Raw genomic sequence first — 109,421 nt, 5'->3', positions numbered from 1 at the left:
AGCGCATCGAGGCCCGCGACGCCTCGAAGAGCGAAATCATGCGCGAGGCCCTCCGGACGTACCTCGACGCTTCCGAGCGCGGTGCAGGCGCGCGGCGCTCTCGCCGCGCGCCTGCGAGCGGCGAGCGCGGGGGACCCCAAGCGCGGGACGCGACGAGCGTCGGAGCGACGACACCCTCGACGCGATGCTCGCCGAACGCGTGGACGAGTTGGTCGCCGAGCGACTCGCCGCGCGGGAGCCACGGACCCGTGGCACCGAGCGCGCACAGGACGTAAACGTCAACGTCACGCTCGAAAGCGACGCAGTTCGGTCCGACCGAGCGGCGGACCGACGCGCACCCGTGTCCGACACGCCGTCTGACGACGCCGCGTCCGACCGGCCGTCCGACGCCGGAGCGAGCGACCCACCGCCCGAGACCGAGAACGCCTGCGGACAGTGCGGCGAGTCGCTGTCGGACGACCACGTTTACTGCCCCAACTGCGGCGAGAAGGCGTCTCGGCGGGTCTTCTGTGAGTGCGGCGACGAGGTACGGTCGGACTGGGGATTCTGCCCGAGTTGCGGCCGCCGAACCCCCGCGGCCGACGTTCTCGACCGGTCGTAAGACATCGTTTTACTCCCGGCGTTAATTATTTAAGTTTTGGCTATGTTCATACGTTCGCGTAAGACGGTTGTCTTACACCGTGACCGGAAGCTGGTAAAACGACCGCATTCGGCGGTTACACGGTGTAAGACAGAACGTGCGGGAAGTCGCGTGCCGTCTTACTACAACAGGGGAAATTACAAACTATGGAGCGTGTGACACTCCGCATTCCGAAACAGCAGATAGAAGAGGTCGAACAGATGGTCGAGACGGGCGAGTTCCCGAACCGGAGCGAAGCGATTCGGGCCGCTGTTCGAGACATGTTGAACGAACAAGACGACACGACAGAGCAGACGACGAACAAGCGTTCGTGGGCGAAGGTGTAGAACATGCAGGACATCGTTCAAGACGCGTTGGAGAACGCCGAAGAGGAGAGCCGCGAGATGGACGCCTCGGTAAACGGCGACGAGTTCGGGGACCCCCGAATCGTCATCGTCGGCTGTGGCGGTGCCGGTAACAACACCGTCAACCGACTCTACAACATCGGCGTCGAAGGAGCGGATACGGTCGCTATCAACACCGACAAACAGCACCTCAAGATGATAGAGGCCGACACGAAGATTCTGGTCGGCAAGTCCCTGACCAACGGACTCGGCGCTGGCGGCGACCCCTCGATGGGCGAGCGCGCCACCGAGATGGCGCAGGGAACCATCAAGGAGGTACTCGGCGACGCGGACCTCGTGTTCGTCACCGCCGGGATGGGCGGCGGTACCGGCACCGGCGCGGCACCCGTCGTCTCCAAAATCGCCAAAGAGCAGGGTGCAATCGTCGTCGGGATGGTCTCGACGCCGTTCAACGTCGAGCGCGCCCGCACGGTGAAGGCAGAAGAGGGTCTCGAAAAACTCCGCAACGAGGCCGACTCCATCATCGTGCTGGACAACAACCGACTGCTCGATTACGTCCCGAACCTGCCCATCGGCAAGGCGTTCTCGGTGATGGACCAAATCATCGCCGAGACGGTCAAGGGCATCTCCGAGACCATCACTCAGCCCTCGCTCATCAACCTCGACTACGCCGACATGACATCTATCATGAATCAGGGCGGAGTCGCGGTGATGCTGGTCGGCGAGACCCAAGACAAGAACAAGACCGAGGAGGTCGTCCGAGACGCGATGAACCACCCGCTACTCGACGTGGATTACAGGGGCGCGTCGGGCGGACTGGTCCACATCACGGGCGGCCCGGACCTCACGCTCAAGGAGGCCGAGTCAATCGCCAGCAACATCACCGAGCGACTCGAAGCCAGCGCGAACGTCATCTGGGGCGCGCGCATTCAGGACAACTACAAGGGCAAGGTCCGCGTCATGGCTATCATGACCGGGGTCCAGAGCGCGCAGGTCCTCGGCCCGAGTACGCAAAAGCAGGCCGACCGCTCGCGCCAGAAGATGCGCGACGTGGACGCCCAGTCGTTCGACGCCAGCCAGAACGTCGATGACCTCGGTGGTCTCGGCCGAACGGGCAACACCGGCGGCAACTCCCGCGACTCCCGAGAGACCACGGGCGGGTCGAACGACTCGTGGGGTGCCCAGAGCGACGGCGGCCGCAACGAAGTAGAGCAGAACAACGGACTCGACGTAATTCGCTGACGGGCACCGCGTTTCGGTCAGTGCCGTCGAATCGCGTGTTTTCGCTCTTTTCTCGAACGTGTAAATCGGAGTCGAAGAGAAGGGTCAGACCGCGTGAATCGAGTCGAGGAGCGAACACTTCCGACAGATGTTTCGGGTCGTGGACGCGCCACACCGGTCGCACTCGCCGAGGTCGGTGTCGCCCTCCTCGCGCGCGCCGAACTCCTCGGCGGCGAGGGCGGCGAGTTCCTCGTAGCCCGCCATAATCGAGTGGCGAGTGCCGGGGTGGTTCTCTTCGAGTCCGTGGAGCAGTTCCTGAATCTCGCCGCGGTAGGCTTCGCTGGCGTGGGGACATTCCGTGATGTGGGCCGGAAGGTCTTCGAGGTGGGCGTAGAGCGCGACTTCCTTCTCGGGCACGTCCCGGAGCGGTTTCGCACGCGGCACGAAGTCGTCCTGTTCGCCGCGCGCTCGCGGTCCCCCGCTCGCGTCCGAGTCGCCCGGCGACTCGCGCTCCTCGAAGCTACCGAGACTGGCGTCGAAGTGCTTGGCGATTTGGGCCACGTCGCCCTCCAGAAAGTTCATCAGCGCGGTCTCTGCCTCGTCGTCGAGGTTGTGGCCTGTCAGGAGTTTGTCCGCGTCGTACTTCTCGGCGTACTTCGAGAGCAAGTCTCTGCGGAACACCCCGCAGTACGCGCAGGCGGCCATCCCCTCGGGGTCTTTCTCCACCACGTCGTCCATCCGCACGTCGAACTCCTCCTCGTAGGTGACGAGTTCGTGGCGGATGTCCAACTCGTCGGTCAACTCCACGCAGGCCTCGACGCTCTCGTCGCGGTAGCCCTCGATGCCCTCGTGAATCGTGAGCGCGACGAGTTCGATGCGCGGGTCCTTCTCGAAGGTCCGGTGGAGGATGTCGGTGAGGACGATGCTGTCTTTGCCACCGGACAGGCCGACCACCCACGTCTGGGGATTCTCCGGGGTGGCGTCGCTGGGCACGAGGTCGTCTTCCCGGATGCGACGCCGGACGCGCTTGTCCACGGAAGCGACGAAGTGGTCCTCGCAGAGGTGCAACCCCGAATAGGCGGCGTGCATCACCGCCTCCCGGCCGCATTTGTCGCAGTCCATCGCGTATCGCTTTCGGTTCCGGGCGTTTGTCGGTTTCGCCTCGAGTTCGTAAACTATATTTCGATATATCAAATCGGCGAGCCTGTCGAGAAGTCGGAGCTCTCGCTTCGACGTTCGGGAGCGCCGTTAGGCGTCGAGAACCAACTACAGAATTCTCAAAGGCAGAGTTTTATTTTTCTACTGTCCCTCTCGCGTGCCGACCGCTCCACGAGAGCGGGACGACTGAACGAGTACCCGAGGAAAGGGCCGCGCGCTCGCATTCGCGAGCGCGCGGCGGCTTGAGCCGGAACGTGGGAAACGAGAACGCCCCCGAGGGCTAAGTCCACTGAGCGCGTACCGCGGAACATGCCCGTGGGTGGGTACGACCCCGAAGACGTAGACGACCGACTCGAATCGCTGATGGACGCGACGGGCCGGGACCCCTCGAACTGGTTGACCGACGAGGAACTCGCGGCGTGGGAAGACGGTGAGAGTCTCGTGGACCTGTTGGACGAAGAGGACATCCACGAGTTGCTCCAGAAAGACGGTGAGACCAGCGAGGAGGACCCGTGAGTTAGACCGGGGAGAGAGTCCGGAGCGGCCTACCGGTTCCGTTCCCGACCTCAGCGGTCAAAGTTCGGGCCCCGTCCAGTAGTCTGCGAAGACGCCGCGCGCCCACTCGACGGCGGCGTCGGCGGAGTTCCGGACGATTCCGCGAAATCCTCCGTCGTCGCCGTGAGCGATGAGTATCATCACGGGGTCGGAGCTATCGGTGACGACGAGTCCGAACGGGAGTTCCGCGTCGTTCTGTTCGAGGGAGACGTGACTCGCGTCCGCGAGCGTGTCGCTCGCGTCGGGGTCCTCACGTTCGAGATAGGTCATCGCTTCCGATTGGAGGAGCAGGAGCGTGCGAACCGTCTCGTCGTCGGTGAGTTCGGTCCAAATATCGACGTATTGGGGGTACAGGACGGGGGACAACCACGCTACCCGCGAGGAGGTGTGGAGAACGTCGGTGAAACACGTCAGCATCGTCGTCGGCGAATAGGGATTCGGGTACTCGATGTCGGCGTCGATGAACACTTCGTTCGGAACTCCCGAGTCTGGAAGCGTTTCGAGGATGTCCTTCGCATCGGACACGTCGGTCGCCCGTCGGTGATACTGCTCGTACTCCCGAAATAGCCGTTTTCCGAACGAGGTGGGGACGTACCCCCGACCGCGCTCCGCGAGGATTCCCTGTTCGGTCAGTTGCTCCAGCGCGCGATAGACGGTTGAGCGCGATTCACTACAACGTTTTTGAATCTCACTTTTTCTCGTCGTGCCGTCGATAACGTGTTCGAGGATGTGTGAACGTTTGACGATTAGTTCGAGGGAGGGTCGTTCGTGGACGGTTCCCATAGATTTGAATTATTAGGGAAGTGCTTTTATTTTTCTATTCAACTAATAATTAGCGCATGTTCTACTTGCGACAATTGAACGATGGTTCGTCAGTGGCCACTCGGTCACGCTTTTACTTTTCTTAGATAATTAATAATATTTAGTGGCGCGACTTACGTATATTTGGTTGCAACAACCAGAGAAAAAGATGAAACGACGAAACTTCTTGAAGACGGCCGGAATCGCTACCGCGGCGGCGTTCAGCCCGAACCTTGCGACTGCGAAGAAAGGACCCGGGACGCGGCGTCTGCGCGGAGACGCCAACAACCCAGTCAGCGTCGAAGACATCCACAGGCTACGGATGAGTCTCGTTCACGAGTTCGAGCGCCGAGGCGGGTCGGTCGAGCGACCCCTCCCGATGAGCGACCCCGGTGTCGAGGACGGTTTCGACATCGTGGACTACGTTGTCACGCTCGGTCCGAACGGCAAGCCCCGACAGCACATCGAGTCGGTGGCGACCGGACAGAGCGTCGAGAACGCTCGCGCACGAGCCGCGAACGCCCAAAAGCGCTTCGAGCAGTCCGGGAAACTCTCGACGCAGGGTGACCTCTCGACGCAGGCAATCAGTGGCTGGGAGTACGAGACGAGCGACGAGTACTACAGCGAGAACGCACCGTACGGCGTCATCTACTCGAACTACGACTGGCGAAAGCTCAAGGAGAGCAACGACGACTACGACGAGGACATGCATGGATTCCACCAGTACTCCGGAATGGTGCCCGGCACCAGCAAAGACGGGTCGGAGTACGACGGCAGCGATTGGATGAACCAAGTCGGGTGGGCGTACCACGACTGGAACCACGGCAACGCGAGCGGCCGACAACTCCACTCGCGCGGTCCGGTCGTTCAGGAGTCGCCCTACAACGTCTCGATTGGGCTTCCGAGCTTCGAGTTCAGCTACGACTTCCCGTCGGACACCGACATCGTGGAGCAAGGCGAACCGTCCGAAGGGCAGGGCGAGTGGAAGTACGACATCTGGGGCTACACCAACCGCCACAACCCCAACGAAATCGAACCGGGTAGCACGTGCCGCGTGGACGAGAAGTCCTCGGGCACGCAACTCGACATCGTTCGTCTCAAGACGAAGGGGCAGTTCCAGAACGACGTTACTCTCAACCGGGTCAACTGGTCGTGCTGGATGGACACGTGGTGGAACTTCTAGAGGGCTGAGATTCAGCTCTCGACTGCGGCGCTCTTCTGACCGACTATTTTGTACACCAGTGCCAGCGCGAGGGCGACCCCGAACCCGGCGAGCAAGACGCCAGCCCATCTGACGCCGTACACGAGGTAGACGGCGGACCCGGCACCGACCCACGCGAGAGCCAGAAGCGCGAGACCCACCAAGAGGAGGAGGTATCGGACCGACATTTTATATTACTAATCGGTCTTCCGGTGATAAATCCTTCGTTCGGACGGTTTAGCGGGGCGAGCTGTCGATATTCGTAACCGCTGGCCCGATACGCGCTATTACTTTTGTACGAGAGAATGGTCGTCGGTATCCGGGGGTTCCGACCGGCGCGGAGAGTCGGCGGGACGACCCGCTCAGTCGTCCGCGGTGACGCCAGCGCCAGTCTCGGCCCCACGGTGGCGCGGAGCGAGCGACCCGACGCTACTCAGCAGAGCGTAACCGAACACGACCTTGGCGGTGATGTCGAGGACGGCGTAGCCCACCGTCTCGACGCCGGGCGGAATCACGCTCGCTCCTTCGGTGCCGACGAGCCACAGCAGGTGGTAGGCGAACCACAGCACCGCCAGCAGGTTCCGGAGCGTGCCGAAACTGCTGGCCCGGTCGTCGCCGTAACTGCTGGCGAACCCCGGCAGTTCGGCGAAGATGACGTAGAGGATGACGACGAACGCGCCGGAACTCACGGCCCACCAGACGTATCGGTTGACGGGGTGGCCCGAAATCGCCGCGAAGAAGCCGGTGACTATCATGAACACGTCGAGACCGAGCAAGGTGACGACGGTCTCGCGGTCCGCGCCCGCGAACAGCGCGAGGTCCAGCAACAACAGCGGCGTCGTCACCACTCAGTCGGCGTACCGCCCCCAGAACACGAGTTGCTCCTCGCCCGTAAGCGAGATTCAGGATACTCCGAACCCGAGCGCCATGGCGAGGTACATCGTGGCGGCGACGACCGGGACGAAGACGGTCACGACCGCGTGTTCCCGGCCCTCTCCGTCCATGCCTCGGCCTTCGACGTAGAGGACGACTGCGCCCGCCGCCATCGCAATCACGGTCATCCAGAGCGTCCAGTACGTCAGCGCGTCGAACGTGTCGAGTGATACCATACCGGGGCGAGGCTTAGGATGTACCGGACTTAATACCCGGAGACCGTCGAACTCCCGGACGCAACCAAGAGACAGCGAAACGGCGAGTAACTCCGCGGTGAGACGCGGCCACCATCAGGTAAATTATCTGTTAATTCCGCGCGAGCGAGGTCGAATCGACGCCTCGGCGTCGGCGGCACGCGGGTAGCGCGTGCGCGTCACGCGCATGCGAGACAACTATTGAACCCGCGAGCGCGGCGGTCCGGGGAACGGAATTGAGTGACTTGGGCACGTAGCCTCGGCGAATGCGCCACGTGAGTCAGGTCGAAGTCCTCCGGGAGTGGCTTCGGGTGGAGCGCAGTCACCCCGAAGTGGACTGGTTCCCAATCGAATCGCTGTCCGAACGCGAGGCGCTGGACGAACTGCTGGACCGCAAGCCCGGCGCGGCGGCGTTCGTCTGGCGGGACGCCCCCGTCCGATGGTACGAGACGACGCTCCACCGGGCGGACTTCGAGGGACTCCAGTTGGTCGAGGGACCGCCGAGTCTCCGGTGGCGCGCGCTCTCGCCGGACGGGACGGTGTGTGCCGCCGCCGACCGAATCGCTCGCGGCGACCCCGACGAGTTGGCGGCCGAGACGGACGTGGACGTACGGACGGTTCTGGAGTTCGTCGAGGAGATGCCCGAGGGTCCGCTGGTCGTCTCGACGCGAGAGGGGTGCGTCCCGCGGTACGTCGCCGACGGCAACCACCGCGCGGTGGCGCTGTCGCTCCGGATGCGCTCGGGGGAGTTCTCGCCCCAGTGCGCGTACCTCGGCGTCGGCAGGAACCGCGTTGCCAAACCGCTGTCAGAGCGGGTCTGCGGGGCGGTTCGGGGGGTGTTCGGCGGGGGTTCACTCCCGAACGGTTGAGGCGGCCGATAGCGCCAGCGATTTCGGGCCAAAGAACGATAATCCACCCCGCCGTACCCCTGTCGGACGGCCGAGCGCGGTCGGAATGGGGGAACATGCCAGCACGGTCACTCTACTTCACGGGCGAGCGGTCGGTGGAGGTACGCGAGCGCGAGATACCCGAACCCGGCGAGGGCGAGGTCCGGGTCCGGACCGAGCGGTCGGCGGTCAGCCCCGGAACGGAGCTACTGGTCTACCGCGGGGAGGTGCCCTCCGAGATGGCGACCGACGCGGAACTCGACGCCCTGACGGGCACCTTCGAGTTTCCGCTCCGGTACGGCTACGCGGCAGTGGGCCGGGTGACTGCGACCGGACCGGGCGTCGGCGAGCGGTGGGCCGACCGGCGCGTGTTCGGGTTCAACCCCCACGAGAGCCACTTCTGCGCGCCGGTGTCGGAGGTGCTGGCGGTGCCCGACGACTGCTCGGCGACGGCCGCGACCTTCCTGCCGAACGTCGAGACGGCGGTCAACTTCCTGCACGACGGCGCGCCGCGCCTCGGCGAGCGAGTGGCCGTCTTCGGACAGGGCGTAGTCGGCCTGCTGACCACCGCGTTGCTGGCGGAGTGCCCGCTGGCCGACGTGGTGACGGTGGACCGCCACGCCGCGCGCCGCGACCGGTCGCGCTCGCTCGGCGCGGACGCGGCGCTCGACGCCGACGCGGAGTCGGTCGGCGAGCGCATCCGGGAGCGACTGGGCGGGGAGGGCGTGGGGACCGGCGACGGCGGGCAAGCGAGCGGCGGCGTCGCCGAGTCGGGCGACGCCGCCGCGGGCGCGGACCTGACCTACGAACTCTCGGGCTGTCCGGACGCGCTCGATTCGGCTATCTCCGCGACGGGGTACGACGGCCGGGTCGTCGTCGGGTCGTGGTACGGCACCAAGCCGACGGAACTCGACCTCGGCGGGCGGTTCCACCGGAGTCGAGTCAGCGTCGAGAGCAGTCAGGTCAGCACCATCGACCCGGACCTGCGGGGCCGGTGGTCGAAGGACCGCCGATTGAGCGTGGCGTGGAACCGACTGCGGGAGGTGGGTCCCGAGCGGTTCGTGACCCACGAGTTCGAAATCGGGGACGCGGGCGAGGCGTACCGACTGCTGGACGAGCGTCCGGAAGACGCTCTCGGCGTGGTGTTTCGGTACTGAAAGTGGGAGATTCGTTATCGGTCGAAGACGAACGGAGGCCGTCGGTCGGACGACCGCACCGCGACCGCATCGCCACCGCGAACGCGAGTTCGTGTAGCGAAAACGCGCTTCAGGCTTGAATCAATCAGACCGCGACCGCATCGCCACCGCGGGCCACGACCTCCCCAACCGACTTCTTCGCTCCCGACGACCCCGCGCGCCGGGCGTCGATTAGCAATCTATACCATTCTTAAGAAAATCTATAGCGTTGCTAAGCGAAGTTTTACACGTCTCTCGGAGACGACCGATGTTCGAGCGCGACGACGGGCCGACCAACCGCCAGCGAACGCTCGGACGGCCAGTCCACCGGAACGCGCTCGGCGAACCAGCCGAGAGGGGTGGACGAAGCCCCGCCCGGTCGCGGAGCCGCGACCGGGCGGGGGCTTTCGAGGACTCTGGGAACGTCGTCGTTTCTAGCCCCGACTTTCAAGCCCCTGCCCGTCGTGCCGGTAGTGGAATGTACACCGTCACGGTCCAGCGCGATTTCGTGGCACAGCACTTCCTGACCGTCCCGAACCCCGGACCCGAGGGCGACCTGCACTCACACCGCTACGCCGCGAAGGTCCAACTCGCGGGCGGGGAGTTGAACGAGTACGGCTACCTCACGGACATCGACGCCCTGAACGACCGAATCGACGCGACGGTGGACCGCTACCGGGACGCGACCCTCAACGAGTTGCCGGAGTTCGAGGGCCTGAACCCGAGCGTCGAACACTTCGCACGGCTGTTCGGCGAGCGGTTCTGGGAGGGTTTGGACGCCCCGGAAGTCGAGTCCGTAACGGTCAAACTCCGCGAGGACGACGTGGCGTGGGCGTCTCACGAGCGCGAGGTGTGAGATGCGCGCCGGGAGGGAAATGCGCGCGGGGAGGAAGACGCGCGAGGACCGAGCGACCATCGGCGGCCGGGAGCGCGACGACCGGACGATACACGTCGGACTCGTGGTCTACGGCGAACTATCGACCACCAGCGGCGGGTTCCTCTACGACCGGAGACTCGCCGCCTCGCTCCGGGAGGCGGGCCATCGCGTCTCGGTCGTCTCGCTCCCGGAGCGCGGATACCTTCGCGCGCTGGCCGACGGCTTCGACCCCCGAGTCCGGCACCGACTCCGGGGGTTCGACCTGCTGGTCGAGGACGAACTCTGTCACCCCTCGCTGGTGGGCCACAACCGCGCCGTGGACGCGCCCGTCGTCGCCGTCGTCCACCACCTCCGGGCCAGCGAACGGTGGTCCGCGTGGCGAAAGCGACTCTACCGCGCGGTCGAACGTCGCTACCTCCGGACCACCGACGCCGCCGTCTACGCCAGCGACGCGACCCGACGCGCCGCCGAGGAACTCGCCGGACCCCGGCCCTCGGTGGTCGCTCGGCCCGCGGGCGACCGATTCGACCCGGACATCGACCGCGAGACCATCGCGGCGCGCGCCGACCGCGACCCGTTCCGCGTCGTCTTCGTCGGCAACGTGGTTCCGCGGAAGGGTCTCGGCGTCTTACTCGACGGTCTCGCCCGCGTCTCGGGCGACTGGCACCTCTCGGTTGTCGGGAGCGAGTCCGCCGACCCCGAGTACGCCCGGCGGGTCCGCGAACGCGCCCGAGACCTCGGTCTCGCCGAGTCGGTCCGGTTCGAGGGCCGAGTCCCCGACCGCGCGCTCGCGGACCGACTCGGCGAGAGCCACCTGCTCGCGGTCCCCTCCGCCTACGAGGGCTACGGTATCGTCTATCTGGAGGGGATGGGCTTCGGCCTACCCGCGCTCGCCACCGCCGCTGGCGGCGCGGCCGAACTCGTCACCCACGGCGAGGACGGCTTTCTGGTCCCGCCGGACGACCCCGAAGCGATTGCCGCCGCGGTCGAAACTCTCCGCTCGGACCGCGACCGACTCCGAGAGGCGAGTCTGGCCGCCCGACGCCGGTTCGAGCGCCATCCCGGGTGGGACGAGTCGATGGCGACGGCCCGGCGCTTCCTCGAAGCGGTCGGAGCGACGAGCGACCCCGCCGAGGAGGTCCGGCCGTGAACTTCCAGCGGTACCTCTCGGCCAAGCGGACCGTGGACGAACGGGCGCTCAACCCCCGCGTCGAGGACCGACTCGCCGCGGAACTCGACGGCCGGGATGCCCGCGACGACCCCCTCCGGGTCCTCGAAGTCGGGGCGGGTATCGGCGCGTCCGTCGTCCGACTGCTCGGCCGGTCGTGGCTTCCGAACCGGGTGACGTACACCGCGCTCGACGTGAAACGCGAAAACGTCGCGTGCGCACGCGAGCGCCTGCCCACGCGTGCGAGCGCGCTCGGGTACGCGGTCGGGCGCGCGAGCGACGAGCGTGCGAGAGCGAGCGCGGCCGCGGATGCGAACGACCAGCACGCGAGCGCGGACGGCCGATTCGTCTGCTCGCGGGGTCGCCGCCGGGTCGAAGTCGAGTTCCGGACCGCCGACGCGTTCGACTACCTCGCGGCGACCGACGAGGCGGTGGACCTGCTGGTCGCCCACGCCTTCGTGGACCTCGTGGACCCCGACCGCGCGCTCTCGGTGTTCCGGGACGCGCTCGCGCCCGACGGTCTCGCGTACTGCCCAATCACCTTCGACCGCGGAACGATTTTCCAACCCGTGGCCGACCCCGAGTTCGAGGCACGCCTCACCGAGGCCTTCCACCGTCACCTCGACCGGACGGGCGACAGCAGAGCGGGCCGTCGCCTGCTCTCGGCCGCAGTCGGCGGCCGAGAGCAGAGCGGCGGACGCGACGGAGACGGAGGTAGCGGAAGCGACGGAGACACCGACGCGGGCGACGGCGGGGCGTCCGGCAGCGGCGGACTCCTCGCGGCGGGCGGGTCCGACTGGGTGGTCCACCCGCGCGACGGCGACTACCCCGCCGATGAGGGCTACTTCCTCCAGTGCATCGTGGAGATGGTCGAGAGCGCGGTCCGCGCGGAGTCGGCAATCGACGACGACCGACTCTCGGCGTGGGTCGCCCGGCGGCGCGACCAAATCGACCGCGGGGAACTGGTGTACGTCGCCCACCAACTCGACGTGTTGGCGCGGTAAGCGGGCGCATCGGGCGAGTACCGTTCGTACCGATAGACCGGTCTCGACTGGCCCTCGTTTTACTTTTCGTGTCCGCATCTTGGTGGCCGTAAGTTCCCCACTATCGTCCGCTCGCAACCGCTTGGTTACGTTGACTGCAGTAGTCTTACCCACATCTCGGGCGTCTTGTTGCTTGGGACGTTGCATCGATAAAATTACTATTGCAAAATATTAATTATATATTATGCCCTAAGATATATTTTAGTATTCCTATATGTTGTATTTACACGATGCGCGAAAATACCCCGCTATCGGTGGACCGACGTTCAGCCCTCAAGAAAATCGGCGGCGCTACAGTGGTCGGGCTTGGCGCAGGTCTCGGTAGTCAGACGGCAGCGGCAGCGACATCGGACGGCGAACTGGCATCGTCACACGACTATGGAGAAGGGTCCGGAACGTTCGGCGAGCAATACTGGCTCGAAAACGGTGCGTACGTCGAACAGTACAATAGCTACTGGGACGAGGACTTCAGCGACGTGTTCGTACATAGAATTCAAGTCTCCTCCCACAGCATCGTCTACCAAGGCTCCGAACTCGGAGACAAGAGTCAGGAAGAAAGCAGGCTCGTAAACGACAGCCTCTCCGTCGATTGGAACGAAAACGATCTGATCAGCGTTACTACGGACGAAGACAGCTACCCGTATGTCGGTACGTACGAGAACGAAGAACTGAAAGATCAGAAAGATCAGAACGATTTCAACCAAATCGCCAACAGCGTGATTAGCGGTGCTATCGCACTGGCGACCGTCAGTGCGAGTGCACCCGTCGCCGTCGGAACCTCAATGGTAGCGGCCTTCATTACCTCGGGCGGCGATTCGACCTCGCAGTCTTGGTCGTACGACTGGGGAGGGGATGCAGACTACAAGCACGAGACGAATCGATTCGGCCGTGTAGACATCCGGCAAAAAGCCGGAAGCAGTTGTACTCTGTCGTTCGACGTGGACGCGAACGCGTACGACGCCTACAGCAACTTCAAAGCGAACAACAACCTCGAAGTGACGCTCACGGCACCGGAACAATAGACCACTCTTCTACGTCTTCAGATTGGCGCGTAAAGTTTGTATTTCTGATAGTATTTTTCCGATGGGCGGGTTCACCACCTTCAGACAGTGAGACCGGGACAGTTCAAGTCACTCGAAGTTTCCTCGCCTATGAAGGCGGTTTCCTATATCGATATTTAGTTTAACGACTTGCAGGGTCAGTACAAGTACCGAAATCGACAAAATAGTAGCGGGCGGTACGACGCTATCGCGGACAATCAGGCACAGAACTCCACTAAAATTGGATGAGTGCTACTCTGTGGCCGAAAAATCAGACGAGCAACTGGATGTCGGCGTCGGCCATGTGTTCGAGCGCGGTGGCCGCGCCGACGCCCGTCGTCACGTCGTCGTACATCTCGGCTTCGTCGTAGTCCATCAGTTCCATCGTCATCTGGCAGGCCTGCAAATCGACGCCGGTGTCCAGCGACATCTCGATGAGTTCCTCGATGGTCGCGGTGCCCTGCTCGTCTATCTTCTTCTCCATCATCTTGGTCGCCATCGAGTCCATGAACGGGAGCGAGGCGATGGCGTTGGGCATCGGCATGCTCGGGTTGCCGACCGCGCTCATCTTGAGGTTCTTGGACTTCTCCTCGTGGAGGATGTCGAGTCCCCAGAACGTGTGGAAGACCACAACGTCCCACCCGAACGCGGCGGCGGTGCTGGCGAGGATGAGCGGTGGGTACGCCATGTCGAAGGTGCCCTTCGTGGCGATGATGGTCATCTTCTTCTGGCCGTCGCCCACCTCGGACTTGACCGCCGATAGCTCCTCCTCCAGTTCGTCGATTCGCGCCTGCAGGTCCGCGACCTCCTCGGCGTTCGCCGCGGGGTCGGGACTCTGTGGGGTGTCCGTACTCATGTTATTCGGTCTTGCGCACGTAGTGTTTGAACACTGCTTCGCCGCCCTCGTCGGACTCGGCTTGGTCAAGCAGTTCCACGCCGTCGGTCGTGTTCGCCCACCCTTCGATGTCGCTCATGCTCCCGGAGTCGGTGGCGACGACTTCCAGCACGTCGCCCTCCGAGAGGTCGTCGGTCGCTTGCTTGGACTTGACGACGGGCATCGGGCAGGACTGTCCTTTCACGTCTAGCGTCTCGGTAACGTCGTATGTTTCACTCATTGGTAACACCAGTGGTCTATCTTGTGTGTACCGAGCAATACCGGCTGGCAGGATATAAGGTTGTTGGTTCTTGGGTGTGACGAACAAGTTCCAGACGCCAAGCCGCCACGGTTGACGCGCACGATGAAACGATAGAGTCGTTGAATACGGGTTTTCGTCCCCGAATAAAGCGTATTCCGGTTCGAGACCCGACGAGACCGCCGCAAATCTATGTTGTGCAGTTAACGCAATACTATGCAAAGCCTTATGTGCGAGCGTCCGATTAGGTTAACTCGTAATGAGCGAACCAGAGTTCCCGACCCCGGACGTGGAGGTCGGAAGCATCGAACCCGAGACGCTGAAAGAGCGAATCGACGCCGGAGAGGACGTGTTCGTCCTCGATACGCGCGTCCCCGACGACGTAGAAGAGTGGGCCATCGACGGCGAGAACGTCGAGAGCCTCAACGTCCCGTACTTCGAGTTCCTCGCGGGCGAACCCGACGAGGAAGTCTTCGAGCAGTTGCCAGACGACCGCGAGATTACGGTCGTCTGCGCGAAGGGCGGGTCGAGCGAGTACGTCGCTGGCGAACTAATCGAACGCGGCTACGACGCCAAGAACCTCGCGGACGGCATGAAAGGCTGGGCGCGCATCTTCGAGTACGTGGAGATAGACGCCGACACCGACGCCACCGTCGCGCAGTACCAGCGCCCCTCCAGCGGGTGTATGAGCTACCTCGTCGTCTCCGGCGACGAGGCCGCGGTTATCGACCCCCTGCGAGCGTTCACCGGCACCTACCAGCAGGACGCCAAGGCGCTCGGGGCGGACCTGACGTACGCAATCGACACGCACGTCCACGCCGACCACGTGTCGGGCGTCCGCGCCCTCGCCGACGAGGGCGTCGAGGGTGTCCTCCCGGCGGCGGCAATCGACCGCGGCGTCACCTACGACGACGCGGTGACCCACGCCGAGGACGGCGACACCTTCGCGGTCGGCGACGTGGAAATCGAGACGGTCTTCACGCCCGGTCACACCTCGGGCATGACCTCCTATCTCGTGGACGACGCCGTTCTCCTGACCGGTGACGGCCTGTTCGCCGAGAGCGTGGCCCGACCGGACCTCGAAGGCGGCGACGAGGGCGCGCCCGACGCGGCCCGCCAACTCTACGAGTCGTTGCAGGAGCGGGTCCTCTCGCTGGACGACGACGTTATCGTGGGCGGTGCCCACTTCAGCGACGCGGCTGACACCCGCGAGGACGGCACCTACACCGAGACCATCGGCAACCTGAAAGAGAAGATGGACGCGCTCACGATGGACGAAGACGAGTTCGTGGAACTCGTCCTCTCTGACATGCCCCCGCGTCCCGCCAACTACGAGGAGGTCATCGCCACCAACCTCGGACAGGCGGACCAGACCGACGAAGAAGCCTTCGAGTTGGAACTCGGCCCGAACAACTGCGCGGCGAGTTCCGACGCGATGACTAGCGACTAAACCATCGAGGACTGACACACTACCATGGAACCACTCGTAACGTTCGCGGACTTGTTTCCGAACGGAATCTGGCGGTACGCCGCTGGCGGGGCACTCATCGGCTTGGGCACCGCCGCCATCTACCTCGGCACCGCGATTCCGGCCGGAGCGAGTACGTTCTTCGAATCGACGCTGTCGTACGTCTCCGACGTACCGCGGTTCAACCGCGCGAAGTACGTCGCCTCCCGCGACTGGCGGGTCGCGTTCACGCTCAGCATCGTCGCTGGCGCGGCCATCTACGCCTTCGCGTTCGGCGACTTCGGTTGGACCACTTCGGTCTCGTGGCCGCGCCTCTTCGTCGGCGGCGTCCTCGTCGGCGTCGGCACTCGAATCGGAAAGGGGTGTACCTCCGGCCACGGCATCTGCGGCGTCGGGTCGGTGGCTCCCACCTCGCTGGTCAACGTGGCGACGTTCCTCGGAGTCGCAATCGTGACCGCCCAACTGATGCAGGCCGCGGGGGTGTCGCCGTGAGCGACCCGACCGGAGGTGCAGACGGCGGACGGGGGCGCCATCCGCTGTTCATGCCGCTCATCGTGGTCGGCGGACTGGTGTTCGGATTTGGACTCGGACTGAGCCACATGGCCCGGCCCGAAGTCGTGCTGGACTTCCTCCAGTTCGAGGACTTCGGCCTGCTGTTCGTACTCGGCGTCGGGTCGGTGGTCGCGGGCACCGCGTTCGCAGTTGGCGTCCACGTCCTCGACCGCGCGCCGCTGACGGGGCGACCCTACGCACGACGGTTGAAGTCGTTCGACCGGAACGTCCTCACCGGCGGCGTCATCTTCGGCGTCGGGTGGGGAATCTCGGGCATCTGTCCGGGTGCGGCCTACGCGAGCGTCGGCGTCGGGAACTACCCCATCCTGCTGGCCATCGCCGGGATGTTCCTCGGCGCGTACGCGCAGGGACTCTGGCGCGCTCGCACCGACGACGCCGCCGCCGCGACCCCGACCAGCGACTGAATCGACTTTCGACCGACTTCACTGCGACCGAATTCGCCCGACCGACGCTGACGTTCTCGAACGGGAAACACACGCTCACCGAGCGACCGCCCCGCGAGCGGACAGTCACGGAACGGCGAGTGACGGATAGCCGATGGTAGTATTGTTATATTTTGAAATATACTTCGCGCAGAGAGCGGCCGCGACGAGCGCCTCCGACGCGACGAACGGAAGCGTCTCGTCACGTGCGGACGACACCCGCCCAGTTTGCGTCATTCCCGACCCGTAGCCACGCATAACCTATACCTAACCATGCGTAGGATACCGGAATATGGTATTGTGCAAACCATCCAAAACTGTTAAGTGGAGTAGTCAGTTAGGTACGGTTGTACAGAAATCCATGAAGCATACAAGACTACTGGGGTGGACGAATCATGTTCGGGCTTGAAAGCGTAACGGGTCCGGTCGGGGCCGCGCTCCTGATAGGCGTCGTGCTACTCGAAGCAATCGTGCTGTACGTCGGCTACGGGGCCGCAGAGCGACTGCTCGGACCGACCGTCACGGAACTCCTCCGGGGTGACTGACGATGGAGATATTCGGTATCGCCGCGTCCCTGCTGGGCATGTTCGCCGGGTTCGGGCTACTCATCGGACTCCTGTTCGGGTTCTTCGGGATGGGCGGGTCGTTTCTCGTCACGCCCGCGTTGCTCGTGATGGGCTACGAGACCGACGTGGCCGTCGCGTCCGGACTCGCGTTCGTGTTCGGTACCTCCGTCATCGCCACGCTCAAGCACCGCGACCTCGGACAGGTCGATTACAAACTCGGCGTGCTGATGATTGCCGGGACGACCGCGGGCATCGAAGTCGGGAAAATCGGACTCCACTGGCTCCAGCACGCCGGTCTGGCCGACACGGTGGTCAGCGTAGCCTACGTCGCGCTCCTCGGCGGTATCGGCGTGTTCATCACCCACAGAGCCGTCACGGGTGGCGGTGGCGGCGTCAGCCACGACGCCGACGGCGACGACGAACTCGACGCCGACGACATCCCGGACATCGCCGAGACTATTCAGTCCTACCACGTCCCCCCGATGATGACGCTCCGGGGCGGCGTGACGGTCTCGCTCTGGATGATTCTCGGCGTCGCGTTCGCCACGGGCCTGCTGTCGGGGTTCCTCGGCGTCGGCGGCGGGTTCATCCGGATGCCCGCCCTGTTCTACCTCATCGGCGTCCCGGTGCCGGTCGCAGTCGGGACCGACCTCTTCGAAATCGTGTTCTCGGGCGGTCTCGGGAGCTTCCTGTACGCGATGGACGGCGCGGTCAACCTCTCTATCGTAGTGCCGCTTCTCGCCGGGAGCGCGCTCGGGGCGCGACTCGGTGCCGCCGCGACCGGTCTCGTCGAGGAGGACGACATCAAGGTGTACTTCGGCGTGATGCTGTTGCTGGGCGCTATCGCCGTCGCCGTCCGGAAGGTCGGCGGCGTCTTCGAGATGCCCGTGCTGGACACGGTTAGCCTCGCTATCATCGTCGGTGCCGCACTGCTCGTCAGCGGTGCAGTCGTCGTGAGTTCCGTCCGGGAACTCCGCGCCGAGACCAGCGAACCCGTCGCGTCGGCCAGCGACTAAGCCGACGCGACCGCGCGGCGCAGTGTTGTACGAGCTATGCAAAACCTTTTACGTGCTTGGTTCCTACCCACGGCTATAATGGCTGACTCGATGGCTGAATACCTTCAGAAGGACATGGAGTGTGAGGGGCTGTTAGAGTGCATCCACGGGCTGAAGGAACTCGACCGGGAGTGCTTTCAGGCGCTCGTAGAGACCGAAGAGCCGTTGACTATCGACGAGGTTGCCGACCGAGTAGACCGCGAGCGCTCGACCGCGTACCGGTCCATCCAGCGACTTCTCCAGTCCGGATTCGTCCAGAAAGAGCAGGTCAACTACGAACAGGGCGGCTACTACCACGTCTACCGGCCGACCGACCCCGACGAGGTGGCCGACGACATGCAACGGATGCTCAACGACTGGTACGCCAAGATGGGCCAGTTGCTTCAGGAGTTCCGCGACAAGTACGACCAGCAACCGGTCGCGGCCGAGAACTGACGACGAGCGTCCGGATTTCCCGAAGCGAGTCGTTTTCTCGGAAGTGCAGTTACGTTCCCTGATTCGCGGACTGTCACAGTCCACGGGACGAGCGCCGCGTTCGCGCGGAACCGCGCGAACGCGGCGCTCGGGTGCGAACTCGTCCGGAATCGGCCAGTCGCATCGCTACGCGAGCGACGACCACGAACACAGCACCGTTAACCCGCCCGAACCCCAACCGACGGGTAATGAACCGAGACGAGGCTATCGAGCGCGTCGAGGAGATTTTGGCCGCCGTCGAGGACGAGACGATGCCCGTGCCGGTCCGCGAGTTGTGGGTGTACGGCGACGTGGCACTGGGACTCGACCCGGTGGAGCGACTGGACGTGTACGTCACCAAGGACATCCTCCTACGCGGCGACGACGGCGACGCCGCCGAGCGATTTCGGAAGTCCCACGGCGTCGAAGGCGTCGGCAAGACCGTCCGGGCGGCGTGGGCCGAGGAGTACCCCGAGTTCATCCGCGCGAACGACAGCGGCCACGTCGCGCCGGAGAAGTGTCTGGCCGCCCACCTCCTGCCGGAGGACGAACCGGTCCACCTCGAAGTCTGTAACTCCAGTTTCGAGGACAACGTGACTCAGCGTCTCAAGGGCGCGATAGAGCGGGAGGCCTACGAGCAGATTCTGGACCCGCGGGGCGTCTGCCTCTGGGCCGAGGGCCAGCGAAGCGACGAGGCACTGCGCAAACTCCGCGAGAGCGAACTCGCGTTCCCGACGCTCCCCGACGCGCTGGAGATGCTCGGCATGGACGAAGACGAGACGGACGAGGCCGCCCGAGCCGTCGAGTCCTACCGGAAGCGACAGGAAGGTGCGACCGTCCGCGGCGACGTAGTTTGACCCGGCCGAAGAGCTACCCCGGTCGCCGTCACTGTCGGTGCGGGCGTCGCTTCCGGAGTACCGAAGGGACCGTCGAATCCGTCGCGTCCGGCCGGACGCGACGGAACGACTGTCTGGAGCGACGGCTACGCCGTCGCTCCGTCAGTTCGACTGGGTGGCGAACAGGTCGGTTCGGATGACGGACAGGCCGATTCGGGTGGCGAACAGGCCGCGTTTCGGTTCCGCGCGGGGGCACACGGCGCACCCGCCTCGACTCCCCGCGCGGCGACACTCAGGTCACGGGCGGGGTTCGTCTCGTCTTCGGGTTTAAATTCTCGTGCGTCGAGGTCGGGCGAGCGTTCGGGTCGCGGGAGATGGTTCGACTATCGTCGCACGGTCACGACCGGCACCGGCGACGTGCGGACGAGTCGCTCGGTTACGCTTCCGAGGAGAACTCTGTCCGCGCCGCCGCGTCCGGCGGTCCCCATCACCACTACGTCGATGTCGTTGTCCTCGGCGTACTCCCGGATGGTTCGAGCGACTTCACCGCGCAGGACTTCCTCGACCACGGCTTCGACCCCGGCGTCGCTCGCTCTGGCGGCGGCATCGGCGAGGGCGGCATCGGCGGTGGCTTCGAGTTCGCCGGAGGCCGACGCCGAGCGCACGTCGAATCCGAGCGAGGTGTCGTCTATCACCGAGACGGCGTGAAGGGTCGCGTCGAAGGCGGACGCGAAATCGACGGCCCGGTCGATGGCTCCGCTCGCGGCCTCGCTCCCGTCGGTCGGAATCAGGACGTTCTCGTAGGGGAACGACGTGCGGGCGTCGTCGTGGGTCCGAATCGTGAGGACGGGCACCTCGGAGAGTCGGACGACCTTCTCGGTGACGCTCCCGAGCAGGTAGCGCGAGAGACCCGTCCGGCCGCGGGTCGGCATCACCACGAGGTCCATCCCCCGCGACTCGGCGTAGTCGGCGATGGTCGTCGCGGGGTCGCCCTGCGCGATTTCCGACTCGCACTCGACGCCGCGCGCTCGCACGTCGTCGGCGACGGGTTCCACGATGTCGGCCCCCTCGCGCTCCAAGGCGTCCACCACGTCGGTTCCGACGAGCGTCACGCTATCGCGGTTCGTGTCGGCGACGAACAGGACGTGAACGGTCGCGCCGAAGCGGTCGGCGAGGTCGGCGGCGTGACCGATTGCGGCGTCGGTCCCGTCGCCTTCATCGACTGGAACGAGGATGTCCTCGAACATGACGTTCGAAGGGTGGGCGAGCGACGACAAAGAGGTTGGCACGCGGGAGCGGCGGAGGCGGGTGAGAAAGGCCTGACGACTCAGATTCCGAGGGTCAGCGCGACGTTCTGAATCGAGTTCAGTACGGCGGGACCGGTCTTGTAGAAGATGTTGAGCGAGATGACGAACAGGAGACCGACCACGAGCCAGTTGAAGCGGTCCTCGTCCACGCCCGCGCGACGGAGGTACGTCCCCGCGAAGAGGCCGACGAGGGTCACGACCGCGAGCGCGCACCCCAGCCAGAGCCGATAGGTCGTCAACAGGTCGGTGAACAGCGCCATCTGGACGATGCGGGCGGTGAAGACGAACGTGAACACCATCGAGAGACCGCCGACGTACTGCTCGGTGTCGCGCTCGAAGGTGTGGAGGTACGCGGGCAGGAGCGGGCCGAGGTTGGCCGCCGCGAGTAGGAAACCCTCCAGCAGGCCGACGCCGCCGAGTGCGAGCGGATTGTGCGCCTCCTCGACCGTGACGAAGTTCTGCACGACCTCGAAGAGGACGTAGCCGAGGATGAGCAAGCCGATGAGGAACGGAACCACCGGATGCGTGCTGAAGGTGTCGAGGAAGAACACGCCGACGATGGACCCGACCAGCGCGAGCAGGATGAGCGACCACCGCTCGCGGACGTAGCCGAGTCCGGTGTCGGTTTCGCCCACCTGAAATACGTTAATCATCCACGGCGGGATGGCAAGCACCACCACTGCCATCGTCGGGTCGATGACCGTGGCGAAGATTGGCGTCGTGATGAGGGCGTAGCCGAAGCCGATAGTCCCCTTGATAGCGCCCGCCGCAATCGGGAGCAGGAGGAACAGCGCGAGTTGCCACGCGGTCAGGTTCCCGTCGATGCCCTTCGAGACGTTCTCGACGCCGGGAAACAGCGCCACCGAACCGAGGAGGACGGCGGCCGTCGCCCCGGTCATCAGGACTTCCCGATACCGGAAATCGGCGAGATTCCCGACGAATCGCTCGGCAGTCGTGGCCGTAGACATGGTTAGTTACCCACGGCTACGCACCGCACACGAAAAGGGCCGTACCCGTCGGAAACCCTCACCGAGACCGATTACGACGGAATCGCCGCGCTTCGGGTACACAGCGACTGGACGCCGCCCGAGCGACGGAATACCGGAGTCCGACCCGTCAGAGGTGACGGCAAGTAATTCCGAGTCTCGGGCGATTCGCCACCGACTATAGCATTCTTTTCACGTCTTATAGCAATATTTACACGTTCTAAACATTTTGAAACCTGTCCGAACGTCCGGCCGACCGCGGCCGAACGTTTAAATCCCGGAGGGAGACGAACTCGGCGGGATGGGACACCGCGCACTCCTCGCGTACCGCCGCGACGACTCTACCGGCCCGGACGCCACCGACGCCGACGACCCGGACTGCTCTCGGGCCGACGCCACCTACGACCTCCACCGCTCGCACTGGGGCGGGGCCGACTTCGCGCTCGCGGACCGCCTCTCGGCCGAGACGCCCTTCGCCACCGACACCGCGTTCGCCGTGGACCCCGACCCCGTGGCGACCGACTGCTCGCTGGCCGAAATCGTCGCGGACCGCCTCGACTTCCTCCACCACGAGGCGTTCTACCGCGTCGGCACCGACTACGAGACCACGCCGTTCCACGTCTGGTGGTTCGGTCTCGACACCGAGTCCGAGACCGTCGAGCGGAGCGAGACGGTCGGTCACGGCGCGGCGGTCGAGGCGCGTCCCGACGACGACTTCCTCCGGGGATGGTTGCGCGCCACGAAGGCCGTCGTCGGTGACGGGGTGGACTGGGGTGCGCTGACTCCCGAGGAGGCCACCGACTACCTCGCCGACCGCGCGGAGGCGTGGGCCGACGACCGGGAGGTGATACTCCCCGACCGACGCGGGCCGCTTTAGTACGCTCGCCGCCTACGCCGACCCGTGACGAGCGCAGACGGCGATTCGGCGAGCGGCGTCCTCCACCGCCCGGACCCCGAGACGGCCCGCGAACGCGTCGGCGCGGCAATCGACCGCGGAGCCATGATAACCGTCTTCGGCCGGTGTACGGTCGAGTACGAGGGGCGAGCGGCCAGCACGCTCGGCCCGGGCGACCGACTGGTCGTCCTCAAACCCGACGGCACCGCGCTGGTCCACACCGACGAGGGCCAGAAGCCGGTCAACTGGCAACCGCCGGGATGCACCCACGAGGCGACCCTCGCGGACGGCGAGTTCCGAATCGTAAGCCGCCGAACCGCGCCCGACGAGCGACTGGTGGTCGCGTTCGAGCAGGTCGAACAGGTCTCGACCTTCGACGTGACCGACCGCCACGACCTCGCGCTGACCGGCACCGAGGAGGACCTCCGCCAGCGCATCCTCGACGACCCGGACCTCGTGGAAGCGGGCTTTCGACCGCTCGCCATCGAACGCGAGACGCCCGCCGGAGCAGTGGACATCTACGGCGAGGACCGCGAGGGCGCGACGGTCGTGGTGGAACTCAAGCGCAAGCGGGTCGGCCCGGACGCGGTGGGCCAACTCTCGCGGTACGTCGAGACGCTGGACCGGGAACTCCACGCCGACGCCGAGATTCGGGGCTTTCTGGTCGCGCCCTCGGTGACGGAGCGAGCGCGGGGGTTGCTGGCCGAGAAGGGACTGGAGTTCGTCTCGCTAGGACCTCCGGAATAAATGGACCCGTTTGATGGCATAAGTTAGTATTTTAATTTTGAGGTGGATCTCTATCCCCTGATAAGATCCAGTCCACTCCTTTGCTTATGGTATCAAAATCGAACTCCACCATCGCTGTTTCTTTTTCAATAGTATGGCCTAAAATTTCCTCTTCGAAATCGTAGTGAAGGATTAGGAATTCTCTTGCCTTATTTATAAACGGCTCTACCGGGAATCTTGTTTCAACTTCGTTTTCAAGTTCTGTTAACGACACTTTTTCAGAATCTCGACTCCCATGTTTACTTGCCACCTTTGCAGCGAGTATATACAGGAGGAATTTTGGGTCATCGCTGATTGATTTCTGTGGATTGATTCCCCAATCCTCGTTTTCGATGATGAAATACCAATCATCTAAACGTTTTAATTCACTGTTTATCAAGTCCTCACGCTTTGATACATTTTGTCCTCCGATTTCTGGACTTTCTATTTTTTCGATGTCTGTTTTCTGTTGTTTTTCATTTGTAAATCGAGTTTCAAGATTCTCTATGAAAGCGAATACAGTATTGATCGCCTTCATAAATCCAATTATGGATACAGTTAGGAAAATAATAATACCGCTAATCGGTTTGAGAAGCTTTGCTATTATCATCGCTGAGATTCCGGCTAGCAAGAGAATTATAACGCTACTAATAATCCAAATCCCTTTTCTACGGCTTACGAGCTTGGATACCATACTTTCTACCATATCATCTAATCCCATAATATAAGGAACAAGGTTTATACCGTTTTTCTCTTTTCTATATTTTGGTTCGTCTCCCAACCTTTCATCGTTAACTAATTGCCCAAACTCATTGATTCCTTCTGGAGATAAAAAATACTCCCTTGAATGTCTCCTTTCTATTGTTAGTACTGTACCTTCTTCTTTCATATTTGAAAGGTAGGCTACAATTGCAGACTGGCTCATCGAAATCTCATTTATAGAAAACAAATCACCTATTTCTTGTGCTGTGACATGATCTTCGCCACAATACGTCTGCATATAGTAAATTGCTAGACCCACCTTTTCCCTGTTTGATGAAAAATTAGATTTTTGAAAAAACTGTGTAAGGGTGTTCATCAGGCTGTAATTAGTACTACTGATACTTGAAACCTTCATTGGGATATAATGCGACTCAAATACCTCTATTATTTATATCTCGGCTGATAATTACTCCACTTCGCGCTTCAACTCGGCCAACTCGTTCATCGCCTCCAGCGGCGTCATCGTCGCCACGTCAACTTCGCGGAGGCGCGCGGCGAGTTCGTCCTCGGGACCGTCCGCGATGGCCTGCGGCGGCGAGTCGGGTGCTGGCGAATCAGGTGCTGGCGAGTCGGACGCGGAGGACTCCGCGTCCGACTCGCCGACTTCCACGTCCGCGGACTCCGCCTCGGCCAACAGGTCGCGCGCTCGTTCGACAACCTCGTCGGGGACGCCCGCTTCGCGGGCGACCTGCACGCCGTAGGAGGCGGTGGCCGCGCCGCGGCGCACGTCGTGGTCGAAGACAACTTCCTCGTCGGTCCCCTCGGCCGCGAAGTGGAGGTTGAAGGCGTAGGGGAGGTCTTCTGCGGTCTCAGTGAGTTCGTGGTGGTGAGTGGCGAACAGCGTCAGCGCGCCAATCTCGTCGTGGACGAATTCGGTCACGGCGCGGGCGATGGCGAGACCGTCCGTGGTGCTGGTGCCCCGGCCAACCTCGTCCAGCAGGACTAGCGAGTCCCCAGTGGCGCTCTCCAGAATCGAGGCGAGTTCCGTCATCTCGACCATGAAGGTAGAGCGACCCCCGGCGATGTCGTCGCTCGCGCCGACGCGGGTGAAGATGCGGTCCACGGGGGCGATGCGGGCGCTGGCGGCCGGGACGAAGCTTCCGGTCTGTGCGAGGACCGTGATGAGCGCGACCTGCCGCATGTAGGTCGATTTCCCCGACATGTTCGGGCCGGTGACGACCGCGAAGGCGTCGTCGGGGTCCAGATGGGCGTCGTTGGGCACGAACGACTGCTGGGTGCGCTCGACGACCGGGTGGCGTCCGCCCTCGACGTGGATGCCCTCACCGCCGATTTCCGGGCGGGCGTAGTCCCGCGTGGCCGCGACTTCTCCGAGGGCGGCCAACACGTCGAGTTCCGCGAGCGCGTCCGCGACCGCCTGTACGCGCTCGGACTCGGCCGCGACCGTCGCGCGCACGTCGCGGAACAACTCGTGTTCGAGGTCGTCGGCACGGTTCTCCGCGCGCAGAATCTCGTCCTCGCGCTCCTTGAGTTCGGGCGTGTAGAACCGCTCGGAGTTCTTCAGCGTCTGTCTGCGGTTGTAGTCGTCGGGCACCGAATCGAGGTTGGGGTTCGTCACCTCGATGTAGTAGCCGTGGACCGAGTTGTGACCGACCTTCAGCGAGTCGATACCGGTCCGCTCGCGCTCTTTGGCTTCGAGGTCGTCTATCCACGCCTTGCCCTCGCGTTCGGTCTCGCGGAGTTCGTCGAGTTCGTCGTCGTAGCCCGGCCGAATCACGTCGCCCTCGGTGATTTCCCGCGAAGGGTCCTCCCGGATGGCCCGGCCCACGAGGTCACGAACGTCGGCGAGTTCGTCCAACTCCGCCCGGAGTTCGACCAGTTTCTCGGCCTCGAAGTCGGCGAGCGCGGTCTTCAGCTCGGGCACCACGTCGAGGGTGGCCTTCAGCGAGCGCAGGTCGCGGGCGTTGGCCCGGCCCCGCGAGATGCGGGCGATGAGACGCTCGATGTCGTACACGTCTCGGAGCAGGTTCCGGGCCTGCTCGCGGGCCTGCACGTCGTGGGTCCACGCTTCGACCGCATCGAGTCGGGCCTCGATTCGGTCGGGGTCGAGTAGGGGTCGGCGGAGCCAGTCTTTCAACTTCCGGCTTCCGAGCGCGCACGACGTTTCGTCCAGCACGCCCAGCAGGGTCACGTCGGCGTCGCCGTGGACCGTCCGGCGCTCGAACAGTTCGAGACTGGAGAGGGCCACCCGGTCCAACAGCATGTACTCGTGGGGTTCGTAGCGCGTGAGGTGATTGAGGTAGTCGAGGTGGTCGTTCTCTCCCCCGCGGGTGTACTCGGCGTAGGCGAGCAAGGCACCGCAGGCCCGGACTTCCGCGTCGGCCGCGAGCAGGGCGTCCGGCGACCCGAAGTACGCCTCGACTCGCTCGCGGGCCGCCTCGTAGTCGAACGCCGCGGCGTCGTAGGGCGAGACCATGCAGTCGGCGTCGAAGGGGTCGATGGCGGCGTCGGGTTCCGCGATGGCCTCCGCGGGGGCGAACCGACTCACCTCGTCGGCGACGGCCCCCTCGCGGCGGGCGCTGGTCGCGTAGAAGTCGCCGGTCGAAACGTCGAGGAAGGCGAGTCCGTAGCGGTCGGGGTCCTCGGTGAGGCAGGCGACGAAGTTGTTGTCGTCGGTGTCGAGCAGTTCGTCCTCGGTCAGCGTGCCGGGCGTGACGATGCGCGTGACCGCGCGGTCCACCACGCCCGAGGCCTCCTCGGGTTCCTGCACTTGGTCGGCGACCGCGACCCGGTAGCCAGCGTCGAGCAGGGTCTCGATGTACGACTCGGCGTTGTCGATGGGGATGCCAGCCATCGGGTAGGTGCCGGTCGAGTCCTCGCGCTGAGTCAGCGCGATTTCGAGCAGTCGGGCGGTGCGCTCGGCCGCCTCGCAGAAGGTCTCGTAGAAGTCGCCCACCTGAAACAGCACGAGCGAGTCGTCGTACTCGCCGCAGAGTTCGAAGTACTGACTCATCATCGGCGTCAGGTCGTCCTCGTTCTCGGCCATCTTCTCGGGTGGCCCCAGCGCCGCGTCCATGAGTGAAAGTAGAGGAACCGAAGCCAAAAATAGGAATCGGAAGGCGGCGAGGGGACGGTGGGCGTGGGTCGGGACGGCGACTGATTCGACCGCCCCGGAGTTCCGAGACCACGACTTCCCCATCCCGGCGCGTGCGGGCGCAACCGCGGAGCGTGTCGCGGCCGTCCGCGCGAGGGACGAGTAGCACAGGAAGGAGCGACCGTAGGGAGCGACGACCGAGGCTTGCGAGACGCGACGCGTCTCGCTGACCTGCGACCCTCGGTCGCAGGCAACGCAGGAGGTTGGGGAGGCGTGAGGCACGCGCTCGGTGGACCAGTCCACGAGTGTCCGGCCGGTGGAACTGGTCATCGGTTCAAGCAGTCGCTCGCTCTCACCCGAGTGCAACTACAGTTCGGACGCAGAACAGACAGAAGTACAGACACAGAGCTGACAGAAACACCAACTCCAGACCGACAACACACCAGAACACCGACGAGCAGAAGGGCTAACCGTCGCCGACGGCTACGACCGGGCATGACCGAGACCACCGACGACCCCGCGTTCTCCGACCGTTCCGATAAACCCGTCCACCTCGCCGACGCCGACGAGTTGGACGCCTTCGTCGCCGACCACGACCTCGCGCTCGTGGACTTCTACACGAAGGGGTGTTCGCTCTGTCAGGCCATCGAACCCGTGGTGGGCAACGTCGCCCGCGCGACCGACGCCGCTGTCGCGCTCTGCAACCCCCGCGACGACCCGCCGCTGGTCGAGCGGTTCGACGTGCGGAGCGTGCCGACACTGCTCCTGTTCGAGGACGGCGAACTCGTCGGCAGGATGGCCGAGGGCTTTCAGGGGACCGATGCAGTCGTGGAGTTCGTGGAGTCGGGCGGCGAGACGTAGCACGGTAGCGGATTCTTAGGGAAATATCTCTATTTTCTTTAGCAATATTTTTCTATTTTTAGCCTAACTCAATCTCACTCGTCCAACTCGATTTCGATGGCGACCATCCCCTCGACGCCCGCCGCCAGTCGCTCGTCGTCTGGCAGTCGCTCGCCTTCCACCCGCAAGCCAATCCGTCGGGCGCTCTCGACTCCTTGCTCTGCGACGAACCGCCGCACGTGTTCGGCGACTTCTTTCGGGTCCGCCGTCGCGTCGGCCACGCCCGACCGCTCTTCGCCGCGGAGGTAGACCCGCACCTGCTGACCCCCGCGGAGGTTCTTCCACCAGTCGCTCTGGGTGAACACGGTCAGGGCGTCGCCCTCCTGCCGATAGCCGACCGGCGTGGTGTACTCGTCGCCCGACTTGCGCCCGGTAAAGGTGAGTAGCATCAGCGAGTCGCTGACGAGTCCGTGGAGCGGCGACCGCAGGAGTCGCTCCATCACGGGGTTGATAACGTCGTAGGCCCAGTCGGGCGCTGGCGGTTCCGCAGGTGCGACTGGCGGTTGGCGGGCCGTCGAAGATTCGGCGGCGTCGGTCGCTCCCCGACCCCGGCGACGACGAACCGCGAGCGCGGCGATTCCCGCGAGTCCGAGGACTGCGAGCGCGGACTTCAATCGGTGATGTCGGGCCATAGGACAGATACGACCGCGAGGAGGTTCAAGTTTCCCCGGCCTGCACGACGCGGGTCGGAGTTCGGTTCGGCGCGACGAACCGAGTTGCGGAAATCCCGGCCGTCGGTGGGCCGCTTTTGAGTCTCCGGACCCAATCGAACCCATGAGCCAGCAATCGGCCGACGACGCGCTGACCGTCTACTCCGACTACGTATGCCCGTTCTGCTACCTCGGCAAGGCCGCGATGGACCAGTACCGCGAACGCGCCGACGACCCGCCGGAAGTCGAGTGGCGTTTCTACGACCTCAGAGGCTACAAACGCGACGAATCGGGCGACATCCGCGACGACGTAGACGACGGCAAGGACGACGACTACTTCGCGCAGGTCCGCGAGAACGTCGAACGCCTCAAGGAGCGCTTCGACGTGGAGATGACCCTCGACTTCTCGGAAGACGTGGACTCGTGGAACGCACAACAGGCCGCGCTCTTCGTCCGGAAGAGCGAAGACGAAGAGACCTTTCTGACCTTCCACGAGGCAGTCTTCGACGCGCTCTGGCAGGACGGCCGGGACGTTGGCGACCCCGACGTGCTGGCCGCGATTGCGGCGGACGCGGGTCTCGACCCCGACGAGGTTCGGGCCGCGACCGAAGACGAGGAACTCGCGGCCGACCTCCGCGAGCGGTTCGAGCAGGCCCAGCAAGCCGGTGTCTCGGGTATCCCGACGTTCGTCTACGAGGGCCACGCCGCGCGCGGCGCGATTCCGCCCGCGCAGTTCGAGCGACTGGTCGAAGGCGGGGAGTAGAAAGACAAAGCATAATTGGAGGTAGAAATTACCACAGGCCAAATGGCCGTTAGTCGAATATTCAATAAATTCACTCTATTCGATATTTTTGGCAATCTCATTCCGGGAACTATCGTACTGGCGGCCTTCGTCTCTATCTCTCCGATGGAAGACGTAACGAATATCGCGTCTGCGCCGCTCGGAACGCAGTTTTTACTCGGGATTATCGCTTTTTCTCTCGGACACGTAATCCAGCAACACGCATCCGAGGCCGCCGGTCAACGCGAGACGTTCAAGTACACGATACTCTCCGCCCGGTCGTACGACCAGTCTCCGTCCACCGAGTTAGAAGACTACGAAGGCAATCGAAAGCGTCTCTACCTCCCGTACTACGCTTGGAACGAGTACGTCACTACTCGACTCCGTAACTACGTCGGTCGTTCTCTCGTCGGTCGAATGGTCGTGTTTCCCGCCCGCCTCTACCGCTCGGTCGTCGAAGCGATACTACTGGTGAAAGTGAAAAAAGACGAACCGTTGCCGGACAATCGGTTAGCCAGTAAAGTCTGGATGATTTGCAAGAAGAAGTACCGACTAGACAAGAACTACGACAACTACGGCGACCTTCTCCACCTCATTTCGAGCGACTTGGAAAATCATGGAACGTCCCGCGCGTTGCGATTTCAGGCGATTCGGAACTTTCAACGCGGGATGTGGATTGCGTGTTTCTACGCTTCCGTTCTCTATTTTTGGGTAGCGTTTTCGGGCGTGTTACCGGCGTGGTTTTACCAACCCTTCTCTCTCGTCGGCATCAGACCGTGGACTCCCGCGATAATCGACATCTGGAGTCCCGTCTGGACGCTATCGGTGCTGACTGGACTCGTCTCGTACTCCTTCTGGGAACTCAAAGAGAAATACGAAGAGGAGTTTATCGAGTATCTCTTCACCGACTACGTTACGTCGCAATCCGAAGAGTTGAGTTAGGACTGGGCGACTGCCTGACTCGACTGCTTGCTCGGTTCATCGTCGATATTCGAGAAGTGCCACACGGTGTGACGTTTGTCTTGGCTTTTCAGGGTCGCTATGACTGTATCGCCCTCGTCTAACCCTTGGACTCGATTATCCAGTTCTCGGTCGTACTGGGCGTTCATCTCTACGGCCACGAGGAAACCGGAGCGTTGGGGGTGAAGGTCTTCGAGCCAAACGTCTCCCTGAGATTCGACTATTTCTTTCACCCTGTAGCGTGAAGTAACCTCGTGACTCATCGTACAATGCACTCTCTATTTGCGGGTATATGTTTGTTCCGGATACCAAAGCGAGAGAGCAACTTAGTGACGAATCGTCAACTACGTCACCGCGAGCGACTCCCCGACCGCACCAGATTCCCGGCCAACAGGCCGACGCTCACCACGAAGAACAGCGCGCCGACGGGCGAAGCGAGGTCCACGAACAACCAGTAGAGCGGCGCGGCCGCGGCCGGACCCACCGACACGACTGCCAACTCCGCGACGACCGGGCCACAGCAACAGCAGGCGTTCGGCGCGGCCACGGCCGCAGACCCGACAGTCGCCTCCGCACTGCCGCTCGCTTCCGGGTCGCTGGCGGCGTCGTTCGCGCGCCACTGGAAGGCGAGGAGCGCGGCGTTCAGGCCGACCAGCACCGCGACCAGACCCACGAGGAGCGCCATCCCGAGCGAGACGACGCCGCTGAGCGGCGTCGTGCCGAATGCGTCGTGGAAGTGGAACTCCACGGCGGGCCAGTAGACCAGCGGGTTCGTGACCTGCGCCGTCGTGACGAAACTCCGGGTCAGGTCCACGCCGCCGCCCGCCTCCGGCACGAAGGTCAGCATGCCCATCGAGAACATGAAAAACAGAGCGGCCACGACGCCCGTACCGGTCCCGAACCACCTGCTCGGCCGGTCGGCCAGCGCCCGCGCGAGCAGGTCCCTGCTGTCGCGCCAGACGACGTACCCGACCGTCGCGGGGACGGCCACGGCGAGCAGGTAGCCGACCGGGTTCGTCAGCGACCCCGGAACGAGGACGGGGTAGGCGACCCACAAGCCGAGCAACATCCCGAGCGCGGCGTACCGCGGTCGGTCGGGCCAGCGCATCCGACCGACGGCGAGGCTCCCGACCACGATTGCGAGACCGATACCGAGCGTCAGCGGACCGAACCACGCTCGCGCGATGGCGGGTTGGCTGGTCGCCAGCGTCTCGACCGGCGAGAGTTGGACCAGTCCGACCGCGCCGACTGCCGCCACGACGAGACCGGCGAACGTTCCCCCGAGCGCCGTCGTCGCGGTGGTTCGCCGCCGCGCGTACGCGCTCCCGACCGCGCCCACGACCCCGACGAGGAGGACCGCGAGCGCCAACCACTGGGGCATCGGCGGTGTCGCCTCGCCGCCGTGGGCCGAAGCGACCGGCACCGCCCCGAGCGCGGTCAGAAGCGTAGTTCCCCGCGCCACCGAACGAGTGTTCATGGCCGCGTATCGGGTTCGCGGCGATTTGTATCCGTTGCATCCGCCCGGCGTCGCCGACGGCGGAGTGAAACTCCCCGTCACCACGCTACGGACAGACTCTTTCACCGTCGGCGACGTAACCGAGGCCATGCTCGAAGTCCTGCTCGGCGACGACGCTCGCTCGTCGGGCGCGTACCTCGCGGAGTTCGTCTACGGCGCGAACGACGGCATCGTGACGACCTTCGCGGTCGTGGCCGGAGTCGCGGGCGCGTCGCTGTCGCCGTCCATCGTCCTCGTCCTCGGCGCGGCCAACCTCTTCGCCGACGGCTTCTCGATGGGGATGAGCAACTACCTGAGCAGGCAGTCCGAACTCGCATACCGGGAGAGTCAGGGCGACGACGCCGACCCCGACGGCAAGTCCCCCGCCAGCACCGCGCTGGCGACGTTCGTCGCGTTCGTCCTCGCGGGCGTGATGCCGCTGGTCCCTTACGCGTTCGGCATCCGGCCGCTGTTCCCGGCCGCGGTCGCAGTTACCGGCGTCACCTTCTTCGCCGTCGGCGCGAGCAGGAGTCTCGTGACCGCCCGCGGGTGGGTGCGAAGCGGCGCGGAGATGTTCGCCATCGGAATGCTCGCGGCCGTCGTCGCGTTCGTCGTCGGCGACCTGTTGGCGGGCGCGGCGTGATTGGGTGTCGGCCCGTCGCTATTCGTCGTCGCTCGCCACGCTCGGGTGCATCTCCGGGTCCTCGGCGCGCGGTTCGGCGAAGTACTCCCGCATCGCGGCCAGCGACTCGTCCTCGCGCGTTCGGCGCTCGTCGTCGTCGATTTCCTCGCATCCGGGCGGTACCTCCCGGCCGCGGCCGGTGAAGTACCCCTCGGGGGCCACCCAGTCGTGGTAGAACGGCCGGTCGTCGTCTTCGAGGAGCGTCACCGCCACCTCCGCGCCGTGCCCGGCGCTGACGACCGCTTGGTGGGGTTTCCCGGCGAGTCGGCCCGCCGCGTACAGGCCCTCGACGCCGGTCCGACCGCGCTCGTCGGTCGAGACGAACGACTTCCCGCGGTCGGTCAACTCCACGCCGTCGAGCGGTTCGAGGAAGTCGGTCGCGTTCTTCGTCGCGGCGACGACGTACCGAGAGAGGTAGCGCCCGCCCTCGTCGGTTTCGGTCACGAAGCCGTGGCCGTCTTCGGTCTCGTTCCCGTGGTCTGTCGCTTCGCCATCCTCGGGACGACGGACCGCCGTCACCTCGGTCTCGCGGAACTCGCATCCGGCGCGTTCGGCTTGGTCTCCCATCATCTCCAGTAGGAGTCGGGCGTCCACGCCCGACGGGAATCCGGGGTAGTTCTCCAGACTGGCGTTGCGCCGGAGAATCGACCCGCCAGCGTCCAGAATCGCCGTTTCGAGACCGTGGCGCGCGGCGTAGATGCCCGCAGAGCGCCCCGCGATGCCGCCGCCGACGACCACCACGTCGTACGTGTCGTGTGCCATGCGTCCCCCTCGGTGACGCTCCCAAATAGGGTACTCGGTACCGCGGCATTAGGGCGACCTATAATATCGGGAAAGAAAGAAAGAAGTGGCTCAAGCAACGGTAGAAGTTGCTGGTGCGTCCGGTCGAGCGGCGAAACCCTGCGACGACGGCGAACCGACGGCTACGGTGCGAGTGCGACGTAGCCCTCGGGCGGAATCGACAAATCGACGTAGCCGTTGCCGTCGGCGCGACTGTTCTGGTCGCCGGTGTAGTCGTTGAGGTCCTGATTGCGCCAACTGGTGTACGCGGTGCGGTTCTGCCAGCTCGTGGAGTTGTTGATGGCGACGAGGAGGTTGTTGTACCGCTCGAAGGCGTACACGTCCGAGTCGGTCACGCGGTCGTAGGCCGTGCCGCTGGCGAGGTTGTTGCGAATCCACAGGAGGTTCGCAATCGCGTCGTCGCTGACGCCGTAGTCCTCGCTGTAGACGCGCGGGTAGCCCTCGTAGGTGAGGATGAACGCGTGTGCGAGCAACGACTGGGCGGGGTCGGGGCTGTCGTGGTTGCCCGCGAACGTCAGGGCCGCGAACGGGTCGCGGTTGACGAACCCGGCACCGGCCAGCGCGCTCATGTCGCCGCCGGGACCGTAGAACACCTGATACTTCATCACGTTGTAGAGTCTGTAGTCGGTGACGGACATGCCGGTGTCAGCGTACCCTTGCAGGTAGTCGAGCTTCGACTTGCCGTCGTAGGATTCGGGGATGACCTCGCCGACGGTGTAGATGTCGCTGGCCCACTGGTTGGCGTAGTCGGCGAAGAACGATTCGGGGACGTGTTTGGCGGCGTCCCAGCGGATGCCGTCCACGCCGATGTTGCGGTACTTGTCCACGTACTTCTTGAGTTCACTCCGGACGTACGACGACTCCTGTTTCAGGTCGCGCAGGCCGACGAGCCAACACCCCTCGACGGAGTAGTCGCTGGAGTAGTCGATGTCGCACTCGGGGTGGAAGTCGTCACTGTCGAACTGGGGCAGGTCGTCCAACGTCACCTTCCGGTCGAACGTGTCGCCGCCAGCGGCCATGTGATTGATGACCGCATCGGCGATGACCTCAAGGCCTTGGTTGTGAGCCTCGTCCACCATGGACCGGTACTCCGCTTCGGTCCCGAACTCGCTGTCGAAGTCCAGCAGGTCGATGGGTTGGTAGCCCAGCGGCGGGTCGTACTTCTCGCCGGTGTACTCGCGCTCGTACTTGTAGACCCGACTGAACTGCGCGGGGGGAACCTGAATCGCGTCGTAGCCTTGGTTCGCAATCGTCGAGAGGTCGCTCTCGATGGTGGACCAGTCGGTGTGGTAGTACTGGTACACCGCGCCCGAACCGAGTGCCGCCGCGTTGCCGGTGAGGAACTGCGCGCCCGCGGCGGCCGCGCCGAGTCCGCCGATTCCTTTCAACACGTTGCGCCGTGAGAGACTGTCTCCCTTGGTCTTTCTCGCCATCCATCCCTGAATGTGTGATGAAATAGTATAACATTATCTCACGCTCGATTAAGTTTTCATATAGTACTAGTATAATTTTATATATTTTCTGTGGTGTTCGACCGCGCCGAAAGTTACGTCCGGATGGGCGTCGAGCGTTCGCTATGGACGACGCCCTCTCGGAGTTCGGACGCCGCGACTGGGAGACCGAGACCGACCTCGAATCAGTTCGGTTCGCCATGGTCGGACTGGGATGGTGGACCCGCGAGGAAGCTATCCCCGCGACCGAACAGAGCGACCGGTGCGAGACGACGGTGGTCGTCAGCGGCCACCACGACAAGGCCGAGGACGTGGCCGAAATCGCCGACGACACCGCGACGGCCATCACCTACGACGAGTTCCACGACGGCGCGGCCACCGACGAGTACGACGCCGTCTACGTCGCCACCCCGAACGCCAAGCACCTCGAATTCGCGGAGTCGGCCGCCGAGTTCGGAAAGGCGGTCCTCTGCGAGAAACCGATGGAGGCGACCCCCGAGCGCGCCCGCCGGATGGTCGAGACCTGCGAGGACGCCGACGTGACGCTGATGGTCGCCTACCGGATGCAGACCGAACCCGCGGTCCGCCGGGCGCGCGAACTCGTCCGCGAAGGAGCCATCGGCGACCCGATGGTGGTCCACGGGAGCATGTCCCAAGACCTGCTGGAGATGATTCCGAATCCCGACCAGTGGCGTCTGAATCCCGACCTCTCGGGTCCCGGAACCTCGGTGATGGACCTCGGCATCTACCCGCTGAACACCGCCCGGTTCGTCCTCGACGCCGACCCGACGGCGGTCTCGTCGTTCGCTCGCTCGACCGGCGACGCGTTTTCGGACGTGCCCGACGAGGTGGCGACCTTCCAAGTCGAGTTCGACGACGGCACGCTGGCGGCGTGTTCGGCGAGCCAGAACGCCTCCCAGTCCAGCCACCTCAAAGTCGTCGGCACCGAGGGCGAGGTGAGCGTCGAACCCGCGTTCTTCGACCGCCAGAACCGGAAGTTCGCGCTCGAAGTCGACGGGAACCGGATGAGCCTCGACTACAAGCAGGTTGACCAGATGCTCGAAGAGTTCGACTACTTCGCCCACCAACTCCGAACCGACGGCGACATCTACCCCGACGGCCGTCACGGACTCGCGGACATCGAGGCGATGGCCGCCATCTACGAGAGCGCCGACGAGGGGTCGGTCATGGAGTTGTAGGTCTCCGGGCTTATCGCCGTCTCCCACGCGAGGGTTTGCCGCCATCGGCGTGATATTCTGACTGTGACTGTTCTCGCAGGAGTCGGGACGTACAGCGTCACGGAGTATCGAGGAAAACCGACAGACGCCGAACGCGCTCGAATCTATCGGGCGTAGTTGGAAGACACCGTCATCGAGTCGGCCCGTCGCAAGCACCGTGAACAGGACGAGTAACTACCGCGATAAAAAAGCGTTCAGCCGAGGACGTAGCGCAGTTTCGGGTACTTCTCGACCAGCGTCTCGCCGCCGAGGTCGTACTGCTCCACGATGGCGTCCAGTCCGAGGATGCGGCCCGCGCCGAACGCCGCGACTGCGAGGAAGACGAGCATGTACGCGAAGTCCCCGTTGATGAAGCCGTGTGCGACATCCCAGTTGCTGAAGTAGAACATCAGCATCATGAACGCGCCGAAGAACGCCGCGAGGCGGGTCAGGATGCCCGCGAGCAGGGCGAGTCCGATGAGGAGTTCGCCCCACGGCACGGCGACGCTGAGGAAGTCAGCGAACCACGGCGTGCTTCCCATCCAGTGGAACAGGCCGAGTAGCGGACTCTCGGCCGGGACCGCGTTCATCAGGTAGCCAGTCGCACTGAACGGTTCGGCCGCCGTAATCTTCGTCCATCCGGAGTAGAGGAAGGCGTAGCCCATCATGAGACGCAACGCGAGGACGAACCACGCGCTCAGACTGTGGGCCTTCCCGTGGACCGTGACGCCGCCAATCGTACTCTCGAACTCGTTCGCTCGGGTGTTGATTTCGTTAGTTGCCATCGGAGTTCACCTTACAGTTGGACAGACGCACCGATAGGGTATATAAATAGAGCGTGGTTCCCAGTTCCGTAGAATGGTGAATCTCGCGCCGAACGTGTTCGGTCCGGAGTCGTCAGTCGGCGTTCACCGGACAGGAGTCCTCGGCGTACTCGACTTCGGCCAGCGAGTCGATGGGATTGTCGCCGCAGACTGGACAGTCGGGATTCCGTCGGAACTCGACTTCCTCGAAGGACATCGCCATCGCGTCGTAGAACACCATCCGACCGTCGAGCAACTCGCCCGCGCCGAGCAGGTACTTCACCGTCTCGGTGGCCTGAATGCATCCGACCGTCCCCGGCAGGACGCCCAGCACGCCGGTACTCGCGCAGTCTGCGACCATCCCCTCCGGCGGCGCTTCGGGGAACAGACACCGATAACACGGCCCCTCCGTGGTGAAGGTCGTGACCTGCCCCTCGAACTTGTAAATCGCGCCGTGGGAAAAGGGCGTCCCCGAGAGCGTGCAGGCGTCGTTGACGAGGTAGCGCGTCCGGAAATTGTCGGTCGCGTCCACCACGAAGTCGTAGTCCGCGATGAGGTCCTCCACGTTGTCGGGTTCGACGCGAATCTGGTGGGTTCGCACGTCCACGTCCGGGTTGAGGTCCGCGACGTACTCGGCCGCCGACTCGACTTTGGGTCGGCCCACGTCGTCGTTTCCGTGGATAATCTGGCGCTGGAGGTTGCTCAACTCCACGTCGTCGTCGTCGGCGATGCCCAACTCCCCGACGCCCGCAGCCGCGAGGTACTGGACGACCGGCGAACCGAGACCGCCCGCGCCGACGACCAGCACCGCGGCGTCGAGTAGCGACTGCTGGCCCTCGGGTCCCACCTCGTCCATGATGATGTGCCGCGAGTAGCGGTCGAGTTGGGTCGGGTCGAGCGAGAGACTCATGGCCGGAGGTTGGACGCTTTCGGGTATAAATCCGCGGTCGAACGACCGACGACGTTTTGGGGCCTCCCGGCGTCGGACGACGACGTGTCTCCGACCGACGAGACGGCGACCTCCGAACGCTCGTCGTCCGACCGTCCATCCGCCGAACGCTCGCCCGCCGAACACTCTGCCGACGCTTCCCTGCCGAAGCGATTCGCCGCGCTGTTCGCCCTCGGGATGGTCGGGGTCGTCGCCGTCGGCGTCGTGACCGCGACCGGCGAGGGAGGCGTTCCGGGTCTCCCGGCGGCGTCCGCGCCCGAGCTAGCACTACTGGTGACGATTCAGCCGACGATTCTGCTCGCGGTCGCTACCCTCGTCGGGGTCCTGCTCGCGCCGCGAGTGGGCCTCCGGTCGCACGTCGAGGCGCGCGTCCGCGGTGGACCGCCGGTTTCGACCGCGCTCCGGCCCGAACTCCGCCGGGCGGTCGGAGTGGGTGCGGCGGCCTTCTTCGCCACGATTGCGCTCGACGCCCTCTTCGCGCCCTTCACCGCCGCCGACCTCGCGGCCGCCACGCCCGCGCCCGACGCCGGGACGCTCTCGGCGCTCCTCGCCAGCCTCCCGGTCCGACTGCTCTACGGGGGCGTCACCGAGGAAATCCTGTTGCGCTGGGGTCTGCTGACGCTGTTCGCGTGGACAATCCACGCCGTGCGCGCTCGCGTCGGCGACGAGCGCGCGACGCTCGCGCGCTCGTCCGCGTGGACGGCCATCCTGCTGTCGGCGGTGCTGTTCGGCGTCGGCCACCTGCCCGCGCTGGCGACGGTCACAGAGCCGACGACTGAGCTGGTCGTCCGGACCGTGGCGCTCAACGCCGTCGCGGGAATCGGGTTCGGGTGGCTCTACTGGCGCGACAGTCTGGAGGCCGCGATGGTGTCGCACGCCACGTTCCACGTCGTGCTGGTCGGCCTGTCGGCTCTGGCAGTGGTCGTCGGATAAAAAATCGAGTTCGGTCGGGCGCGGAGCGTGCAGTCCGCTTACTTCGCGCGACCCTGACCGCCGTTGTTGCTCGGGCGGTTGTGTTCGCTACCCTTCCCCTTCTGCTGGAGACCCCGGTTGCTCTGACCGGCGCTGGTCAGGCCGCGGAAGGCCCGGCCCTTGTGGGAGTCGTCGCAAATCCAGTTGAGGTCGTCGTCGTTCTCGATGGCCGGATGCTCGGGGTCGAGCAGAATCGTCTCGAACCACTTCTGACTGCCGTCCTCGCCGACCCAGTAGGAGTTCAGCACGCGCAGGTTCTTGAACTTCCGACTCGAACGCTCCTCGGCGATGCGCTGGAGGTTCTTGCGTCGGTAGATGCGGTTGACACCCTGTCGCTTGGTGCGTCGGCCAGCGGTGAACCGCTGTTTGCGGGCCGACCCCTTGCGGACGCTGACGCGGGCGACGACGACGCCCTGCTTTGCCTTGTAGCCCAGTTCACGGGCCTTGTCGAGGCGGGTCGGGCGTTCGATGCGCTCGATAGCGCCTTGGTCGCGCCAGTCCTGCTTTCGTTGCCACTGGAGTTCGGCGAGGTCGCCGTCGTCCGGGTCTTTCCACGCTTCCTTGATGTGGGAGTAGAAGCTTTTTGCCATGGTTATCACCACGGGCGTTGGGTGGTTCAGCCCGCGAGACGCGTCGCGTCTCGCGGGCCACATTCCGTCCTGCGGCCGCGCGCGAGGGTGCGCGACGCGAAGCGCCGCGAGTTGGGGCGGTGAAACCGCGAGCAGTCCCGCGCGGCCCACAGGTGCCCGCTGGTGCCCGTCTGCCAGCGAGTTAGGCCGAATTTCACGTCGTTCGGGTTTAAGGCCTTCGTCTTCGGACTCCGTTCCGTGCGACCGATTTCGGTTGCAAACCGTTCCATACGTCCCGTTCTGGGCGTATCTGACGCTCGACCGGTTAGTCGCCGGATAACAAAGAGCCTCGACGCGCTACGGCCGAGCATGGCACACGAGAGACTCGACGCACGGTTCGGCGCACGACAGACGCGACTCGCGGGGGGTCGATAGCGTGGCAATCCTCGAACTCGCCATCGCGTTCGCCGTCCTCGCAATCATCGCGGGAGCGCTCGGAGCGGGCGGCGTCGCGGGCCTGTCGATGGACATCGCGAAGTGGCTGGTAATCGCGTTCCTCGTACTCGCGGTGGTCTCGCTCGTGTTGTGACGGCCGGTCAGTCCGGGACCGTCAGTAGACGACACCGAACAGGCCGTTCGACGATTCGTCGTCGGAGTAGCCGGTTCCGTTGTACACGTCCACGTTGTCGGTCAGGTAGTAGCCGTCGTCGATGTTGCTGTCCCACACGTCGAGGAACTTCCGGCGCGAGTCGGCGAAGTCCCAGTCGCTGTAGCAGTGACACTCGGGGTCGTGGTGGGCCTGACAGACGACGGCGTAGTCGTCGCTCTCGTCCGTCGGTAGATTGTACAGTCGGCCGTGCCACTGCGAGGACAGTCCCGTGGGTTTCGAGGCGTGAACGTCCTGTTTCTTCATCGTCGTGCCGTTGTCGAGGAGGACGTAACGGTCCCCGGCGAACCCTTCCCAGTAGCCGTTCCAGTCGGCCTGATTGTACATCTTCGAGTCCACTTCGCCCGCGTCCATGCCGAGGTAGCGCCGCCACCCGACGTTGATGGGGCCGGTGCGGACGAGTTGGTCGCCGTCCTTGTAGACGTACAGCGGTCCGTAGTAGTACGGTTGGCTGTCGGTGCTGACGCCGGAGGTAGACACGTCGTCGGACTGCAACCGCTCGCGTTCCGCTCGTTCGGCCGCGGCGTGTTCTTCGGGAGCGCCCACGACGACGGTCTCCCGGTAGGTCCGCGTGAACGCGCGGTCGGGGTTCTTGTGCTTGCCCGGAACCGCCTTCCGGGGGACTCGTTCGGTCTCGAACGAGACCGCTTCGTCGCCGTACCGACCCACGAGGTCCGAACTCACGAACTGGTCTTCGTGTCGGTAGGTGTCGCCGTCCGGGACGAACCGGTGGATGCGCCGTCCGGTCGCGGTTATCGGACCTTCGCCGGTTGCGGCCGCCGCGCCCGCGCCGACGACTGCCGTCCCGAAGACGGCCGCGGTCGTCTGGAGGAATCGCCGTCTGTTCACACCTGCGCCGTTATCTTTCACCGATATTCACCTGTATTTTACAGGCTTCTGACGTGACTAAATAATTACGGTTGCGGCGAACGAACGCCAGCGACCCGGCGAGAGAAGCGTTATTCTCCGGACCCGTACTCGCGGACCGTCTCGAACTCCCCGGCGGCGAGGGCCGAGGCGAGTGCCGCGGTGTCAACGTCGTCGGGGACGAGTCGGGGGTACTTCCGGCGGAAGTAGCCGACCACGTTGTCCACGTCGCGTTCGAGGAACTCGTCGGCGTTCTCGTGGTCGGTCGGGGTGGCTTGGGGCCAGTCGAAGATGGTGATGCCCTCGGTGTTGACGAAGACGTTGTACTCGCTCATGTCGGCGTGGACGTAGCCCTTCTCGTAGGCGTCGCCCATCTCGGCGAGAATCAGGTCGAGGATGGGCACCACCTGCTCGTCTTCGAGTTTGGTCCGCGAGAGTTCCACGCCGTCTATCTTCTCCATCACGATGGCGTGACGGTTGTGGTCTATCGGCCGGGGCACCTTCACGTCGGGGTAGAGGGCTTCGAGGGCGTCGTACTCGCGCTCGGCGGCTTTCCGGGCGGTGTAGAACCACGAGACGTGTTCGCGGTCCGAGGTGTAATCGCGCTCTTTCATCACCTCGCGGAAGTTGGTGTAGCCCTCGCGGTGGTACTTCAGCGCCAGCGGTTTGTACGATTGGACCTCGTACACGTCGCTCTCCTTGCCGACGCCGAGGGGCGCGCCGAACCCCTCGATGGACTCGCGTTCCGCGAAGGTGTGCAGCGCCAGCGCGTCGTAGCCCTCGAACTTGAGTCGGTAGCCCTCGTACTGTATCGTCTTGCGTTCGATGAGTTCCCGGTCGAGACATCTGTCGAGCCGGTAATCGACCTCTTCGGGAGTTAGCCGCGAGAACTCGGGAATCTTCTCGCGGGCGACCCACTCCGAGAAGCGCATCCCTTGCTCTACGCCCGACAGCAAGTGGAAGTCCTCGGCTTCCAACTCGGCCAGCATGCCCGCGACGTTCTGGACCATCACCGCCACGTAGACGCCCGCCGGATAAAAGCCCCGCGGGACGCCGACCGGCGCGACGACGCTGGTAGGTGCCGGATTCCACACTTCGGTATCGGGGCCAGATACGCTCGGCAGGTAGTTGTAAACCAACAAAAGCGATACAAAATGTGGTGTTCGGGGCGGACCGGGGTTTTCGGTCGGTGTTGCCGACGGCGATGCTCGGCGTCCACCATCGACTCGAACAGCGGTTCCGGTACGACCGCGCCCGGACTCCGAAGTTCGGCGCGGCGGGCACGAGTCGTCAGATGTTCAACGACGTGTCGCTGAACCGGCCGGGCGGCGGTGGCGGCGGGCGCGGTAGCGGTGGCGGCGGAAACTGACTCGGGCCGAAACCGGAGGACCGCCCTCGCCGCTCTCTCGAACGCGACAGAAAGGTACTTCTGTCCGCTTTCACCGTCTGAGCGCAACCGCACGTTGTGACCGCGCGGCCGTGGGATAGGTGTGCATAACTGTCGGACGCGAGCGAATCGCGTCCGCGATTCGCTCGCACCTCGGACGACGGTGTTAGACACGTAGACGTTGCTCTTGGAAACGTATATCTTGCTTAAGAGTGGATGAAAGAATGTCTGCCAGTTCTGATTCGTTCTGTGGCGGGGACGGAAGCCGAAAAGGTGAGGTCGGTCGTGGTGTTCGGCTACTACCGGCTCTACATCGGTTTTTCGACGGTGAACTGGTTAACCTTGCAGTCCGTCCGACAAGTACCATCCCCGTCAGCCAGTCCAGACAGGTCGCTGACCAACAGAACGGCCCAGTAGTGGTACGACCGTTTGATAGGGTTGTCCGGTCCTAGTCCGGAGACGCTGAACGATTCTCGTCGCTGGGTCTCGCCGCCGGGCGTGGTTCGGACTGTCCCGGCGAACGCCCGCGTGCGGCCCTCCTCGAACGCGTCGGTCACGACCCTCCCCTCATCTTTGACGAGAACCATCTCGTAGGCGATGGTGTGAGTCCCGCTCTTTTCCATCCCGGGTGCGTCCAATTGGAACACGAGGTCTAGCCCCTCGTCCGGTCTGTCCTGAACGTCCGACTTCGGTTCGTCGGGGTCGTCCCCCGGCGCGACGAGGGCGGCGTAGTCGATGAGGTCCGTCCCCTCCGCCTGCGCTTGGCGCGCCGCCGCTCGTCCTGCCAGCAGACTACTGCCGACCGCGCCGACGCCGAGACCCTTCAGTAGGTCGCGGCGTTCGACTCCGCTCTCGTCGTCTCGTTTGTCGGTCATGGTTGGCCGAGTTACTGAGAGGTGATGTCGACCGGGACGACGGCGGCCTCCAGCGGGATTCCCTCGGGAAGTTGCGAGTAGTCGGCGACGGTCAGAACGGTCCAGTAGCGAGTCGGTCCGTCTCCGGTCTGTAGGCCGGACGTGCTGAACTCTTCGCGGCGTTGGGTTTCGCCGCCGGGAGTCGTGTGGACGGTTCCCGCGAACCCTCGCGTGCGACCCTCTTCGACGGACTTTGTTGCCGGTTGGTTGTTGTCGCGGACGAGGACGACTTGGTACCCGATTGGCTTCGACCCGTTTTCGGGCATCCCGTCTTCGTCGAGTTGGAAAACGAGGTCCATCCCGCCGTCGGGTGCGTCGGCGTACGACCCGCTGGGGTTGTCGGGGTCTTCACCCGGCGGAACGAGGTGGGCGTAGTCGATTATTCCGGGGTTGCACGACGCTTGGATGTCGGCTTCCCGTCCGTCGGGTTCTTGTTGGGCAACGACGTTCCCTGCGAGCGCGCTCACACCGACCGCACTCATGGCCCCGAATCCGAGGCCTTTCATCACGTCTCGTCGCTCGATTCCACTCTCGTCTGTATCTGGTGTCTTTTCTCCCATGGCACCATCCGACAAATCGCCGGAGGGTATATTATAACGGTCCAATCGTTCAACGCTGAAAGAAAGCGTTTGGCGGCGATAATACGGATTTCCGGCCGGTAATGCCGAGAGTCCACGTCAGAGAAACCCGCTTTCCGGTTCTCTCCGGCGTTCCGCTCGATTCCCGCCTGAGGAGTTGGCAACCTGCCATTTCCGGTACCCCTTATCAAAGTAATGGCTACCCCACGAGTCGGTACACGGAGTCTAACTAGTCTTGTCCCTATATCGAAATACCGACCCGAACCGGAACTCGACCCTGCAGACGTGCCGGACCGCTTCCGAGGACGTGCCGGAGTCGTCACGTCCGGGCGAACGTCCCGGTGAACTGGTCGGAGTCGAGCGTCTTCGCGTCGAGTTCGTCTTGGACCTCCGGACGAGTCCCACCGGCCTCCACGTCGAGTCGTTCGTCCAGCGCGTAGAGCGTGAACCGATACTCGTGCGGACCGTCGCCCTCCGGCGGGCAGGGACCGCGGTAGCCCACCTCGCCGAAGTCGTTCTCGCCCTGCGCGGCACCGCCGAGGTCCGGGAGTCGCTCGCGTCGGACCACGCCTTCGGGAACCTCCACGGTGTCGGCGGGCAGGTTCCAGAGCAACCAGTGGGTGAACGTGCCCGCAGGCGCGTCCGGGTCGTCCACGACTACCGCCAGCGCCGCGGCGTCGTCGGGTACGTCCGCGACGGTCAGTTCCGGCGACGCGTCGTCGCCCTCGCAGGTGTACGTCTCGGGTATCGACTCTCCGTGAGTGAACGCCGAGGTTCGAATCGAGAGTTCGGACATGGCTCTCCCGTCCGAACCTCGTCGTCCGCGTCAAAAGCGGTGACGGCTACTGGGTCTCGTCGCGTTCGTCCGACGCGGACCCGCCGAACAGTCCGGCGCACACCGCGGCCCACGTTCGCGTTCGCTTCGTCCGCTTCCCGCCGAGTCGGTCGAGTCCCATATCTAGTTTAGGCCAGCCTAAACTACTTAACTGTTCTGCTCGCGCTCGCTCGCCGCCCTCTCCGGCGCGCGCAGGACTGCGCGCGCCAGAGAGAGGAAGATTCGCCGCGCTCACACCGACCCGACCGTGACGTAGAAGGGGACGACTTCGGCGCGTCGGTACTCGCCCGCGCTCATCTGTTCGACCACGTTGCGTCCCATCTCGCGCCAGTCGCTCCGGAGGTCGTCGTACTCCTCGACCGAGAGGTCGCCCGCGAGCAGGGTCGCCCGGTCGTCGGCCAGTCCCTCGCCGCTGACCTTTCGGCGGGCCGAGCGCAGGTCGCGGTCGGCGTAGGGCGGTTCAATCGTCCGCGAGTGGTAGTGGCGGCGGGTCGCCACGTCCGCGAGTCCGGCGGTCTCGAACGCCTCGCGGGTGCCCTCGCCGCCCAACGTCACGTCGGTCTCGACCCCGCGCAGGTACGCCCGGCGCGCTCGCGCCGCGAGGGAACTCTCCGCCTCGACCGTCGATTCGACCGACACCGCGGCGTTGTCGGGTTCGACTGCCGCCACGAGGTCCGAGGAGACCCGCCGGAACTCCCGCACCGCGGCGGCGGGGTCGGGCAGGTTGATGAGCAGGGCCTGACACACCACGAGGTCGAAGGCGTCGTCCGGAAACGGGAGGCGGAGCGCGTCGCCCGCGACCACGGGGACGACTTCGCTGGCGACCGCGAGCAAGTCGGGGGCGGCGTCCGCGCCGACCACCTCGCCGGGCGTCTCCTCGGCGAGGATTTTGGAGAGTTCGCCGGTGCCGCATCCCACGTCGAGGACGCGCTCACGCGTTTCGAGTTCGAGGTCCGCGAGCGCAGAACGGTCGTCCCACATCCCGCGGCGCGTGTCCCGGAGGTAGTCGGCGGAGAACTGTCGCACGGTGACTCGGCGTTGGGGGCGGGCGGTGAAAAGCGGGGCGGTCTCGCCCAATCATCCGGGAAAGGGCCGCCGACCGTCGTCGGAAAGCGAAGCTCTACGTCCGAACGGACTCGGTTACAGTCACCTCGAACGACCACTCCAACCCGGTCGGTCCGCCCGGAACGCCGTACTCGGTTGAAACGAACCGGTAGGTGTCGGTCGGGATACACGGCTCGTTGTCGGGGGTCGCGTAGACGAGATACCGACGCTCGAATCCGCCCGGACCGACGGAGATGCTGTTTTCGGACGACTCTGGCTCGTAGGGTCCGCCCCGCCAGCACGCACCGGTATCGTCGTTCGCCGTCGGCAGATTCTCCCCCGGACCCATCGGATAGAGCCACAGCGCCGCGCTATCGGGACCTTCGCCGACTAGTCCCGAGAACGGCGGCAACGGACCGAAGACGAGGCGAGTAGCAAAGTTGCCGTGGGGTTCACACTTGATACGGAGCATCGCGGGACTCTCGGCCGAGATTCCGTCGGCGACCGATACGCCGAGGTCCGCCTCGAGTGCGTCGGGCGCTGGTGCCGCATCGACGGTCAGTCGGGAGTCCGAACCGAGTCTACTGCATCCGGCGAGTACTCCGGTACCGACACCGCCGAACGCACGGAGGAGAGAGCGCCGAGAGGTCGAGTCAGCGACGACCATCGTCGTTCCCGAGACTCATTTTTTTCGCAGTTCCCGAACGCGCTCGATGTTCCACGCGAAGCCCTTGCCGTCCTCGTGGGGCGTCTCCAGCACCAGCGGTACGTCCGCGAGGTCGGGATGATTTATAAAGGCCCGCATCCCTTCCTCGCCGATGAGTCCCTCGCCGATGTGGGCGTGTTCGTCCTTGTTCGTGCCGCACTCGTGTTTGGAGTCGTTGAGGTGGACGCACTCCAGATGCTCCAGTCCCACCACGTCGTCGAACTCCGCGATGGCGTCGTGGACCGCTTGCTCGCTGGAGAGGTCGTAGCCCGCGGCGAAGGCGTGGGCCGTATCGATGCACACGTCGAGGTCCTGTTCGGAGCGCGCGAGGACCTCCGCGAGGTGTTCGAAGTCGCCGCCCAATTTCGTGCCGGACCCGGCGTCGCTCTCGATGAGGACCGTCACGCCCTCGGGAATCTCCAACTCGTCCAGCGCGCTCGCGGCGTTGTCGAGACCCCCGTCCACGCCCGCGCCGGTGTGCGCGCCGAGGTGGACGTTGACGTAGGGGATGTCCAACTTGTCGGCGGCCTCGACTTCCTTCTGCATCGAGTCGATGGACTTCTCGCGCAGGTCGTCTTTCGGCGTACAGAGGTTCACGAGGTACGACGAGTGGATGACCCACGGACCCACGTCGTTCTCGGCCGACAGCGACCGGAACCGCTCGGCCTCGTCGTCGCCGATGTTCGGGTCCTGCCACACCTGCGGGGAGTGTGTGAATATCTGTCCGCAGTTTCCCCCGTCCTCGATTTGGGCGTCCACGGCGTTGTAGACGCCGCCAGCGATGGATTCGTGCGCGCCAACTCTCATGTGTTCGGGCAGGGATGGAGGGGTGAAAGGCGCTTCGGAACCGGGGTCGGACTCCCCGACGCCGCCGACCGACCCTTGCAGTGTTCTACCGGACCACACGCTTATTGGACTTCGGGACCTAGCCGACGTGTGCCTATCAGCCTCGACACCTTCGAACGAGGCGGGGAGCGATACTCCATCGAGGAGCGAGTCCTGTCGTTCCTACAGGAGAACGACCAGCAGGCGTACAACGTTCAGGAAGTCACCGAGGCGGTCATGGACATCGGGTGGTCGGAGTCGAACGTCGAACACCCCTTCGAAGACGACGAACACGTCGGGTGGGTGCTGGACGTGGCGACGGTGAGCGCGATTCTGGACCGACTCGTGGACAACGGCGCGCTGGACCGCCGCGTCGTGGATACGGGCGCTGGCGAACAGAGTTACTACCACGGCCGGACGGGGTAGCGCGAACACTCGCGTCCCGGATGGCGTTACTCCGTGGGGTCCTCTCGCTCTCGGACCCACGCCCCGCTCTCGAACTTCTCTTCGGCGCGCTCTCGGGCGCGCCGCAGTTCCTCGTCGGTCCAACTCCCCTCCCCAGCGTCGGCCCACTCGCCGAGTGCTTCCTCGACGGCCTCGACCGCTTCGCCCCTACTCGCGCCCGACTGCTCGCGCATCGTGGTCACGCGCTCGCGGAACTCCTCGGGGGTCGTCTCGGGGTCGGCGAACGTGGCGAGGTGACGCTCGGCGTCCGCGTCGAACTTGAGCGACCCGTGCTGGATGATTGCGTCCTTCCGGCGGTACTGGGCGTTGCCCGAAATCTTTCGTCCGTCCGCTCCGGCCACCACGTCGTGGGCCGGGTGGAGTTCCCGGAGGTAGCAGGCCGGTTGGTGGATTTCGGGGAGTTTCTCGTCGGTGAAGCGGGCGTCGATGCCGAGTCGGTCGAAGGCGTCGAAGACCGGTTCGCAGAGCAATTCGTAGGTGTCCATCAGGTCTCCCGGCAGTTCCTCGGCGGGCGCGACGATGGAGTAGGAGATGTCGCCGTGGCGGTCGTGGTAGATGCCGCCCCCGCCCGTGGGTCGGCGAGTCACGGTGATGCCCTCGCGGTCGCAGTAGTCCCACGCCACGGTGTCGGTCGCCTGCCGGTAGCCCAGCGACAGCGTGCTGGGGTCCCACTGGTAGACCCGGACCGTCCGAGGACCGCCGTTAGCGGCGGTCTCGGCCGCGATTTCGTCCAAAGCCATGTTGAGCTGGCCGGGTCGGGACTCCTCTCGAATCAGCCGCCACTCGCGGTCGGACAGCGCCATGGAGAACCGTTGGCGCGAAGCCACCTTGTGGATTGCGAAGGCGCGCGCGGGACTCCGTTCGGAGGAACCTCGGCCCGAAGCGGTCGCCGGAATCGCTCGGCCGACCGACTATGTATCGTTGTAAAAGCCGGAAAATTTATTTTAATAGCGCATAGGGAACCAACAATGACAGCCACGAGCTACGACGTTGACGAGGTAGCTATCGTCGGTGGCGGGGATGTCGGTCTTCTCACAGCACTGCTCGTGAAGGAGATAAATCCGGGGTTCCGCGTCACGGTCGTCGACGACTTCGACGAGGACCCCCCGGAGACCGGAAAGAGTACCATCAACCACCTCCGGACGATACTCCACGGCGTACTCGACATCGACGAGGACCGGTTCATCGAGGAAGCCAAACCCGTCTGGAAGGCGTCGATACACTTCGAGGACTGGTGTGGCCGCGACTCGTTCCACCTGCCGTTCGACGACGACCTCTTTCCCCTGACCGAGAAGTCCGACCAGCAACTCGAAGAGATGTACTACCGGTACCGGAACCACGAGTACCGGACGCCGAACACGGAGTTCGTGGAGCAGGGCAAGACCCCCTTCAAGTCGAAGGACGGCGACCGCTACCCCCACATCTCCTATCACCTGAGTCTCAAGCGGTTCAACGACCTGCTCGAAGACCTGTGCGAGGAGCGGGAAATTGAGTTGATAGACGACCGAATCGAGGAGGTCCGCGTCGAGGACGAGGAGATAGCGACCATCGCCAGCGACGCCACGGAGTACGACGCCGACCTCTACGTGGACGCGACGGGATTCAAGCGACTCCTGATGCGGAATCTGGACAACGAGTACAACCACTTCGACCTGCCCATCGACGCCGCCGTCGTCGCCCAGACCGACCTTCCGCTGTCGGAAGTCGTCCCCGCGACGGTCATCGAGTCGGGCGAGGCGGGGTGGTTCTGGCAAATCGACACCTACGACTGCCGGGACCTCGGGTACGTCTACTCGTCGTCGCACATGTCGGCCGAGGAAGCCAAGGCCGAGATGATGGAGACCCGCAAGGAGGACATCTCGGAAGCCGACATCCAAGAGTACGAGTTCGAGTCGGGATACTACGAGAAGGCGTGGGTGGGCAACTGCGTGGCCGTCGGGAACGCGCTGGGATTCATCGAACCCCTGCAATCGACCGCGCTGACCCAGAGCGCGCTGTTCGCCAAAAAGTTCGCCGAGTTGGTCGAGAAAGGCTACCAACTCAACAATCAGGGCGTGCGTAGCCTCTACAACACCTTCACCTCGCGCGCGTGGCGGGACGTGTACGAGTACATCAGCATCCACTACAAGCACGCGCCCGGTGGCACCGAGTTCTGGGAGGACGTGCAGTCGGTCAACAGCGAGAAGACGGTGCCCCAGTACACCCACTACCAGCAGAACGGCTTCCACCTCCATCAGGAATTGGACAAGGGTCTCGAAGTTCCGCTCGGACCGTTCCGCTTCCCCCACTGGGCGTACTTCCGGGTGTTGCGAGGGTTCGGCGTCGAGTCGGAGTTCTATCAAAACCTCGACCTCGACGTGCGACCCGAAATCGCGAGCGCGATAGACGAATCCTACGAGGAGATACAGAAATCGGTCGAGGAGTACCTGTCGTACGACGAGTTCTACGGGTAGTCGTTCATCGCGCGTCTCGCCGCGGACGCGGCGAGACGCGCCGGAGTTCGCAGTTCACTTGCTCGCGCTACCGACCGGTCATCCGAATCGCTCGCCGAGGAGCGAGTCGAGTTCGGCGGCGCACCGCTTTTCGTCCGCGTCGGCCGGTAAGACGGTCGGCGTCGTCTCGCCGACCGGCCGGAGTTCGTCGTAGGTGGCGTCGGCGGCCGCATACACCTCTAACGTGTCGGGTTCCGCGTGGACGACCAGCAGGAGTTCGTCCATCGCTCGCTCGTAGGGGCCGGACCGCGGGACAAACGCCAACGCTTGGTCGAACCGACGCCGGTCGGTGTCCGGACGCCGATAGCACTCGATGTCCCGGAACGCGAATCCCGCGTCGATTACGGCGTCGAAGACCGCCAGAAACGTCGGACTCGGGTGGAGGTTGACGTAGGTCTCTCGGGTCTCAGTGGAGTCGGCGGTCGCTATCGTCGTCCGCGCCCACGCATCGACCGACCCGATGGAGGTCGGCGCGGTGTGGGGGAGCGAGACCGATTCGACGCGAGTGGTGGTGAATCCGGAATCGGCCGAAAGCCCGTCGGCCAACGCGAAGCGTTCGACGGGAACGCGCTCGTACCCGCCGGAGGTGCGGCAGTACGTGCCGATTTCGAGGTCCAGCGACTCGACGCGGAACTCGCCGGACGTGTCGCTGACGCCGATTTCGACCTCGTCGGTCCCGCCGACGGTCAGCGTCTTCGATTCGACGGCGACTTCGACCGAGGCGTCTTCGGAGGCGACGGTGGCGACGGGACTCAACATGAGAGAGTTGAAACGGAGTCGGAACCGCTGGTTACTCCTCGAAGTGCGGCGCGACTTCCTCGGAGAACGCTCGGAGTTGTGCCTCGGTCTCCTCACGGGACAGGCCGGGGTTGCTCGCCTTCACGAACAGGATGAAGTCCTCGTAGCCGATGGCCTCTTTAAGTTCGGTGATTCTCTCGATGATTCCCTCGGTGTCCGTCACCATCGGGAGCGTCTCGTCGGACTCAATTTGCGGCGTCGCGTCGATTGCGGCCCCGCTAACGTCGGGTTTCGCGCCGATGTTGTTACTCTGGACGAACTCTTGGCCGAGTCGCCAGCGTTCGAGCGTCTCGTCGTCTGCGACATCGGTGTTGAACACCGTCACGCAACAGGCGACGCCGCGGCGTCGGTCGGCGTCCCAACCGAACTTGAACGGTTCGCCGTCGTGTTCGGGTCGGTGGTCGGGCCAGTCCGCTTCCTCCGCGACTTCGTAGTAGGTGTCTATCAGGTTCTTCGCCTGCGAAATCGTGCCGGGGAGGACGGCCCCGTTGATGCCGCGCTCTGCCGCCCACTTCACCGACCCCTCGGACATGGTGGGACGCCACATCATCGGGTGCGGGTCCTGTTTCGGTTGGGGGAAGATAGGCAGAGAGTTCAGCGTAACCTCGTCGCCTTCCGCGGACATGAATTCCGTCGGCGCGGGACTGTCCTCGGTGTGTTTCAGGTAGTAGTAGTCGTGTTTGTTCTCCCAGATGGTGTGTTTCGGGGGAACGTCGTGGAAGGTGCCGTGGTGGTCCACGAAGTTCTCGGTCCACGCCTGAACCAGTATCTCGTACTTCTCCTCGAACGACTCCCACGCCTCCGCCCGGTTTTGCGACGACGCGCCCCAGTACTGTCCGAGCGGTTCGTTCTCCAGCGTTCTCGTCCCGATGCCGATGCCGATGTCAACGCGGCCGTCGCTGAGGATGTCGAGCATCGCGGCCTGTTCCGCGATGCGAATCGGTTCGTTCCACGGGAGGATGATGGCGGTCTGGAGCAAGCGGATGTCCTCGGTCCGGGAAGCGACCGCGGACTGCGTGAACAGGGGATTGTTGGCAGACCCGTTCTGCATCAGGAAGTGGTGTTCCGGATGGAGAGCGTAGTCGTACCCGAGTTCGTCGGCGGTAACGGCGACCTCCACTTGATTTTCCACCTGTTTCTGATGGTTCCGGTGAACTTCGTCCATAGAAACGTCGGCGATTACGTAACCGTTGTCCAACTTTTTTAACGGATAGCTCGGATACCCGTAGTCTACGTAGCCGATTTCCATACTTGCTTTCAGATATTCTCCTCACTTAGTTGTTTTTATCCTTCTGAATTATTCCAATAAATGGTGCGTTCGGTGCGTGAAAGTAGCGTATTCGGATGCCCCCCGCCGGAGAATAGCAGTTACGTCGGTACTTTCTCTTGGAAAAGTTTGATAAAGCATGGGCCGGAATTAAAGCAATGCATGTCTGCTGAAGACATTAGCCCCGACGAAATGATCGAACAGTTCGAAAACGACCACAGCGGCGAAGACGACAGCCCGCCGACCCACGACGCTTGGTGTACCATCACCGCGACCAAGGAATAAGGCGCAGTAGCGGCGCATTTTTCTCGGAAAGCTTTAATGTGGACAGGGCAGTTAGTATTCTGATTTATATTCGCAGAAGATGTCAGTCCGGATGAATTCATCGAACAGCTCGAAGAAGGCCACGGCGAGGACGACAACCCGCCGACCCACGACGCGTGGTGCGCCATCACCGCCCAAGAGCCGTCCAAAGAGTAGCGGTTAGCTGTCGATTCTTCGGTTCCGGCACCGCCGACGAACCGGAGAACCAAGATGCTCCACATCAGCCAAAAGTTTTAATGAGCATATTGTTTTAGTGTGTCACATGTCCGCTGAAAACATCAGTCCGGACGAACTCATCGAACAATTCGAAGAGGACCACAGCGACGAAGACGCCCCCGAACAGCAGTTAGCCGACAACTGGTGTTCCATCACCGCGTAGTCAGACGCCGCAGTTTTTTATCACCGGATATTTTAGCCGATACCGAGCCAAGTTTATCGGCAGGTGTGAGCGCAAGATGGATGTCAGGAACCTCGCGGCGTCCGCGGAACTGATTCAGGAGCGAATCGACGACGGCCACCGCGCGCCGACCGAAGACGGAACCACGCTCGAAGCGTTCGACTACGTAGACGAGTCGCTCGCCGAGGAACTCCGGGAGAACTTCGGGAGCGACGCCGTCGAGTACGCGAACCTCGAAACGTGGCCCAACGAGAAGTTGCCCGACTGGGTCGAAGCGTTCGGCGACGTTTACGACCGCCTGAAGTCGGTTCGGGAACCCCTCTCGGGCGGGGAGCGCCGCGAGGTTCCCTTTCGGGAAATCGTCGCTCCGATTGCCGACCACTGCGTCGAGAGTGTCCTCGACTCGGCACCAACGGCGAGACTATCCGACGACGCGATAGCGAGTCTCGAAGCCCAGTTGCTCGACCGGTTGACCGACCTCTGCGCACAGCCGCTTCACCTCGATTTTATCAGGTTCATCGTCGAGCGAGACCCGGAGGTTATCGCGGACGAGCGGCGGTCCCCCGACTCCAGAGAGTGGTACGAGAGCTACGTCCGGGCGTTCTACGACGGTCGGATGGAGTCGTTCTTCGAGGAGTACGCGATGGTGGCCCGACTGCTCTCGGTCGTCACGACCCAGTGGCGCGAATCGGTCGCGGAGTTCGCCGAGCGACTGCACGCCGACTACGACGACATCTGCGGGATGGTCGGCGAGGGGACCGTCGGCGACGTGGCGCGCGTCGAATCCAACGGTGACCCACACGAGCGCGGGAGGTCGGTGTTTCGCGTCGAGTTCGAGCGCGGCGAGGTGTTCTACAAACCCCGCGAACTCGACGCCGAGAGGGAGTTTTACGGCTTTTTGAACTGGTTGGCCGACCGGTTCGACGCGTTTCCGACGCTCCCGACTCCGGCCCTGCGAACTCGCGGGGACTACGGGTGGATGGAGAGCGTCGAACGGGCGACCCTGACGAGCAAGTCGGATGTCGAGCGGTACTACCGGAAGACGGGGGCGCTGTCGTTCGTGCTGTACCTGTTGAACGTCTCGGACTGCCACGGCGAGAACCTGCTAGCCAGCGACGAGTCGGCGGTGCTGGTAGACGCCGAAACCGTGCTGGCACCGTCGCTGTACGAGGTGCCCCGGACGGAGTTGTTCGACAAGTTGCGAAAGGAAGTCCACGAGTCGAGCGTCCTCAAGACCCAGATGGTACAACTGCACGACGCGCGAAGCGAGACCGACAAGTCCGGACTCGGCGTGAACGACGCCGAGCGAGCGACGACCCGGACGCTCGTCTGGACGCACGTCAACACGGACGCGATGGACTTCGAGTACCGGCGACCCGGAGTCGAGGACGACGAGAACTACCCGCTCTACGAGGGCGACCCCGCGCCGCCGGAGTTGTTCGCAGACCGGATAGTCGAGGGATTCGAGGCGGCCTACGACGCGGTTGCGAGCGCCCCGGACGAGGTGAAAGACGACGTGACCGACCGGTTCGACGGGGTACGACTCAGATGCGTCCTCCAAGACACGGCCCAGTACGAGTCGCTTCTGAACACGCTGACGAACCCCACGCCCCTGCGAAACGGCGTCGTCTTCGGGAACGAGATACGCGACACCCTCTCGAAGACGTGGGCCGAGTACTCCACGACCACGCCGGAGTCGGTCTCGGAAATCGTCGCGGCGGAGCGCGAAGCGTTGCTCCGGCGGGACGTGCCGAAGTTCCACACCTCGGCCGACGCGGAGGCGATTACCTTCGAGGATGAGACGGTGTGCCGGTCGGCGGCGGCGGGTCTCGAACGCGTCCAGCGTCGAATCGACCGGTTGTCCGCCGAGGACCGAACCTTCCAGACCGGACTGATAGAGTCGTGTCTCCGCGGTTCCGACGTGCCCGAGAGCGAGCGAGAGCTACCCGGAAACAGATTGTGATGATACCGAACGAGACACTGCGCGAGGAGGCCGAAGCGATAGCCGACGACGTGGCGGACGCCCGGTTCGACCTGCCGGGCGGCGACGCCGGGTGGGTCGGCTACGGGTCCTCAAAGGGGAAACCTTCCCTGCGAGGCCAGAAGGGACTGTACTCCGGACAGTTGGGGGTGGCCACGTACTTCGCCGCGATGCACCGTTGCTTTCCGGGCGAGTCCTACGGAGAGTCGGCCTACGACGCGGTTCGCTACCTGTTCGAGGAGGAGACCGGGGAACTGGTCAAGGGCGTCGGTCTCGGAGCGGGCACCGGGACCGGCGCGCTCGTCTACGGTCTCTCGGTGATGCACGAACTGACGGGGGAAACCCGGTACGAGGAGTTGGCGGTCGAGTTCGCCCGCGAGATAACCGCCGAGGCGATTCGCGGCGACGAACGCTACGACGTGCTGACCGGCGCGGCGGGCGCGCTGACGGGACTGTTGGGACTCTACGAGCGGTCGGGCGCGTCGGTTGCGAAGGAGCGCGCAGTTCGGTGCGGGGAACACCTGTTGGACGACCGGTACGACAAGTGGGGGTATCGCGTGTGGGACACGAGTTGGGACGAGGGCGTCCGAAGCTTTTCGACCGGGATGGGCCACGGCGCGGCGGGAATCGCCTACGCGCTCTACCGCCTCTCCGACCACACCGGCAGAGACGAGTTCCGGCGGGCGGCCGACGACGCGATTGCGTTCGAGAACGCCTTCTACTCGGACCGCGAGCGAAACTGGCGGAGCAACTGGGTCTTCCTGCCACACTACCAACTCGGGTGGCGGTTCGGACTCGCTGGCGTCGGGAGCGCGCGACTCGGGAGCGCGGAGTACTGCGAGTCCGACGCCGTGGCGCGGGACGTGGACCGACTCGACGCCTTCGACCCCGAGTTGGGTCGGTCGGACGCCGTCTGCGACGGCACCTTCGCCCAAGTCAACCTCCTCGTGGACCTGTCGCGCCACACGGGGGACGGCGAGTACGCCGAGCAAGCGCGGCGCTTGGCCGACCGAGCAATCGAGCGCAAGGAGTCGCAGGGCCACTACGAGTTAGCCCATCGCTCGCGCGGACTGTACGACCCCACCTTCTTCGCCGGAACCGCCGGAATCGGCTACGCGCTCTTGCGGTTGGTCCGCCCCGACGAGTTGCCGTCGGTGACGCGGTTCGAGTGAGGGGGCCTACTCGGACGCCAGTTGGTCGATTTCCGCCAGCGCCGCCGAACACGCCTCGGTCGTCGATTCGACGATTTCCTCGTCGAAGCGCTCGCCGTCGCCGGTCAGCGAGACGTACTTCGAGCGCACGTCGGTCCAGTAGCCGAACGTCCCGTCCGGGCGGCGCTGGTTCCGGAGGAACCGGACGGCGGCGTCGAACGCCTCGGGATACGCCGCGGCCACGGACGTTCCGGCGAGGTCACGGAGTCGGCGAGCGCCCGACTGCAGGTCGTAGTCCATCAGGGCTTCGACCATCCGGCCCATCTTCAGGAGGTCCTCGTGGTCGTAGTCGTGATTCTCGGCGGGCGCGGACTCGGCGACGAACTCGTCCCAGTGGTCGCAGAGGACCCGGCTTGCGAACCCCGCGACCAGATTGGCGTGGTAGTGGGTGGCCCACTCGGAGGCCGACGCCGAGAAGCGCTCGAACCGGGGGTCCGAGTCGAGACTCGACTCGCTCTTGGGCAGGTAGCCGAGTTCTTCCGCGCGAGACAGGGCGTGGCCGACGAACGTCCGCACCAAGTCGGGGGCGACCGTCCGTTGCAGGACGGCCGACATGACCACTTCGAGGCCCACGTCGTAGTTCTGTTCGGCCACGTACCGGAACAGAAGCAGGGTGAGAACTTCGCGCAGGTCGCCGCCGGGTGCGGGTTCGTCCGGGAACGACGCGCCCGCGGCGTCCATGCCGAGATTGCGCCAGAACATGAGTTCGTGGACGAGTCCGTTCACGTCCTTGGCCGTCGCGCGGAACGGGTCGGGTCGGTGGGCGAGGGGCGACCCTGCGAGCAGTCCGTCGGTCGAGAAGGGCGGTTCGACGCCCGAGAGTTTGGCGACGTGCCAGAGGTCGAACCGCTCGAAGGAGGTGCGCTGTTTCGCCCACACCGCCTCGTCGTTCAGGAGTTCGGTGAGGCGGCCCGAGAGTCGGTCGTCGCGCAGGTTTCCGGACCGGTCGGCGTAGAGCGCGGGGTACGCGAACTTCCGGACCATCGTGGGACGGCGCTGGAGGAGGCGGAAGTATCGCTCGTCGTTGGCGTGGTCGGCGACGACGCTCGAAAGCGATTGCAGGTCGTCGCCGCCGCCGAGTTCGTGGGCGTGCAGGAGGTAGAGACCCGCCTCGCCGAACGCCTTCCGACGCAGGTTCTGCTCGCGTTTGTCCTCCCACCGGAAGGGGTCGAAGCGGTCGGCGTGGCCTTCTACCCACGAGGTGGTCGTCGCTTCGAGTCGTCGGGCCATCGCGGGTACGTCTCGGTCCGGAACTCGGGGCGTCGGGTCGAACGCCTCCCGAACGTCGTCCGTCGAAGCCTCGTCGCTCATAATTCGTGGACGAAGGCTACCGGAAAAATACTTTGTCCATCTCGAACCGCGCGGAAAACCGATTGGAGAGCAAAATACTTGTTACAGGGTTAAAAATTCCCTCCGCATGGGACTGTATGAAAGGGCCGGTGGCTATCGCGAGTTGCTCCGAAACGCCACCTTCCTGAGACTCTTCGGCGGGCGAGTCATCACCGACACCGGCGACTCGCTCTACTTCGTCGCCACGATGTGGCTGGTGTGGGAACTGACGAACTCCACGTTCTACACGGGACTGGCGGTCGCACTCGTCCAGATTCCGACCGCGCTCAACTTCTTGGTCGGTCCGCTCGTAGACCGGTGGGAGTTGCGGCGGGTCCTCGTCGCCACGCAGGTTCTCAACGGCGTCGGGGTGTTGGTCGTCCCCGCGGCGGCGGCGCTGGGCCATCTCTCGATATGGTTGCTCGTCGTCCTCGTGCCGTTGCTGACGTTCGTCAACGGGTTCGTCTACCCCGCCCAGAACGCCGCGCTCCCCCGAGTCGTGGAGAAGGCGCAACTGACGAAGGCCAACTCGCTGTTCTCGACTTCCGTCCGGGCAATCGACACGGTGAGCAAGGGCATCGGCGGTGCGCTGATTGCGCTCGTCAGCGCGACTTCGCTGTTCGTCGTGGACTCGGTGACGTTTGCCGTCGCCGCGGTGCTGTTTCTCGGCGTCAGCGTTCCGAAGTCGGGCGAGACGAGCGAGAGCGACGAGACCGAACGCGAGAGGTCTGACGGCCGCGAGCGAGACGTAGAAGCCGCGAGCGACGGCGGCACGAAGACCGGCGACGAACGGGACGACGACGGACCGGACGGGTCGCCGCAGGAGAGCGACGGCGGGCCAAGCGAGTCGTCCCGAGAGACCGACGGCGGGGCCGTCGAGTCGTACCTCTCGGAACTCCGTGACGGCATCGACTACGTCCGAGGGTCGGCGCTCGTCCCGATAATCTTCAGCGCGATGGTCATCAACTTCGGCTTCATGGCGGCCGACGCGGTGCTTCCGGCGTTCGCCGAGTCGCTGGGCGGTCCCGACGCCTACGGCGTGTTGCTCGCGGCCATCGGTGCCGGGACGTTCGTCGGAAGCGCCGGGGCGTTCCTCGTCGAGGAGCGCTCGGTCAGTCGCGTCACCATCGTCGGCTATCCGATAGCCGGGGTGACGCTGGCAGGTGCCGTCACCGTTCCGGGGACGTGGCCCACTGCGGCCCTGTTGTTCGCCACCGCCGTCTTTCCGGGGACGTTCAACGTGATGGTGTTCACGTTGGTCCAGTCGGCCGTAGACGAGTCGCTTTTGGGCCGGGTCAGTTCGCTCGTGAAGGGCGCGACTTCGATTATGGCACCCACCGGTGCGCTGTTCGGCGGGACGATGGGCGGGTACGTCGGCACCGAGACGGTGCTGTACCTCTTCGGGGCGGCGTTGCCGCTGTTCGGTCTCTACTTCCTCGCTCACCCCGCGCTTCGGTCACTGCCGCCAGCGGGGGAGGCCGACGAGAAGTCCATCGGCTTGTGAGCCTTCGGGACGGCGGTCAGTCGGCGCTCGAAGTCGCGGCCGTCTCGCCGTCCTGTAGGCTTCGGACGCTCGCCCAGACGACGGCACCGCTGACCAGTAGCGCCGACCCGAAGATGAGCGCCATGCTGACCTGATTCAGGAGTTCGACGCCGTAGGCGTTGCCGAGGTTCTTGCTGGCGACGGCGGCCCCACCCGCCAACAGCATCGCGGCGAAGTACTCCGTGATGTCGTCCTCGTCCACGAGTGCGGTCGCGGCCGCGCCGACGCGGGCACCCATCGCGGACCCGGCAAGCAGAGGCAGGACGATGGTGAGGTCCACCGCGCCGGACTTGGCGTAGGTGAACGCGCCGAACGCGCCCGAGGCCGTAATCTGGAACACGTCGGTTCCGACCGCGACGGCGGCCGGGACGCCCAGTCCGTACATCATCGCGGGCATGAGCAGGAAGCCGCCGCCGACGCCGAGAAAGCCCGAGAGAACGCCGATGAACGCGGCGATGGCGAGGGTCAGCCACAGCGACACCTCCGCGCCGCCCTTGATGGAGACCATCGGCGGGATTCGGACCGACTGGAGTTTCCGGACGACGGGAGACTCGTCGTCTCCGTCCGCGTCGGCGTCCTTGCGGGCGTCTCGGAGCATGAATAGGCCGACGGTCGAGAGCAGGCCGATGTACGAGAGGCTGACCACGAGGTCGGCCGACCCGAGTTCTTGCAGGTAGTAGACGACTTCCTTGCCGACTTCGATGCCCGCGGTCATCCCCACGATGAACAGCAGGCCGAGTTTGTAGTCCACCTGCCCGTGGTCGCGGTGTCGGAGCGCCGCGATGACCGAGGTGCCGAACACGAACGCGAGACCGCTTCCGACCGCGGTCGTCGAGTCGTAGCCCATCACGAGCAGTGCGGGCGTGACGAGGAACGACCCGCCCATCCCGAAGAACCCGAACAGGATGCCGACGAGCAGGCCGAACCCGACGAACAGGCCGAGTTGGGTCGCCGCGATGCCGAACAGTTCCGCGGCCACGGCTACTCACCTCCGAGCGCGCGTTCTACCTTCTCGCGGAGGGCCGCCGTGAGCGCGCCGTAGCCGACGTACAGCACCGTCGCCTCCGCGAGGACCGTCCCGACGTCCGCGACGGCCCGTCCGTTCTGGCCCAGCGTTTCGAACCCTACCATCGCTCCATCACCGCGTTCCCGTTCGCGCGTGTCGCGTTCATCGACAGTCAGTGCTCAGGCCATTGCCGTTTAATAGTCTTGTGTATATCGAACAAGATAGAATATCCGTAGGATTGGAATCACGTCACGTTGCATAGTCATAACTTATCGGATTTCGAATACGGGAGCGATATTCCGGAAACGACACCGGCTTTCCGACGGGATTTAAATGTGCGTCTTTGGGAATACACCACACGACTCCTCGCGCGCACCGCCGGACATCGGTCCCGCCCTGCCCGAATCGAGCGGCGACTTCCGACGACCGAGGTGTGGAAGGACGCCCCCGAGCGGCGTCGACACGTGCGACGGTCGCCAGCACACCCGAACGACCGAAGTCACTCCGGGCCGAAGTGGGGACGATGCCCCGCGACGCCTTCCGGACGGCGGCCGGGACCGCAGTGCCCGCGGTCACCGCCGACTAGATGCGCGAGGTCGACAGAGTGGCGGTCGAGGAGCGCGAACCCGACACCGCCCCAAGTGGGTCCGGTGGAGATCGTATCGGGCGTCGGAGGGCGTCTGCTCGGCACTGTCTTCAGGAGCGTCGGGTCGCGGCGGTACGCGACGAGTGCACGGTGTCCCATCGGCGGGGTTCGTCCCGCCCTCCGATTTAAAAGTACGGGCAGCGGCGCGAGGACCGCACGCTCACCGGGTCAATCGGCCGCCGAGGCGTCGCCCATCTCGTCCTCGCGCAAGCACTCGACGCTGGCCCACACTACCGTGCCGCTGTCCTGTAGGGCCGACCCGAAGATGAACACCTTGCTGAGGTGGTTCAACACCGGCAGGTCGTAGACGCTGCCGAGGTTCTTGGAGGCCACGAGACTGCCCGCTTCGCGACGCAAACGGTGTCGGACCGGCGAGAACGCCGGGAAACTGTTCAGACAGCCAAAATGTTTTTGTTGTCTACTAGCGAACTATGAGACGTGGTTTCCACAGCCAACTCGACTGGGACGGGCCGTCGACTGCTCGGTAGCCTCGCGGTCCTGTTCGCGGTCGTAGCAGCAGCCGTCGTCCTCCTCCCGAATCCGCTCGCAGACGCGTTCTTTGCCGCGTGGGTCGTGGGAAGCGTCCTCATCGCCCTCGTCGGCGGAATCGCCGCGTGGACGAACCGAACCCCGCTCGCGTGGGTCGCCGCCGTCCTGTTGACGGGACTCTCGATAACGGCGATGCTGTCGTTCGGCCCGTACGTCGCACCCGCAGCAGTGTGTTTGCTCGGTGCCGCCCTACTCTCCCACCGGACCGGTCCCCGCGGGAACGCCCGCAAAACCATCGCCGCGAACCCGCCGTCCGTGCGAGAGACTGTACTGAAGACGGGCGCAGGCCTCGGCTCGATAGTTCTCGGGGCGGTACTCGTCTACGTCAGCGCCGTTACCGGAAGCGGTCTGTTCGATGCGTGTGCGAACGAGACGCTGGCCTGCGCCCTCGAGAACACCCACTGGTTCGCGGTCGGTGGCAGCGTCCTCGGATTACTCGCGGTCGGTGTCGGTGGCTGGCTGCTGTGGAAGCAGATATACGTCGCTCGCGTCCTCACGTCGAAGCAACTCGGCTGACCCGAACCTTCGATTCGCTCGGGATTTCGCCGTCGTTTCACCCTTCGGACTCCTTCTCACGGTAGGCACGTTCGCGTCGCCGTGTGACCGTCTCGGCGCGTCGCCGCTCCCCGGTCGACTTCCTCGGAACGCCCTCGCGAGCGCAGTCGCTCACCAAGTACGGACGTGAGGAACCAACGCGTCGACGGGAGCACACCTAAAGAAAACGAGTCGGAAGTTCGAGTCGGGACGACCGGCCGGAGCCGACAGTCCGGACGGCGAGGCTCAGCAGCCCTGCGCACAGTGGTTCGCGTGCTCGTCGTACTTGTCGAACCAGCCCGCGTCGGTGCGTAGCGACCACGCGTGCTCGCCGCTGTGCCAGTGGTCGGTCGTCCAGTCCATCGAGCCGTCGGGGTTACCCGTGGTCCAGAGTCGGTGATGAGCCTCCGTCCGCCCGCCGTCGCTCGGGAAGTCGTAATTGTAGAAGTCGCCGTGGAACTTTACTTCGACGGTGTCGCCCGCGAAGTCCGAGTAGTTGTGGCCGGCATCCTCGATGTACCACGTCGAACAGCCGGTGTCACACGGAACGGCGTGCCACTTCCAGTCGACGTAGTCGACTTCACCGCCGCTGGTGGTCCAGTCGATCCAGCCCTCGGTGTAGGCGAGGTCGAGGTCCACCGAGTCCTCCGAGCGGACCCAGATACCACCTTCGTAGTCGCTCTGACCGTCATTACCGCCGTGACTCGCAGTGCCGAAGTCCGAGTCGCTGGACGTGCCGTCCGAGCCCGACCCGGAGTTCTCACCGTTCACCGTACCGCCGGAGTCGTTCGACGAGATGACCTCGCTGGCCGGGACCGCCTGGACTCGGGCGCTCGCCTGCGAGGGCGTGTACTCACCCTGAGCGTTCGAGAGGCCGAGCAGTCGGACGCTGTATCCGCTGATTTCGGTCGCCTCCGCCGGCGCGGTTCCCGACATCCGGACGTTCTTCCGACCGTCCGCGTAGAGGGTCACCGTGACGCTGTCGAGGTGCGGATTACTGGACGTGTCCAAGTCTATCGTCCGTGCCACCTCGGGTTCGTCGCCGAGTACCGACTGGGTCGCCAGAGTCACTGCTGTCGCGCTACCACCGAGTTTCTTGAGTAAGTTTCGTCTTTTCAAGGTTTTTCACCTCAATTAATTAATAAGACCCCCATATATTAAACTTTGTGGCAATAATAAATTATAGATTTTTAGCCCTCACTAAAGATGTGCATCGGTGGAACTATCGGCCCGAAGCAGGTTCGAGGGGCTGGAGGCTGGTTCGGGGGCTAGCAGTGACCGGCAGCGTGCTGGTCGTACCCCGAGAAGTACCCGGCGTCGAAGCGGTATCCGCTGGCGTCCTCACCGGTGTACCAGTGAGTGGTGTCCCAGTCCATCGACCCGTCGGGGTTCCCGTACGCGTACAGCCGGTGGTAAGAGTCAGTTCGCTTGCTGTCGTCGCCCGAGGCGTAGTCGTAGTAATCGCCGTAGAACTTGACCTCAACGTCGTCGCCGCTCCAGTCGGTGTAGCTGTGGCCAGCGTCGTCGATGTTCCAGTCCGCCAGTCCGGGTGCGCAGGCGGTGGCGTGCCACAGCCAGTCGACGTAGTCGGCTTCGCCGCCGCTGGTGGTCCAGTCGATCCAGCCTTCGGTGATGGCCAGCGTGAAGTCGGCGGAGTCCTCGGAGCGAACCCAGAGACCACCCTCGTAGTTGTCCTCGCCGTCGTTGCCTCCGTGGTCCATGGTCCCGATGTCCGAACTCGACGCCGTGTCCGAGCCGGAGCCGGTCTTGCCCGTGGTCGTCTCCGTGCTGACACCGTCCTGCGCGAGGACCTCGTCGGCCGGCAGTGACTCGACGCGGGCGTTTGCACGGTCGAGCGCACGTGCGCCCGGATTCTGTCCGAGTTCGCCGAGTCGGACGCTGTACCCCGTCGCCTCGCTCGGGTCGGCGGGACGGGTGCCCGACATCTCGACCTTCGCGTGACCGTTCTCGAACAGCGTCACCGTGACGCCGTCGAGGTTGGAGTGGTCAGAGGTGTCGAGTTCTTTCATCTGTGCCACGGCCGGCTCGCCGCCGAGGGCGGGTTGGGTCGCTACGGTCAGTACGGTCGCAGTACCGCCAATCTTCTTAAGTACACTTCTTCTGTTCATTTTATTATCTCAGCCATATAGATAGCTCGATTACATATTAAATCTTATGGCGAATTGACTAGTTTGGGCGGGCGGGACGTTTACGAGAGGCGCGCCAGACCAGAAGCGTTGCGGGTCGGGTCCCGATTGGGCCAGCACACTCTCGGGCTCGCGCTCCCGAAGAACGGTTTCGATGCCGACCGGGCGACCGCCACCTCGGGGACTCCGAACGTGGCCTACGAGCGGCCCGGCGTCATGTACGAGCTACCGTCCGGGAAGAGTGTCGGGTCGAACCCCGTCAGTGGTCGGACTACGAGATAGCGCCTTCCTTGTCGTTTGCGGGCGTGAGGTGTTCCTGACCCCAATCGCGCATCTCGAAGATGAGCGTTTCGAGCGACTCGCCCCGTTCGGTCAGCGAGTAACTCACCCGAACCGGCTTCTCGCTCACGATTTCCCGGTTCACCAGTCGCTTCTCTTCGAGGTCCTCCAGACTGTCCGAGAGGACCTTACTGGAGATGCCGTCTACCTCGTCTTTGAGTTCGTTGAACCCCATCGGCCCGCCGTCGAGCAGTCGGTGGATGACCACCGGATGCCACTTCTTACCGATGAGCGTCGCAGTCGCGGTAATCGGACACCATTCCTTCCCGGCGCACCAGATTGGTAGTCGCTCGTCCGCGTCGGTCATGGACGGGGTTACTCCGGCTACCCGTAAAAAGTTACCTCCAACCATCTAGTTACCGTAGGTAACCCATCCGTAGGGAGCCCGACCTCCGGAAGCGGTCACTCCCCCCGGAGCGTCCCGACGCACTCGTCCAGAAAGTCGGGGTACCGAAAGCTCGCGTCCGCTTCGAGTTTGACCACGACGCCGCGGTTCCGCGAGAGGTAGAGGTGGAGCGCCGTCGCTCGCTCGTGGCGGACCAGCAGGGACTCGGCGTCTCCGAGGTGGAAGTACACGTCTTCGACGTGTTCGCGGTTGAACACCGCCATAGAGCGGTGGATGATGGTGTCGAGTTCCAACCCCGAGAGGTCGGACTTGAGGTCCTCCCGGACGTACCGAACGTCGTAGGTGTAGTCGTCACTGTCGAACGACGCGACCCACCGCAGGCGGTCGCCGAACTCGGCTTCGAGGTCGGCGGCGAGGCGGTCGTACTGTGGTTTCGACATGGAGTCGTCCACGACGCGGGCGGGCAAAAGGGTTCGTGGGGGCGTCGTCTCGTCGGACGGTTCGGGGCGCAAGTCGTCGTAGCGACTGCGCGAATCGAGACGAAAAGTCCCGGTGTCGTGCGACGAACGCCCAGAAAGCCTCCGCCCGCCGAAACTGCGTTTCGGCGGCTTCACGCCGCGAACACCACGAACAGCGCGGCCGCGAGGACGAGAACGACCAGCAGGACGCTGACGCCGATGGGGTCGAGGCGGCCCTCGGGGAACCCCGCGGTCCGCCAGCGTTCGACCGCCGCGTCCCCGGCGCTCGCCAGCGAGTCGAGAGCGCGGGCGATCCGGGTCGTCGCCTCGACTGCGGCGTCGAGGGCCGCGCGGCCCGCCGGGTGGTAGACCGAATCGAGGTCCGGAACGGCACCGAGACGCGAGAGGGGGCGCTTCAGCAGGGCGAACGCCGCCAGACCCGCGACGAGAACCGCACCGGCCTTCGTGAACTGGGAGACGACGAACACCTTCGCGGCGTCGGTGCCCGGCGGGACGAGCGCGAACAGCAGGTCTGGGAAGAGACCGAGGAGAACGCAGGCCAGCGCCACCGCGACCAGCGGCGCGGCCTCCACCGGCGAGAGGCGGGCGACCGTGCTGTCCGACTCGCCGCGGCGCTCCCCGAGGAAGGCGTAGTAGCCGAACTTGGCGAACGAGACGACGGTGCCGACCCCGCCGACGACCAGCGCCCACCAGAGCAGGTCGAGGTCCGCGGCGTCCGCGCTGTCGATGACCATCCCCTTGCTCACGAAGCCGTTGAACCCCGGCACGCCCGCGATGGCGAACGCGGCGACCGCGTAGGTGGCGAACAGGACCGGCGTCTCGCGGGCCAGTCCGCCTATCCGCTTGAGCTTCTCCGAGTCGGTCCTGAGTATCAGCCACCCGCCGACCATGAACAGCAGGGACTTGTAGAGGACGTTGTTGAGCAGGTGGGCCATCCCGCCCGCCCGACCGAGCGCCGACCCGACGCCGACCCCCGCGACCATGTAGCCGACCTGCGAGACGATGTGGTAGGTCAGGAGGCGACGGACTTCGGTCTGGAGGATGGCGAGCGTGACCCCGACCAGCACCATCGCGCCACCCATCGCCGCGATTGCGTCGTGGCCGCCGGGGAAGGCTCTGGCGAGGGCGTAGACGCCGACCTTCGTGGTGAACCCGCAGAGGACGACGCTCGCGGCGACGTGCGGGCGAGGGTACGAGTCCACCAGCCACGGGTGGAGACCGAGAAAGCCGACGTTCAGGCCGATGCCGACCACCGCGAGCAGGGCCGGGAGACCGGGCGAGAATCCCCCCACACCGCCCGCGCCGAAGACGAAACTCCCGACTCGGAGGTAGTGAAGCAGGACGCCCGCGATGAGGAACGCGCCGCCGATTTCGTGGTAAATCGCGTATCGGAACCCCGCGCGGAGCGCCGGGCCGCCGCGGTGCCAGACCAGCAGGGTGGCCCCGATTGCCATCAGTTCCCAGCAGACGACGAGCGTGAGCCAATCGCCCGCGAACACCGCGCCGAGGCAGACGCCAGCGTAGGCCAGCGCGTAAGCCGTCATCGTGGCGTCGGCGTCGGTGGCGTAGGCGTAGGCCGCGTCCGCGGCCGCGACGAACCCGAGCGCGACTCCCATCGTGCGCGAGAGGGGGTCGACTGCGACCGGCATCGCCTCGAAGCCGAAGAGTCGGGCCGGGAGGTGGCCGCCCGTCGGGGCCGCGAGCGACCACGCGAGCGCGAGCAGGCCCGCGAGGACGCCCGCGGCGTGGCCGACTCTGCGCTCGGCGAGGGAACAGACGACCGCGGCGGCCAACAGGAAGAGCGCCGGGGGAATCGACCACGGGAGGGTCACGCCCCGAACACCTCCGCGACGACCGCCTCGGCCAACGAGAAGTAGGGCGTGGCGGTCGGGACGACCCCGAGCAGGACCGCGACCCCGGCGGTGAAAAGAAGGGGTCCGAGCATGGCCCACGACGCCTCCGAGAGGAGGCCACCGGGGTCGGGACCGGCCCACTGCTGGCGGTCTCCGTCGGTCGGGTCCGCGAAGACCGCCGTCGAGACGATGGGCCAGAAGAAGAGCAGTTTCACGAACGCCGCCAACCAGTAGGCCGCCGCGAGCGCCGGAATCGGCCCGGCGAGAGTCCCCAAGGCGAGGTACCACTCGCTGACGAATCCGCCCACGAGGGGGATGCCGACGAGTCCGGCGGCGGCGACCGAGAACGCGGCGAGCGTGGTCGGGAGTCGGCGCGCGATTCCGGCCATCTCCGAGACGTACTCGGCCTTCGTCTCGACGTAGACGGTCCCGGCGCAGAAAAAGGCGGTAATCTTCATGAAGGCGTGGGTCACGAGGTGGAACAACGCCCCGAGGACCGCCGTGGGGGTGAGTATCGTCAGGCCGAGGACGATAAACGAGAGTTGGCTGGCGGTCGAGTAGGCCAGCACGCGCTTGAGTTTGTCCTGCCGGAGCGCGAGGAACCCGGCCAGCACCATCGTCGCGGCCGCCGCGCCAGCGAGAGGCCACCGGAGCGCCGACCCGCGGACCGCCTCCGGACCGAAGACGAACAGGACCACGCGAGCGATGCCGAACACGCCGCTCTTGACGACGGCGACGGCGTGGAGGAGCGCAGAGACGGGCGTCGGCGCGACCATCGCGTTCGGGAGCCAACCGTGAAGAGGTATCACCGCGGCCTTGACGCCGAACCCGCCAGCGAGCAGGCCGAACGCGGCGTGGGCGAGCAGGGGGTCTGCGGTCCCGAGGGCGCGGAGTCCGCCGGGCGCGAACGCGAGGGTTCCGGCGAGCGCGTAGACGAGGACGGTCCCGCCGAGGACCGCGACGCCGCCGCCGAAGGCGTAGAGGGCGTACTTGCGCCCGGCGCGGCGGGCCTCGTCGGTTCCGGCGTGGGCCACGAGGGGGTAGGTCCCGACCGTCAGGAGTTCGTAGGCGACGAAGAGAGTCAGCAGGTTCGCGGCGAACGCGACCCCGAGCGTGGCCGCGATGCTGGCGGCGAACGCCGCGAAAAAGCGCGTCTGGTCGTGTTCGTCGAGCTTGCGCATGTAGCCGACGCTGTAGACGCTGGCGGCCCCCCACAGGACCGCGACGACCGACGCGAACAGCGTCCCGAGCGCGTCGGCCCGGAACGCCAGCGGGACGCCCGTGGCGAAGGTGCCGAGCGAGGCGGTCGGGATTCGGCCCGCCAGCACGTCGGGGACGAGGCTCCCGACCACCGCGAGTTCGACGCCGACCGCGAGCAGGGTCCACGACTCGCGGATGGTCGGCCGCCCGCGAGAGGCGAGGACGAGCGCCGAGGCCAGCGCCGGAACTGCGACCGCGAGCGCCGGACGGAGCGCCAGCGCGCCGGTCATGTCAGGAGACTCGAAACCGCCGGTTCGAGGAACTGTGCGAGGGTCGCCGCCGACAGACCGAGCGCGAGCGTCGCGAGCGCGGCCAAAATCGGGAGGACGGACGCGCCGACCGATTCGGTCGGCGCGTCCGCGTTCGCCGGGGTACCGCCACCGACCGACGGTTCTCCGGCGTCCGCGGGAAGTCCGTCGGCCGGTGGCGCGAAGAACATCCGGGCCAGAATCCGCCCGAAGTAGGCGAGCGAGAGCAGGGAGCTGGCGAGGACGGCGGCGACGAGCGGCCACGCCTCCGCGCTCGCGGCCGCGACGAGGACGTACCACTTCCCGGCGAACCCGACCGTCGGGGGGACGCCGACCATCCCGAGCGAGAGGACCGCGAACGCCGCGCCGACCACCGGCGCGCGCTTCCCGACGCCCGCGCACTCCTCTACGGTCTTGGCTCCGGTCGAGAGCGAGAGCAGTCCCGCCGCGAAGAACAGGCCCGCCTTCGTAATCGCGTGGCCCAACAGGTGGACCGCCGCGCCGGTCAGTCCGAGGCGGGTGCCAAGACCCGCGCCGACCACCACGACGCCGAGTTGCGAGACGGTCGAGTAGGCCAGCACGCGCTTGACCTTCGACTCCCGGAGCGCCAGCGCGCCGCCGACGAGGACGCTGACCGCACCGAGACCCGAGACGAGCGCGCCGACCGCCGGAACCGCGGTCAGGAACTCGACGCCGAAGACGCCGTAGAGAACCTTCACGAGGGCGTAGACGCCCGCGGTCGTTACCAGCGCCGAGAGGACGACGCTGGCCGACACCGATGCCTGCGCGTGGGCGTCCGGAAGCCACGTGTGGACGGGCACGAGCGGAATCTTAACCGCCAGTCCCGCGAAGACGAACGCGAACGCCGCGAGCGCGAGCGTCGAGGACGGAGCGAGTCCGGAAACGAATACACTGCTCTTATCAATGTTTAGATGCCCCGTAGCAACGTATAGATAGCCGACACCGAGCAGATAGAGGGTCGCGCCGACCGTTCCGGCAAAGAGGTAGCGCAGGGCCGCGCGCGCCGACCCGCGTTCGCCCAGCGCGACCAGCGCGTAGGCCGCCAGCCCCGTGATTTCGAGGACGACGTAGAGGTTGAACAGGTCTGCGGTCAGTCCGACGCCCGAGAGACCGGCCGCCAGCAAGAGGACCAAGGCGTCTGCGTGGGCCGACCGCGCGCCGACCGCTCCCGCGTACCACGCCGCGCCGCCAGCGACGGCGGCCACCAGCGCGACTATCAGCGCGGCAAGCGGGTCGGCGCGTAACTCGACGCCCACCGCCGGGCGAAACCCGCCGACGACGGTCCGAGTCGGACCGTCGTCGGCGACTCGGCCCACGAGCGCGGCCGCGAGACCAGTCTGGAGCGCGAGCGTCCCCGCCGTGACCCACCGGCCGAGTCGGTCGCCCGCGAGGACTGCCAGCGCCGCGCCGACGACCGGGAGCGCGACCAGCGCGGGGAGCAAGAGTGCGGTCACGCGCCACCTCCCCGTTCCTCCGCCCGGACTCGCACCACGAGCGCCAACGCTAGCGCGGTCAGACTCACCCCGACCACGATGGCTGTCAGCACGAGGACGTGGGGGAGCGGGTTGACCGACGGCGCGTCCCGCGTCGCGTCCCGAACCAGCGGCGAGCGCCCGCCGGACCGGTAGGCCGCCGCGACGAAAAAGAGGAGGACGCCGGTCTGGAAGACGTTGAGACCCACCACCTTCTTGAGGCGACTCGGTTCGCCGACCAGCACGCCGAGTCCGACCCCGACCAGCGCGACGGCCGCGAGATAGGGCAGGCGAGCGAGGTACGCTTCAAGCATCGGTCTCCCCCGCGAGGACGAAGAAGAGTCCGACGAGTGTGGCCGCGACGGTGGCGGCGATGGCGACCTCCGCGAGTTCGGTCGCGTAGACCGCTGGCTTCGGAATCGGGTACGCCGCGAGTTCGAGGACCGCGCCGCCGAACGCGACCGGCCCGACCCCGACCGCCGCGAACCCGAGGACGCCACCGGCCGCGAGCGCGGACGTGCGCGGAACCGCGAGCGCCGCGCGCACCCGCGGCGGGCCGACCGCGAACGCCAACAGGATGACCGTGGCCGCCAGCACGACGCCGCCCTGAAAGCCACCGCCGACAGACGACGTGCCGTGGAACGTCGTGAACAGGCCGAAGGTAGCCGCGAACGGCGCGACCAGTCTGGCGGTCGCGTCGGCGACGACGCCGCGGGCGTCATCGCCGGGCGTCCCGTCCTCGGTGTCGCTCACGCCGACACCTCCCGGAGGACCGCCGCGGCCGCCACGCCCGCGGTGAACACCACGACCACCTCGCCGAAGGTGTCGAACCCGCGATAGACCACCAGAATCGCGGTCACGACGTTCTCGACGCCGAGCGTCGGCGCGTCGGCGAGGTAGAACGGGACCACCCGGCCGAACGGCGGCGCGCTCGGGTCGCCGAACGCCGGGAGCGCCGGGACCGTGACCCCGAGCGCGAGCGCCGTGCCGACCGCCGTGAGCGCAGTCGCGGGCCGGACCCGAAACCGGGGTCGGGAGAGCGAGACCGCGAACTCGGCCGGAGAGCGCCCCAAGACCGCCAGAAACAGCGCGGTCGAGATACCGGCCCCGACCGCGGCCTCGGTCAGCGCCACGTCCGGCGCGCGCAGGGCGGCCCAGAGCAGGGCGAGCGAGAGACCGTACGCGCCGAAGACGACCACCGTGGCCACCGCGTCGGCGAGGACCGCAATCCCGACCGCCAGCAGGACCGCGAGCGCGAGAAGCGCGACCACGAGGGGGTCAGTCATCGCGCTCACCCCGGTCGTCGCCCGCTGAGTCGGCGGATTCGACGGGTCTCGCTCCGCGCTCGCTCTCGGCACGGTAGGCGGTCCGAACCACTGCGTGGGTCGCGGCGGGAGTCGTCGCCAGCACGAAGACGAAGAGGAAAATCGTCTTCAGCGTGGCCGAATCGACGCCGAACGCGACTCCGACCGCCGCGAACGCCGAGAGCGCACCGAGGGTGTCGGCTTTCGAGGCGGCGTGGGCGCGCGAGTACACCTCGGGCAGGCGGAGCAGACCCACGGCCGCGAGACCGGTGAACGCCACGCTCCCGACCGCGAGCAGGGCGACGACGGCCTCCCGCGGGGTCATCGCGGGCCTCCGTCCGCGTCCGGCGACTTCCCCGCGGTGGGCGCGTTCTGCTCGCCGAGGACCCGAGCGAGACCGACGCTCAGCAGGAAGTTGAGCAGGCCGTAGGCCAGCGCCACGTCGAGCAAGCCGGGGTCGTCTAACGCCGCGGCGAGCAGAGCGAGGACGACGACGGCAGTGGTTCCGAGGGCGTTGACCGCGACCACCCGGTCTTGGAGGGTCGGCCCGACCACGACGCGATAGCCGACGACCCCCGCCAGCGCGACCAGCACCACCGCGACCCCGAGCAGAAAGTCGGTCGGCGCGTCCGTCATTCTCGCCCTCCGTCCCCTTCCCGGCGCTCGAGGTCCTCACGGTCCCGGAAGACGGAGGCCACGACGCGCGAGAGCGACCCCTCGCGGAGCGACTCCCGAGAGGCGGCGGTCAGCGCGTGGACGTGATAGGCGTCGTCGGTCACGTCGAGGACCACCGTGCCGGGCGTGAGCGTGACCGCGCTGGCGAAGGCGGTGCGTTCGAGGTCCGACTCGGCCGCCGATTCCACCCGGACGACCGAGGGGTCGATGGGGAGTCGCGGGTCGAGCAGAATCGCCGCCAGCGCGACGTTGGCCTTCAGAATCTCCCAGAGCAGGACGGGCAGTGCCGCCAGCGCCCGGACGAGTCGCCCGCCGGTCCGACGCACCGACGGCGACTCGGGGAACGCGAACCCCGCGAACGCGACGGCGACGACTCCGGCGCTGACCGCGCCGGTAACGAGGTCGAACGGGTCGGCGGCGTTACCCAGCGCGAGGTAGAACCCGTACGAGACCGCGAACGTAGCCAGCAGGCGGGCGGTCGGACTCTCCGTGGACGACGATAGCTCGCTCCCCCTCATTCCGTGGGCCTACGAACACGGCGACCGTCATTACGTTTTGGCCGTTAGGCGAGGCGGCCTGTAGGAAGAGGTGCTTTTGTATTTGTCTTAGACTCATTTTCATTTTCTTAGTGGGCGTATTTGTTTGCTTAGTTCGGGACGAGACCGCGAGCGGGCGGGGGCTTTATTCATCACGACGGCGGCCGATTGTCCTGCCATCGCGCATCTGAAACGTAAACCGAGCGCGACCGGCGTGGCAAGCCACGGGACGCGCCGCGGGCGCGCAGAACTGCGCGCCCGCGGCGGGAGGTCCGGGGCGCGGTGCCGTGTGGTCGCGGTTGCGGTGGCGGTCTGCGGTTCGGTAAACTCCCGTGCTCAGCCCTGAAGCTACCGTCTCGCCGTCGCCGTCGGTTCTACCTAATTCGCCACAGTCGTCAGCTCTGCCGAACAGGGTACTACCGTCCCCGCGAACCACCACCGATTTGGCCGCACCGCCCCAACCGTCGCCAATGACTGACCTCGGCAAGGTGGACCGCGACTTCTTCGACCGGCACATCTACCCGCACCTCGGGGCCGACCGCGGAGACGTTCGCCTCGGACCGCAACACGGCGTCGACTTCGGCGTCGTGGAGGTCGGCGGCGAAGCAGTCGTCCTCGCCAGCGACCCACTCTCGCTGACCCCGGCGCTCGGGTTCGAGAAGGCGGCGTGGTTCGCGGTCCACGTCGCGCTCTCGGACGCCGCGGTGTCGGGCATCCCGCCCTCGCACCTCGCGGTCACGTTCACCCTCCCGCCGGAGATGACCGACGACGAGTTCGCCACGGTTTGGGAGACGTTCGACCGCGAAGCCACCGAGTTGGGCGTCGCCATCGTCACGGGCCACACCGCCCGCTACGGCGGGTGTCAGTACCCGTGGGTCGGGGGCGCGACCACCCTCGCGGTCGGCGACCCCGCGGACCTCGTGCGACCCGACGGCGCGACTCCCGGCGACCACCTGCTCGTCACGAAGGGACCCGCAATCGAAGTCCCCGGTTTCCTCGTGACGCTGTTCGAGGACGAAATCGACCTGCCCGACTCGACCCTCGCCGAGGCGAAAGAGCGGTTCTGGGACATGAGTCCGGTCCGGGACGCGCTGACCGCCGCGGCCGCAGGGCCGGTCACCGCGATGCACGACGCGACCGAAGGCGGGTTGCAGGGCGCGCTGGTCGAACTCGCCCGCGCCGGAGGCGTCCGCCTCGACGTGGACTCCGGCGCGGTGCCGGTCCTCCCCGGCGTCGCGGAGTCCTGCGAGTACTTCGGCATCGACCCGTGGACCGCGACCAGCGAGGGGACGCTGGTCCTGACCGTCGAGTCCGGCGGCGTGGACGACGTACTCGCCGCGCTGGAGTCCGAGAACATCCCGGCGGCCGAAATCGGCCGGGTCCGCGAGGGCGAAGGCGTCGTCGTAGACGGCGAAGAGGTGTCCCACCCCGAGGTGGACCCGACGTGGGAAGTCTTCGAGGAGTACGCCGAGCGGGTGGGACTGGAGTAACGCCGTCGCTTCCCCGACGCCCGCGACGACGAACCCTTAACCCGCCTCACGGCGTACAGAGGGCCAAGATGACCAACTGGTACGCAGTCACGCTCGGGTTCGTCGTCATGACCGTCGTCGGGGTCGTCGGTCTCGCTATCCCCGGTCTCGGCCAACTCACCGCGGGACTGGTCGGCGGGTTCGTCGCCGGGTACGTGGCCGCTGGCGGCCCACGACGGGGAGGGTGGCACGGCCTGCTCGCCGGGTCGCTCGGCGGCATCTTCGTCGCGTTGATATTCAGCGTCGCGGTGAGCGTCCTCGGTGCGGTCGGACTCGGCCCGTTCGGTCCCCTGCTCGGCGGCGGCGTCTTCCTCGTCGGCGTCGTCATCGCGCTCCTCATGGGTCTCGAAAGTGCGCTCGCCGGTGCAGTCGGCGGGTGGGTCGCCGAGGAGTGACGCGAGGCGCGCGGAGAAGTGCAACGCGCGCCTTCGAGGTGTCGAGTCAAAGAGATAAGGATTTTTTGCGCTCGGTCCGAACCCCGTGGTATGGCAACTATCGACGCCGGAGACCTGTTCCCGAGCGAACACATGCAACGCGGAGTCAGCGCGGGCGAAATCACTCAGATTCACCGCGGCGACCACTACGCCGACGAGGGCGACCGGTTCGAGTTGGACGGCGACCAGTTCGAGGTCGTCGAAATCCGAGAGCGGACGCTCGGCGACTTGACCGACGAGGACGCCCGCGCCGAGGGGATGTCGGACATGGAACAGTACCGCGAGATGCTGAACCGGGCGCACGACGACTTCGAGTGGGACCCCGACAGCGAAGTCGTGATGCACCGCGTCGAGAAGGTGGCGTAGCGGTTCCGCAGTGGAGCGAATCGTTTCACAGGCGCTACGCGGCGAGTCGCTACTGCGCGAACGACGGTGCGTCACCGCGTGTTCGGGCGCGGCGCGCGCGTGCCGCTCCCGCACGTGCCCACCGAGAGCAAAGACAGATTTTGGTTTGTCGAACGAAGATATAGGAATACCTCGTGATGCAAAACATTTCTCAGAGAAAGAGAGAGAAATCTTTCAGCGCCGGTCGCGCAGTTCCGCCCGCAGGTCCGCCACGTCCATCTCCTTCATCGACAGCAGGACGAGGAGGTGATACACGATGTCGGCGCTCTCGTGGGCGATTTCCTCGCGGTCGTCGTCTTTCGCCGCCAGTAGGAGTTCGGTGGTCTCCTCGCCCAACTTCTCCAGCACCGCGTTCTCGCCTTTCTCGTGGGTGAACAGCGAGGCGGTGTAGGAGTCCTCGGGGAGAGTCTCCTTGCGGTCCTCTACGACCGCGAACAACTCCTCAAGCACGGCGTCGGTCGCGTCTTCGGCGTGGGTCGGGGATTCGCCGGAGGCCGATTGGTCGCTCATGGTTCGAGGTCCACGACCTCTTTGATGTCCTGCAACTGGTCGAACTCGTCGCGGTCCCGGCGGCCCGACTCGAACACGTCGTCTTCGACTTCGACCGGGGCGTTGGTCCGGGCGGCCAGCGCCAGCGAATCGCTCGGCCGGGCGTCCACCACCGCCTCGCCGCGGGGCGTATCGACGTGGAGGTCCGCGATGTAGGTGTTGTCTTCCAGCGCCGAGACCACGACGCGAGTGACGCGCCCGCCCAGCTCCTCCACGAGGTCGAGCGTCAGGTCGTGGGTCATCGGCCTGCCGATGTCCTCGGCCTCCATTCCGCGAGCGATGCTGACGGCCTCCTCGAAGCCGATGAATATCGGGAGTACGCCCTCCTCGTCGTTGGGTGCGAGTACGATGACCGGAACCGGCCCGTCGTCGGTCATCGCCACGCGCACCGCGTCGATGTCGGCGTCCATGGCCGGACCGACGGGAGCCAGAAAGAAAAGTCTGCCTTACTGGAAACCATGACTCGAACGCAGACGACGCGACCGCAAGCATCGTCGGGTCGAACGCCCAGAAAGCCCCGCCCGCTCGCGTGACCGCGAGCGGGCGGCCCCTTTTATCTACCCAAACCGTAGTCTGTTGGGCCGAGCGCATTCCGGTGGTCTGTTGGGCCGAGCGCATTCCGGAAGGCGAGGAGAAACGGGGGTTTCTGGCCGGGAGTCACCGGTCGGGGGTCGGCTCCGCGCCGTCCTCGGCGACCGCTCGGCCGTCGTTGTCGAAGAGACCGAGACCGTGAATCCGCGAGTCGGGCGTGAGTTCGGGGTGGAACGAGGTGCCGACGACCGGACCGTCCCGGACCGCGACCGGGCGGCCGTCCCACTCCGCGAGAACCTCCACGCCCTCGCCCACGTCGCCGATGAGTGGTGCGCGGATGAAAACCGCCGGGAACGGGTCGTCGAGACCCGCCACGTCCAGCGGGGCCTCGAAGCTGTCTTTCTGCCTGCCGAAGGCGTTGCGTTCGACCGTCACGTCCGCGACGCCGAGGTTCCGAACTCGGTCGTCGCCCGCGTCGGTCGCGGCCACGATGAGGCCCGCGCAGGTCGCCAGCACCGGCTTTCCGGCCTCGACGTGCGCGACGATTTCCTCGGCGATGCCCTCGTCGTGGAGCAACCGCGAGATGGTGGTCGATTCGCCGCCGGGAAGCAACAGGAGGTCGCAGTCGGGGACCGTCCCGCTGGTCCGGATTTCGCGGACTTCGGTCTCGCGGCCGTGGACCTCGCCCGCGCGTCGGACCGCCTCGGCGTGTTCGCTCACGTCGCCCTGCACCGCGACGACGCCCGCTGTGAGAGTCATGCCCGCGAGTAGGGATTCGGAGTCCAAAAGTGGCGCGTCTCGGAGTGCGACCCCTCGCCGTCACCTACTCGTTCGCCGCCACCTACCCGTCGTCGCTCGCCCGCGACCCGAACAGCGTGCCCAAACCGAGACCGTAGATAAGGTGGCCCGCGTGGAAGACCAGACGCTCGTCCACGTCGAGGTCCAATCCGAGGAGACGCCCCAACACGATTCGCTCGCCGAAGACCGAGAGCGCCAGCGCGTAGACGCTACCCCACACCAGCCCGAGGGCCTCCCGGACGGCCGTCTCGCCGGAGTCGTCTCCTCTCGAATCCTCCCTCGAACGCCGAAAGCCCCGCGACCCGCGCGGCGAGTCGAACGGCGTGAGCGCGCCGAAGACGGTCCCGCCGACGGGGACGGAGATAGGACTGGCGGCCGTCGGCGAGGCGAGAAGAACGCGATTCGGAACCGACTACAGTCCGAGGATGTTCAGGACTTCGATGAGAACGCCGAAGAGGACGCCGAAGGCGACGATGGTCTTGGGGTCGATGCGTATCGCGTTGCGGTCCTCGGCGTCGAAGTACCGGACGAGTCCGGCACTGGACATCAGGCCGCCGGAGTTCTGGCCACTGCTCATGTCCGTCGGTGCGTTCGCCGCTCGCCTAAACCTTTCGGAGCGTCGCGGGGTCTCGGCGTGCGCGAACGGCGGGGTCTCTCCTCGCAGAAAGATAGCTAACGACCTACATCTCGCCACTTCTACGGATAAGGAAACGGTTCGAGGCCCGCGAACGACGGACCCTCGGGACGGTTACGCGCCCGCCTCTTCGAGCGCGTCTTCGAGTTCGTCGCGCTGAGTGACGCCGACGAATCGCTCCACGACGCCGTCGTCGTTCTCGACCACGATGGTCGGGATGGACCGGACCTGATACTCGTTGGCCACGTCCTGATGCTCGTCTACGTCGATCTTCTCGAACTCGACGCCATCCCAGTCGGCCTCCATCTCTTCGAGGATGGGGTCTTGGGTCTTGCACGGGCCGCACCAGTCGGCGTAGAAGTCCTTCAAGGTGACAGTCATTGGTGTTCTGCCGGAACTATCTTCGCCGCGCGCATAAGGGTTTCCCACCGCCCCGACTTTGCCGGGTTCTCTGGACCGTTCGGGCGGGATTGGGGCCCCGGAGCGACTCTCCCTACAGGTCGTAGATGTCGCCGAACTTCTCTCGGGCGTAGTCCAAGAAGTACTCGGCCGTCAGGTCCTCGCCGGTTGCCTCCCGAATCAGTTCGTCGGTGGTGTAGCGACTCCCGTGGCGGTGGACGTTCTCGCGGAACCAGTCGTGGAGCGGGTCGAAGTCGCCGTCCCGAATCAGGCCGCGGGGGCCGTCGAGTTCGTCCTCGATGGTCGCCCAGAGTTGGGCCGCGAGGACGCTCCCGACCGTGTAGTTCTGGAAGTTGGCAAAGCCGCCGGTCCAGTGGATGTCCTGCAAACACCCCTCGGCGTCGGTGTCGGGCCGGACCCCGAGGTACTGCTCCATCTTGTCGTCCCACGCGGCCGGAATCTCGCTCACGGCGAGGTCGCCCGAGACGAACTCGCGTTCTATCTCCGACCGGAGGACGATGTGCATGTGGTAGGTGAGTTCGTCGGCCTCGACCCGAATCACGTTGTCCGCTTTCACCCGGTTGGCGGCCCGGTACGCCTCCTCAGGCGTCACGTCCGAGACCTGCGGGAAGTGTTCTTTCACGGTCGGCAGGAACAACTCCCAGAACTCCTTGGTCCGCCCGACGTGGTTCTCCCAGAACCGCGACTGGGACTCGTGGACGCCGTGGGAACGCGATTCCCCGAGCGGCGACCCGTAAGCGTCGTCGGGGAGTCCGAGCGCGTAGGTGGCGTGGCCGAACTCGTGAATGGTCGAACCGATAGCGCCGAGGAGGTCAGACTCGTCGAACCGGGTCGTGACCCGAGCGTCGAACTGGGTGCCGAGCGTGAAGGGGTGGGCGGAGGTGTCGAGACGGCCCCGGTCCCAGTCGTAGCCGAGCAGGTCCAACACGTCTTCCGAGAGCGCCATCTGGGTGTCTGCGTCGAACGTCCCTTCGAAGGCGGGCGGCACGTCCTCGCTCGCCCGGATGTCCTCGATGAGCGGGACCAACCCGTCTTTCAGTTCCTCGAAGATTCGCTCTACGGTGTCGAGTCCGAGGTAGGGTTCGCCCCCCTCGAACATCACTTCGTAGGGGTCGCGGTCCGGGTCGATGTGTTCGGCCTTCCGGACCCGCAGGTCGAGGAGTCGCTCCAGCGTGGTCTCGAACGCCGAGAAGTCGTCGTTCGCCTTCGCCTCCTGCCAGTCGTCTTGGGCCTCCGACCGGACGCGAGTGTGTTCCTCTACGAGTTCCTCCGGAACCTCGGCCGCCCGTTCGTACTCGCGGCGAATCTCGCGGACGACCGCTTCCTGCTCGTCGGTCAGGTCCTCGCCCTCGGCGGCGTCGAGCAGTCGGCCGGTCTCGTCGGCGGTCAGTCGCTGGTGTTCGAGCGCAGAGAGCGTCGAGAGTTGGCGCGACCGGGCGGGCGTCCCGCCCTCGGGCATCGTCACCTGTTGGTCCCAGTAGAGGTACTCGCGTCCGTCTTCCAGCGCGGTGAGTCGCTCGTATCGGTCGAGTAAGTCGTCGTAGGCGTCGGCCATACCGTCGAGTTGGCGTGCCGACGTATCAAAATACGGGTCTCGGCGAGGCTGGGAAGATTCGCCACGGCCCTCGCGCACCGAACGCTTAACAGCGCGATGAGACAACGTGTTGCCATGCCCTCTCGAAGACAGGTTCTCGCGGCGGGGTGTCTCGCACTAGCGGGCGGTAGCGGTTGTAGTCAAGTTCGGGAGTCGCTCGCCGCCGGTGGTACCGGCGGCGAGACGACCAGCGGCGGAACCGACACCGACGACGCCAGCGAGTTCCGGATTACGGTCACGGACGGCGACCGAGAAGTCGAACTGCTCACCGGCGCGGACGTGGCGACGGTCGGCGAAGTCGAACCCGCCAGAACCGCCGACGCCTACCGACTGCCGATAACGCTCACCGACGACGGAGCCGACTCGTTCGCCGACGGACTCCGCGAGGCGGGTGCGCTCGAAGACCCCGACCCCCACCGACTCCGGACGTACTTCGAGGGCGAACTGCTCTCGGAGGCGAAACTCGGTCCGGGGTTGGCCGAGACCATCCAGTCGGGCGAGTGGGAAGCGCGGTTCCTGTTTCACGTGACCGACCGCGAGACCGCACAAGAGGTGAGAGAGGCGCTCGAAAGCGCGTGAGTGGTCGCTACTGGTAGTCGTCCAACTCGTAGAGGTCGCCGTACTTCGACTTCACGTAGTCGAGGAAGTAGTCGGCGGTGTAGTCCTCGCCGGTGGCCTCCCGAATCAGGTCGTCGGTGGTGTAGCGACTCCCGTGGCGGTGAACGCTCTCGGTCAGCCACTCGTGGAGCGGTTCGAAGTCGCCCGCGGCGATTTTGTCGTCCAGATTCTCGATGTCGTCCTCGGCGCTGGCGAACAGTTGAGCCGCGAGGACGCTCCCGAGCGAGTAGGTCGGGAAGTAGCCGAAGTCGCCGTGACTCCAGTGGATGTCCTGTAGACAGCCCTCGGCGTCGGAGTCGGGGCGGATACCCAGATACTCCTCGTACTTGTCGTTCCAGACTTCCGGCACGTCTTCGACATCGAGGTCGCCCCGAATCAGGTCGCGTTCGATTTCGAACCGGACCACGATGTGCATGTGGTAGGTGAGTTCGTCGGCCTCCACGCGGATGAGGTTGTCCTCGTACACCTCGTTGGCGGCCTCGAACGCGTCTTCGACCGAGGCGTCGGCGAGTTTCTCGGGGAAGCGGTCCTGCATCGTCGGCAGGAACCGCTCCCAGAACGCTCGGGACCGCCCGACGTGGTTCTCCCAGAGGCGCGACTGGGACTCGTGGACCGTCATGTCCCGCGAGTCGCCAAGCGGCGTCGCGTAGTGGTCGCGGGGCAGACCGAGGGTGTAGGTGGCGTGGCCGAACTCGTGGACCGTCGCCATCAGCGCACCGAGGGGTTCCTCGGGGTTGAACCGGGTCGTGACGCGAGCGTCGAACTGGTTGCCCGCCGAGAACGGGTGGGGCGCGGTGTCGAGGCGACCGTGTTCCCAGTCGTAACCCAACTCGTCGAGTACGTCGCGGGCGAGTTCCTCCTGCGTGTCGGTGTCGAACTCGCCGGTGAAGGTGTCAGTGGCGAGTTCGGCGTCACTCTCCCGAATCGCGTCCACGAGGGGGACGAGTTCGTCGCGCAGGCGCTGGAGAATCTCTTCGGCGGTATCGACGCCCAGATACGGTTCGTACTTCTCGAACAGGACTTCGTAGGGGTCGCGGTCCGGGTCGATGTGTTCGGCGTACTCCCGGCGGAGTTCGACCAGTCTCTCCAGCGTGGGTGCGAACTTCGAGAAGTCGTCTTCGGCCTTGGCCTCTTTCCACACGGGCATCGCCTCCGAGGAGACTTCCGAAAGTTCTTCCACGAGGTCCTCCGGAACTCTCGACTTCCGGTCGTGTGCGCGACGAACCTCGCGGACGACCGCCTCCTGTTCGTCGGTCAGGTCCTCGCCCTCGAGTTCGTCCAGCAGTTCGGCCATCTCGTCGGAGGTGAGTATCTCGTGAGTCACCGTAGAGAGCGCCGACCGCTGTTTCGACCGCGCGGGCGTGCCGCCCTCGGGCATCATTACCTCCTGGTCCCAACTCAGGACCGTCTCGGCTTGGCCGAGGTTCTCCAGTCGCTTCACTTTCCGAATGAACTTCGAGTACGCGTCGGACGCCTCGTCGGTGGCGGCTTCGCTTGCCATCGGGAGTGCGTTAGGTGTGACACAATATCAAAAGGAGGGTTTCGGAACGAAACGGAGGGTACTCAGAACCGCTCGGCCGCGCCGCGGTAAATCTCGTAGCATCGCTCCAGCACCGCGAGACTCGCGCTCTCGTCGTCGGTGTGGGCCTCGCCGGGTTCGGCCGGACCGCAGACCACGCAGGTCGTTCCCGCCTCGGCCAACCACCCGGCGTCGGTGGCGTGGGGTTTCGAGACGAGTCGCGGGTCGGAGTCTTGGGTCTCGCTCGCGGCGGTCAGCACCGTCTCGGCGAAGTCCTCGTCGTCGCACCGCATCGGCGGCAGGTCTTGGTCCACGCGCCACTCGACGCCCTCGACGGTCTCGACGCGTTCGAGGTCGGCGCGCTCGCCGGGGACGGTCCGCTCGTCTATCGTCACCGTACACTCCTCGGGAATCACGTTCCACGCGCTCCCGCCGTCGATTTCGGTGACGGCCACGCTCCCCCGGACTTCCTCGCCGAGAACTTCGGTCGCGGGGAAGTCGAGGTCACGAACCACGTCCACGGCGTCACAGGCCCGGTAGACCGCGTTCTCGCCCGCCTCGGGTTCGCTGGCGTGGGCGGACGTGCCGCGGGCGACGACGGTGCTTCCGCGCCGACCCTTGTGCGCGACTGCCACGTCGGTCACGCCCTCGGCGGAGTAGCCCGTCGAACCCTCGCCGACGACGGCGTAGTCCGGCGCGAACCCGTCTTCGATGGCCGCGCGCGCTCCGATACCGCCCTGCTCCTCGCCGACGAAACTGGCGAAGACGAGTTCGCGGGGCGAGTCTGCGGCGGTGTCCCCGAGGTCGGCATCGCGGAACGCCAGCATCGCGGCGGCGACTGCGCCCTTCATGTCGGCGGTGCCCCGACCGTAGAGGCGGCCGTCGCGCTCTGAGACGACGTAGCTTCCGTCGTCGGTCGTCTGGGAGTCGTCCGGCGGCACCACGTCGTGGTGGCCGACGAGCGCGAGCGACTCGGCGGATTCGGAGGTGTCGTCGGCGACGGAGGCGGCGGCGTCCCCCTCCGGGTCGCGTCTGGCGACGACGTTGCCCGCCCCGTCGCGGGTCACGTCGGCGTCGGTCTCCTCGCGGAGCCAGTTTTCCACGTAGTCGCCCGCCTCGGTCTCGTCGTCGTGACTCGGAATCGAGACGAGTTCGCGGGTCAACTCGGCGACTTCGGTCATGGGTTGGACGTGGGGCGCGAGCGGCTTGAAATCGGTGGGTTTCGAGGATTCGATACCGGGCGAGGTCCGCCGTCGCGGTGCCGTGCTGGGCGGTCGCGGTCTGATTGGCTCAAGCAGTAGCTAGTCCCTTCGTCGCCGTTATCGTCCGTGCGGTCGCAGTCACGGACACCCGCGGTGAGCCGCGATAGACGGATGTAGAGCGATAGTAGACAAATAATATCCTGTCTAAAGGCAATAAAATTGCGCTTCAAAGAACGGGAAGGAATTCCACGACCGGCGCGCACCCCGCTACAGGTTCTCTCGTTCGTACTCCCGGACCTGTCGGCGCAGTCGGTCGAGTTCGTCCGCGACTTCGGGCGCGGCGTCGTCCGCGAGGCGGTCGATTTCCGCCCGGACCTCCTTGAGTCGGTCGGGCGCGGGTCGTTCGCGTCCGACTGCATCCCCGACAGCGACTCCTCGATGGACTGGGGCGTCAGGCGAACCTCGCGGTCGGCGTCGGTGTCCTCTCGGACGCGGCGGACTTCCTCGTGAATCGCTCGGAGGTCGGCCATACCGGACCCACGGGACGCGAGAAAAGGCGTAGTGGCCTTCGCGCGAGCGCCGGTAGAACTACGTGCGGGGCGGCGACCGCATGAGTGGTCGGGCACAAACGGAAAGAGCGTCGGCCTACTACAGCGTCTATGTCTGAAGAGCTGCAGTCTACACCGGGGGAAATGGTGGGTGCGACCGGGAACCGGCGTTCGGTTGCGGACGAGCGGTGCGGCCACACTCACGAGGCCAGCGCCGTCACGGGACTCGGCGGCGTCTGTTGCTGGCGGCCCGTCTGGGGCGACACGGACCGATGCATCTGGCACGCCGACGTAGCCCAGAAGCCCTCGCGCCAACTGGAGGAAACCGCGCCGACCGTCGGCGAGCGTCTCGACGGGGCCATCTTCCGGGACGTGGAACTGTCCGACGCCGACTGGCCCTCGGGACTGACCATCACCGACGCGCGATTCGTCAACTGCAACCTCGAAGGGACCGACCTGAGCGGTACCGACCTCCGATACTCCCAATTCGAGGGCGTGGACGCGCAGGGCGTCAACCTCCGGGGCGCGAACCTCGAACACGCCGAGTTCGACCGCACCGACCTCCGCGGGGCCGACCTCTGCGGCGCGCGCCTGCACTACGCCGTCTTCGACAACGCCCGCATCGCCGAGGAGACGACGTTCGGGAAGAACGTCGTCTACGAGGAGGAACTGCTCGACACCGACGACGACCGGCGAATCTCGGCGCTCGACGTGGTCGGGCCGAAACACCCCGACGACAACCGACTCGACAGGTACGAAGCGGCCCACTGGACGTACAGCGAACTCCAGCGACTCGCAGAGGACAACGGCCTGACCGCGGCGTCGCGGGAGTACTACCGCAAGCGGAAGAACATCCGGCGACGGGAGGCGTGGGAGTTCCGGTCGTACCCGCAGGCGCTCGCAAAAGAAGCGTGGCGGTGGACGACCGGGTACGGTTCGAACCCGTGGCGAGTAATCGCAACGTCCATCGTGGTCATCCTGCTCTGCGGGGTAATCTACCCATTGACCAGCGGCGTCATCGAACCCACCGCCGAGACCACCGTGACGTACCAAATCAAGCCGTCGCAGGGTATCTACCTCAACTTCGTCTACATACTGAAGACAGTTTATTTCAGCACGGTGACGTTCGCCACGCTCGGCTACGGCGACATGCAACCGCTCCACGGGTGGGCGCGGGCGCTCGCGGCCCTCGAAGCCCTGCTCGGGCAACTCCTGATGGCACTGCTCGTGTTCGTCCTCACCCGGAACGTAACGTGGTCGGAGTAATCAGATAGCGCAGTCGTCCACGTACTCGAATCCTTCCTCGTAGTCGTCCGCGTCGGACGCTTCGTCGGTCACGTCGGAGGCGTCGGACGCTTCGTCGGTCACGTCGGAGGCGTCGGTTTCTCCGCCGTCCAACTTCCGTTCCACCGCGTCGGCGACCCACGCTTCGAGCGACTCGCCCGCGTCCAAGTCGGCGTCGATTCGCTCCTTGGTCCCGGCCTCGATGGTGACGACGAGGTGTTCGTGACGCATGGACCGCGGTACGGGACGGGCAGGGAAAAGCTAGTCGTCCATCGCCTCGGCCGCCTCGTCCGCGGCTTTCTCTGGCCGAGCGGCGTCCCACCCGGCGACGACGAGCGCGCCCACCTGATTGAACAGCAGGTCGTTGATGATGTCGTCGAGTCCGTACTGGACCAACACCGCCGTTCCGCCCACCGCGGCAGACGCCAGTTCCGCGCCGAACTCGACAATCTCCCAGAGGACCCCGAACGCCATCACGAAGACGAGAATGAAGACGAACTCGGCTTCCGGAGGCAGAGTCGTCCGCTCGGAGTTCCGTTCGACAGCTTTGACCGTCACGTAGCCAGCGCCCGCGACGACGGTCGCCGAGAGCGCGTGGGCCACCGAGTCGTACCACGGGAGCGTCCGGTAGGGTCCCAGCAACCCCACGGCGTGGACGAACACGGCGACCGAAATCACCAGCACGTAACTCGTGTCCATCGAGATGCCGAGGTCACGCCGGACCAACGCCGGGACGAACGTGACCCCGAGCGAGACGAGTCCGTTGACGAAGACGGCAGTCTCGCCCCGGTAGAGTCCGTAGCCAGCGACGACGGCCAGTCCGACCTGTAGCGCCCGAACCAGCCACCTCTCGTGACTGTCGCGTAGCGGGTCCGTCATCCGGTCTCACCTTCCGGAAGGTCGGACGCGCTCTCGGCGTCCGCGTGGTCCGCGAAGTAGCGCTCGAAGACGACCGCGGCCGCGAGACCCGCGACGGTAGCCCTGACGAACGCCACGTTCACGTCGTCGGCCGACCCGACGAGGTGGGTGCCGAGGAACGCGTCGGAGTAGAACTGGAGAACGGCCCAGACGCCGATAGCGGCCATCGTTGTCAACACGACCATCGCGTTGGCTAGCCACGGAGCCATCTCGACGCTGGTGAACAGCGAAAGTTCGGCCACCACCGCGAGAGCGAGGGCGGCCACCGAGAGGTACGTCGCGTACTCGGTGGCCCACGCCGGTCCGAGCGCCCGCGTCACCGCCGGGAGGACCGCCAGCGCCGTCACCTCGGGCGGGAGCATCGCCGCCGAATCGCGGGCCGCGACCGCAGGGAGAACGAGAACCACCAGCGCCGCCGCGAGAAAGACCGTCCAGATTAGGTCGCCGCTGACGAGGTTCTCGGCTATCGACGCCGCGAGGAGACCGACGAACACCCAACTGAGTCGGGGGGCGTCGTCGCCGGTCGGCGACCCGGCCGCGTCCATACCCGAGGCAAGGCGTCCACGCGATTGAACCTTTTCGCCGTCGCGGGAGGCGTCAAAGACACCCTTATGGGCGCTCCGTCCGAACGGACACCCATGAACGTTCTACCGGACACGAGCGTCGTCATCGACGGCCGGGTCTCCGAGCGCGTCGAAGACGGCGACTTCGAGGGCGCGACAGTACTGGTGCCCGAGGCGGTGGTGGCCGAACTCGAAGCGCAGGCCAACAGCGGTGCCGAGAGCGGGTGGGACGGCCTGTCGGAACTTCAGCGACTCGCCGACCTCGCGGACGAGGGGTCCATCGAACTGGAGTACGTCGGCGAACGACCCGACGCTACCGAGAAAGGACTGGCGAGCGAGGGCGAAATCGACGCCCTCATCCGGGACCTCGCGGCCGAACACGACGCGGTGTTCGTCACCAGCGACGTGGTGCAGAGCGAAGTCGCACAGGCGAAGGGCGTCGAAGTCGAGTACGTCTCGCCGCGGGTCGAGGAGACCGAAGTCGGTCGCCTCTCCATCGAGGACTACTTCGACGACCAGACGATGAGCGTCCACCTCAAGGCCGGAGTCGAACCGATGGCAAAGCGCGGCGACGTGGGCGATATGCACTACCAGACCATCGGCGAGGACCCGACCGACGAGGAGGAGGTCCGCGAGATAGCCAGCGAGATTATCGACGGCGCGAAAGAGAGCAACGAGGGGTTCATCGAGTTGGACGAACCCGGCATGACCATCGTCCAGTTCCGCGACTACCGCATCGCCATCGCGGAACCGCCGTTCGCCGACGGGTGGGAGATTACCGCGGTCCGGCCCATCGTCAAGACCGACATGGAGGACTACGAGTACGCCGACGAACTCAAAGACCGCCTGCTCGAACGTCAGCGCGGCGTCCTCATCGCCGGGTCGCCCGGTGCCGGGAAGTCCACCTTCGCCCAAGCGGTCGGCGAGTTCCTCGCGCACAACGACTTCGCGGTCAAGACGATGGAGAAGCCCCGCGACCTACAGGTCGGCCCGGAAATCACCCAGTACACCGAGTTGGGCGGCGAGATGGAGAAGACCGCCGACTCGCTGTTGATGGTCCGGCCCGACTACACCATCTACGACGAGGTGCGCAAGACCGACGACTTCGAGGTGTTCGCCGACATGCGACTCGCGGGCGTCGGCATGATTGGCGTCGTCCACGCGACCCGCGCCATCGACGCCCTCCAGCGACTCGTCGGCCGGGTCGAACTCGGCATGATTCCCCAAATCGTGGACACCGTAGTCTACATCGAGGCCGGGAAGGTAGCGAAGGTCTACGACGTGTCCACGCAGGTCAAGGTGCCCGAGGGCCTGATGGAGGAGGACCTCGCGCGCCCGGTCATCATGATTCAGGACTTCGAGACGGGTCGCCCCGAGTACGAGATTTACACCTTCAACCGGCAGGTCGTCACCGTTCCCCTGAACGAGGGCGAACGCGAGGAGAGCGGCGTCTCGAAGTTGGCGAAACAGGAGATAGAGCGCGAGATTCAGTCGGTCGCCCGCGGCGCGGTGGACGTGGAAGTGCAGGGCCAGAACCGCGCGACGGTGTACGTCACCGACGACGACATCTCCTACGTCATCGGGAAGGGCGGCGGCCGAATCGAGGACATCGAGAATCGCTTGGGCATCGACATCGACGTGCGGACCCACAGCGAGAAACCACAGTCGGTCTCGGGCGCGTCCGGTGGCGGGAGCGCGGGCGGCGCAGGCGCGGCCACGCGCGGCGAGACGGTGACGCCGGACATCACCTCCCGGCACATCGTCCTCCCGACCGACGGGCACGCGGGCGAGACGGTCGAAGTGCAGGCCGACGGCGAGTACCTCTTCACCGCGACGGTGGGTCGCGGCGGCGACATTCAGGTCTCGCGCGGGAGCGCCATCGCCGAGGAGTTGGAGCGAGCGATAGACCGCGAGCAGGCGATTACGGTCGTCGGAGCGTAGAGGGGCGCGCAGTCCGGACTCAGAGCCGGTTTCGGACGCGCCCGACGTAGCTATTTCCGTCCCAACTTCGGACCGCGCCGATGTCGTCCAGTAGCGACTCCACGTCCGACGCCGAGACCAGATTCTTCGCGTCGAGGACGAGCAGGAACTTCGGCGTCGTGACGAGTTGCACGTCGTCCAGCGAGGCGTGAATCAGACCGAGTTGGTTGAACTCGTCGCAGAGCAACATCCCGGCGTTTCGGTCGTTGGCCAACTCGACTGCGGCGTTCTCCCCGTCGTCCAAGGGGAAGTCGGCGTCGAGCGAAACGTCTGCAGTCGAGAGTTCGTCGGTTCGGTCCAACAGGCGTCCCGCACTTCGCGCTTGGGCGTCGTCGTAGGCGGCGACTTCTCGGAGTTCGGTGACGACTACTTCGGGAACGGCGACGTGGTACTCCGAGAGAACGAGGTCCAGAAGCGGAGGGTCCGTCGCACATCCGAGACTCACCAGCGCCGACGTGTCGGCGACGACCGTCATCTATAGTTCGGCGAGTTCGTCGGTCAGGTCCTCGTCCAACTGTCGTTTCAGCACGCGGAAGTTGGCGGCTTCCTCCTTCCCGACGAGCAGTTTCAACTGCTCGAACGTGATTTCGTCGTCGTAGTACGCGCCCGCGATTTCCTGTTTGATTTCGTCGTCGTGAGCGGCGTCTCTGAGGAACTGGCGAAGGGCGTCGATGAGAACGTCGGTCCGGTCGGACCCGAACACGTCCGCGAGCGAGTCCGTGCGGTCGATGAGCCGTGAGGGAGCGCGGAACTGGACCCGCCTCTTGTCGGCACTCATGTGTGTACGTTGTGAGCCTACGACCATAACTATGGGGGTTCGACCACAGAGGCCCGGTCGCCAATCCATCTACGTTTTCTCATCCTACAGATTTGCTTTAGACTTGTTTTTCATTGCTAAAGAAATTTTTACACGGCTAAAGCCATCATCTATTTTGTCCCGTTCGTCCGACGCCGTGACGACGGAGCGACGGAACGGGCGACGGCGACGACGCGTCGTCGCCGTCGCCCGGCGAATAGCTGTGACATACGTTCCCGAACCTCCGAAGATGTTCAACTATAGGGCGGCCTCTATCCATAAATCTCTTCTCTCATCCCGTAATTACCGCAAATCGGACAACTCCGGACGGGGCTTCGCTCTGTTTTCAGTGTGCTGGAATCAGACGCCCATTAAATGTGTCCGGCGTCGGTAGGTTCTCGTTGTCGAAGATGTCGATGCACGTACAACGCGATGGGACGGACGGAGGCGCATCGGTCGAGGAACCAACCGACCTACGGATGCATCCCGACGCGGTCGCCGCGTTCCTCGAACAGCAAGGGTGGGGATGCCTGACGCTGGCCGACGGCGGGTCGGCCTACTCGATACCCATCTCGTTCGGGTACGACGGCGACGGGACGGTCTACTTCCACGTCCACACCGACGACGACGGGGAGAAGATGCGCTACCTCGACGCCACCGCGACGGCGACGTTCCTCGTCGCCGACGTGCAACCGCCCGAGTGGACCAGCGTCATGCTTCGCGGGGCAGTCACCCGCGTCCCGGACGACGAGACTCCCGAGGCGTACGCCGCGTTCGCCGACAACGCGTGGTTCCCGATGTGTCCGTGGGTGCCCGAGAAAGACCCCTCCGAACTCGCCTTTTATAAACTCGACGCCGACGACGTGACGGGTCGCACGTCGATGCTGTGACCAGTCAGTCGCCGGTCGTTCCGGCCGTCGAGTCGTCTACCGCCGCGTCGGTACCGAGGTACCGCCACCAGAGGACGAGCAGACTCGGCAGGACCACCACGCTCGACGCGAACGCGAAGACGATGGCACTCCCCGTGACGAGTCCGAACCGCTGGAGCGACGGGACCAACGCGAACAGTAGGACGCCGAACCCGCCCGCCGTCGTGGTCGCACTCGCCAGCAACGCGCCGCCGGTTCCCGCCAGCGTCGTCTCCAGCGCCGCCACCGGGTCGCCGCCGTCCGACAGTTCTTCCACGAAGCGCTCGCTGATGTGGATGGCGTAGTCCACGCCGATGCCGATGGCGATGCTGGCGATGATAGCCGTCTCGGTGTTGAACGGAATCCCGAGCAGGTACATCGCGCCGAGAATCCAACTCAGCGCGAACACGACCGGCACCATCGTCACCGCGCCGAGCGAGAGGGTGCCGTAGCGCCGGTAGAAGATGACCGTCAGGAACGAGACGATGACCCCGAGCGTGACGAGGAACGTCTCGACCAGCGTCGTGAGCAGTTCCCGCTGGACGAGTTCGTTGATGACGGGTTGGCCCGTCGCCGTCGCCGTCAGGTCGCTCCCGTCCTCGATGGACGCCGCGACTGCGCGCATCTCGCTAGTGACGGTGCCGGTGTCGGACCCGCCGCGGATGGCGACAGAGAGGCGGACCGCGCGGTACTCGCCGCCCTCGCGGTAGACGACGCCCGCCGCCTCGTCGGGTGCCGCGGCGTACACCGCGTCGTAGACCGCCCGGAGGTCGCGGTCCGGAATCCCGTCGCCGTCGGCGTCTCGTTCGGCGACGACCTGCGCGACCGTCTCGTTTCGGGCCGAGACCCGCCGAATCACCGACAGCGGGCCGTCGACCGAGGGCCGACCGCTGGCGAGCGTGATGGGGGTCGAACTCTCGCCGACCGACTCGCGAGCCGCCGCGAGTCGGTCCAACGTATCGGGCGACGTGACCGGGCCTTCGACGAGTATCTGGACCTCCGAGCGGTCCCGCGACTGGACGAACTTGTCGTTGAGGAAGACGACGTTCTCCCGGAGTTCGTAGTCGCCGGGTCGGAGCGGTCCGGGGAGCGAGTCCATCCAGTCGGGCGAGTCCCGCGGCAGGAAGTCCACCTGATTGATGGAGGTGTCGATGTCGGTGGCGGCGTATCCACCGCCCGCGCTCACGACCAACGCGACGAGGACGATGGCGACCGGAACCCGACGCGCCGCGGTCGCGCCGACCCCGAGCAGTCGGTTGACCGCGCTCGTGCCGGTCCCGAACGCTCGCTTCCGGCGGTCGAACCCGAGGCGTTCGAGCAGGCCGTCGAGTTCGAGTTTGAGCGCGGGCAGGAGACCCGCGAACACGACGAACGCCGAGACGATGCCGAACGCCGAGACGAGACCGAACTGCCGGATGGACGCGATGGAACTGACGAGGTTCGAGGTGAACCCGACCGCGGTGGTGAACGTGGTCGCCGCGAGCGCGACGGTCACGCCCGCGAGACCCGCGCGCATCGCCTCGCGCGGCGACCTGTCGGGGTCGTCGGCTCTGGCCTCGCGGTAGCGCATGACGACGTGGAGGGCGTAGTCGATGGAGAGACCCACCAACAGGAACGGCACGGCGATGATGATTTGGGTCACGCCGATACCGGCCCACCCCATGAACCCGCCCATCCAGACGAGGACCAAGAGCGTGCCCAGCAGTCCGAGCGCAACGTCGAAGAGGTCCCGGTAGGCGACGAACAGGACGCCGACGATTAGCAGGAGCGCGAACGGCGTGATGACCGCGAAACTCTCGCCGGTTGCCTGTCCGGACCGCTCGTTGACGATGCCCGCGCCGAAGACGAACGCGTCGGTCGATTCGACGGTCCGGTCGGCGATGTCGCTGGTGGCGAGTTGGGCCGCCACCACGTCGTCGGGGAGCGAATCACCCGCGGTGTCGGACTGCTGGAAGACGAGGACCACGCGGGCCGAGGCGGTCGTACTCCCTGGTTCGTAGTCGGTCGCCAGCAGGGTGAAGGGGTCAACCGGCCCGGCCGAAGACTCCTCGGGGTCCAGCACTCGCAGAACCACCCGGTCGATTTCCGACTGGGACATCGACTCCAGTTGAGCGATTTGGGCGTCCAGCGACGGCGGGCGCTGTGGCGGTCCGCCCGCGGTGGCGTTCGAAGGTTGGGTGCCGTTCGGCGACTGGGACTCGCGCATCGCGGCAGTCGCCACGAGGTTCGAGAGACCGACGGTGGGTTGGCCCTCGCTGAGAGTCGCGTTCACGGTCCGGTTCTCACGGAGCCGTTGCTGGAGTCGGAGCGTCTCGACAAGCGACTCCTTCGAGAGTACGTCGTCGCCGCGGACGACGATTTGCATCACCGAGGTGTTCTCGTCGTCGTCGCTGAAGTTCGCCTCCACGTAGTCTAACTTCTGGGCTTCGGTCGAGTCACTGCCGAAACTGGCGATTGTCAGGCCGGAATCGACGCTCCCCGCGCCGTATCCGACCACCGCGGTCGAAACGAGCAGGAGCGCCAACACCACCTTGCTGTACGTCGTGAGTACGTCGGCGTATCTGTCGGCGAAGCCCATGTTCTTTCGAAGCCTTCGGAGCCACGGCATAAAGGGTTGTAGACATCCGCGTTTCGACGACTCGCCAACGAGACGGGCTTAGGCGATTACTCGGCGCACTTCTGCGCGTCGGCGCAGTCGGCCGAGGTGTCGCAGGCAACGTCTATCTCGTAGAGGTTCTGGCGAGCGTCCGCGAAGTACACGTCTTCGGTCACCACGTCCAGTTCTTCCAGTCGTTCGAGGGCGTACCGGACCGTGCGCGCCGAGAGCATCGACTCTTCGACTATCTGTTTCTGGGTCAGCGAGCCTTTGTATTCGAGTACCTTGAAAACGAGTTTCGCGCTCGGCGGCAGGTCGTCGATGTCCTCTAACTCGGACTGAGTTGCCATCGCTACGAATCGAAACACGCCATCGGCATAAAAGTACAACCTTTGGGTCACGACCCGGCCGGAGCTATTTCCCGTCCGACGTTCCGGACCGGCCGTCTCGCGGGGAGCGAATCCCGGTTGCGCCGCGATTCGGCGCGCGACGAAAGGTTGGGGTTTTTGAGGGAGCGGCCCCGACGAACAGGTATGGCGACCGAACAGGTATCCGAGCGACGGTCATCCCACGTCAGGGGTATTACGGTAACGTCCGTCGCCACGTTAGCGGGCGTCGCCGCGGCGCTCGTCTCGTCCGCGTTCCTCGGAACGGCGGCGAAAGACCAGTTAGGACTTGCTGTCGTGGCCGCGTTCGTCTTCGTGCAGCTGCCCGTCCTGCAAGTACTCGGTATCGATGTCGAAGACTTCTCCACGAAGGACCACCTCTACGTGCTGTTCATGACCTTCTCGCTGTGGTTCGTCACGTGGACTATCCTGCTGACGAACGGAGTCACCTTCTAACCATGGCGGACGACAGTATCGCAGTCGTGGACCTCGAACGATGTCAACCAGACCGGTGCAACTACGAGTGTAAGAACTACTGTCCGCCCAACCGGACGGGCAAGGAGTGCATCACGTTGCGCGGCGACGACGCCGACGAGGGCGACCCCGACCAAGTTCACATCAGCGAAGAGATTTGCCTCGGCGAGACCTGCGGTATCTGCGTCGAGAAGTGTCCGTTCGACGCTATCGAGATTATCAACCTCCCGCAAGAACTCGAAGACGACCCGGTTCACCGGTACGGCGAGAACGCTTTCTCGCTCTACGGCCTGCCGGTCCCGCTGGAGGGGCAGGTCACGGGCATCCTCGGCCCGAACGGTATCGGGAAGACCACCGCGGTCAGGATTCTGGCTGGCGAACTCGCGCCGAACCTCGGCCGACACGCCGAACCGCCGGGGTGGGAGGCCGTACTCGAAGCCTACCGCGGCACCGAACTGCAGGACTACCTCGGCGCGGTCCGGGACGGCGACGTGAGCGTCGCGCGCAAGCCCCAGTACGTGGACAAGATTCCCGACCGCTTCGACGGCTCTACCGAGCAACTGCTGGAGAACGTGGACGAGCGCGGCGTGTTGGACGACTTGCTCGAACGACTCGAAATCGAACACGTCCGCGACCAAGACATCGACAGTCTCTCGGGCGGCGAACTCCAGCGAGTCGCGCTGGTGGCGTGTCTGGCCCGCGACGTGGACTTCTACTTCGTGGACGAGATTACGCCCTACCTCGACATCAGCCAACGAGTCAAGGCCGCGCGCCTGATTCAGGAGATGGCCGAGGAGGAGGGCAAGTCGATGCTCGTCGTGGAACACGACCTCGCAATCCTCGACTTGGTGGCCGACAACCTCCACGTCGCGTACGGTGAACCCGGCGCGTACGGTGTCATCACGTCCCCGAAGTCGGTCCGGAACGGCATCAACGAGTACCTCAAGGGGTATCTCCAGAACGAGAACATGCGCATCCGGCCCAACGCCATCGAGTTCGAGGAACACGCTCCGCGGGTGGCGAGTCGGTCCGACGCGCTGGTGAACTACCCGGACCTCACGAAGTCCTACGGCGAGGGCGAGTTCGGACTCGACGTGGAGGGCGGCACGATTCACGAGAACGAGGTGCTTGGCATCGTCGGCCCGAACGGTATCGGGAAATCGACGTTCGCCGAACTGCTCGCCGGGCGACTCGAACCCGACGAGGGCGAACTCGACTTCGAACTCGACATCGCGTACAAGCCCCAGTACATCGAAATCGACCAACCGATGCGGACCGACAGTTTCCTGCGCTCTATCACCGACCGCGTGGGGTCGTCGTACTGGAACACCGAAATCGCCCAACCGCTCCAACTCGACCGCATCATGGAGCAACAGCTCACAGACCTCTCGGGCGGCGAGCGCCAGCGAGTCGCTATCGCGGCCTGTCTGTCGGAGACGGCCGACCTCTACCTGCTCGACGAACCGTCGGCGTACCTCGACGTGGAACAGCGGGTTCGCGCGACCAACGCCATCCGGCGATTCGCCGAACAGCAGGACGCCACCGTGATGGTCATCGACCACGACATCTACATGATTGACCTGCTGGCCGACCGCTTGATGGTGTTCGACGGCGAACCCGCGGTCCACGGCCACGCCAGCGAACCCAAGGGGATGCGCGAGGGCATGAACGACTTCCTCGCCAACCTCGACATCACCTTCCGGCGCGACGAGAACGTTGGACGCCCGCGCATCAACAAGCCGGGGAGCCAACTGGACCGCGAGCAGAAGAAGGAAGGCGAGTACTACTACGCGCCCTGACGGGTCGGTCGCTCAGAACCTGTTTTCGGACCCTTCGGTCGTCCCGTCCGCGACGAGTCGCGGGCGGGACTCGTACCCGGCGCTACACGACGCTCAGCGACTCGTACCCGGCGCTACACGACGCTCAGCGACTCGTAGAGCACGATGACGCCGAACGTGAGCAAGAGCGGGAGGATAGTGGCGACCAGCAGTCGTCGCAGGCCCTCGTGTTCGATGTCGGACGCGTCGAGGAGGTCCACGTAGACGAGGACGATGACGAGCGCGACGGCCGCGAAGATGCCCCCGCTCGCCAGTCCGACCGGGACGGACGGCGTGGTCGCCGCGGAAACCTCTTCCGCCGTACTCGCCACGACCGCAGTGAGCCCCATCGGAGGATAGTTGCGGGCGCAGAGTGAAAAATCTACGTTGTCGGTGGGACCGGAACCCGGCGAGAATAGAAAGGAATATAAAACGAAAGTAATTTTCAACTTATAAACCTGCTCGGAAGGACTAATTCATGGACGAAGACCAGACCCAGACGGTCGAGTTGCCGGAACGAATCGTGTCCCGAGTCGAAAAGCGCCTGCCCCGGACGGAGTTCGACACGGCGTCGGAGTACGTCGCGTTCGCCATGGAGGAAGTCCTCTACCGCGTCGAGGACGACACCGACGGGGACGAGGGGGCCGTGGACGAGGCGGAGGTCGAGGACAGACTCAAGTCGCTTGGCTATCTCGACGAGTAGCGTGGTCCGTCACAATCCCCGTGGAGGCGACTGATGGACGTACTCACCCACCTGTTCCTTCCGCTGACTGTGGCGTACGCGGTTCGCCGGGAGTACTTCGAGTCGCCGTGGTGGTTCGCGCTGGCCGGGTTCGGCCTGCTGTCGGACTTCGACAAGTTCCTCGGCGTGCCGGGACTGCTCCACTCGGCGGTGGCGCTCCTGCCGGTGTCGCTGGCGCTGGTCGGGACCGACAAGTCGCTCACCGGCGAACTCGGCGCGAGCAGACTCGCGGTCGCGTTCGCGTGGAGTCACCTCGTTCTCGACGTGATAGACGGCGGGCCGGTTCCGGTGTTGTTCCCGTTGGTCGAGTCGGGCGTCGGTCTCACCTACCCCGCGCGGGTGGTGTTCGGCGCGGACCCGTTCGGCATCGCCGTCCGCGGGCCGATGGTCGCGCTTCGGACCACCGCGCCGCGGGCCGGGTTCAACGCCTACGGGTTCCTCAACGGGTTCGGCATCGCCTCGGCGCTGACGTTCGCCGCGGTGTACCTCGGAACGGAGTCCGCGTCACGGGAGAACGATTCCGGGAGCCGAGAGAACGGAGTAGAATTGCAAAGAAACGATAAAGATGGCCGAAAGAATGATCTAGATAGTCGAGGCGACGGGGGCGACAGATGAGAATCGCGTACGTCTACGACGCGGTGTACCCGTGGGAGACCGGCGGCGTCCAGAAGCGCGTCTGGGAACTCGCGCGCAGACTCGCTGACGACCACGACGTTCACTGGTACGGACTCCACTACTGGGACGGCCCGGCGGTTATCGAACGCGAGGGCGTCACGCTCCACGGCGTCGGCGAACCCGAGACCCTCTACGTGGACGGGCGGCGCTCGATTCCCGAGGCGCTGTCGTTCGCCGCGCGGGTCGCCCGACCGCTCCTCTCGGAGTCGTTCGACGTAATCGACTGTCAGGAGTTCCCGTACTTCCCGGCGTTCACGAGCAAGTTGTCCGCGGCTCGCCACGGCGCGACCCTCGTCCTGACGTGGCACGAGGTGTGGGGCGACTACTGGTACGAGTACCTCGGCGCGAAGGGCGTCTGTGGCAAACTCGTCGAGCGAGCGACCGCCGCGGTGCCGGACTGCCACCTCGCGGTGTCGGACCGGACCCGCCGGGACGTGGCGAGTCTGGGCGCGTCCGACCCCCGCTACCTGCCGAACGGCATCTCGGTGGCGGAAGTCGAGGACGCGCCCGAGGCCGACGCCGACGTGGACGTGCTGTTCGCCGGGCGACTCATCCCCGAGAAGAACGCCGACCTGCTGGTCCGGGCGATGTCGCGGGTCCGCGAGCGAAACCCCGACGTGCAGTGTACCGTCGTCGGCGAGGGACCCGAGCGCGACCGAATCGAGTCCCTCGTCGCCGACGAGGGACTCGACGCCACCGTGACGGTCAGGGACTTCTACGAGGAGTACGAGGACGTGCTGGGCCTCATGAAGGCCGCCGACGCCCTCGCGCTCCCCTCCGAGCGCGAGGGGTTCGGCATCACAGCACTGGAGGCGATGGCCTGCGGGACGCCGGTCGTGACCATCGACCACCCGCGCAACGCCGCGACCGAACTCGTGGCCGACGGCGAGACCGGCGCGGTCTGCGACCCCACGCCGGAAGCGGTCGCCGACGGGATTCTGGCGGCCCGAGCGTGTGCGCCCGAAGACTGCGTGGCCGCCGCCAGCGAGTACGACTGGGACCGCCTCGCCGACCGCGCAGAGACGCTCTACCGGGAGGTGGCCTGATGCGGGTCGTCCACCTCTACGACGGCCACGAGAAGGTCTACGACGGTCGGGGGTCGGTCCCGAACGTGGTGTGGCACCTCGCGCGAGAGACCGCCGCCGCGGGCCACGAGGTCACGGTCCTCGAACGCCGGTGGGCCGGTCTCCCGGCGGCCGAGGAGCGCGAGGGGGTCGCGTTCCACCGGTTCGACCTCGCTACCGGGGCCGACGAACCGTGGACGCGGGTGCCCTACGAGATGGTCACGTCGCCGGTCGGACTCGCGCGACTCGTGGGCGACCGGACCAACTTCGCGCTCGAAGCCCTCCGGCACCTCCGGAGTCTGGACTTCGACCTGCTCCACGTCCACCTCCCGTTCGCGGCGAGCGTCCTCGCCACCGTCGCCCCGTGGTTGCGCGACCGGATGGTGTACACCGCCCACCTCGGCGAACTCCGGTTGGACGCGCTCAGCGACGACCAGAAGGGCGGCGACGGCGGGCGCGGAGACGCCGACGGGGGAGACGGCGAGTCCGCGGACGGCGGACTCGCCGTGCCCGAAATCGTCAAGCGCCTCTCGCCCGACGTGTACCTCGCAAACCGGGCAGAGAAGACCGCGGTCCTCAACCCCGAGATACGCGAGGTGTTCGCCGACCGCGGCGTGCCCGACTCGAAACTCTCGGTCGTCCCCAACGGGGTGGACCTGAACCGGTTCGGCGACCCCGACCACGAGGTGGTCACCGAAGTCGAAGCGAAGTACGACCTCGGCGACCGACCGACCCTGCTGTTCGTCGGCACCGTGATGCCCCGGAAGGGGGTCGTGGACCTCGTTCGCGCGGTCGAGCAGGTCGCGGCGTCGGGCCACGACCCCCGCCTCGTCGTCGCGGGCGAGAACGACCTCGACCCGGCGTACACCGACCGGGTTCGGTCGCTGATTCGGGAGGCGGGTCTCGAAGAACACGTCGAGTTGACCGGGTTCGTGCCGAGCGAGGAACTCCCGGCGCTGTACGCGCTTGCCGACGTGTTCGTCGCGCCCTCGCTCGAAGAGGGGTTCGGAATGACCGTCGCCGAGGCGATGGCGGCGGGGACGCCGGTCGTCGGCACCCGAGTCGGCCGAGTCCCGTGGTTGCTGGACGACGAGCGGTGCGGTCGGGTGGTCGAACCGGGTGACGCCGACGCGTTCGCGTCGGCGGTGTCGGAGCTGTTGGACGACCCGGCCGAGCGCGACCGGATGGCCGAGCGCGCACGTGAGCGCGCTCGGGACGTGTCGTGGGAGGGGGTCACCGAGGACGTGCGTTCGATTTATCAGGAGGTAACAGAGTGAGTCAGAACATCATACTCGTCACGTACGACAGTTTGCGCGCCGACCACTGCGGATTCATGGGCTACGACCGCGACACCACGCCAGCGTTGGACGCCCTCGCCGACGACGGACTGGTGTTCGAGAACGCCACCGCGTCGGGCGTCCCGACCATCGCCTCGATGACGAGCGTGATGACCGGCGAACACTCGCTGGCGAGTCCGGAAATCGGCTTCAACACCGAACAGCGCGAGCAGGTCACGTCCCGGCCCACGATTGCGGAAGTGCTGTCCGACGAGGGCTACGCCACGGGCGCGCTCTCGCCGAACCCGCCGGCGTCGAGTTACTTCGGGTTCGACTCGGGATTCGACTGGTTCGAGGACTTCCTCGCGGAGGACAAGGGTATCCTCGAACGCGCGTGGAACCGCGTCTTCCAGCGGTCCATCGAGGGCGGGGCGGCCGCGACCTACCTCCGACTGTTCCGGAACGTGGTCCAGCGCGAAGAAGTTCTGCGGCCGTGGGAGGACTACTACGACCGCATCCGGCAGTGGCGCGAGCAGGCCGAAGAGCCGTACTTCCTGTGGGTCCTCCTGCTCGAACCTCACCACCCGTGGCTCCCGCCCAAGGAGTACCGCCGGTGGAGTTCCCGGTGGGACGCCTACCGGTCGTTCCACCACTACTGGGAGATGCTCAACAGCGGGTGGACCCCCGACTTCTCGGCGCGCGAACATCGGAGACTCCTGAACCTCTACGACGACTCCATCCGGTACGGCGACGAGTTTCTGGCCCGACTCCGAGAGGACTTCGCCGACGACGACCCCGCCATCGTGGTCCACGCCGACCACGGCGAGGAGTTCGGGTCCCACGAGCGCTACGGCCACCAGCCGTACCTGACCGAGGACCTGACCCACGTCCCCCTCGTCGTCGGCAACGCCGACACGGAGGGTCGGGTCGAGCGCCCGGTCGAACTCCGGTCGCTCGCGCCGACCATCGCGGACCTCGCGGGAGTCTCCCACAGTTTCGAGGCCGACAGCCTCCTCGCGGACGACGCCGACGCCAAGCGCCCGTGGGTCGCCTCGAAGGTGTTCGCCGAGGGCGAGCGCCGGACCGCGATTCGGACCCGCGGGTCGAAGTTCGTCGCCGAACCCGGCCGCCGGGAACTGTACGACCTCGATTCGGACCCCGACGAGCAGACCGACCTCGCCGAGCGCGCTCCCGACGCCGCCGACGCGTTCGAGGCGGCGGTGGCCCACCACGTGTCGAGCGAGCGAGAGAAGCGAGCGCTCCGGTCGGCGGCCGACGACGTGGCCGCGGGAGGGAAGCTATGACCGACCGGGAGAGTATCGTCCTCGTCACCATCGACAGCCTCCGGGCCGACCACTGCGGGTTCGCGGGCTACGACCGCGACACCACGCCGACGCTCGACTCGCTGGTCGACGAGGGCCTGTCGTTCGAGAACGCCGTCGCGCCCGGCCCGGCCACCCCCGAGTCGATGCCCGTGATGTTCACCGGCGACTGGCCGGTCGAGCGCGGAGGCGGTGGCGAGGCCGACGGCGAATCGGAATCGGGACTCGCCGCGCGGCGCGAGCGCATCCGGGCGCACATGGAGGCCCGCGAGACGCTGGCCGAGCGCATGTCGGCGTTGGGCTACCGGACCGCGGCGTTCACGCCCAATCCCTTCACCTCGCGGCACTTCGGTTTCGACGCGGGATTCGAACACTTCGAGGACTTCATGGGCGACTCGCGGGCGACCGGCGGTCTCTACGAGCGCATCTTCGAGGGGTTCGTCAAGGGGAGCGGCGCGTCGTCGCTCGCACGGGTCCTGCTCAACTTCTGGCAGGGCGAGGAGGTGTTCAAGCCGTGGGAGACCTACTACGACGAGGCGGTGTCGTGGGCCGAGTCCGCCGACGAACCGTACTTCCTCTGGGTGTTCCTGATGGACGCTCACAACCCCTACATGGCGGGCGAGGGCTACCGGAGTCAGTCCCGGTGGAAGTCGTTCCACGCCAACTACCGGTTCTGGCGCGAGAGCCACGACACCCCCTTCGACCCGGCGGTCCACGACCGCCTCGTGACCGCCTACGACGACTCGGTTCGGTACGCAGACGCCTGCCTCGCCCGACTCCGCGAGGACTTGGACGCGACCCTCGTGGTGACGGGCGACCACGGCGAGGCGTTCGGCGAACACGGCACCTACGGCCACGAACCACACCTCTACGCCGAGAACGTCCACGTCCCGCTGGTGGTCGCTGGCGGGCGAGACGAGAGCGAAGCCGGGAGCGAACGCGACACCGGGCGCGAGACGGTCTCGCGCCCGGTGTCGCTGTCGGCGCTCCCCGACCTCGTGGAGGGCGTGGCGACCGACGCCGACCTCTCGGAACTCGGCGAGAACTGGGTCTTCTCGGAGACCGAACAGGGCGACCGGACCGCGGTCCGAGGGAAGGACTGGACCTACCTCCGGCACGGCCGGGGCGACTCGGCCGACGGCGACGAACTCTACGTCGGCGACGAGGACGGCGAGACCGACTCGCCCGACCTGCGGGAGGTCGGCGAGCGACTGGTCGCTCGCCGACTCGGAGACGGGCGCGAACGCCAGCGAGTCGCCGACGCCGCGGCCGACATCGCGGGAGGGAGACTGTGAGAATCTGCGTCGCCCACGGCGGCGACGTGACCGAACCCAGCGGCGGGACCGACCGCATCACTGCGCTGGCGTCGGGCCTGAGCGAGCGTGGCCACGACGTGACGCTGGTCGTCCCCGAGGGCGAAGGCGAGTTCCCCGACCGTCTCGATTCGGTCCGAATCGAGGCGGTCGCAACCGACGGGTTCGGCCGCGGGACCGGCGTGGGTCGGGCGCTCGCGGTGGCGTGGCGCGCGAAACGGGTCGCGGCCGAGCGCGACGCTATCGTCCAGTTCGCCCACTCCTCGCTCGCGGGGTTCGCCACGCTGGTCGGGTGTGAGGGGTACGTGCTGGACATGCACGACCTCGCGTTCGCCCGGTTCGACCACACCGACTCGGCGCTCGCGCCGCTGCTCGAACGCGGCGTCTCGTGGCTCGAACGCCGCGGGGTCCGGAAGGCCCGCCACGTCGTGGTGGTCTCGGAGTACATGGCCGAGTTCGTCACCGAGCAGTGGGGCGTGCCCGACTCGTCGGTGTCGGTCCTGCCAAACGGCTTCTTCGAGGAGCGACGCGACCGGTTCGCGGGCACCGAGACGGTCCCCGGCCGGGTCGTCTTCCTCGGGACGCTCCACCCGAAGGTGGACGTGGACGCGCTCCGCGAGACCGCCCGCTTGGACGAGGTGGACGAACTCGTCGTGGTCGGCGACGGCGCGCTTCGGGAGGAACTCGACGCCGCGGCCGACGAGTTGGACGCGCTTCGGACCACGGGACGGCTTCCCGACGCGGAGGCGTTCGACCTCGTGGCCAGCGCGTCCGTCGTCGTGAACCCCCAAGAGCCGTCGGCGCTTCAGGCCGCGTCGTCGCCCGTCAAGCTCTTTTACTACGCCTCGCTCGGCGTGCCGATGGTCGTGACCGCGGGTCCCGACCCCGCCGAGCAGTTCGCGGCGGCGGGCGGGGCCGAACTCGTCGAATCCGGCGAGTCGTTCGCCGACCGAGTGGCGGCGGTCCTGCGCGACGACGACCGGCGCGAGGAGATGGCCGCTCGCGCGGCCGAGGCCGCCGAGGGGACCGAGTGGACTGCGCGCGCGGGTCGGCTTGAAAATATATACCTTGAGTTGTAAGGAACAGTACGTAGATTGCGGTCGGGCCGACTCCGCCGACGAAGCGTCGATTTCCGGACCGCCGCGGGCACCGAGTAGTCGATAGCCATGACCGACAAGCCATCCGCCTCCGGGAACGTCGTCGCCGTCGCCAGTGGCAAAGGTGGCGTCGGGAAGACGACGGCGGCGGTGGAACTCGCGGCGGCGCTGGTCGAACGCGGCACGGAGGCGGTCGTAGTGGACTGCGACCTCGACATGCCCGACCTCGGGTCGTTTCTCGGCGTCACGCCCGAGACGACGCTCCACGACGTTCTCGCCGGAGACGCGGCCGTCGAGGACGCCGTGGTCGAGACCGAGAGCGTCGCGGCGGTGACGGGCGACCCGCGACTCGACCGGTTCGCCGAGACCGACCCGTCGTTGCTCGCGGACGCCATCGACGGTCTCCGGTCGGCGTTCGACGCCGTGGTGCTGGACACGAGTTCGAACCTCCGGACCGCGGCACCCGCCCTCCGAACCGCCGACGCCGCGGTGCTGGTGACGACCCCCGACCCGACGGCGGTGGCGTCCACCCGACGGACCGGCGAGTTCGTCGAGCAACTCGACGGGCGGGTCGTCGGGGGCGTCGTCACCAAGACCGAGACCACGCCGTTCGACGCCGGGCGAACGGTCGAGCAACTCGAACGCGACTGCGAGACGGTCGTCACGGTCCCGAGCGCAGGAGGTCCCGACGACCCGGAGTCGGTCGGCGGGGAGTCGGACGCCGACGGGGAGACCGGGGGTGGGGACGGGACCCTTCCGGCCGTGGCCGCCAATCCCGCCAGCGAGTCCGCCGCGGCCTACCGGCGGTTGGCCGCGGCGATGCCCGGAGTCGAGGCGACGGACGCGCCAGTAGAGACCGAAACCGGAACCGACGACCGAGCGTCCGACACCGAGAGCGCACGGCGAGACGAGTCGCTGTCGGCGCTCTCGGAACGCACGTTCGGCGGACCGGACGCGACAATCGAGTTGCCGCGGGTGTCCTACGACCCCCAGCGCGGCCTGTCGGTCGGGCGGCGTGCGGTCGTCGCGGTGGCCGTCGCCGTCCAGATTCTGCTCGTCGCGCTGGTGGGTGCCGACCCGCCGATACCGCTGGTTCGACCGATTCTCGGCACGGTGTACGCGATGTTCGTCCCCGGCCTACTGGTTGCGGTCCTGTTGGACCGCGACCGGGGGACGTTCACTCGGTTAGTCGTCTACTCGGTCGGACTAAGTGCGGTGCTGTTACTCGCTGTCGGGGCGGTCATCAGCCTCGCGTACCCCGCTGTCGGAATCGACGCGCCGTACAGGGAGTGGACGGTCGTCGGGACGCTGACCGTCGTCGTCTTCGGTCTCTCGGCGGCGATACTGGCCCGCGACGAGGACCGACAGCTACGGATACCGATTCACGGTGCGTTCTCGCCCGCGCCGCTGGCGCTGGCGCTCGTCCCGTTTCTGAGTATCTTCGGCATCACGTTCCAGAACGCGACGGGGAACAACTCGGTACTGCTCGCGATGCTGGTCCTGCTGTCGGTGCTTCCGTTGTTGAACGCGACCGACAGAATCCCCTCGCGGTGGCTCTCGCTGGCGGTGTGGGTGACTGCGGTGGCGCTTCTGTACCACAACAGTCTGTTCGGGTCGAGCATCGGCGGCCCGTCCGGGGCGGCCCAGACGCTCGAAACCGGCGTCTGGTCGGCCAGCGAGGAGTCGGTGCTACCCAACGGCGTGCTGTTCCCGGCCTACACGATTCTGACGGGGCTGCGCCTCGGAATCACCTCCTCTACGGTGAATCCGCTTCTGGTGTCGTTCCTGCCGGTCATCCTGTTCGAGGGTTACCGCGAACAGGTCGGCGACCGGGCGGCGTTCTCGTCGGCGTGCTTGTTCATGTTCTCGTTCCCCTTCTACGTCCTCTACCCCTCGGCGGGGCGGGTCGCGACCCCAGTGTTCTTCCTCGCGCTGGAGGGGTTGGTCCTGAGCGACAGCCACATCGACCTGCTCCGCAAGCGGATTCTCGGCGTCTTGTTCGGGATGGGGTTGGCGGTGTCCCACTACGGGACCGCCTACGTCGCCATGGTCGCGTTCGGGACGGCGTTCGTCACCTACCTGCTGTTGGGCGTCATCGACAAGGCCCGCATCCCGCTGTCGCGGGGGACGGCCCTGAAGCGTCTCAGGAGCGTGAACGTCAGGGCCACCGTCAGAGAACTCACGCCGCGGTTGCTCTCGCCGTGGTTCGTCACGTTCTACGTCGCGTTCGTCGTGGAGTGGTACTTCTACACCTCCGGCGGCGACAAGTTCGCCATCCTGCCCCGGAAAGTTCTCAGCGTCGTGAACCGGTTCTTCGAGGCCAGTGCGTCGGGCACCGCCGGGTCCGCGGTCAGCAAGGAGTACGGTTCGACTTCGGTCGCCATCTCCCGGCAGTTCTACATCCTCATCGGCGCGCTGATGGGCATCGGACTCGCCGCCACGATGGTCGCGCGGGTGTTCCGGAAAGACACCGTGGACGTAGACGACGAGTTTCTGGCGCTCGCGGTCGGGTTCATGTCGATGCTCGGGGCCTCCTTCTTCGTGGTCGGGTTCAACGTCGCCCGTATCATGATGATAGTGTTCACGTTCACCGCCGTCTTCGTGGTGTACGGTCTCGGCAGTATCGTGGAGGCGGTGCTGACGACTCGCCGGGTCCTCCGGCGAGTCGTCGCCCGAGACGGTCGGGGCGCAATCGGGGACCTCCTCGGCGTGGACTTCGAACGAGCGTTCGGCGGACTCCGGACGGAGTTGACCGCGGTGTCGGTGGTGCTGTGCGTCTTCTTGCTCCTCAACGCCGGGTTCGTCACGGTGTTTTTCACTCACGACTACGCGCCGAGCAACATCGTCACCCAAGACACCTTGGAGAAGAGCGAGCAGGTGCAGGTCCAACTCAAGGCCAGAGGGTGCGTCAACTGCGACATCGAGTCGCACGTCTGGTTGTTCTCCCACCGCAACCGGAGCAGTCACGCCTACGGCGACTTCATGGCGTGGGCGCAGGTGGACTTCTACCGGGGGAGCATAGCGGGGCGGTTGAGTTACTACCCCAAGAAGGTGACGTATCGCTCGATGTGGGCGGCGACCAACGGGACCGACACCAAGTCGCTGTTGTTGGTCCTCGACCACAACACCGACACGGGCGTCATGCTCATCGAGTCGAAGTACTACTGGAAGGACATGGCGTACATCGAACCGGTGACGAACCGGTCCCACAGGGTGTACACGACGGGCGAGACGGCCATCTACCGCTCGACCGGTCGGGCCACCAAGCGGGCGTTCGATTTCGAACGGCCCGTCCCGACGAACGTCACCAACGTCACGGAGTACAAGCGCCTCGCGGCCGGGTCGGAGTTCGACGGCGACGACGGCCCGTTCGACGACATCGGCGAGGCGTCCGAGCGCATCCGCGACCCCGGACTCGGCGGCCCCGCGAGCGACGAAATCGGCGGCGACGGCCCGGCCGGTGGTCCCGGCGGGTACGGCGCGGCCGGGAGCGACAACCGAACCGACGGAAACCGGACCGGCGAGGTCGGCGCGGGCAACGCCACGGATGGACCCGGCGCGGGCAACGCGACTGGTGTCACCGCTGGCGACGCGAACGGGTCCGGGACGGACGGTAACGTCTCGACGGCGATTAACTCGACCGAGACCACGACAGCGACGGCCGACGCGACCACTTCCGCCGACTCGGACCGCCGACTCCCACGCGAGGACTCCGACCGCCGACTCCCACGCGAGGACTCCGCCACCGATTTCGCCGAGGCGTTCGTCGCGTCGCCGACGCGACGAACGCCGCGAGCCGACCATCCAGCCCCGTCTCTAGGACGTGTTTCTATTTCTTAGAGAATGCTATAGCTTGCTGAAAGGCGTGTGAAAACGGCCAGAAGACGCTCAGGCGTAGCCGAGTTCTTCGAGTCGGTCGCGCACGTCGTCCGAAACTTCGGTCGGCGCGTCCGACACCTCCCGGCGGGCCACCGACTCGCGGAGGGACGCGAGTCGGGCCGTCGGGCGGTCCGGGTCGCCGCGGGCGACCCGGACCGCCCCGTCGTTGGGTCCCGTTGCGCGCGTCTCGTCCGCCGCGTCGTGCGTCTCGTGGGCGTACCCGCCTCCTGCGGTGACGATTCCGTCGAGCGGCGAGTCGCGGGCGTCGAAGACATCTTCGACGCCCTCGCGCCGGAACTGGTCGCGGTGCCACGGCAGGAAGCCGTGAAACTCCACGAGGCGGTCGCGCGCCGCGTCGTCGCTCAGAAGGTCCCGGCCCCGCGACTCGACTTCGACGCCAGCGAGGGCCGCGACGGTCCGATGCACGTCCAACAGACTCGCCGGGTCGTCGCGGGTCTCGTCGGGCAGGCCCTCGCCCGAGACCACGAGCGGAACGCGGGTGAGTTCCGGCGCGAGACCGTAGCCGTGGTTCCAGAGACCCCTCTCCCCGAGGAGTTCGCCGTGGTCCGAGAGCGTCACCACGTAGTCGAACCGCTCGCGGAGGTCCGCGAACAGGTCGGCGTAGGCGTCCGCGAGGTACCGAACCGAGTCGCGGTAGGCCCGCCGGATTCGGTCGGGGTCCGACACCTCGCCAGCGAACGCCTCGCCGATGGTCACGTCCATCGTCTCCGCTACGGTGCGGTACGGTTCCGGGGGTTCCCACGGCGAGTGAGCCTCCATCAGGTTGACGACGAGCAACTCCCGGTCGCCGAAGTCGGTCGCCCGGAGTCGGTCGTGGAGCGCCCGCGTCCCGCCGTCGGCGACCGACCGTCGGAACTCCCGGTAGCCGTGTCGGAGCGACCGGAGCGTCGGGTGTTCCGACCGGAGACACCGCCGGAGTCCGTCGAGGTAAAAGCCCACGCCGTCACGGTCGCTCGACTGGACGTACGACTGCCAGTCGAAGGCACCGTCGGCGGTCGGCGGGAGTTCGTAGGGACCGACGTACTGGTCGAAGCCCCGGTCCCACTCGTCCCACTCGAACAGTTGCGGGTTGGCGGTCCAGAGGCGGGTGGTGTAGCCCGCCGACCGGAACGCCTCGGCGAGCGTCCGGTCCTCGCAGTCGAGCGCGGGCGACTTGGCGTGGACGCCGACTTCGCTGGCGTACCGGCCGGTGAACAGCGAGGCGTGGGCGGGCACCGTCCAGTGGGAGGTCGAGTAGGCGTCGGCGAACCGCACGCCCGACAGCCAGTCGAACTCGTCTTCGAAGGCGTCGGCCCGGAGCGTGTCGAGGACGACCACCGCGACGTTGGGTCCCGACATTCAGTCTCCCTCCGCGTAGCCGAGTGCCGCGAGTCGGTCGGTGAGGTCGTTCCGGTCCTCGTCGGGGTCTCCGTTCGGGTCGTCTCGGCCGCGTTGCCGATAGCTGTCGGGGTCGTACTCCCCGCGGTCCTCGGCGTCGGTGACGCACCACGGCACCCGGCGCAGACACGACAGGGGCACGCCTTGGGGGTGTTCGTAGACGCCCCACTCGCCGAGGGCGTTGCCGTGGTCGGCGGTCACAACCAGTCGGTCCGCATCGACGTTCTCCGCCAGAAGCGCCACGTCGTCCAGCGCGAGTTCGAGGTTGGCGCGATAGCTCTCCCACACCTCCCCGCGGTCGAGTTCGCCGGTCTGGAGGTCGGTCCACGTCGAGTCGAAGCGCTCGCCGCCGCCGAACGTCGAGGGCGTGAGGTCGCCCGACTGTCCCTCGGCGACGAACGGAACGTGCGGTTGCATGTAGTGGACGACGAGGCGGTCGGGACTCCGCTCGCGGGCGACCGAGATTGCCCGGTCGGTGACGGGGCGGGGCGGCACCGTCCCGAGTTCGTCGTCCCACGCGTAGCGCCACACCTCGTCCAAGACCGCGAACGAATCGGCGTCGAGCATCTTCTCCGAGAAGGGGTTGGCGGTGACGTATGCGGTGTCTCTGATCTCCTCGCGGCGGTCGTCGCCGAAGTTGGCCGCCATCCACTCTTGGCTGTGGCTTCCGGGCGAGTCGAAGGTCCCGACTTCCCCGAGGAAGGGGTAGTCGTCGGCGACCTCCCGCATGAGGTCGGTCCGGCAGGCGTCCAACACCACCAACACGTCCCAGTCGTCGTCGTAGACCGACCGGCCGGGGTGGGAACCGAACTTCCGGAGGTAGAGTTTGGCGAAGAACTCCCGGAAGCCCGCGACTCCGGCGCGTTCGACGTGTTCGCGCACGTTCGAGAGGTGCGCGGTCGGGTCGAGGTTCACGCCGACCCACCTCCGTCTCGCGCTCCGTTTCGGTCGCTCGCACCGTCTATCGCGGCCAGCAGTTCCTCGAACGCCGCCACGAACTCGTCCTGTTGGGTCTCGGCGTCGAAGGGTGCGGCGAGGTCGCGCGCTCGCGCCGACAGGCGCTCGCGCGCGACCACCTCTCGCTCGAAGTAGCCCGAAATCCCGGCCGCCAGCGCCGCCGGGTTCGGTTCGACCACGAGGTCGTCGGCGATGTCGCCGACGACCGGGAACGAACCCGTGGTCTCGGTCACGAGCGGAACCACGCCCGCCCGCATCGCTTCGGTGACGCTGACGCCGAAGGCATCGACGCGGGCCGGGTGGACGTACAGCGACGACGCCGCGAGTTCCGCGGTTAGGTCCTCGACGTAGCCGTGGACCGTCACGCCGGGCGTCGATTCGTACTCGTCGGGGTGGCCGGTCCCGACGA

At 65.7% G+C, this 109,421-nt stretch carries 119 protein-coding genes and 2 pseudogenes (2 of these 121 cut by a window edge); 55 read left to right on the top strand and 66 right to left on the bottom strand.

What is annotated here, in order from left to right:
* The 3 genes and pseudogenes from P2T60_RS01460 to ftsZ all read left to right on the top strand — a co-directional run.
* Window positions 1–601: pseudogene (locus tag P2T60_RS01460) on the top strand (double zinc ribbon domain-containing protein); it begins 40 nt to the left of the window's first position.
* Window positions 602–786: 185 nt separating this feature from the next.
* Window positions 787–966 carry a ribbon-helix-helix domain-containing protein gene (locus P2T60_RS01455; RefSeq protein WP_276280782.1) on the top strand — a complete coding sequence of 60 codons (180 nt, stop codon included), beginning with the start codon at window positions 787–789 and terminating at the stop codon, window positions 964–966.
* 3 nt (window positions 967–969) lie between these two features.
* Window positions 970–2,226, top strand: a complete 1,257-nt coding sequence (gene ftsZ, locus P2T60_RS01450) for a cell division protein FtsZ (protein WP_276280781.1) — start codon at window positions 970–972, stop codon at window positions 2,224–2,226.
* Between the two features lie 84 nt (window positions 2,227–2,310).
* On the opposite strand, the gene ncsA is transcribed toward ftsZ, so the two are convergent.
* On the bottom strand, window positions 2,311–3,327 hold the full coding sequence (gene ncsA / locus P2T60_RS01445; protein ID WP_276280780.1) for a tRNA 2-thiolation protein NcsA: 1,017 nt from the start codon (window positions 3,325–3,327) through the stop codon (window positions 2,311–2,313).
* Between the two features lie 345 nt (window positions 3,328–3,672).
* Between ncsA and P2T60_RS01440 the strand changes: the two genes are divergently transcribed.
* Window positions 3,673–3,879: a DUF8027 family protein gene (locus P2T60_RS01440; RefSeq protein WP_276280779.1), complete on the top strand. Its 207-nt coding sequence runs from the start codon at window positions 3,673–3,675 to the stop codon at window positions 3,877–3,879.
* A 57-nt stretch (window positions 3,880–3,936) separates the two neighbouring features.
* On the opposite strand, the gene P2T60_RS01435 is transcribed toward P2T60_RS01440, so the two are convergent.
* The gene (locus P2T60_RS01435; RefSeq protein ID WP_276280778.1) at window positions 3,937–4,701 is read right to left on the bottom strand and encodes a helix-turn-helix transcriptional regulator; all 765 of its coding nucleotides are present in this window, start codon (window positions 4,699–4,701) and stop codon (window positions 3,937–3,939) included.
* A gap of 187 nt (window positions 4,702–4,888) precedes the next feature.
* Between P2T60_RS01435 and P2T60_RS01430 the strand changes: the two genes are divergently transcribed.
* On the top strand, window positions 4,889–5,902 hold the full coding sequence (locus tag P2T60_RS01430; protein ID WP_276280777.1) for a twin-arginine translocation signal domain-containing protein: 1,014 nt from the start codon (window positions 4,889–4,891) through the stop codon (window positions 5,900–5,902).
* 11 nt (window positions 5,903–5,913) lie between these two features.
* Here P2T60_RS01430 and P2T60_RS01425 read toward each other — a convergent pair whose 3' ends face one another.
* Window positions 5,914–6,108, bottom strand: a complete 195-nt coding sequence (locus P2T60_RS01425; RefSeq protein ID WP_276280776.1) for a hypothetical protein — start codon at window positions 6,106–6,108, stop codon at window positions 5,914–5,916.
* 174 nt (window positions 6,109–6,282) lie between these two features.
* Window positions 6,283–6,981: pseudogene (locus P2T60_RS01420) on the bottom strand (bacteriorhodopsin).
* Window positions 6,982–7,322: 341 nt separating this feature from the next.
* Between P2T60_RS01420 and P2T60_RS01415 the strand changes: the two are divergent.
* The 6 genes from P2T60_RS01415 to P2T60_RS01390 all read left to right on the top strand — a co-directional run bounded on the left by P2T60_RS01415 (window position 7,323) and on the right by P2T60_RS01390 (window position 13,219).
* Window positions 7,323–7,916 carry a hypothetical protein gene (locus tag P2T60_RS01415; protein ID WP_276280775.1) on the top strand — a complete coding sequence of 198 codons (594 nt, stop codon included), beginning with the start codon at window positions 7,323–7,325 and terminating at the stop codon, window positions 7,914–7,916.
* Window positions 7,917–8,011: 95 nt separating this feature from the next.
* The gene (locus P2T60_RS01410; protein WP_276280774.1) at window positions 8,012–9,091 is read left to right on the top strand and encodes a zinc-dependent alcohol dehydrogenase; all 1,080 of its coding nucleotides are present in this window, start codon (window positions 8,012–8,014) and stop codon (window positions 9,089–9,091) included.
* A 496-nt stretch (window positions 9,092–9,587) separates the two neighbouring features.
* Window positions 9,588–9,965: a 6-pyruvoyl trahydropterin synthase family protein gene (locus P2T60_RS01405; RefSeq protein WP_276280773.1), complete on the top strand. Its 378-nt coding sequence runs from the start codon at window positions 9,588–9,590 to the stop codon at window positions 9,963–9,965.
* A gap of 88 nt (window positions 9,966–10,053) precedes the next feature.
* The gene (locus P2T60_RS01400; protein ID WP_420028717.1) at window positions 10,054–11,136 is read left to right on the top strand and encodes a glycosyltransferase family 4 protein; all 1,083 of its coding nucleotides are present in this window, start codon (window positions 10,054–10,056) and stop codon (window positions 11,134–11,136) included.
* A complete protein-coding gene (locus P2T60_RS01395) occupies window positions 11,133–12,158 on the top strand; it encodes a class I SAM-dependent methyltransferase (RefSeq protein ID WP_276280771.1) in 1,026 nt (341 codons plus the stop codon). Before P2T60_RS01400 ends, P2T60_RS01395 begins: the two co-directional genes overlap by 4 nt.
* 269 nt (window positions 12,159–12,427) lie before the next feature.
* Complete coding sequence (locus P2T60_RS01390; RefSeq protein WP_276280770.1) at window positions 12,428–13,219, top strand: hypothetical protein; 792 nt, start codon at window positions 12,428–12,430, stop codon at window positions 13,217–13,219.
* Window positions 13,220–13,508: 289 nt separating this feature from the next.
* Here the strand turns inward: P2T60_RS01390 and P2T60_RS01385 are convergent, their stop codons facing one another.
* Together P2T60_RS01385 and P2T60_RS01380 are read right to left on the bottom strand one after the other, a co-directional pair.
* Window positions 13,509–14,093: a DsrE/DsrF/DrsH-like family protein gene (locus P2T60_RS01385; protein ID WP_276280769.1), complete on the bottom strand. Its 585-nt coding sequence runs from the start codon at window positions 14,091–14,093 to the stop codon at window positions 13,509–13,511.
* Window position 14,094: 1 nt separating this feature from the next.
* The gene (locus P2T60_RS01380) at window positions 14,095–14,352 is read right to left on the bottom strand and encodes a sulfurtransferase TusA family protein (RefSeq protein ID WP_276280768.1); all 258 of its coding nucleotides are present in this window, start codon (window positions 14,350–14,352) and stop codon (window positions 14,095–14,097) included.
* A gap of 277 nt (window positions 14,353–14,629) precedes the next feature.
* Here P2T60_RS01380 and P2T60_RS01375 point away from each other — a divergent pair, with 277 nt between their 5' ends.
* The 7 genes from P2T60_RS01375 (at window position 14,630) to P2T60_RS01345 (ending at window position 19,764) form a co-directional block, all read left to right on the top strand.
* Window positions 14,630–15,820: an MBL fold metallo-hydrolase gene (locus P2T60_RS01375; protein ID WP_276280767.1), complete on the top strand. Its 1,191-nt coding sequence runs from the start codon at window positions 14,630–14,632 to the stop codon at window positions 15,818–15,820.
* A gap of 24 nt (window positions 15,821–15,844) precedes the next feature.
* Complete coding sequence (locus tag P2T60_RS01370; RefSeq protein WP_276280766.1) at window positions 15,845–16,330, top strand: YeeE/YedE family protein; 486 nt, start codon at window positions 15,845–15,847, stop codon at window positions 16,328–16,330.
* A 50-nt stretch (window positions 16,331–16,380) separates the two neighbouring features.
* Entirely contained in the window at window positions 16,381–16,815 is a 435-nt protein-coding gene (locus tag P2T60_RS01365; RefSeq protein ID WP_276282236.1) for a YeeE/YedE family protein, read from the top strand.
* Between the two features lie 413 nt (window positions 16,816–17,228).
* Window positions 17,229–17,378 carry a DUF7512 family protein gene (locus P2T60_RS01360; protein WP_276280765.1) on the top strand — a complete coding sequence of 50 codons (150 nt, stop codon included), beginning with the start codon at window positions 17,229–17,231 and terminating at the stop codon, window positions 17,376–17,378.
* A 2-nt stretch (window positions 17,379–17,380) separates the two neighbouring features.
* Window positions 17,381–18,415 (top strand): sulfite exporter TauE/SafE family protein, encoded by a 1,035-nt coding sequence (locus tag P2T60_RS01355; protein ID WP_276280764.1) that lies wholly within the window; start codon window positions 17,381–17,383, stop codon window positions 18,413–18,415.
* Window positions 18,416–18,493: 78 nt separating this feature from the next.
* Complete coding sequence (locus tag P2T60_RS01350) at window positions 18,494–18,889, top strand: helix-turn-helix domain-containing protein (protein WP_276280763.1); 396 nt, start codon at window positions 18,494–18,496, stop codon at window positions 18,887–18,889.
* A 227-nt stretch (window positions 18,890–19,116) separates the two neighbouring features.
* Entirely contained in the window at window positions 19,117–19,764 is a 648-nt protein-coding gene (locus P2T60_RS01345; protein WP_276280762.1) for a DUF7095 family protein, read from the top strand.
* 362 nt (window positions 19,765–20,126) lie between these two features.
* Here P2T60_RS01345 and P2T60_RS01340 read toward each other — a convergent pair whose 3' ends face one another.
* Together P2T60_RS01340 and P2T60_RS01335 are read right to left on the bottom strand one after the other, a co-directional pair.
* A complete protein-coding gene (locus tag P2T60_RS01340; RefSeq protein ID WP_276280761.1) occupies window positions 20,127–20,990 on the bottom strand; it encodes a universal stress protein in 864 nt (287 codons plus the stop codon).
* Window positions 20,991–21,070: 80 nt separating this feature from the next.
* Complete coding sequence (locus P2T60_RS01335; RefSeq protein ID WP_276280760.1) at window positions 21,071–22,018, bottom strand: sulfite exporter TauE/SafE family protein; 948 nt, start codon at window positions 22,016–22,018, stop codon at window positions 21,071–21,073.
* Between the two features lie 319 nt (window positions 22,019–22,337).
* Between P2T60_RS01335 and P2T60_RS01330 the strand changes: the two genes are divergently transcribed.
* Both P2T60_RS01330 and nucS read left to right on the top strand, forming a co-directional pair.
* On the top strand, window positions 22,338–22,913 hold the full coding sequence (locus P2T60_RS01330) for a DUF6735 family protein (protein ID WP_276280759.1): 576 nt from the start codon (window positions 22,338–22,340) through the stop codon (window positions 22,911–22,913).
* Window positions 22,914–22,937: 24 nt separating this feature from the next.
* Complete coding sequence (gene nucS, locus P2T60_RS01325) at window positions 22,938–23,678, top strand: endonuclease NucS (protein WP_276280758.1); 741 nt, start codon at window positions 22,938–22,940, stop codon at window positions 23,676–23,678.
* 31 nt (window positions 23,679–23,709) lie between these two features.
* On the opposite strand, the gene P2T60_RS01320 is transcribed toward nucS, so the two are convergent.
* Window positions 23,710–24,774: a hypothetical protein gene (locus P2T60_RS01320; protein WP_276280757.1), complete on the bottom strand. Its 1,065-nt coding sequence runs from the start codon at window positions 24,772–24,774 to the stop codon at window positions 23,710–23,712.
* 90 nt (window positions 24,775–24,864) lie between these two features.
* Window positions 24,865–27,492 (bottom strand): DNA mismatch repair protein MutS, encoded by a 2,628-nt coding sequence (mutS, locus tag P2T60_RS01315; RefSeq protein WP_276280756.1) that lies wholly within the window; start codon window positions 27,490–27,492, stop codon window positions 24,865–24,867.
* Between mutS and P2T60_RS01310 the strand changes: the two genes are divergently transcribed.
* Together P2T60_RS01310 and P2T60_RS01305 are read left to right on the top strand one after the other, a co-directional pair.
* Window positions 27,491–27,676, top strand: coding sequence for a hypothetical protein (locus P2T60_RS01310; protein ID WP_276280755.1), 186 nt, complete (start codon window positions 27,491–27,493; stop codon window positions 27,674–27,676). The genes mutS and P2T60_RS01310 overlap by 2 nt on opposite strands.
* Window positions 27,677–28,005: 329 nt before the next feature.
* Window positions 28,006–28,371, top strand: coding sequence for a thioredoxin family protein (locus tag P2T60_RS01305; RefSeq protein ID WP_276280754.1), 366 nt, complete (start codon window positions 28,006–28,008; stop codon window positions 28,369–28,371).
* Window positions 28,372–28,445: 74 nt separating this feature from the next.
* Here the strand turns inward: P2T60_RS01305 and P2T60_RS01300 are convergent, their stop codons facing one another.
* The gene (locus P2T60_RS01300) at window positions 28,446–29,042 is read right to left on the bottom strand and encodes a nitroreductase/quinone reductase family protein (RefSeq protein ID WP_276280753.1); all 597 of its coding nucleotides are present in this window, start codon (window positions 29,040–29,042) and stop codon (window positions 28,446–28,448) included.
* A gap of 142 nt (window positions 29,043–29,184) precedes the next feature.
* On the opposite strand from P2T60_RS01300, the gene P2T60_RS01295 reads away from it, so the two are divergent.
* Window positions 29,185–29,823, top strand: coding sequence for a DsbA family oxidoreductase (locus P2T60_RS01295; RefSeq protein WP_276280752.1), 639 nt, complete (start codon window positions 29,185–29,187; stop codon window positions 29,821–29,823).
* A gap of 144 nt (window positions 29,824–29,967) precedes the next feature.
* The gene (locus tag P2T60_RS01290; protein ID WP_276280751.1) at window positions 29,968–30,783 is read left to right on the top strand and encodes a hypothetical protein; all 816 of its coding nucleotides are present in this window, start codon (window positions 29,968–29,970) and stop codon (window positions 30,781–30,783) included.
* Here P2T60_RS01290 and P2T60_RS01285 read toward each other — a convergent pair.
* Window positions 30,780–31,064, bottom strand: coding sequence for a hypothetical protein (locus P2T60_RS01285; protein ID WP_276280750.1), 285 nt, complete (start codon window positions 31,062–31,064; stop codon window positions 30,780–30,782). The genes P2T60_RS01290 and P2T60_RS01285 overlap by 4 nt on opposite strands.
* Window positions 31,065–31,150: 86 nt before the next feature.
* Entirely contained in the window at window positions 31,151–32,278 is a 1,128-nt protein-coding gene (locus P2T60_RS01280; protein ID WP_276280749.1) for a hypothetical protein, read from the bottom strand.
* Between P2T60_RS01280 and P2T60_RS01275 the strand changes: the two genes are divergently transcribed.
* Complete coding sequence (locus P2T60_RS01275; protein WP_276280748.1) at window positions 32,277–32,939, top strand: VIT1/CCC1 transporter family protein; 663 nt, start codon at window positions 32,277–32,279, stop codon at window positions 32,937–32,939. The two genes, P2T60_RS01280 and P2T60_RS01275, sit on opposite strands and share 2 nt — an antisense overlap.
* A gap of 18 nt (window positions 32,940–32,957) precedes the next feature.
* Here P2T60_RS01275 and P2T60_RS01270 read toward each other — a convergent pair whose 3' ends face one another.
* A complete protein-coding gene (locus P2T60_RS01270; protein ID WP_276280747.1) occupies window positions 32,958–33,740 on the bottom strand; it encodes an FAD-binding protein in 783 nt (260 codons plus the stop codon).
* A 161-nt stretch (window positions 33,741–33,901) separates the two neighbouring features.
* Window positions 33,902–35,212, bottom strand: coding sequence for an alpha-amylase domain-containing protein (locus P2T60_RS01265; protein ID WP_276280746.1), 1,311 nt, complete (start codon window positions 35,210–35,212; stop codon window positions 33,902–33,904).
* Window positions 35,213–35,355: 143 nt separating this feature from the next.
* On the opposite strand from P2T60_RS01265, the gene gfo6 reads away from it, so the two are divergent.
* Window positions 35,356–36,429, top strand: a complete 1,074-nt coding sequence (gene gfo6, locus P2T60_RS01260) for a D-xylose 1-dehydrogenase Gfo6 (RefSeq protein ID WP_276280745.1) — start codon at window positions 35,356–35,358, stop codon at window positions 36,427–36,429.
* A 233-nt stretch (window positions 36,430–36,662) separates the two neighbouring features.
* Here the strand turns inward: gfo6 and P2T60_RS01255 are convergent, their stop codons facing one another.
* Together P2T60_RS01255 and ubaA are read right to left on the bottom strand one after the other, a co-directional pair.
* Window positions 36,663–37,232, bottom strand: a complete 570-nt coding sequence (locus P2T60_RS01255) for a DoxX family protein (protein WP_276280744.1) — start codon at window positions 37,230–37,232, stop codon at window positions 36,663–36,665.
* A 112-nt stretch (window positions 37,233–37,344) separates the two neighbouring features.
* A complete protein-coding gene (gene ubaA, locus P2T60_RS01250; protein WP_276280743.1) occupies window positions 37,345–38,160 on the bottom strand; it encodes an SAMP-activating enzyme E1 in 816 nt (271 codons plus the stop codon).
* An 84-nt stretch (window positions 38,161–38,244) separates the two neighbouring features.
* Here ubaA and P2T60_RS01245 point away from each other — a divergent pair, with 84 nt between their 5' ends.
* A complete protein-coding gene (locus P2T60_RS01245; protein WP_276280742.1) occupies window positions 38,245–39,132 on the top strand; it encodes a CPBP family intramembrane glutamic endopeptidase in 888 nt (295 codons plus the stop codon).
* A 38-nt stretch (window positions 39,133–39,170) separates the two neighbouring features.
* Here the strand turns inward: P2T60_RS01245 and P2T60_RS01240 are convergent, their stop codons facing one another.
* Window positions 39,171–39,761 carry a 50S ribosomal protein L15e gene (locus P2T60_RS01240; protein ID WP_276280741.1) on the bottom strand — a complete coding sequence of 197 codons (591 nt, stop codon included), beginning with the start codon at window positions 39,759–39,761 and terminating at the stop codon, window positions 39,171–39,173.
* Between the two features lie 421 nt (window positions 39,762–40,182).
* Here P2T60_RS01240 and P2T60_RS01235 point away from each other — a divergent pair, with 421 nt between their 5' ends.
* Window positions 40,183–40,329, top strand: coding sequence for a DUF1328 family protein (locus P2T60_RS01235; RefSeq protein WP_382210422.1), 147 nt, complete (start codon window positions 40,183–40,185; stop codon window positions 40,327–40,329).
* Window positions 40,330–40,350: 21 nt separating this feature from the next.
* Here the strand turns inward: P2T60_RS01235 and P2T60_RS01230 are convergent, their stop codons facing one another.
* Together P2T60_RS01230 and P2T60_RS01225 are read right to left on the bottom strand one after the other, a co-directional pair.
* Window positions 40,351–41,256: a hypothetical protein gene (locus tag P2T60_RS01230; protein WP_276280739.1), complete on the bottom strand. Its 906-nt coding sequence runs from the start codon at window positions 41,254–41,256 to the stop codon at window positions 40,351–40,353.
* A 110-nt stretch (window positions 41,257–41,366) separates the two neighbouring features.
* Complete coding sequence (locus P2T60_RS01225; protein ID WP_276282235.1) at window positions 41,367–42,284, bottom strand: serine/threonine-protein kinase RIO2; 918 nt, start codon at window positions 42,282–42,284, stop codon at window positions 41,367–41,369.
* Between the two features lie 149 nt (window positions 42,285–42,433).
* Here P2T60_RS01225 and P2T60_RS01220 point away from each other — a divergent pair, with 149 nt between their 5' ends.
* Entirely contained in the window at window positions 42,434–42,643 is a 210-nt protein-coding gene (locus tag P2T60_RS01220) for a hypothetical protein (RefSeq protein WP_276280738.1), read from the top strand.
* Between the two features lie 326 nt (window positions 42,644–42,969).
* Here the strand turns inward: P2T60_RS01220 and P2T60_RS01215 are convergent, their stop codons facing one another.
* The 6 genes from P2T60_RS01215 to P2T60_RS01190 all read right to left on the bottom strand — a co-directional run bounded on the left by P2T60_RS01215 (window position 42,970) and on the right by P2T60_RS01190 (window position 47,545).
* Entirely contained in the window at window positions 42,970–43,536 is a 567-nt protein-coding gene (locus P2T60_RS01215) for a hypothetical protein (protein ID WP_276280737.1), read from the bottom strand.
* 11 nt (window positions 43,537–43,547) lie between these two features.
* Complete coding sequence (locus P2T60_RS01210; protein ID WP_276280736.1) at window positions 43,548–44,081, bottom strand: hypothetical protein; 534 nt, start codon at window positions 44,079–44,081, stop codon at window positions 43,548–43,550.
* Between the two features lie 391 nt (window positions 44,082–44,472).
* Window positions 44,473–44,949: a YbhB/YbcL family Raf kinase inhibitor-like protein gene (locus tag P2T60_RS01205; RefSeq protein WP_276280735.1), complete on the bottom strand. Its 477-nt coding sequence runs from the start codon at window positions 44,947–44,949 to the stop codon at window positions 44,473–44,475.
* A gap of 270 nt (window positions 44,950–45,219) precedes the next feature.
* On the bottom strand, window positions 45,220–46,014 hold the full coding sequence (locus tag P2T60_RS01200; RefSeq protein WP_276280734.1) for a class I SAM-dependent methyltransferase: 795 nt from the start codon (window positions 46,012–46,014) through the stop codon (window positions 45,220–45,222).
* Between the two features lie 94 nt (window positions 46,015–46,108).
* Complete coding sequence (locus P2T60_RS01195) at window positions 46,109–46,699, bottom strand: hypothetical protein (protein ID WP_276280733.1); 591 nt, start codon at window positions 46,697–46,699, stop codon at window positions 46,109–46,111.
* Window positions 46,700–46,714: 15 nt separating this feature from the next.
* On the bottom strand, window positions 46,715–47,545 hold the full coding sequence (locus tag P2T60_RS01190) for a deoxyribonuclease IV (protein ID WP_276280732.1): 831 nt from the start codon (window positions 47,543–47,545) through the stop codon (window positions 46,715–46,717).
* 129 nt (window positions 47,546–47,674) lie between these two features.
* On the opposite strand from P2T60_RS01190, the gene P2T60_RS01185 reads away from it, so the two are divergent.
* Complete coding sequence (locus P2T60_RS01185; RefSeq protein WP_276280731.1) at window positions 47,675–47,989, top strand: hypothetical protein; 315 nt, start codon at window positions 47,675–47,677, stop codon at window positions 47,987–47,989.
* A 26-nt stretch (window positions 47,990–48,015) separates the two neighbouring features.
* Here the strand turns inward: P2T60_RS01185 and P2T60_RS01180 are convergent, their stop codons facing one another.
* Window positions 48,016–48,831, bottom strand: coding sequence for a lipoate--protein ligase family protein (locus P2T60_RS01180; RefSeq protein WP_276280730.1), 816 nt, complete (start codon window positions 48,829–48,831; stop codon window positions 48,016–48,018).
* 165 nt (window positions 48,832–48,996) lie between these two features.
* Here P2T60_RS01180 and P2T60_RS01175 point away from each other — a divergent pair, with 165 nt between their 5' ends.
* Window positions 48,997–50,481, top strand: coding sequence for an FAD-dependent oxidoreductase (locus P2T60_RS01175; RefSeq protein WP_276280729.1), 1,485 nt, complete (start codon window positions 48,997–48,999; stop codon window positions 50,479–50,481).
* A gap of 78 nt (window positions 50,482–50,559) precedes the next feature.
* Here P2T60_RS01175 and P2T60_RS01170 read toward each other — a convergent pair whose 3' ends face one another.
* Both P2T60_RS01170 and P2T60_RS01165 read right to left on the bottom strand, forming a co-directional pair.
* A complete protein-coding gene (locus P2T60_RS01170) occupies window positions 50,560–51,279 on the bottom strand; it encodes a sporulation protein (RefSeq protein ID WP_276280728.1) in 720 nt (239 codons plus the stop codon).
* A 31-nt stretch (window positions 51,280–51,310) separates the two neighbouring features.
* Window positions 51,311–52,483, bottom strand: coding sequence for an LLM class flavin-dependent oxidoreductase (locus P2T60_RS01165; protein WP_276280727.1), 1,173 nt, complete (start codon window positions 52,481–52,483; stop codon window positions 51,311–51,313).
* A gap of 264 nt (window positions 52,484–52,747) precedes the next feature.
* Between P2T60_RS01165 and P2T60_RS01160 the strand changes: the two genes are divergently transcribed.
* The 3 genes from P2T60_RS01160 (at window position 52,748) to P2T60_RS01150 (ending at window position 56,459) form a co-directional block, all read left to right on the top strand.
* Window positions 52,748–52,870 (top strand): hypothetical protein, encoded by a 123-nt coding sequence (locus P2T60_RS01160; protein WP_276280726.1) that lies wholly within the window; start codon window positions 52,748–52,750, stop codon window positions 52,868–52,870.
* A gap of 494 nt (window positions 52,871–53,364) precedes the next feature.
* Entirely contained in the window at window positions 53,365–55,269 is a 1,905-nt protein-coding gene (gene lanM / locus P2T60_RS01155; protein ID WP_276280725.1) for a type 2 lanthipeptide synthetase LanM, read from the top strand.
* Complete coding sequence (locus tag P2T60_RS01150) at window positions 55,269–56,459, top strand: lanthionine synthetase LanC family protein (protein ID WP_276280724.1); 1,191 nt, start codon at window positions 55,269–55,271, stop codon at window positions 56,457–56,459. Before lanM ends, P2T60_RS01150 begins: the two co-directional genes overlap by 1 nt.
* A 6-nt stretch (window positions 56,460–56,465) precedes the next feature.
* Here P2T60_RS01150 and P2T60_RS01145 read toward each other — a convergent pair whose 3' ends face one another.
* A complete protein-coding gene (locus P2T60_RS01145; protein ID WP_276280723.1) occupies window positions 56,466–57,809 on the bottom strand; it encodes a DUF6895 family protein in 1,344 nt (447 codons plus the stop codon).
* A 106-nt stretch (window positions 57,810–57,915) separates the two neighbouring features.
* Here P2T60_RS01145 and P2T60_RS01140 point away from each other — a divergent pair, with 106 nt between their 5' ends.
* A complete protein-coding gene (locus P2T60_RS01140; protein ID WP_276280722.1) occupies window positions 57,916–59,331 on the top strand; it encodes an MFS transporter in 1,416 nt (471 codons plus the stop codon).
* Between the two features lie 16 nt (window positions 59,332–59,347).
* Here P2T60_RS01140 and P2T60_RS01135 read toward each other — a convergent pair whose 3' ends face one another.
* Entirely contained in the window at window positions 59,348–60,349 is a 1,002-nt protein-coding gene (locus P2T60_RS01135) for a sulfite exporter TauE/SafE family protein (protein ID WP_276280721.1), read from the bottom strand.
* Between the two features lie 2 nt (window positions 60,350–60,351).
* The gene (locus tag P2T60_RS01130) at window positions 60,352–60,501 is read right to left on the bottom strand and encodes a DUF7512 family protein (protein ID WP_276280720.1); all 150 of its coding nucleotides are present in this window, start codon (window positions 60,499–60,501) and stop codon (window positions 60,352–60,354) included.
* Window positions 60,502–60,809: 308 nt separating this feature from the next.
* On the opposite strand from P2T60_RS01130, the gene P2T60_RS01125 reads away from it, so the two are divergent.
* On the top strand, window positions 60,810–60,962 hold the full coding sequence (locus P2T60_RS01125) for a hypothetical protein (RefSeq protein WP_276280719.1): 153 nt from the start codon (window positions 60,810–60,812) through the stop codon (window positions 60,960–60,962).
* A 228-nt stretch (window positions 60,963–61,190) separates the two neighbouring features.
* Here P2T60_RS01125 and P2T60_RS01120 read toward each other — a convergent pair whose 3' ends face one another.
* Window positions 61,191–61,379, bottom strand: coding sequence for a hypothetical protein (locus tag P2T60_RS01120; RefSeq protein WP_276280718.1), 189 nt, complete (start codon window positions 61,377–61,379; stop codon window positions 61,191–61,193).
* 81 nt (window positions 61,380–61,460) lie between these two features.
* Between P2T60_RS01120 and P2T60_RS01115 the strand changes: the two genes are divergently transcribed.
* Window positions 61,461–62,087 (top strand): hypothetical protein, encoded by a 627-nt coding sequence (locus tag P2T60_RS01115; protein ID WP_276280717.1) that lies wholly within the window; start codon window positions 61,461–61,463, stop codon window positions 62,085–62,087.
* Window positions 62,088–62,351: 264 nt separating this feature from the next.
* Here P2T60_RS01115 and P2T60_RS01110 read toward each other — a convergent pair whose 3' ends face one another.
* The 13 genes from P2T60_RS01110 to P2T60_RS01050 form a co-directional block, all read right to left on the bottom strand.
* On the bottom strand, window positions 62,352–63,176 hold the full coding sequence (locus P2T60_RS01110; RefSeq protein WP_276280716.1) for a hypothetical protein: 825 nt from the start codon (window positions 63,174–63,176) through the stop codon (window positions 62,352–62,354).
* 197 nt (window positions 63,177–63,373) lie between these two features.
* Window positions 63,374–64,234: a hypothetical protein gene (locus tag P2T60_RS01105; RefSeq protein ID WP_276280715.1), complete on the bottom strand. Its 861-nt coding sequence runs from the start codon at window positions 64,232–64,234 to the stop codon at window positions 63,374–63,376.
* Window positions 64,235–64,523: 289 nt separating this feature from the next.
* Complete coding sequence (locus P2T60_RS01100; protein ID WP_276280714.1) at window positions 64,524–64,898, bottom strand: winged helix-turn-helix transcriptional regulator; 375 nt, start codon at window positions 64,896–64,898, stop codon at window positions 64,524–64,526.
* A 95-nt stretch (window positions 64,899–64,993) separates the two neighbouring features.
* Complete coding sequence (locus P2T60_RS01095) at window positions 64,994–65,377, bottom strand: DUF7522 family protein (protein WP_276280713.1); 384 nt, start codon at window positions 65,375–65,377, stop codon at window positions 64,994–64,996.
* Between the two features lie 170 nt (window positions 65,378–65,547).
* Window positions 65,548–67,248, bottom strand: a complete 1,701-nt coding sequence (locus tag P2T60_RS01090) for a Na(+)/H(+) antiporter subunit D (RefSeq protein WP_276280712.1) — start codon at window positions 67,246–67,248, stop codon at window positions 65,548–65,550.
* Complete coding sequence (locus P2T60_RS01085; protein ID WP_276280711.1) at window positions 67,245–68,759, bottom strand: proton-conducting transporter transmembrane domain-containing protein; 1,515 nt, start codon at window positions 68,757–68,759, stop codon at window positions 67,245–67,247. The genes P2T60_RS01090 and P2T60_RS01085 overlap by 4 nt, the downstream gene beginning before the upstream one ends.
* Window positions 68,756–70,252, bottom strand: coding sequence for a proton-conducting transporter transmembrane domain-containing protein (locus P2T60_RS01080; protein WP_276280710.1), 1,497 nt, complete (start codon window positions 70,250–70,252; stop codon window positions 68,756–68,758). Before P2T60_RS01080 ends, P2T60_RS01085 begins: the two co-directional genes overlap by 4 nt.
* Entirely contained in the window at window positions 70,249–70,584 is a 336-nt protein-coding gene (locus tag P2T60_RS01075) for a cation:proton antiporter subunit C (RefSeq protein WP_276280709.1), read from the bottom strand. Before P2T60_RS01075 ends, P2T60_RS01080 begins: the two co-directional genes overlap by 4 nt.
* The gene (locus P2T60_RS01070) at window positions 70,577–71,023 is read right to left on the bottom strand and encodes an MnhB domain-containing protein (protein ID WP_276280708.1); all 447 of its coding nucleotides are present in this window, start codon (window positions 71,021–71,023) and stop codon (window positions 70,577–70,579) included. The genes P2T60_RS01075 and P2T60_RS01070 overlap by 8 nt, the downstream gene beginning before the upstream one ends.
* The gene (locus P2T60_RS01065) at window positions 71,020–71,556 is read right to left on the bottom strand and encodes a DUF4040 domain-containing protein (RefSeq protein ID WP_276280707.1); all 537 of its coding nucleotides are present in this window, start codon (window positions 71,554–71,556) and stop codon (window positions 71,020–71,022) included. Before P2T60_RS01065 ends, P2T60_RS01070 begins: the two co-directional genes overlap by 4 nt.
* Complete coding sequence (gene mnhG, locus P2T60_RS01060; protein ID WP_276280706.1) at window positions 71,549–71,899, bottom strand: monovalent cation/H(+) antiporter subunit G; 351 nt, start codon at window positions 71,897–71,899, stop codon at window positions 71,549–71,551. The genes P2T60_RS01065 and mnhG overlap by 8 nt, the downstream gene beginning before the upstream one ends.
* Entirely contained in the window at window positions 71,896–72,210 is a 315-nt protein-coding gene (locus tag P2T60_RS01055; RefSeq protein ID WP_276280705.1) for a monovalent cation/H+ antiporter complex subunit F, read from the bottom strand. Before P2T60_RS01055 ends, mnhG begins: the two co-directional genes overlap by 4 nt.
* Complete coding sequence (locus tag P2T60_RS01050; protein WP_276280704.1) at window positions 72,207–72,767, bottom strand: Na+/H+ antiporter subunit E; 561 nt, start codon at window positions 72,765–72,767, stop codon at window positions 72,207–72,209. The genes P2T60_RS01055 and P2T60_RS01050 overlap by 4 nt, the downstream gene beginning before the upstream one ends.
* Window positions 72,768–73,255: 488 nt before the next feature.
* On the opposite strand from P2T60_RS01050, the gene P2T60_RS01045 reads away from it, so the two are divergent.
* The 3 genes from P2T60_RS01045 to P2T60_RS01035 all read left to right on the top strand — a co-directional run bounded on the left by P2T60_RS01045 (window position 73,256) and on the right by P2T60_RS01035 (window position 75,114).
* Window positions 73,256–74,275 (top strand): AIR synthase family protein, encoded by a 1,020-nt coding sequence (locus P2T60_RS01045; RefSeq protein ID WP_276280703.1) that lies wholly within the window; start codon window positions 73,256–73,258, stop codon window positions 74,273–74,275.
* A gap of 68 nt (window positions 74,276–74,343) precedes the next feature.
* Entirely contained in the window at window positions 74,344–74,709 is a 366-nt protein-coding gene (locus P2T60_RS01040) for a DUF5518 domain-containing protein (RefSeq protein WP_276280702.1), read from the top strand.
* Between the two features lie 90 nt (window positions 74,710–74,799).
* Entirely contained in the window at window positions 74,800–75,114 is a 315-nt protein-coding gene (locus P2T60_RS01035; RefSeq protein ID WP_276280701.1) for an ASCH domain-containing protein, read from the top strand.
* 213 nt (window positions 75,115–75,327) lie between these two features.
* On the opposite strand, the gene hisE is transcribed toward P2T60_RS01035, so the two are convergent.
* The 7 genes from hisE to P2T60_RS01000 form a co-directional block, all read right to left on the bottom strand.
* Complete coding sequence (gene hisE, locus P2T60_RS01030; RefSeq protein WP_276280700.1) at window positions 75,328–75,663, bottom strand: phosphoribosyl-ATP diphosphatase; 336 nt, start codon at window positions 75,661–75,663, stop codon at window positions 75,328–75,330.
* Window positions 75,660–76,112, bottom strand: a complete 453-nt coding sequence (locus P2T60_RS01025; protein ID WP_276280699.1) for a bifunctional nuclease family protein — start codon at window positions 76,110–76,112, stop codon at window positions 75,660–75,662. The genes hisE and P2T60_RS01025 overlap by 4 nt, the downstream gene beginning before the upstream one ends.
* A 247-nt stretch (window positions 76,113–76,359) precedes the next feature.
* Window positions 76,360–76,992: a pyridoxal 5'-phosphate synthase glutaminase subunit PdxT gene (gene pdxT, locus P2T60_RS01020; RefSeq protein ID WP_276280698.1), complete on the bottom strand. Its 633-nt coding sequence runs from the start codon at window positions 76,990–76,992 to the stop codon at window positions 76,360–76,362.
* 82 nt (window positions 76,993–77,074) lie between these two features.
* Complete coding sequence (locus tag P2T60_RS01015) at window positions 77,075–77,251, bottom strand: hypothetical protein (RefSeq protein WP_276280697.1); 177 nt, start codon at window positions 77,249–77,251, stop codon at window positions 77,075–77,077.
* A gap of 192 nt (window positions 77,252–77,443) precedes the next feature.
* Window positions 77,444–77,608, bottom strand: coding sequence for a preprotein translocase subunit Sec61beta (locus P2T60_RS01010; RefSeq protein ID WP_276280696.1), 165 nt, complete (start codon window positions 77,606–77,608; stop codon window positions 77,444–77,446).
* Between the two features lie 171 nt (window positions 77,609–77,779).
* Entirely contained in the window at window positions 77,780–78,046 is a 267-nt protein-coding gene (locus P2T60_RS01005) for a thioredoxin family protein (protein ID WP_276280695.1), read from the bottom strand.
* Window positions 78,047–78,158: 112 nt separating this feature from the next.
* Window positions 78,159–79,640, bottom strand: a complete 1,482-nt coding sequence (locus P2T60_RS01000; RefSeq protein WP_276280694.1) for a carboxypeptidase M32 — start codon at window positions 79,638–79,640, stop codon at window positions 78,159–78,161.
* A 114-nt stretch (window positions 79,641–79,754) separates the two neighbouring features.
* On the opposite strand from P2T60_RS01000, the gene P2T60_RS00995 reads away from it, so the two are divergent.
* On the top strand, window positions 79,755–80,258 hold the full coding sequence (locus tag P2T60_RS00995) for a preprotein translocase subunit SecD family protein (protein WP_276280693.1): 504 nt from the start codon (window positions 79,755–79,757) through the stop codon (window positions 80,256–80,258).
* A 7-nt stretch (window positions 80,259–80,265) separates the two neighbouring features.
* Here the strand turns inward: P2T60_RS00995 and P2T60_RS00990 are convergent, their stop codons facing one another.
* Window positions 80,266–81,798, bottom strand: coding sequence for a carboxypeptidase M32 (locus tag P2T60_RS00990; protein ID WP_276280692.1), 1,533 nt, complete (start codon window positions 81,796–81,798; stop codon window positions 80,266–80,268).
* 62 nt (window positions 81,799–81,860) lie between these two features.
* Window positions 81,861–82,997 carry a M20 family metallopeptidase gene (locus tag P2T60_RS00985; RefSeq protein ID WP_276280691.1) on the bottom strand — a complete coding sequence of 379 codons (1,137 nt, stop codon included), beginning with the start codon at window positions 82,995–82,997 and terminating at the stop codon, window positions 81,861–81,863.
* Window positions 82,998–83,237: 240 nt separating this feature from the next.
* On the opposite strand from P2T60_RS00985, the gene P2T60_RS00980 reads away from it, so the two are divergent.
* Both P2T60_RS00980 and P2T60_RS00975 read left to right on the top strand, forming a co-directional pair.
* Window positions 83,238–83,528 (top strand): hypothetical protein, encoded by a 291-nt coding sequence (locus P2T60_RS00980; protein WP_276280690.1) that lies wholly within the window; start codon window positions 83,238–83,240, stop codon window positions 83,526–83,528.
* Window positions 83,529–83,677: 149 nt separating this feature from the next.
* Window positions 83,678–84,832 carry a pentapeptide repeat-containing protein gene (locus P2T60_RS00975; RefSeq protein WP_276280689.1) on the top strand — a complete coding sequence of 385 codons (1,155 nt, stop codon included), beginning with the start codon at window positions 83,678–83,680 and terminating at the stop codon, window positions 84,830–84,832.
* Here the strand turns inward: P2T60_RS00975 and P2T60_RS00970 are convergent, their stop codons facing one another.
* Genes P2T60_RS00970 through P2T60_RS00960 form a run of 3 tightly spaced genes read right to left on the bottom strand, consistent with a single transcriptional unit; the run spans window position 84,833 to window position 86,313 of the window.
* Window positions 84,833–85,081 carry a hypothetical protein gene (locus tag P2T60_RS00970; protein ID WP_276280688.1) on the bottom strand — a complete coding sequence of 83 codons (249 nt, stop codon included), beginning with the start codon at window positions 85,079–85,081 and terminating at the stop codon, window positions 84,833–84,835. It abuts the gene before it with no gap.
* 30 nt (window positions 85,082–85,111) lie between these two features.
* Window positions 85,112–85,729, bottom strand: coding sequence for a DUF2238 domain-containing protein (locus P2T60_RS00965; RefSeq protein ID WP_276280687.1), 618 nt, complete (start codon window positions 85,727–85,729; stop codon window positions 85,112–85,114).
* Window positions 85,726–86,313 carry a hypothetical protein gene (locus tag P2T60_RS00960; protein ID WP_276280686.1) on the bottom strand — a complete coding sequence of 196 codons (588 nt, stop codon included), beginning with the start codon at window positions 86,311–86,313 and terminating at the stop codon, window positions 85,726–85,728. The genes P2T60_RS00965 and P2T60_RS00960 overlap by 4 nt, the downstream gene beginning before the upstream one ends.
* A gap of 93 nt (window positions 86,314–86,406) precedes the next feature.
* Between P2T60_RS00960 and P2T60_RS00955 the strand changes: the two genes are divergently transcribed.
* Window positions 86,407–88,272: a PINc/VapC family ATPase gene (locus P2T60_RS00955; RefSeq protein WP_276280685.1), complete on the top strand. Its 1,866-nt coding sequence runs from the start codon at window positions 86,407–86,409 to the stop codon at window positions 88,270–88,272.
* A gap of 19 nt (window positions 88,273–88,291) precedes the next feature.
* On the opposite strand, the gene P2T60_RS00950 is transcribed toward P2T60_RS00955, so the two are convergent.
* Window positions 88,292–88,786 carry a PIN domain-containing protein gene (locus tag P2T60_RS00950; protein ID WP_276280684.1) on the bottom strand — a complete coding sequence of 165 codons (495 nt, stop codon included), beginning with the start codon at window positions 88,784–88,786 and terminating at the stop codon, window positions 88,292–88,294.
* Entirely contained in the window at window positions 88,787–89,089 is a 303-nt protein-coding gene (locus tag P2T60_RS00945) for a hypothetical protein (protein WP_276280683.1), read from the bottom strand.
* 434 nt (window positions 89,090–89,523) lie between these two features.
* Between P2T60_RS00945 and P2T60_RS00940 the strand changes: the two genes are divergently transcribed.
* Window positions 89,524–89,997: a pyridoxamine 5'-phosphate oxidase family protein gene (locus P2T60_RS00940; RefSeq protein WP_276280682.1), complete on the top strand. Its 474-nt coding sequence runs from the start codon at window positions 89,524–89,526 to the stop codon at window positions 89,995–89,997.
* Between the two features lie 4 nt (window positions 89,998–90,001).
* Here the strand turns inward: P2T60_RS00940 and P2T60_RS00935 are convergent, their stop codons facing one another.
* Complete coding sequence (locus P2T60_RS00935; protein WP_276280681.1) at window positions 90,002–92,593, bottom strand: efflux RND transporter permease subunit; 2,592 nt, start codon at window positions 92,591–92,593, stop codon at window positions 90,002–90,004.
* Window positions 92,594–92,679: 86 nt separating this feature from the next.
* Window positions 92,680–92,961 carry a helix-turn-helix transcriptional regulator gene (locus P2T60_RS00930; RefSeq protein WP_276280680.1) on the bottom strand — a complete coding sequence of 94 codons (282 nt, stop codon included), beginning with the start codon at window positions 92,959–92,961 and terminating at the stop codon, window positions 92,680–92,682.
* Window positions 92,962–93,144: 183 nt separating this feature from the next.
* Between P2T60_RS00930 and P2T60_RS00925 the strand changes: the two genes are divergently transcribed.
* Both P2T60_RS00925 and P2T60_RS00920 read left to right on the top strand, forming a co-directional pair.
* A complete protein-coding gene (locus P2T60_RS00925; RefSeq protein ID WP_276280679.1) occupies window positions 93,145–93,453 on the top strand; it encodes an EMC6-like membrane protein in 309 nt (102 codons plus the stop codon).
* A 2-nt stretch (window positions 93,454–93,455) separates the two neighbouring features.
* A complete protein-coding gene (locus tag P2T60_RS00920; protein WP_276280678.1) occupies window positions 93,456–95,270 on the top strand; it encodes a ribosome biogenesis/translation initiation ATPase RLI in 1,815 nt (604 codons plus the stop codon).
* Between the two features lie 113 nt (window positions 95,271–95,383).
* On the opposite strand, the gene P2T60_RS00915 is transcribed toward P2T60_RS00920, so the two are convergent.
* Window positions 95,384–95,638 carry a hypothetical protein gene (locus P2T60_RS00915; protein WP_276280677.1) on the bottom strand — a complete coding sequence of 85 codons (255 nt, stop codon included), beginning with the start codon at window positions 95,636–95,638 and terminating at the stop codon, window positions 95,384–95,386.
* Window positions 95,639–95,766: 128 nt separating this feature from the next.
* Between P2T60_RS00915 and P2T60_RS00910 the strand changes: the two genes are divergently transcribed.
* From P2T60_RS00910 to P2T60_RS00875, 8 genes are all read left to right on the top strand, one after another.
* Window positions 95,767–95,991 (top strand): hypothetical protein, encoded by a 225-nt coding sequence (locus tag P2T60_RS00910; RefSeq protein ID WP_276280676.1) that lies wholly within the window; start codon window positions 95,767–95,769, stop codon window positions 95,989–95,991.
* A gap of 33 nt (window positions 95,992–96,024) precedes the next feature.
* Window positions 96,025–96,645, top strand: coding sequence for a metal-dependent hydrolase (locus P2T60_RS00905; protein WP_276280675.1), 621 nt, complete (start codon window positions 96,025–96,027; stop codon window positions 96,643–96,645).
* Window positions 96,642–97,751 (top strand): glycosyltransferase family 4 protein, encoded by a 1,110-nt coding sequence (locus tag P2T60_RS00900; protein WP_276280674.1) that lies wholly within the window; start codon window positions 96,642–96,644, stop codon window positions 97,749–97,751. The genes P2T60_RS00905 and P2T60_RS00900 overlap by 4 nt, the downstream gene beginning before the upstream one ends.
* A complete protein-coding gene (locus P2T60_RS00895; protein ID WP_276280673.1) occupies window positions 97,751–99,046 on the top strand; it encodes a glycosyltransferase family 4 protein in 1,296 nt (431 codons plus the stop codon). Before P2T60_RS00900 ends, P2T60_RS00895 begins: the two co-directional genes overlap by 1 nt.
* On the top strand, window positions 99,043–100,350 hold the full coding sequence (locus tag P2T60_RS00890) for a sulfatase (protein ID WP_276280672.1): 1,308 nt from the start codon (window positions 99,043–99,045) through the stop codon (window positions 100,348–100,350). The genes P2T60_RS00895 and P2T60_RS00890 overlap by 4 nt, the downstream gene beginning before the upstream one ends.
* Window positions 100,347–101,663: a sulfatase gene (locus tag P2T60_RS00885; RefSeq protein WP_276280671.1), complete on the top strand. Its 1,317-nt coding sequence runs from the start codon at window positions 100,347–100,349 to the stop codon at window positions 101,661–101,663. Before P2T60_RS00890 ends, P2T60_RS00885 begins: the two co-directional genes overlap by 4 nt.
* A complete protein-coding gene (locus tag P2T60_RS00880) occupies window positions 101,660–102,760 on the top strand; it encodes a glycosyltransferase (RefSeq protein WP_276280670.1) in 1,101 nt (366 codons plus the stop codon). The genes P2T60_RS00885 and P2T60_RS00880 overlap by 4 nt, the downstream gene beginning before the upstream one ends.
* Before the next feature lie 87 nt (window positions 102,761–102,847).
* Window positions 102,848–106,618: a DUF2206 domain-containing protein gene (locus P2T60_RS00875; RefSeq protein ID WP_276280669.1), complete on the top strand. Its 3,771-nt coding sequence runs from the start codon at window positions 102,848–102,850 to the stop codon at window positions 106,616–106,618.
* Window positions 106,619–106,666: 48 nt separating this feature from the next.
* Here P2T60_RS00875 and P2T60_RS00870 read toward each other — a convergent pair whose 3' ends face one another.
* The 3 genes in view from P2T60_RS00870 to P2T60_RS00860 are tightly spaced (each overlapping or abutting the next) and all read right to left on the bottom strand, a layout consistent with a single transcriptional unit that may run on beyond the window.
* Window positions 106,667–108,016, bottom strand: a complete 1,350-nt coding sequence (locus tag P2T60_RS00870; protein ID WP_276280668.1) for a sulfatase-like hydrolase/transferase — start codon at window positions 108,014–108,016, stop codon at window positions 106,667–106,669.
* Complete coding sequence (locus P2T60_RS00865; RefSeq protein ID WP_276280667.1) at window positions 108,017–108,970, bottom strand: alkaline phosphatase family protein; 954 nt, start codon at window positions 108,968–108,970, stop codon at window positions 108,017–108,019.
* On the bottom strand, window positions 108,967–109,421 hold the 3' end of the coding sequence (locus P2T60_RS00860; RefSeq protein ID WP_276280666.1) for a glycosyltransferase family 4 protein. It continues 679 nt past the right edge of the window; 455 of the gene's 1,134 nt are visible here — the last part of the coding sequence; its start codon lies beyond the right edge, outside the window; its stop codon occupies window positions 108,967–108,969. The genes P2T60_RS00865 and P2T60_RS00860 overlap by 4 nt, the downstream gene beginning before the upstream one ends.

Source organism: Halorussus caseinilyticus (genome assembly GCF_029338395.1).
Lineage (GTDB): Archaea > Halobacteriota > Halobacteria > Halobacteriales > Haladaptataceae > Halorussus > Halorussus caseinilyticus.
The sequence above is the reverse complement of the archived record's forward strand: the minus strand, read 5'-3'. Positions and strand labels throughout refer to the sequence as shown.

Coding starts and splice junctions, on each gene's coding strand:
- P2T60_RS01435 (WP_276280778.1), bottom strand. CDS start 4,701: ATGGGAACCGTCCACGAACGACCCTCCCTCGAACTAATCGTCAAACGT.
- P2T60_RS01410 (WP_276280774.1), top strand. CDS start 8,012: ATGCCAGCACGGTCACTCTACTTCACGGGCGAGCGGTCGGTGGAGGTA.
- P2T60_RS01105 (WP_276280715.1), bottom strand. CDS start 64,234: ATGAACAGAAGAAGTGTACTTAAGAAGATTGGCGGTACTGCGACCGTA.
- P2T60_RS01175 (WP_276280729.1), top strand. CDS start 48,997: ATGACAGCCACGAGCTACGACGTTGACGAGGTAGCTATCGTCGGTGGC.
- P2T60_RS00930 (WP_276280680.1), bottom strand. CDS start 92,961: ATGGCAACTCAGTCCGAGTTAGAGGACATCGACGACCTGCCGCCGAGC.
- ftsZ (WP_276280781.1), top strand. CDS start 970: ATGCAGGACATCGTTCAAGACGCGTTGGAGAACGCCGAAGAGGAGAGC.
- P2T60_RS01425 (WP_276280776.1), bottom strand. CDS start 6,108: ATGTCGGTCCGATACCTCCTCCTCTTGGTGGGTCTCGCGCTTCTGGCT.
- P2T60_RS00935 (WP_276280681.1), bottom strand. CDS start 92,593: ATGGGCTTCGCCGACAGATACGCCGACGTACTCACGACGTACAGCAAG.
- P2T60_RS01005 (WP_276280695.1), bottom strand. CDS start 78,046: ATGACTGTCACCTTGAAGGACTTCTACGCCGACTGGTGCGGCCCGTGC.
- P2T60_RS00870 (WP_276280668.1), bottom strand. CDS start 108,016: ATGTCGGGACCCAACGTCGCGGTGGTCGTCCTCGACACGCTCCGGGCC.
- P2T60_RS01025 (WP_276280699.1), bottom strand. CDS start 76,112: ATGGACGCCGACATCGACGCGGTGCGCGTGGCGATGACCGACGACGGG.
- P2T60_RS00875 (WP_276280669.1), top strand. CDS start 102,848: ATGACCGACAAGCCATCCGCCTCCGGGAACGTCGTCGCCGTCGCCAGT.
- P2T60_RS01145 (WP_276280723.1), bottom strand. CDS start 57,809: ATGAGCGACGAGGCTTCGACGGACGACGTTCGGGAGGCGTTCGACCCG.
- P2T60_RS00925 (WP_276280679.1), top strand. CDS start 93,145: ATGGCGACCGAACAGGTATCCGAGCGACGGTCATCCCACGTCAGGGGT.
- P2T60_RS01275 (WP_276280748.1), top strand. CDS start 32,277: ATGGCCGCGTATCGGGTTCGCGGCGATTTGTATCCGTTGCATCCGCCC.
- P2T60_RS01160 (WP_276280726.1), top strand. CDS start 52,748: ATGTCTGCTGAAGACATTAGCCCCGACGAAATGATCGAACAGTTCGAA.
- P2T60_RS01255 (WP_276280744.1), bottom strand. CDS start 37,232: ATGGCAACTAACGAAATCAACACCCGAGCGAACGAGTTCGAGAGTACG.
- P2T60_RS00915 (WP_276280677.1), bottom strand. CDS start 95,638: ATGGGGCTCACTGCGGTCGTGGCGAGTACGGCGGAAGAGGTTTCCGCG.
- ubaA (WP_276280743.1), bottom strand. CDS start 38,160: ATGAGTCTCTCGCTCGACCCGACCCAACTCGACCGCTACTCGCGGCAC.
- P2T60_RS01430 (WP_276280777.1), top strand. CDS start 4,889: ATGAAACGACGAAACTTCTTGAAGACGGCCGGAATCGCTACCGCGGCG.
- P2T60_RS01085 (WP_276280711.1), bottom strand. CDS start 68,759: ATGACCGGCGCGCTGGCGCTCCGTCCGGCGCTCGCGGTCGCAGTTCCG.
- P2T60_RS01355 (WP_276280764.1), top strand. CDS start 17,381: ATGGAGATATTCGGTATCGCCGCGTCCCTGCTGGGCATGTTCGCCGGG.
- P2T60_RS01190 (WP_276280732.1), bottom strand. CDS start 47,545: ATGAGAGTTGGCGCGCACGAATCCATCGCTGGCGGCGTCTACAACGCC.
- P2T60_RS01045 (WP_276280703.1), top strand. CDS start 73,256: ATGACTGACCTCGGCAAGGTGGACCGCGACTTCTTCGACCGGCACATC.
- P2T60_RS00900 (WP_276280674.1), top strand. CDS start 96,642: ATGAGAATCGCGTACGTCTACGACGCGGTGTACCCGTGGGAGACCGGC.
- P2T60_RS00920 (WP_276280678.1), top strand. CDS start 93,456: ATGGCGGACGACAGTATCGCAGTCGTGGACCTCGAACGATGTCAACCA.
- P2T60_RS01165 (WP_276280727.1), bottom strand. CDS start 52,483: ATGGACGAAGTTCACCGGAACCATCAGAAACAGGTGGAAAATCAAGTG.
- P2T60_RS01320 (WP_276280757.1), bottom strand. CDS start 24,774: ATGAACACCCTTACACAGTTTTTTCAAAAATCTAATTTTTCATCAAAC.
- P2T60_RS00940 (WP_276280682.1), top strand. CDS start 89,524: ATGCACGTACAACGCGATGGGACGGACGGAGGCGCATCGGTCGAGGAA.
- lanM (WP_276280725.1), top strand. CDS start 53,365: ATGGATGTCAGGAACCTCGCGGCGTCCGCGGAACTGATTCAGGAGCGA.
- P2T60_RS00885 (WP_276280671.1), top strand. CDS start 100,347: ATGACCGACCGGGAGAGTATCGTCCTCGTCACCATCGACAGCCTCCGG.
- P2T60_RS00960 (WP_276280686.1), bottom strand. CDS start 86,313: ATGGACGCGGCCGGGTCGCCGACCGGCGACGACGCCCCCCGACTCAGT.
- ncsA (WP_276280780.1), bottom strand. CDS start 3,327: ATGGACTGCGACAAATGCGGCCGGGAGGCGGTGATGCACGCCGCCTAT.
- P2T60_RS01360 (WP_276280765.1), top strand. CDS start 17,229: ATGTTCGGGCTTGAAAGCGTAACGGGTCCGGTCGGGGCCGCGCTCCTG.
- P2T60_RS00905 (WP_276280675.1), top strand. CDS start 96,025: ATGGACGTACTCACCCACCTGTTCCTTCCGCTGACTGTGGCGTACGCG.
- P2T60_RS01010 (WP_276280696.1), bottom strand. CDS start 77,608: ATGAGCAGTGGCCAGAACTCCGGCGGCCTGATGTCCAGTGCCGGACTC.
- P2T60_RS01265 (WP_276280746.1), bottom strand. CDS start 35,212: ATGGCGAGAAAGACCAAGGGAGACAGTCTCTCACGGCGCAACGTGTTG.
- P2T60_RS01285 (WP_276280750.1), bottom strand. CDS start 31,064: ATGAGTCACGAGGTTACTTCACGCTACAGGGTGAAAGAAATAGTCGAA.
- P2T60_RS01280 (WP_276280749.1), bottom strand. CDS start 32,278: ATGAACACTCGTTCGGTGGCGCGGGGAACTACGCTTCTGACCGCGCTC.
- P2T60_RS01405 (WP_276280773.1), top strand. CDS start 9,588: ATGTACACCGTCACGGTCCAGCGCGATTTCGTGGCACAGCACTTCCTG.
- P2T60_RS01340 (WP_276280761.1), bottom strand. CDS start 20,990: ATGTTCGAGGACATCCTCGTTCCAGTCGATGAAGGCGACGGGACCGAC.
- pdxT (WP_276280698.1), bottom strand. CDS start 76,992: ATGACTCTCACAGCGGGCGTCGTCGCGGTGCAGGGCGACGTGAGCGAA.
- P2T60_RS01295 (WP_276280752.1), top strand. CDS start 29,185: ATGAGCCAGCAATCGGCCGACGACGCGCTGACCGTCTACTCCGACTAC.
- P2T60_RS01140 (WP_276280722.1), top strand. CDS start 57,916: ATGGGACTGTATGAAAGGGCCGGTGGCTATCGCGAGTTGCTCCGAAAC.
- gfo6 (WP_276280745.1), top strand. CDS start 35,356: ATGGACGACGCCCTCTCGGAGTTCGGACGCCGCGACTGGGAGACCGAG.
- P2T60_RS01040 (WP_276280702.1), top strand. CDS start 74,344: ATGACCAACTGGTACGCAGTCACGCTCGGGTTCGTCGTCATGACCGTC.
- P2T60_RS01330 (WP_276280759.1), top strand. CDS start 22,338: ATGGGACACCGCGCACTCCTCGCGTACCGCCGCGACGACTCTACCGGC.
- P2T60_RS01310 (WP_276280755.1), top strand. CDS start 27,491: ATGAGTGAAAGTAGAGGAACCGAAGCCAAAAATAGGAATCGGAAGGCG.
- P2T60_RS00970 (WP_276280688.1), bottom strand. CDS start 85,081: ATGCGTCACGAACACCTCGTCGTCACCATCGAGGCCGGGACCAAGGAG.
- P2T60_RS01335 (WP_276280760.1), bottom strand. CDS start 22,018: ATGTCTACGGCCACGACTGCCGAGCGATTCGTCGGGAATCTCGCCGAT.
- P2T60_RS01205 (WP_276280735.1), bottom strand. CDS start 44,949: ATGTCCGAACTCTCGATTCGAACCTCGGCGTTCACTCACGGAGAGTCG.
- P2T60_RS00945 (WP_276280683.1), bottom strand. CDS start 89,089: ATGAGTGCCGACAAGAGGCGGGTCCAGTTCCGCGCTCCCTCACGGCTC.
- P2T60_RS01455 (WP_276280782.1), top strand. CDS start 787: ATGGAGCGTGTGACACTCCGCATTCCGAAACAGCAGATAGAAGAGGTC.
- P2T60_RS01385 (WP_276280769.1), bottom strand. CDS start 14,093: ATGAGTACGGACACCCCACAGAGTCCCGACCCCGCGGCGAACGCCGAG.
- P2T60_RS01225 (WP_276282235.1), bottom strand. CDS start 42,284: ATGGTCCAGAACGTCGCGGGCATGCTGGCCGAGTTGGAAGCCGAGGAC.
- P2T60_RS01380 (WP_276280768.1), bottom strand. CDS start 14,352: ATGAGTGAAACATACGACGTTACCGAGACGCTAGACGTGAAAGGACAG.
- P2T60_RS01270 (WP_276280747.1), bottom strand. CDS start 33,740: ATGGCACACGACACGTACGACGTGGTGGTCGTCGGCGGCGGCATCGCG.
- P2T60_RS01390 (WP_276280770.1), top strand. CDS start 12,428: ATGCGCGAAAATACCCCGCTATCGGTGGACCGACGTTCAGCCCTCAAG.
- P2T60_RS01210 (WP_276280736.1), bottom strand. CDS start 44,081: ATGAAAGGCCTCGGATTCGGGGCCATGAGTGCGGTCGGTGTGAGCGCG.
- P2T60_RS01440 (WP_276280779.1), top strand. CDS start 3,673: ATGCCCGTGGGTGGGTACGACCCCGAAGACGTAGACGACCGACTCGAA.
- P2T60_RS01290 (WP_276280751.1), top strand. CDS start 29,968: ATGGAAGACGTAACGAATATCGCGTCTGCGCCGCTCGGAACGCAGTTT.
- P2T60_RS01130 (WP_276280720.1), bottom strand. CDS start 60,501: ATGGTAGGGTTCGAAACGCTGGGCCAGAACGGACGGGCCGTCGCGGAC.
- P2T60_RS00910 (WP_276280676.1), top strand. CDS start 95,767: ATGGACGAAGACCAGACCCAGACGGTCGAGTTGCCGGAACGAATCGTG.
- P2T60_RS00950 (WP_276280684.1), bottom strand. CDS start 88,786: ATGACGGTCGTCGCCGACACGTCGGCGCTGGTGAGTCTCGGATGTGCG.
- P2T60_RS00975 (WP_276280689.1), top strand. CDS start 83,678: ATGTCTGAAGAGCTGCAGTCTACACCGGGGGAAATGGTGGGTGCGACC.
- P2T60_RS01370 (WP_276280766.1), top strand. CDS start 15,845: ATGGAACCACTCGTAACGTTCGCGGACTTGTTTCCGAACGGAATCTGG.
- P2T60_RS01150 (WP_276280724.1), top strand. CDS start 55,269: ATGATACCGAACGAGACACTGCGCGAGGAGGCCGAAGCGATAGCCGAC.
- P2T60_RS01305 (WP_276280754.1), top strand. CDS start 28,006: ATGACCGAGACCACCGACGACCCCGCGTTCTCCGACCGTTCCGATAAA.
- P2T60_RS00895 (WP_276280673.1), top strand. CDS start 97,751: ATGCGGGTCGTCCACCTCTACGACGGCCACGAGAAGGTCTACGACGGT.
- P2T60_RS00955 (WP_276280685.1), top strand. CDS start 86,407: ATGAACGTTCTACCGGACACGAGCGTCGTCATCGACGGCCGGGTCTCC.
- P2T60_RS01345 (WP_276280762.1), top strand. CDS start 19,117: ATGAACCGAGACGAGGCTATCGAGCGCGTCGAGGAGATTTTGGCCGCC.
- mnhG (WP_276280706.1), bottom strand. CDS start 71,899: ATGACCCCGCGGGAGGCCGTCGTCGCCCTGCTCGCGGTCGGGAGCGTG.
- P2T60_RS00995 (WP_276280693.1), top strand. CDS start 79,755: ATGCCCTCTCGAAGACAGGTTCTCGCGGCGGGGTGTCTCGCACTAGCG.
- P2T60_RS01375 (WP_276280767.1), top strand. CDS start 14,630: ATGAGCGAACCAGAGTTCCCGACCCCGGACGTGGAGGTCGGAAGCATC.
- P2T60_RS00965 (WP_276280687.1), bottom strand. CDS start 85,729: ATGACGGACCCGCTACGCGACAGTCACGAGAGGTGGCTGGTTCGGGCG.
- P2T60_RS01055 (WP_276280705.1), bottom strand. CDS start 72,210: ATGACGGACGCGCCGACCGACTTTCTGCTCGGGGTCGCGGTGGTGCTG.
- P2T60_RS01195 (WP_276280733.1), bottom strand. CDS start 46,699: ATGGTCGTCGCTGACTCGACCTCTCGGCGCTCTCTCCTCCGTGCGTTC.
- P2T60_RS01240 (WP_276280741.1), bottom strand. CDS start 39,761: ATGGCAAAAAGCTTCTACTCCCACATCAAGGAAGCGTGGAAAGACCCG.
- P2T60_RS01095 (WP_276280713.1), bottom strand. CDS start 65,377: ATGTCGAAACCACAGTACGACCGCCTCGCCGCCGACCTCGAAGCCGAG.
- hisE (WP_276280700.1), bottom strand. CDS start 75,663: ATGAGCGACCAATCGGCCTCCGGCGAATCCCCGACCCACGCCGAAGAC.
- P2T60_RS01075 (WP_276280709.1), bottom strand. CDS start 70,584: ATGCTTGAAGCGTACCTCGCTCGCCTGCCCTATCTCGCGGCCGTCGCG.
- P2T60_RS00985 (WP_276280691.1), bottom strand. CDS start 82,997: ATGACCGAAGTCGCCGAGTTGACCCGCGAACTCGTCTCGATTCCGAGT.
- P2T60_RS01100 (WP_276280714.1), bottom strand. CDS start 64,898: ATGACCGACGCGGACGAGCGACTACCAATCTGGTGCGCCGGGAAGGAA.
- P2T60_RS01215 (WP_276280737.1), bottom strand. CDS start 43,536: ATGACCGACAAACGAGACGACGAGAGCGGAGTCGAACGCCGCGACCTA.
- P2T60_RS01350 (WP_276280763.1), top strand. CDS start 18,494: ATGGCTGACTCGATGGCTGAATACCTTCAGAAGGACATGGAGTGTGAG.
- P2T60_RS01300 (WP_276280753.1), bottom strand. CDS start 29,042: ATGGCCCGACATCACCGATTGAAGTCCGCGCTCGCAGTCCTCGGACTC.
- P2T60_RS01000 (WP_276280694.1), bottom strand. CDS start 79,640: ATGGCCGACGCCTACGACGACTTACTCGACCGATACGAGCGACTCACC.
- P2T60_RS01035 (WP_276280701.1), top strand. CDS start 74,800: ATGGCAACTATCGACGCCGGAGACCTGTTCCCGAGCGAACACATGCAA.
- P2T60_RS00990 (WP_276280692.1), bottom strand. CDS start 81,798: ATGGCAAGCGAAGCCGCCACCGACGAGGCGTCCGACGCGTACTCGAAG.
- P2T60_RS01180 (WP_276280730.1), bottom strand. CDS start 48,831: ATGGCGCTGTCCGACCGCGAGTGGCGGCTGATTCGAGAGGAGTCCCGA.
- P2T60_RS01065 (WP_276280707.1), bottom strand. CDS start 71,556: ATGACTGACCCCCTCGTGGTCGCGCTTCTCGCGCTCGCGGTCCTGCTG.
- P2T60_RS01170 (WP_276280728.1), bottom strand. CDS start 51,279: ATGTTGAGTCCCGTCGCCACCGTCGCCTCCGAAGACGCCTCGGTCGAA.
- P2T60_RS01050 (WP_276280704.1), bottom strand. CDS start 72,767: ATGAGGGGGAGCGAGCTATCGTCGTCCACGGAGAGTCCGACCGCCCGC.
- P2T60_RS01365 (WP_276282236.1), top strand. CDS start 16,381: ATGCCGCTCATCGTGGTCGGCGGACTGGTGTTCGGATTTGGACTCGGA.
- mutS (WP_276280756.1), bottom strand. CDS start 27,492: ATGGACGCGGCGCTGGGGCCACCCGAGAAGATGGCCGAGAACGAGGAC.